The sequence below is a fragment of the Streptomyces sp. NPDC058274 genome, assembly GCF_042881375.1.
In the GTDB taxonomy this organism is placed as follows: domain Bacteria; phylum Actinomycetota; class Actinomycetes; order Streptomycetales; family Streptomycetaceae; genus Streptomyces.
In genome coordinates this window covers 1-112,745 of the sequence record NZ_JBHVXW010000024.1, presented here as the reverse complement: position 1 = coordinate 112,745, position 112,745 = coordinate 1, and the positions used below count along the sequence as shown (strand labels likewise).

Genomic DNA, 112,745 nt, shown 5'->3' with positions numbered 1-112,745 from the left:
CAGCTGTGGTTCGTGGGGCGTATGGGGGCCCGGACAACGTCCGGGGAAGGGCGGGGAACACCCCGGGGCAGGTGCCGCGAAACGGATTTGGGCGATCGGCGGCCGACCGTGTAATGTCTTCATCGCTCGCCCCAATAGCTCAGTCGGTAGAGCGTCTCCATGGTAAGGAGAAGGTCTACGGTTCGATTCCGTATTGGGGCTCTGGTGTGGGAGGTTCCCGTCGCTAGGCGGGAACTGATCACATCTCAGCGGTGTAGCTCAGTCGGTAGAGCAAGCGGCTCATAATCGCTGTGTCACCGGTTCAAGTCCGGTCACCGCTACTGACAGTAGCCGATTGTGGGGTCGGTCCTTCGATCGGCTACTCTTTTATGCGTTCATCGTCCCATCCGTTCGTCAAGGAGCACTCCTGTGGCTGCCACCGACGTCCGCCCGAAGATCACGCTGGCCTGCGTGGAGTGCAAGGAGCGGAACTACATCACCAAGAAGAACCGGCGTAACGACCCGGACCGACTGGAGATGAAGAAGCACTGCCCGCGTTGCAATGCGCACACCGCGCACCGCGAAACGCGATAGTTTCAGGCTCGTACACGAGGCCGTCCCCTTTGCGGGGGGCGGCCTCGCGTCGTTGTTCCCGTACGTCGTTGTCCGAGGTGAGAGAACCAGGAGGTGCCGAGCCCATGGCGCTCGACCAGTCCTTCGTGGGGCGGTCCTACCCGCCCTCCGACCCCTACGAGGTCGGCCGGGAGAAGATCCGCGAGTTCGCGGAGGCGGTGGGGGACACCAACCCGGCGTACACGGACCCGGAGGCCGCCAGGGCGCTCGGGCACTCCGATGTGATCGCCCCGCCGACCTTCGTCTTCACGATCACCTACAAGGCGGCAGGCCAGGTCGTCCGGGACCCGCAGCTGGGCCTCGACTACAACCGCGTGGTGCACGGCGACCAGAAGTTCGCCTACACCCGGCCGGTGCGCGCGGGTGACCGGCTCACGGTCACCTCGACCATCGAGTCGATCAAGTCCCTCGCGGGCAACGACATCCTGGACATCCGCGGGGAAGTTCACGACGAGGCCGGCGAGCACGTCGTCACGGCCGTCACCAAGCTCGTGGCGCGCGCGGCGGAGGAGGGCTGACATGACGGCGAAGATCTCTTACGCGGACGTCGAGGTCGGCACCGAACTGCCGGCGGGAACCTTCCCCGTGACCCGGGCCACGCTCGTGCAGTACGCGGGTGCCTCCGGGGACTTCAACCCGATCCACTGGAACGAGAAGTTCGCGGTCGAGGTCGGTCTCCCCGACGTCATCGCGCACGGCATGTTCACCATGGCCGAAGCCGTCCGTGTCGTCACCGACTGGGCAGGCGACCCGGGCGCGGTCGTCGAGTACGGGGTCCGCTTCACCAAGCCCGTCGTCGTCCCGAACGACGACAAGGGAGCGGTCATCGAGGTCAGTGGCAAGGTCGCGGCCAAGCTCGACGACAACACCGTCCGCGTCGACCTCGTCGCGACGAGCGCGGGCCAGAAGGTCCTGGGCATGTCCCGGGCTGTCGTACGGCTGGCCTGAGGGCGGGGCATCCGCCGTCCCGGGCAGGTAGTCAGCGGCCTTGGGCGGGCAATCAGCAGCACTGGGTAAGGGGCGCCGGCCATTGCGGGCGCCCCTTACGCGTACGGGGCGGCGACCGCCTTCGTACGGGGCGGCGACCCCCTTGACGTAGTTAGTGATTGAGTACTAACTTACTCGCATGGTCAGGATGAGCGCAGAAGAGAGGCGCGAGAGCGTCATCCGCGCGGCGATGAGCGAGTTCGCCCGCGGCGGCTATCACGGCACCTCCACCGAGGCGATCGCCAAGCGCGTGGGTGTCTCGCAGCCGTATCTCTTCCGGCTCTTCCCGGGCAAGAAGGCGATCTTCCTCGCGGCGGCCGAGCGCTGCATGGAGGACTGGCGGCGCACCTTCGCGGAGTCCTCCATGGGGCTGGAGGGCGAGGAGGCCCTGCACGCCATGGCGAACGCGTACACGCGGGTCATCGCGGAGCATCCCGAGCGGCTGCTCATGCAGATGCAGATGTACGTCGCGGCGGCGGCGGCCGAGGAGGCCGGCGATCACGAACTCGGTGAGGCGGCACGGGCCGGCTGGATGCGCCTGTGGGACACGGTCCACCTGCCGCTCGGCGCCGACGTCAACGAGACCACGACCTTCATGGCCTACGGAATGCTCGTCAACTGCCTGGTGGCCATGGGCTTTCCGCCCGAACACCGGGTCTGGGAAGGGCTGTATCCGTCGGTGCGGGTCGACGGGCGGCTCGAGGCCCGGCCGGAGAAGTAGGCGGGGGCGAAGGGGGCCGCGTGCGCCTTTCCCTGCCCGGCAAAGTTAGTCAGTAATAACTAATCGTCAGTGCGAACCACCCACTGGGGGAGCGATGTCACAGCAGACAGCACGTCGCGGGGGAGCCGCCTGGGCCCTCGTCATCACCAGCGTCGCCGGCTTCATGGCGGCCCTCGACAACCTGGTCGTCACCACCGCCCTGCCGTCGATCCGCAAGGATCTCGGGGGAGCGATGGACGACCTCGAGTGGACCGTGAGCGCGTACACGCTCACCTTCGCCGTGCTGCTGATGTTCGGCGCGGCACTGGGCGACCGGTTCGGCCGGCGCCGGCTCTTCCTCGTCGGTGTCACCGTCTTCACCGGCGCTTCAGCCGCCGCGGCCATGGCGCCCGGCATCGACTCACTGATCGCGGCCCGCGCGGTCCAGGGGGTCGGCGCGGCCATCATGATGCCGCTGACGCTGACCCTGCTGACGGCGGCGGTTCCGGTGGCCAAGCGCGGGATGGCGTACGGGATATGGGGCGCCGTGAACGGTCTCGCCGTGGCGTCCGGGCCTCTCATCGGCGGCAGCCTCACCGAACACGTGTCCTGGCACTGGATCTTCTGGCTGAACGTCCCGCTGGGTCTCGCCCTGCTGCCGCTGGCCCGGCTGCGCCTCTCCGAGTCGTACGGCTCCGACGCTCCGCTCGACATCCCCGGCACCCTGCTCGCCAGCAGCGGCCTCTTCGGGATCGTGTACGGACTGGTCCGCGGGCCCGCCGACGGCTGGACCAGCCCGATCGTCCTGACCGGCCTCTTCGCGGGCACCGCGCTGCTCACCGGCTTCGTCTTCCACGGCATCCGCGCCAAGAACCCGATGCTGCCGATGCGGCTCTTCCGCTCCCGGGCCTTCGCCGGGATCAATGCCGCGAGCCTGCTGATGTTCCTCGGGATGTTCGGCTCGATCTTCCTGCTCAGCCAGTACATGCAGGGCGTCCTCGGCTACTCGCCCACCGAGGCGGGGCTGCGGATGCTGCCCTGGACCGGTATGCCTATGCTCGTCGCGCCGATCGCCGGTTACCTCTCCGACCGCATCGGCGGCCGTCCCGTGGTCGCCACCGGGCTCTTCCTGCAGGCGGTCGGGCTCGCCTACTACGCCTGGGTGCTCGCCGCCGACGTTTCGTACGCCGCGCAGCTGCCCGCCCTGATCGTCAACGGCATCGGAATGGCCCTGTACTTCGCCCCCGCCGCCAACCTGGTCATGTCCAGCGTCCACCCCAAGGAGCAGGGCATCGCCTCCGGCGCCAACAACGCACTGCGCGAGGTCGGCGGTGCGCTCGGTATCGCGGTGATGGGCTCGATCTTCTCCGCCCAGGGCGGCTACGAGTCCGCGCAGACCTTCGTGGACGGCCTGCGGCCCGCACTGTGGGTGGGCGCCGCGGTGGTGGCCGTGGCGGCGATCGCGGCCCTGATCATCCCGAGCGCGCGCCGTGCCGTCCGCACCGGGACCGACGCGACCGCCTCCGCCGAGGCGCCGGCCCTGGAGACGGCCTGCAGCTGACGGCACCGCCCGCGCAGACCCACCACCCACGACCCACCACGCATACGGCACCGGAACGGCCCCGCCCCACCGGCGGGGCCGTTCCCGTGCTCGTGGCGCACCGGTGGCCGGACGATCCCGCCCCTTCTCGTACTCTTGAGCCCGTGCAGGAACTCCACGACGCTCCGCTCGCCCCGCTGACCACCTTCCGCCTCGGCGGTCCCGCCACCCGGCTGATCACCGCGACCACCGACGCCGAGGTGATCGCCGCCGTCCGCGAGGCCGACGACAGCGGTACGCCACTGCTGCTCATCGGCGGCGGATCGAACCTGGTCATCGGCGACAAGGGCTTCGCCGGAACCGCCCTGCGCATCGCGACGAGCGGCTTCGCGCTCGACGGTACGAAGCTGGAGCTGGCGGCCGGCGAGGTGTGGACCGACGCGGTCGCCCGCACGGTCGAGGCCGGGCTCGCCGGCGTCGAGTGCCTCGCCGGTATCCCCGGCTCGGCGGGCGCCACCCCCATCCAGAACGTGGGCGCGTACGGCCAGGAAGTCTCCTCGACCATCACCGAAGTGGTCGCCTACGACCGGAGGACCGGCGACACGGTCACGCTGGCCAACGCCGACTGCTCCTTCTCGTACCGCCACAGCCGCTTCAAGGCCGACCCCGAGCGCTATGTCGTGCTGCGCGTGCGCTTCGAGCTGGAGGACGCCGCGGGACTGAGCGCGCCGGTCAAGTACGCCGAGACGGCGCGCGTCCTCGGTGTCGAACCCGGCGACCGCGTGCCCCTCGCCGCCGCCCGCGAGACGGTGCTCGAGCTGCGCTCCGGCAAGGGCATGGTCCTCGACCCCGAGGACCACGACACCTGGTCGGCCGGGTCGTTCTTCACCAACCCGATCCTCACGGACGAGGAGTTCGTCGCGTTCCACGCGCGCGTGCAGGAGCGGCTCGGGGACGGCGTGGTGCCCCCCGCGTACCCGGCGGGCGACAGCCACACCAAGACCTCCGCGGCCTGGCTGATCGACAAGTCGGGCTTCACCAAGGGCTACGGCAGCGGGCCGGCCCGGATCTCCACCAAGCACACGCTGGCCCTCACCAACCGGGGCGAGGCCACCACCGAGGACCTCCTCGCGCTGGCCCGCGAGGTCGTGGCCGGAGTCCGCGAGGCCTTCGGAATCACCTTGGTCAACGAACCGGTGACGGTGGGCGTCAGCCTCTAGCAGGTCTGCCGGGGACTCTTTTCGGCCTGCTTCCGCCGCTTCAGGAGGCCGGCCCGGCGAGCCAGTCGTCGACGCCGGACAGCAGCTTCGTGCGCACGTCCTCCGGGGCGGCCGAACCCCGGATGGACTGCCGGGCCAGCTCGGCCAGTTCGGCGTCCGTGAAGCCGTGGTGACGGCGCGCGATCTCGTACTGCGCGGCCAGCCGCGAGCCGAACAGCAGCGGGTCGTCCGCGCCGAGCGCCAGCGGGACCCCGGCTTCGAACAGAGTCCTCAGGGGGACGTCCTCGGGCTTCTCGTAGACGCCCAGGGCGACATTGGACGCCGGGCAGACCTCGCAGGTCACCCCCCGGTCCGCCAGCCGCTTCATCAGCCGCGGGTCATCGGCCGCCCGTACGCCGTGCCCGATCCGCGAGGCGTGCAGATCGTCCAGGCAGTCGCGTACGGACGACGGTCCGGCGAGCTCACCGCCGTGCGGCGCGGCCAGCAGCCCGCCCTCGCGGGCGATGGCGAAGGCCCGGTCGAAGTCCCGTGCCATGCCCCGGCGTTCGTCGTTGGAGAGCCCGAAGCCGACGATGCCCCGGTCCGCGTACCGCACGGCCAGCCGGGCCAGCGTGCGGGCGTCCAGCGGGTGTTTCATGCGGTTCGCCGCCACGAGGACCCGCATGCCGAGGCCGGTCTCGCGCGAGGTCGTGTCCACCGCGTCCAGGATGACCTCCAGCGCCGGGATCAGACCGCCCAGCCGAGGCGCGTACGAGGTCGGGTCGACCTGGATCTCCAGCCACCCCGAGCCGTCCTTGAGATCCTCCTCGGCGGCCTCGCGCACCAGGCGCTGAATGTCCTCGGGATCCCTGAGGCACGACCGGGCGGCGTCGTAGAGCCGCTGGAAGCGGAACCAGCCCCGCTCGTCCGTCGCCCGCAGCTTCGGTGGCTCCGCGCCGGTCAGCGCGTCGGGCAGATGGATCCCGTGCTTGTCGGCCAGGTCCAGCAGGGTGGTGTGCCGCATCGACCCGGTGAAGTGCAGGTGCAGATGGGCCTTCGGCAGCTCAGAGACATCACGTACACGCTCCATCCCAGGATCCTGCCGTACGGGAATGTGGTGCCGGTAGCGCTTTCCCTGATCGTGGTCTTGCCCGAACGAAGAAGCGGGAGGGCACCGCCTCACGTGAGGCGGTGCCCTCCCGCACGCACGCGTGGGGCACGAAAACGGAAACGGCACCCCAGGGGCGTACGAAAACGTGCACCCGTGGGGTGTCCGAAAAGGTCAGTCGCGCGCTTCGGCCAGCAGCTTCTGGAGCCGCGAGACACCCTCGATCAGGTCCTCGTCGCCCAGGGCGTACGACAGCCGCAGATAGCCCGGCGTGCCGAAGGCCTCACCCGGGACGACCGCGACCTCGGCCTCCTCCAGGATGAGCGCGGCCAGCTCGACCGTGTCCTGGGGGCGCTTGCCGCGGATCTCCTTGCCGAGCAGGGCCTTCACCGAGGGGTACGCGTAGAAGGCGCCCTCGGGCTCCGGGCAGAGCACGCCGTCGATCTCGTTCAGCATGCGCACGATCGTCTTGCGGCGGCGGTCGAAGGCCTCGCGCATCGTGGCGACGGCCTCCAGGCCACCGGAGACGGCGGCGAGCGCAGCGATCTGGGCCACGTTGGAGACGTTCGACGTGGCGTGCGACTGGAGGTTGGTCGCGGCCTTGACGACGTCCTTCGGGCCGATGATCCAGCCCACCCGCCAGCCCGTCATGGCGTACGTCTTGGCCACGCCGTTGACGACGATGCACTTGTCGCGCAGCTCGGGCAGCACGGCCGGCAGCGAGACGGAGACCGCGTCGCCGTACACCAGGTGCTCGTAGATCTCATCGGTCAGCACCCACAGGCCGTGCTCGACGGCCCAGCGGCCGATGGCCTCGGTCTCGGCCTCGGTGTAGACCGCGCCGGTCGGGTTGGAGGGCGAGACGAACAGGACGACCTTGGTGTTCTCCGTGCGGGCCGCCTCGAGCTGCTCGACGGTGACCCGGTAGCCCGTGGTCTCGTCGGCGACCACGTCGACCGGGACACCGCCGGCGAGACGGATCGACTCCGGGTACGTGGTCCAGTACGGCGCCGGAACGATCACCTCGTCGCCCGGGTCGAGGATCGCGGCGAAGGCCTCGTAGATCGCCTGCTTGCCGCCGTTGGTGACGAGGACCTGCGAGGCGTCCACCTCGTAGCCGGAGTCGCGCAGCGTCTTCGCGGCGATCGCGGCCTTCAGCTCGGGCAGACCGCCGGCCGGCGTGTAGCGGTGGTACTTCGGGTTCGAGCAGGCCTCGATGGCGGCCTGCACGATGTAGTCAGGGGTCGGGAAGTCGGGCTCACCGGCGCCGAAGCCGATCACCGGACGTCCCGCGGCCTTGAGGGCCTTGGCCTTGGCGTCCACGGCGAGAGTGGCGGACTCGGAGATCGCGCCGACTCGGGCGGAGACCCGGCGCTCGGTGGGAGGGGTTGCAGCGCTCATGGACCCCATCGTTTCAGACCGGAAACTTCCCCGGCACGCGGGTTTCACAGACTGAACACCTCCTGAACAACCGTCCGGATCCGGACGGCACGCCGGTCGATCTTCGGCGGACAAAGCCCGTACGGACACTTTCTGTTCGACGACCGGCCGCGGAGCACGTACACTCTCACCTCGTTGGCCTTCACGGGCCGCACTCATCCGGTGCACACCGAGCATCCGGGCGGATGCGGTACGTTGGGGTGAACCAAAGGGTCGTAGCTCAATTGGTAGAGCACTGGTCTCCAAAACCAGCGGTTGGGGGTTCAAGTCCCTCCGGCCCTGCTGCACAATCCTTCGCCAGGAAATGTGTGCGCATGTACGTACTGCTTTGCACCGCCGTGCGGCTCAACCGGGCGCGGCACGGCCACGACCCGGAATCAGGTGAGGACGAGTGACGGACGCCGTGGGCTCCATCGACATGCCTGATGCCCAGGATGAGGCGCCGGAGTCCAAGAAGACCCGCAAGGGCGGCAAGCGTGCCAAGAAGGGCCCGCTGAAGCGCCTTGCCCTCTTCTACCGCCAGATCGTCGCGGAACTCCGCAAGGTCGTCTGGCCGACTCGCAACCAGCTGACGACGTACACGACCGTGGTGATTGTCTTCGTCATCATCATGATCGGCCTGGTGACCGTGATTGACTATGGGCTCGATCACGCCGCCAAGTACGTCTTCGGCTGAGCAAGAAGCGAAGGGCGCCGTACTCGGCGCCCCTTTCGCATGTTCCACCCCCATGTATCCAGGAAGAAGCAGCCACCGTGTCTGACCCGAACCTGAACGACGCCACCGAGTCGGTCGAGTCCGTAGACGACGAACTCGACATCGTCGAGGGCGCGGACGTCGAGGACGAGGTCGAGGCTGCCGACGCCGCTGCCGGTGAGCCGGCCGAAGAGACGGCTCTGCACGTCGAGGACGAGTCCGGTGCGGACGAGTCCGGTGGAGACGTCGAGGACGAGCCGGCCTCCGAGGACGCCGTCGCCGTAGAGGACGACACCGAGGCCGAGGCCGAAGAAGAGGCCGAGCCCGTCGACCCCGTCACCGCCCTGCGCGAGGAACTCCGCACTCTCCCCGGCGAGTGGTACGTCATCCACACGTACGCCGGTTACGAGAACCGCGTGAAGACCAACCTCGAGCAGCGCGCCGTCTCGCTGAACGTCGAGGACTTCATCTTCGCGGCCGAGGTGCCGCAAGAAGAGGTCGCGCAGATCAAGAACGGCGAGCGCAAGACCATCAAGCAGAACAAGCTCCCGGGCTACGTCCTGGTCCGCATGGACCTGACGAACGAGTCCTGGGGTGTCGTTCGCAACACGCCTGGTGTCACCGGCTTCGTGGGCAACGCCTACGACCCCTACCCGCTGACGCTGGACGAGATCGTCAAGATGCTCGCCCCGGAGGCCGAGGAGAAGGCCGCCCGTGAGGCCGCCGAGGCCGAGGGCAAGCCCGCTCCGCAGCGCAAGCTCGAGGTCCAGGTGCTGGACTTCGAGGTCGGCGACTCGGTCACCGTCACCGACGGCCCGTTCGCGACGCTGCAGGCGACCATCAACGAGATCAACGCCGACTCGAAGAAGGTCAAGGGTCTCGTCGAGATCTTCGGCCGCGAGACGCCGGTCGAGCTCTCCTTCGACCAGATCCAGAAGAACTAGCCTTCGGGCCCTTCTGGACCACATGCCTCCGAACAGGTCAGACAGGCTCTCGCAGCCCGTCTGACCTGCTCGGTTTTTGGCCGCGCATGGATACCCGTTATCGTTGTGCGGTATGCCTCCATCCGGATGATCCGGACCGGACGGCTGAAAACTCTCACTAGGACCCGGAGAGAGCACATGCCTCCCAAGAAGAAGAAGGTCACGGGGCTTATCAAGCTCCAGATCCAGGCCGGCGCGGCCAACCCGGCTCCGCCGGTCGGTCCCGCGCTGGGCCAGCACGGCGTCAACATCATGGAGTTCTGCAAGGCCTACAACGCCGCGACCGAGTCGCAGCGCGGTTGGGTCATCCCGGTGGAGATCACGGTCTACGAAGACCGCTCGTTCACCTTCATCACCAAGACCCCGCCGGCCGCGAAGATGATCCTCAAGGCCGCGGGTGTGGAGAAGGGCTCCGGCGAGCCGCACAAGACCAAGGTCGCCAAGATCACCCAGGCGCAGGTCCGCGAGATCGCCACCACCAAGATGCCCGACCTGAACGCCAACGACCTGGACGCCGCCGCGAAGATCATCGCCGGCACCGCCCGTTCCATGGGCATCACGGTCGAGGGCTGAAGCCCACCTCGTACGCCTTGAACCGTGGTGGGGCCTGCTCGGCCCGTACCACGACTCCTCAGAACACACAGGAGCAGTAGTGAGCAAGCGCAGCAAGTCTCTCCGCGCTGCGGACGCGAAGATCGACCGGGACAAGCTCTACGCCCCGCTCGAGGCCGTCCGTCTCGCCAAGGAGACCTCCACGTCCAAGTTCGACGGCACCGTCGAGGTCGCCTTCCGTCTGGGTGTCGACCCGCGCAAGGCCGACCAGATGGTCCGTGGCACCGTGAACCTCCCGCACGGCACCGGTAAGACCGCCCGGGTCCTGGTCTTCGCGACCGGTGACCGTGCCGAGGCCGCGACTGCCGCGGGCGCCGACATCGTCGGCTCCGACGAGCTCATCGACGAGGTGGCGAAGGGCCGGCTGGACTTCGACGCCGTCGTCGCCACCCCGGACCTCATGGGCAAGGTCGGCCGCCTGGGCCGTGTCCTCGGCCCGCGTGGTCTGATGCCGAACCCGAAGACCGGCACCGTGACCCCGGACGTGGCCAAGGCCGTGACCGAGATCAAGGGCGGCAAGATCGAGTTCCGCGTCGACAAGCACTCGAACCTGCACTTCATCATCGGCAAGGCGTCGTTCGACGACACCAAGCTGGTGGAGAACTACGGCGCCGCGCTGGACGAGATCCTTCGTCTGAAGCCGTCGGCCGCCAAGGGTCGTTACATCAAGAAGGCCGCGATCAGCACCACGATCGGCCCCGGCGTTCCGATCGACCCGAACCGCACCCGCAACCTCCTCGTCGAGGAGGACCCGGCCGCCGTCTGAGCCCTCCGCTCACCTCGGTAGCCGCGTCGCGCACGCGAACCCAGGACGGGCCCCGCACCTTTCGAGGTGCGGGGCCCGTCCCTTTTCCCGCCGCTTGTGTCAGTGGCCTGCGCTAGCGTGCAGACCGGAGTCATCACTCAGGGGTGGGGGGACATGATCAGCACCGTGATGCGGCGCGCGTGGCTGTCGCTGGCCGTGATCGGCGCGGTGGCCGGGGGACTGGCGGCCTGCGGTCCGTCCGGCGCGTCCGCGGGCGGGGCGGAGGCCACGGACGACGCTCGCGGCACAGCGGCGGCCACACGAGTCGGCAAGGCGCTGAGCGGGGTCCGCGAGAAGACCGAGAAGGCGGGCTCGGCCCGGGTCGACTGCACCATGTCCGTGGGAGACACGGTGGCGACGCGATCGACGGGAGCCATCGGCTGGGCCGGCGGCCTCTCCGGCACCCTCACCATCACCTACACCGGCGGCAGTTGGGCCAAGACCATGCGAGAGCTGGGCAACGTCTCCACGCCGGCCCGCTTCGTCTCCGACGCCTACTACGCGAAGATGAGCGACAAGTTCGCCGCCGTCTCCGGGCACGGCAGGCACTGGATCAAGTACGACTACGAAGCCTCGGCGACCTTCACCCCGGCCCAGTCGGTCGAGCTCCTGCTGGCCGCCCCCGACACCCGCGAGGTGGGTACGGCGACGGTCCGCGGCGTCCGCACCACGCACTACTCGGGCACGGTGGACGTAGCCCGGCTGGGCATCTCGCGCCCGGGCCTCACCGACACCGAGCTGGCCGAGCTGACGCAATGGCTGAAGCAGGCCGGCATCACCAAGCAGCGCGTCGACATCTGGGTCGATGCCCGGGATCTGCTGGTGAAGCGGTCCGAGCGCGGCCAGGTGGCCGGTGGCACCTCGGTCACCACGGCGTACTACAAGGACTACGGCACGCACGTCCGCATACCCGAGCCGCCGCCCGCCGCGGACACGGTCGACTTCTCGGACCTCGCGAATACGAAGGCCTCCTGAGTCGCGGGGGAGCCGGTGCGCCGCCTGCTCCGGCCGGGGCGAACCCACGGCAGGCACTGGACCAGGCGCGACTCCGGCCGCTCTGAACTCCTGGGCCTCATGGCCCACTTGAAACTCGCAGGACCCGTGAGTTCCCGTGCGTTAGGCTCGCGGCCTTGCTGTGAATCGACCATATGTTCCTTGGGGGGAATCATGGAGATATCTGTGCGTGGCGCCGTGCGCCACAGTGCGACGGGCGCGGCACTGGCCGCCCTGGTCCTGGCCGGGGGTGCGGTCTCCTGTTCCAAGGGCGGCACCGCGGACGGGTCCCCGCGGATGACGCCCGCGGCCGCCGTGGCCAAGGCCGCGAAGAACGCCGAGGACGTCACGTCCCTGCGCTACCGGATGACGGGGAAGATCCCGGAGCAGGGCCGCGTCGAGGCCGAGGCGTCGATGAGCGTGAAGCCGATCGCCATGAGCATGAAGATGACGGCGCTCGACGCGGGCGCCGACAGCGGGCAGGTCGAGCTCCGCATGGTCGACGGGGCGCTGTACATGGGCGGGGGCGAGGAAGCCGCCAAGGAGATGGACGGCAAGCACTGGATCAAGTTCGACATCTCGGGGAAGGACGGCGGCAGCGGAGGCGTCGACGCCTCCAAGATGCAGGACCAGGTCCAGCAGAACCCCGCCCAGGAGTCCACCTTCCTGACCGGCTCCAAGGACGTGAAGAAGGTCGGCACCGAGCAGGTCGGTGGCGTCGGGACCACCCACTACAAGGGGACGGTCACCCTCGACGAATTCCGCGCGGGCCTCAAGAAAGAGGACAAGACCACCCGGGAGACGCGCGAGAAGAGCCTCAAGCAGTACGAGGACATGGGCATCGACAAGCTCACGATGGACATGTGGATCGACGGGGACGACCACGCCAAGAAGTTCCGTATGCGGGCCGCCGCCGACAAGGGCCCGCTGGACATGACCATCACGTTCCTCGACCTGAACAAGCCGGTGACGGTCAAGGCCCCGCCCGCCGACGACACGGTCGACCTGGCCGAGACGCTGCGCGACACCGAACAGGGCTGAGCCCCCGGACCGGGGCGTTCGCGCGTCCCGGAGGGTGGCTTCCGGGCGGATTTGCTCGAGAGCGATCCGTTCACGTATTCTTCCACAGAAGCCAAAGACCGCTGGTCGTTGCCGTGCGCTTGCAAGAGGGCGCGGTGGCCGAAGGATCCGCTGAAACTGCGGACGACCCGCGTAGGTGAATGTGGATGTGCTCCCGGAGTTCGCTCGCGAAAACCGGTAGAGCTACGCCCCGTGCGCCTGCGCCGGGGCGTTTCGTTTTGCCCAGCCCCTTCTGAGCGGTCCTCATCACCCGGAAGGAGGCCACGCTTATGGCAAGGCCCGACAAGGCTGCCGCGGTAGCCGAGCTCGCGGACCAGTTCCGCAGCTCGAACGCCGCCGTGCTGACCGAGTACCGGGGTCTCACCGTGGCGCAGCTCAAGACGCTGCGTCGTTCGCTCGGTGAAGACGCCCAGTACGCCGTGGTGAAGAACACGCTGACCAAGATTGCGGCCAACGAGGCCGGGATCAACACGCTCGACGACCTGTTCAACGGTCCGACGGCGGTCGCCTTCATCACCGGTGACCCGGTGGTGTCCGCGAAGGGTCTTCGTGACTTCGCCAAGGACAACCCGAACCTCGTCATCAAGGGCGGTGTCCTTGACGGCAAGGCGCTGTCCGCCGACGAGATCAAGAAGCTTGCGGACCTCGAGTCCCGCGAGGTTCTGCTCGCCAAGCTGGCGGGTGCCTTCAAGGGCAAGCAGTCCCAGGCTGCCACGCTCTTCCAGGCGCTTCCCTCGAAGTTCGTCCGCACCGCGGAGGCGCTTCGTGCCAAGAAGGCCGAGCAGGGCGGTGCCGAGTAATTCGGCTCGCACATTGACCGCCGCCTGAGGCGACGGTCGTAGCGGGCCGAACGTACGCCCGCCTCACCAGTACATACCGGCACCTGCCGAATTAGTGGAAGGACGCCATCATGGCGAAGCTGTCCCAGGACGAGCTGCTCGAGCAGTTCGAGAACCTCACCCTCATCGAGCTCTCCGAGTTCGTGAAGGCCTTCGAGGAGAAGTTCGACGTCACCGCCGCCGCCGCGGTTGCCGCTGCCCCGGTCGGCCCCGCCGCCACCGCTGAGGCCGTCGAGGAGCAGGACGAGTTCGACGTCATTCTCACCGGTGCCGGCGAGAAGAAGATCCAGGTCATCAAGGTCGTGCGTGAGCTGACCTCGCTGGGTCTGAAGGAGGCCAAGGACCTCGTCGACGGCGCTCCGAAGCCGGTCCTCGAGAAGGTCGCCAAGGAGGCCGCCGAGAAGGCTGCCGAGTCCCTCAAGGGCGCCGGCGCCTCCGTCGAGGTCAAGTAAGTCTCGACTCGCGGCTACGGCCGCATGGCGTGGCGACGAGTCCCAGGCGGACTCACGCAAGCTGATACGGCCGCTCACACAGGGCTGTAACGCTGACGCACTGAAGAGCGATCACCCAGTTGGGTGGTCGCTCTTCGGCGTTCAGGGGGTCCGCGAGGCGGCTGCCTTGCGGAGGCGGTCGCGACGAGTATGGTGATCTTCGTCGTGCCTCCGGCGGCCCCTGGGGACGAGCTGCACGTGACGATGGCAGCACCTAGTTGGGGCATGGGGGGCCTTGACGAACCGCACGGAGCGCGCAATTCTCAGGACGCGTCGTCACAACGATCCGGATCCGAGGCATGGATCGGTGGCGAAGAGGGCAGTATCGATGTGCATTGAGGGCGTGGCTTGCCGCAGGTGTTGAGAACAACGAGGGTCTCAAAAAACCGGGACTGGACATCAGTGGGCCTAGTGGCTACACTGACCCTTTGCGCTGCCTGTTAGCTGCCTCCTGCCCGTCACCAGGGGCATGCCCTCGCTTGAGCACCGATGATCGAACCATCTCTGACCTGGCCTTTTCGGCCCTGTCAGCCAGGGACCATCTCTGTGCACCTGCTGGGGACCGGTACGCGCGTAGTGAGTCCGAGCCCTCGGAAGGACCCCCTCTTGGCCGCCTCGCGCACTGCCTCGACCGCGAATACGAACAACGGCGCCAGCACCGCCCCGCTGCGCATCTCCTTTGCAAAGATCAAGGAGCCCCTCGAGGTTCCGAACCTTCTTGCGCTGCAGACCGAAAGCTTCGACTGGCTGCTCGGCAACGACGCGTGGAAGGCTCGTGTCGAGGCGGCTCTGGACAATGGACAGGACGTCCCCACCAAGTCCGGTCTGGAGGAGATCTTCGAGGAGATCTCCCCGATCGAGGACTTCTCCGGGTCGATGTCGCTGACCTTCCGCGACCACCGTTTCGAGCCGCCTAAGAACTCCATCGACGAGTGCAAGGAGCGCGACTTCACGTACGCGGCTCCGCTCTTCGTCACCGCCGAGTTCACCAACAACGAGACCGGCGAGATCAAGTCCCAGACGGTCTTCATGGGCGACTTCCCGCTCATGACCAACAAGGGCACCTTCGTCATCAACGGCACCGAGCGTGTCGTCGTGTCGCAGCTGGTCCGTTCGCCGGGTGTCTACTTCGACTCCAACATCGACAAGACGTCCGACAAGGACATCTTCTCGTCCAAGGTGATCCCGTCCCGGGGTGCCTGGCTGGAGATGGAGATCGACAAGCGCGACATGGTCGGTGTCCGCATCGACCGCAAGCGCAAGCAGTCCGTCACCGTTCTCCTGAAGGCTCTCGGCTGGACGACCGAGCAGATCCTCGAGGAGTTCGGCGAGTACGAGTCCATGCGCGCCACCCTGGAGAAGGACCACACCCAGGGCCAGGACGACGCGCTCCTCGACATCTACCGCAAGCTGCGTCCGGGCGAGCCCCCGACCCGTGAGGCCGCGCAGACGCTGCTCGAGAACCTCTACTTCAACCCGAAGCGCTACGACCTCGCCAAGGTCGGCCGCTACAAGGTCAACAAGAAACTGGGCGGCGAAGCCCCGCTGAACGCCGGCGTCCTGACCGTCGAGGACATCATCTCGACGATCAAGTACCTGGTGAAGCTGCACGCCGGTGAGACCGAGACCGTTGGCGACAACGGGACCTCGATCGTCGTCGAGACCGACGACATCGACCACTTCGGCAACCGTCGTCTGCGCAACGTCGGCGAGCTCATCCAGAACCAGGTCCGCACGGGTCTGGCTCGTATGGAGCGCGTCGTCCGCGAGCGCATGACGACTCAGGACGTCGAGGCGATCACGCCGCAGACCCTGATCAACATCCGGCCGGTCGTCGCCTCCATCAAGGAGTTCTTCGGCACCAGCCAGCTCTCGCAGTTCATGGACCAGAACAACCCGCTGTCGGGTCTGACGCACAAGCGTCGTCTCTCGGCGCTGGGTCCCGGTGGTCTGTCGCGTGAGCGGGCCGGCTTCGAGGTCCGTGACGTGCACCCCTCGCACTACGGCCGCATGTGTCCGATCGAGACCCCTGAAGGCCCGAACATCGGCCTGATCGGCTCGCTCGCCTCGTACGGCCGGGTCAACGCGTTCGGCTTCGTCGAGACGCCGTACCGCAAGGTCGTCGAAGGCGTCGTCACCGACGACGTCGACTACCTGACGGCCGACGAAGAGGACCGATTCGTCATCGCCCAGGCGAACGCGATCCTCTCCGACGACATGCGCTTCGAGGAGTCCCGCGTTCTGGTCCGCCGTCGTGGCGGAGAGATCGACTACATCCCCGGCGACGACGTCGACTACATGGACGTCTCGCCGCGCCAGATGGTGTCGGTCGCGACCGCCATGATCCCGTTCCTCGAGCACGACGACGCCAACCGTGCCCTGATGGGCGCGAACATGATGCGCCAGGCCGTGCCGCTCATCAAGTCCGAGGCGCCGCTGGTCGGCACCGGCATGGAGTACCGCTGTGCGGTCGACGCCGGTGACGTCCTGAAGTCGGAGAAGGACGGTGTGGTCCAGGAGGTCTCCGCGGACTACATCACCACCGCCAACGACGACGGCACGTACACCACGTACCGCCTCGCGAAGTTCTCCCGCTCGAACCAGGGCACGTCCGTCAACCAGAAGGTTGTCGTGGACGAGGGCGCCCGGATCATCGCCGGCCAGGTCCTGGCCGACGGTCCGGCGACCGAGAACGGCGAGATGGCGCTGGGTAAGAACCTGCTCGTGGCGTTCATGCCGTGGGAGGGTCACAACTACGAGGACGCGATCATCCTGTCGCAGCGCCTCGTACAGGACGACGTCCTCTCCTCGATCCACATCGAGGAGCACGAGGTCGACGCCCGTGACACCAAGCTCGGCCCCGAGGAGATCACCCGGGACATCCCGAACGTCTCCGAGGAGGTCCTCGCCGACCTCGACGAGCGCGGCATCATCCGTATCGGTGCCGAGGTCGTCGCCGGCGACATCCTCGTCGGCAAGGTCACGCCCAAGGGTGAGACCGAGCTGACCCCCGAGGAGCGCCTGCTCCGCGCGATCTTCGGTGAGAAGGCGCGCGAAGTGCGCGACACCTCGCTGAAGGTGCCGCACGGCGAAATCGGCAAGGTCATCGGCGTCCGCGTCTTCGACCGTGAAGAGGGCGACGAGCTGCCGCCGGGCGTGAACCAGCTGGTTCGTGTCTACGTGGCGCAGAAGCGCAAGATCACGGACGGTGACAAGCTCGCCGGCCGCCACGGCAACAAGGGTGTCATCTCGAAGATCCTGCCGATCGAGGACATGCCGTTCCTGGAGGACGGCACCCCGGTCGACATCATCCTGAACCCGCTGGGTGTCCCGTCCCGAATGAACCCGGGACAGGTCCTGGAGATCCACCTCGGCTGGCTCGCCAGCCGCGGCTGGGACGTCTCCGGGCTCGGCGAGGACTGGGCGCAGCGCCTGCAGGCCATCGGTGCCGACCAGGTCGCTCCGGGAACCAACGTCGCCACCCCCGTCTTCGACGGTGCGCGTGAGGACGAGCTCGCGGGTCTGCTCCAGCACACGATTCCGAACCGCGACGGCGAGCGCATGGTGCTCCCGTCCGGCAAGGCGAGGATGTTCGACGGCCGCTCCGGCGAGCCGTTCCCGGAGCCGATCTCGGTCGGCTACATGTACATCCTCAAGCTGCACCACCTGGTCGACGACAAGCTCCACGCCCGCTCGACCGGTCCGTACTCGATGATCACCCAGCAGCCGCTGGGTGGTAAGGCCCAGTTCGGTGGCCAGCGCTTCGGTGAGATGGAGGTGTGGGCGCTTGAGGCTTATGGCGCCGCTTACGCCCTCCAGGAGCTGCTGACCATCAAGTCCGACGACGTGACCGGCCGCGTGAAGGTCTACGAGGCCATCGTCAAGGGCGAGAACATCCCCGAGCCCGGCATCCCCGAGTCCTTCAAGGTGCTCATCAAGGAGATGCAGTCCCTGTGCCTCAACGTGGAGGTGCTGTCCTCGGACGGCATGTCCATCGAGATGCGCGACACCGACGAGGACGTCTTCCGCGCGGCGGAGGAGCTTGGCATCGACCTGTCCCGGCGCGAGCCGAGCAGCGTCGAAGAGGTCTGACGGGAGTCCGGAGGCCTTCGTCATGAAGGCCTCCGGCCCCAGGACCCCCGTATCAGACCCCATGACTTACAACCCTGAGAGGGATTGACGCATAGTGCTCGACGTCAACTTCTTCGACGAGCTCCGGATCGGTCTGGCTACCGCTGACGACATCCGTCAGTGGAGCCACGGCGAGGTCAAGAAGCCCGAGACCATCAACTACCGCACCCTCAAGCCCGAAAAGGACGGACTCTTCTGCGAGAAGATCTTCGGTCCGACCCGGGACTGGGAGTGCTACTGCGGCAAGTACAAGCGCGTCCGCTTCAAGGGCATCATCTGTGAGCGCTGCGGCGTCGAGGTCACTCGCGCCAAGGTGCGTCGTGAGCGGATGGGCCACATCGAGCTGGCCGCTCCCGTCACCCACATCTGGTACTTCAAGGGCGTCCCGTCGCGCCTCGGCTACCTGCTCGACCTCGCCCCGAAGGACCTCGAGAAGGTCATCTACTTCGCGGCGTACATGATCACGTACGTCGACGAGGAGCGCCGCACCCGCGACCTGCCCTCGCTGGAGGCGCACGTCTCCGTCGAGCGTCAGCAGGTCGAGAACCGTCGCGACTCCGACCTGGAGACCCGCGCCAAGAAGCTCGAGACCGACCTGGCCGAGCTCGAGGCCGAGGGCGCCAAGGCCGACGTACGCCGCAAGGTGCGCGAAGGTGCCGAGCGGGAGATGAAGCAGCTGCGCGACCGTGCGCAGCGCGAGATCGACCGTCTCGACGAGGTGTGGACCCGCTTCAAGAACCTCAAGGTCCAGGACCTGGAGGGCGACGAGCTCCTCTACCGCGAGCTGCGTGACCGCTTCGGCACGTACTTCGACGGTTCGATGGGTGCCGCGGCGCTGCAGAAGCGCCTGGAGTCCTTCGACCTGGACGAGGAGGCCGAGCGCCTCCGCGAGATCATCCGCACCGGCAAGGGCCAGAAGAAGACCCGTGCGCTCAAGCGCCTCAAGGTCGTCTCCGCGTTCCTGCAGACGAGCAACAGCCCCAAGGGCATGGTGCTCGACTGCGTGCCGGTCATCCCGCCGGACCTGCGTCCGATGGTGCAGCTGGACGGTGGCCGCTTCGCGACCTCCGACCTGAACGACCTGTACCGCCGCGTGATCAACCGCAACAACCGCCTGAAGCGACTCCTTGACCTCGGCGCCCCCGAGATCATCGTGAACAACGAGAAGCGCATGCTTCAGGAGGCCGTCGACGCGCTCTTCGACAACGGCCGTCGTGGTCGCCCGGTCACGGGCCCCGGCAACCGTCCGCTGAAGTCGCTGTCCGACATGCTCAAGGGCAAGCAGGGCCGATTCCGTCAGAACCTGCTCGGCAAGCGAGTCGACTACTCGGCGCGTTCCGTCATCGTCGTCGGCCCGCAGCTGAAGCTGCACCAGTGCGGTCTGCCCAAGGCCATGGCACTGGAGCTCTTCAAGCCGTTCGTGATGAAGCGCCTGGTCGACCTGAACCACGCGCAGAACATCAAGAGCGCCAAGCGCATGGTCGAGCGCGGCCGCACGGTCGTGTACGACGTCCTGGAAGAGGTCATCGCCGAGCACCCGGTTCTGCTGAACCGTGCGCCGACGCTGCACCGCCTCGGCATCCAGGCCTTCGAGCCGCAGCTGGTCGAGGGCAAGGCCATCCAGATCCACCCGCTCGTCTGCACCGCGTTCAACGCGGACTTCGACGGTGACCAGATGGCCGTGCACCTGCCGCTCTCCGCGGAGGCGCAGGCCGAGGCCCGCATCCTGATGCTGTCCTCGAACAACATCCTGAAGCCCGCCGACGGCCGCCCGGTCACGATGCCGACCCAGGACATGGTCCTCGGTCTGTTCTTCCTGACCACGGACGGCGCGCTGCGCGACGTCAAGGGCGAGGACCGCTCCTTCGCGTCCGTCGCCGAGGCGATCATGGCGTTCGACGCCGGCGAGCTCTCGCTGCAGTCCCGCGTGGACATCCGCTTCCCGGTGGGCACCATCCCGCCGCGCGGCTGGACCCCGCCGGAGCGCGAAGAGGGCGAGCCGGAGTGGCAGCAGGGTGACACCTTCCGTCTGCGGACGACCCTGGGCCGCGCGCTCTTCAACGAGCTGCTGCCCGAGGACTACCCGTTCGTCGACTACGAGGTCGGCAAGAAGCAGCTCTCCGAGATCGTCAACGACCTCGCCGAGCGCTACCCCAAGGTCATCGTGGCGGCGACGCTCGACAACCTGAAGGCGGCCGGCTTCTACTGGGCGACCCGCTCCGGCGTCACCGTGGCCATCTCCGACATCGTCGTTCCCGAGGCGAAGAAGGAGATCGTCAAGGGCTACGAGGCGCAGGACGAGAAGGTCCAGAAGCAGTACGAGCGCGGTCTGATCACCAAGGACGAGCGCACGCAGGAGCTCATCGCGATCTGGACCAAGGCGACCAACGAGGTTGCCGAGGCGATGAACGCGAACTTCCCGAAGACGAACCCCATCTTCATGATGGTTGACTCGGGTGCCCGAGGAAACATGATGCAGATGCGTCAGATCGCCGGTATGCGTGGTCTGGTGTCGAACGCCAAGAACGAGACGATCCCGCGTCCCATCAAGGCGTCCTTCCGTGAGGGCCTGTCCGTGCTGGAGTACTTCATCTCCACGCACGGTGCCCGTAAGGGTCTGGCGGACACCGCCCTGCGTACCGCCGACTCGGGTTACCTCACCCGTCGTCTGGTCGACGTCTCCCAGGACGTCATCATTCGCGAGGAGGACTGCGGCACCGACCGCGGCCTGCGTCTGGCGATCGCCGAGCGTGGTGCGGACGGCGTCCTGCGGATGTCGGAGAACGTCGAGACCAGCGTGTACGCACGTGCGCTGGCCGAGGACATCGTCGTCGACGGTGTGGTGCTGGCCCCGGCCAACACCGACCTGGGCGACGTCCTCATCGACGAGCTCGTCAAGCACGGCATCGAGGAGGTCAAGACCCGCTCGGTCCTGACCTGCGAGTCCGCCGTCGGTACCTGCGCCATGTGCTACGGCCGCTCGCTGGCCACCGGCAAGCTGGTCGACATCGGTGAGGCGGTCGGCATCATCGCCGCCCAGTCCATCGGTGAGCCCGGCACGCAGCTGACGATGCGTACCTTCCACACCGGTGGTGTGGCCGGTGACGACATCACCCAGGGTCTGCCCCGTGTCGTCGAGCTCTTCGAGGCTCGTACGCCGAAGGGTGTCGCCCCGATCTCCGAGGCGGACGGCCGTGTCCGTATCGAGGAGACCGAGAAGACCAAGAAGATCGTCATCACCCCCGACGACGGCAGCGACGAGACGGCGTTCCCGATCTCGAAGCGCGCCCGTCTGCTGGTGGGCGAGGGCGACCACGTCGGGGTGGGCCAGAAGCTCACCGTGGGTGCCACCAACCCGCACGACGTGCTGCGGATCCTCGGTCAGCGCGCGGTCCAGGTCCACCTGGTCGGCGAGGTCCAGAAGGTCTACAACTCGCAGGGTGTGTCGATCCACGACAAGCACATCGAGATCATCATCCGGCAGATGCTGCGCCGAGTGACGATCATCGAGTCCGGCGACGCGGAGCTGCTGCCGGGCGAGCTGGTCGAGCGCGGCAAGTTCGAGACCGAGAACCGTCGTGTGGTCCAGGAAGGCGGCCACCCGGCCTCCGGCCGTCCGCAGCTGATGGGTATCACCAAGGCCTCGCTCGCCACCGAGTCGTGGCTGTCGGCGGCGTCCTTCCAGGAGACGACCAGGGTTCTGACGGACGCGGCGATCAACGCCAAGTCCGACTCCCTGATCGGCCTCAAGGAGAACGTCATCATCGGTAAGCTCATCCCGGCCGGTACGGGCCTGTCCCGCTACCGCAACATCCGGGTCGAGCCGACCGAGGAAGCCAAGGCCGCGATGTACTCGGCCGTCGGCTACGACGACATCGACTACTCGCCGTTCGGCACGGGCTCCGGCCAGGCCGTTCCGCTGGAGGACTACGACTACGGTCCGTACAACCAGTAAGGCGTACGTCTGCTGAAGGGCGGCCACTCCGTTGCGTACGGGGTGGCCGCCCTTCGGCGTGCGAGGGGCTCGGTACGAGGACGTGCGCGGGCTTCGGCACGAGACAGGAAGCGTGGGGAGGGCCGGGGGCTCCCTGGGATGCCGGGGAGGGCTGCCCGGGCGTCCAGCGTGCCGTCAGGGACGCTCAGGGGGTACGACGGCGGGGGAGCCGGCGCCGGTGCGGGACGGAAACATCGTCAAAGGATCTGAAAACGGGGTGCGGGCGGCCGTATCCCGTGCACAGCAAGGGCCTGGGAGGGCCGCAGCGGGACCGGCGTGTCCCCTGCCCAGGCATTTGTTTTGACCGGAGTGGATGCGATAGGTACGCTCAGACCTTGTGCCTGGGGTGTGCCCTGGCTCCCGTGCGTGCCTTCAAACCGCATGGGGAGTCGTAAGCGGCCACCGTAATCTGCGCCCTTTTCGCCTTGCGGCGGAAGTCTGCAGTATTCGACACACCCGACCGCGTGGGTCGGCGACGTTCCAGGTTAGCTTCACCATTCGGCACACAGAAACCGGAGAAGTAGTGCCTACGATCCAGCAGCTGGTCCGGAAGGGCCGGCAGGACAAGGTCGAGAAGAACAAGACGCCCGCACTCGAGGGTTCGCCCCAGCGTCGCGGCGTCTGCACGCGTGTGTTCACGACCACCCCGAAGAAGCCGAACTCGGCCCTGCGTAAGGTCGCGCGTGTGCGTCTGACCAGCGGGATCGAGGTCACCGCTTACATTCCGGGTGAGGGACACAACCTGCAGGAGCACTCCATCGTGCTCGTGCGTGGTGGCCGTGTGAAGGACCTGCCGGGTGTTCGCTACAAGATCATCCGAGGTTCCCTGGACACCCAGGGTGTCAAGAACCGCAAGCAGGCCCGCAGCCGCTACGGCGCCAAGAAGGAGAAGTAAGAATGCCTCGTAAGGGCCCCGCCCCGAAGCGCCCGGTCATCATCGACCCGGTCTACGGTTCTCCTCTTGTCACCTCCCTCATCAACAAGGTGCTGCTGAACGGCAAGCGCTCCACCGCCGAGCGCATCGTCTACGGCGCCATGGAGGGCCTGCGCGAGAAGACCGGCAACGACCCGGTCATCACGCTGAAGCGCGCTCTCGAGAACATCAAGCCGACCCTCGAGGTCAAGTCCCGCCGTGTCGGTGGCGCCACCTACCAGGTGCCGGTCGAGGTCAAGCCCGGCCGCGCCAGCACCCTGGCGCTGCGCTGGCTGGTCGGTTACTCCCGCGCCCGTCGCGAGAAGACCATGACCGAGCGTCTGCTCAACGAGCTTCTCGACGCCTCGAACGGCCTCGGTGCGGCCGTGAAGAAGCGCGAGGACACCCACAAGATGGCCGAGTCCAACAAGGCCTTCGCGCACTACCGCTGGTAGTCGCAGACCCCATCGAGACCGAGAGAAGACTGAAGCCTTATGGCTACCACTTCACTTGACCTGGCCAAGGTCCGCAACATCGGGATCATGGCTCACATCGACGCGGGCAAGACGACCACCACTGAGCGGATCCTCTTCTACACCGGCGTCAGCTACAAGATCGGTGAAGTCCACGACGGCGCCGCCACCATGGACTGGATGGAGCAGGAGCAGGAGCGTGGCATCACGATCACCTCTGCTGCCACCACCTGTCACTGGCCGCTTGAGGACAACGACTACACGATCAACATCATCGACACCCCGGGCCACGTCGACTTCACGGTCGAGGTGGAGCGCTCGCTGCGCGTCCTCGACGGTGCCGTCACGGTGTTCGACGGTGTCGCCGGCGTTGAGCCGCAGTCCGAGACGGTGTGGCGTCAGGCCGACCGTTACGGCGTGCCGCGCATCTGCTTCGTGAACAAGCTGGACCGTACCGGCGCCGAGTTCCACCGCTGTGTGGACATGATCAAGGACCGGCTCGGTGCCGTTCCGATCATCATGCAGCTGCCGATCGGTGCCGAGATGGACTTCAAGGGCGTTGTGGACCTGGTCCGCATGAAGGCGCTCGTGTGGTCCGCCGAGGCCGCCAAGGGCGAGATGTACGACGTCGTCGACATCCCGGCCACGCACGCCGAGGCTGCCGAGGAGTACCGCGGCAAGCTGGTCGAGACCGTCGCCGAGAACGACGACGAGATCATGGAGCTGTTCCTGGAGGGCCAGGAGCCCACCGAGGAGCAGCTGTACGCCGCGATCCGTCGCATCACCATCACGTCCGGCAAGGGTGGCGGCGTCACGGTCACCCCGGTGTTCTGTGGCACCGCGTTCAAGAACAAGGGCGTTCAGCCCCTGCTCGACGCGGTCGTTCGCTACCTGCCGACCCCGCTCGACGTCGAGGCCATCGAAGGCCACGACGTGAAGGACCCCGAGCTGGTCGTCAAGCGCAAGCCGTCGGAGGACGAGCCGCTGGCCGCCCTCGCGTTCAAGATCATGAGCGACCCGCACCTGGGCAAGCTCACCTTCGTCCGGGTGTACTCGGGCCGCCTGGAGACCGGCACTGCGGTGCTGAACTCCGTCAAGGGCAAGAAGGAGCGCATCGGCAAGATCTACCGCATGCACGCGAACAAGCGTGAGGAGATCGCGTCGGTGGGCGCCGGTGACATCGTCGCCGTCATGGGCCTGAAGCAGACCACCACCGGTGAGACGCTGGCCGATGACAAGAACCCGGTGATCCTGGAGTCCATGGACTTCCCGGCGCCGGTCATTCAGGTCGCGATCGAGCCCAAGTCCAAGGGTGACCAGGAGAAGCTGGGTGTAGCCATCCAGCGTCTCGCGGAGGAGGACCCCTCCTTCCAGGTTCACTCGGACGAGGAGACCGGCCAGACCATCATCGGCGGTATGGGCGAGCTGCACCTCGAGGTGCTGGTCGACCGTATGCGCCGTGAGTTCAAGGTCGAGGCCAACGTCGGTAAGCCGCAGGTCGCCTACCGTGAGACGATCCGCAAGACCGTCGAGCGCGTGGACTACACCCACAAGAAGCAGACCGGTGGTACCGGTCAGTTCGCCAAGGTGCAGATCGCGATCGAGCCCATCACCGAGACCGATGGTCCGGCGTACGAGTTCGTGAACAAGGTCACCGGTGGCCGTATCCCGCGGGAGTACATCCCGTCGGTGGACGCCGGTGCGCAGGAGGCCATGCAGTTCGGCATCCTCGCGGGCTACGAGATGACGGGCGTCCGCGTCACGCTTCTCGACGGTGCCTACCACGAGGTCGACTCCTCCGAGCTCGCGTTCAAGATCGCCGGATCGCAGGCCTTCAAGGAGGCCGCGCGCAAGGCCAGCCCCGTGCTGCTCGAGCCGATGATGGCCGTCGAGGTCACCACGCCCGAGGAGTCGATGGGCGATGTCATCGGCGACCTCAACTCCCGCCGTGGCCAGATCCAGGCCATGGAGGAGCGCAGCGGCGCCCGCGTCGTGAAGGGCCTCGTGCCCCTCTCGGAGATGTTCGGCTACGTCGGCGACCTCCGCAGCAAGACCTCGGGTCGCGCAAGCTACTCGATGCAGTTCGACTCCTACGCCGAGGTTCCCCGGAACGTCGCCGAGGAGATCATCGCGAAGGCCAAGGGCGAGTAACACACCCCGTTTACACGCTTTAGGCTTGACACCGACCGCCGGGGCCTCGAACCGGCACAGGGACGAGAGATCGTTCCGGTCCGGGCAGAACCCCGGCGGGCGGCATCCCAGCAAAGATCACCTGGCGCCGATGAGTAAGGCGTACCAGAACCACTCCACAGGAGGACCCAGTGGCGAAGGCGAAGTTCGAGCGGACTAAGCCGCACGTCAACATCGGCACCATCGGTCACATTGACCACGGTAAGACGACCCTCACGGCCGCCATTACCAAGGTGCTGCACGACGCGTACCCGGACCTGAACGAGGCCTCGGCCTTCGACCAGATCGACAAGGCTCCTGAGGAGCGCCAGCGCGGTATCACCATCTCCATCGCGCACGTCGAGTACCAGACCGAGACGCGTCACTACGCCCACGTCGACTGCCCCGGTCACGCGGACTACATCAAGAACATGATCACGGGTGCGGCGCAGATGGACGGCGCCATCCTCGTGGTCGCCGCCACCGACGGCCCGATGCCGCAGACCAAGGAGCACGTGCTCCTGGCCCGCCAGGTCGGTGTTCCCTACATCGTCGTCGCCCTGAACAAGGCTGACATGGTGGACGACGAGGAGATCCTGGAGCTCGTCGAGCTCGAGGTTCGTGAGCTTCTCTCCGAGTACGAGTTCCCGGGCGACGACCTTCCGGTCGTCAAGGTCTCGGCGCTCAAGGCCCTTGAGGGCGACAAGGAGTGGGGCCAGTCCGTCCTCGACCTGATGAAGGCCGTCGACGAGAACATCCCGCAGCCCGAGCGTGACGTCGACAAGCCGTTCCTGATGCCGATCGAGGACGTCTTCACGATCACCGGTCGTGGCACCGTCGTCACCGGTCGTATCGAGCGTGGTGTCCTCAAGGTCAACGAGACCGTCGACATCGTCGGCATCAAGACCGAGAAGACCACCACCACGGTCACCGGCATCGAGATGTTCCGCAAGCTGCTCGACGAGGGCCAGGCCGGTGAGAACGTCGGTCTGCTCCTCCGTGGCATCAAGCGTGAGGACGTCGAGCGCGGCCAGGTCATCATCAAGCCCGGTTCGGTCACGCCGCACACCGAGTTCGAGGCCCAGGCCTACATCCTGTCCAAGGACGAGGGTGGCCGCCACACGCCGTTCTTCAACAACTACCGTCCGCAGTTCTACTTCCGTACGACTGACGTGACCGGTGTTGTGACCCTCCCCGAGGGCACGGAGATGGTCATGCCGGGCGACAACACTGAGATGACCGTTGAGCTCATCCAGCCCGTCGCCATGGAGGAGGGCCTGAAGTTCGCCATCCGCGAGGGTGGCCGGACCGTGGGCGCCGGCCAGGTCACCAAGATCAACAAGTAGTTCTTGTTGGCTTGAACGCCTGGTAGCTCCTTCAAGAGCTCCGAGAAGGGCCCGTACGACTTCGGTCGTACGGGCCCTTTTGCTGTCCCGGCGCCGATGACTGCCGGGTGTGCGGCTCAGACTTTCCGGGCGGACCCGTCGGCACTGTCCGGGCCGTCGGTCCCGCGGGGCAGACGGGGCCGCCACAGCCAGGGCCGGGCGTCGGGGGAGAGGCCCGCGGCCGCGGGACCGCGACGCGTGGAGCGGAGGGCCGGGCCGTCCAGCGTGGCCTGGCTGGAGGCGGCGCGGGTGAGACGGCCGCCGTGCAGGAGCTGGAGCGAGCCGTCGGGGGCGCGGCCCAGCAGATAGGGCCCGTCGGCGGCCACGGGCCCGTAGCCCGGGAAGGACACGGCGGGGCCGCTGGTGGCGATCAGGCTCGTCGACGCGGGCGGGCGGTAGTAGAGCCGGTCGCCCGCCACGGCTAGGGCGTCGGCGGGAACGGGCAGGCCTGTTGGCGGCTGGGGCCCGTCCGCGGTCCAGTGGTGGACGGCGTCGCGACCGGGGGCGTAGACGTGGATCTCGCCGTCTGTGCCCGCCGTTTTGCCGGTGCGGTCCGTGATGCTCATGCCGACCGTGGCTGTCAGACCGTCCTGGACGGGGCCGCCGGCCAGGTCGCGCCAGGGGGACCAGCTGCCGTCCAGGTCGCGTACGCGCGTGCTGATCCCCTGCCCGGCGTTGCGGACGAAGAGGTGGACCCGGCCGTCGCGGGCCGTGACGGCGACGGGAACGCCGATGCGGCGGCCGCGTACCGGGTCCCGCTCGGGGTTGCCGAGGCCGCTCCAGGCGCGGAACTCCCCGTCGGGGGCGAGCTGTTCGAGGAGCACGACCTCGCGCAGGTTCGCTCCGCCCCGGCCCGTCACCGACGCCAGGCGCAGGCCGAACAGCAGTTGTCTGCCGTCGGCGAGCGCGGCCGCGCCCAGGACCGGTGCCAGGGGGCCGCCGCCCAGGTCCACCGGGTCGCCGAAGGAACCGTTCGTCTCGCGCCAGCGCACCGCCCGCATGCCGAGCACCCCGTACGCGGTGAGCCGGCCGTCGGGTCCCTCGGTCAGGGCGAGCCGGGGGCCCGGGTAGCGGTAGTGCGTCGAGCGGACCCAGCCCTTGCGGTTGGTGAGGGGGCGGCCGCCGCCGACGTTGTAGTCACCGCAGCCGCCGGCGTTGCCGCATCGCCAGTCGCGGTCACCGCCGTAGGGGACGAGGTGGGCGGCCTTCTCGCGCAGCACGGCGGGCGGGAGATTGTCCGGCCAGTGGTGGTTGTAGTAGCCGCGGAACGCGACGGTGGTGAAGGGCGGCGGGCTGGCCGGGGTCAGCTCGGCCCAGCGGGCCAGCGCCGCCCAGGTGAAGGACGCGACCGCGGTGTGGTCGGCGTGGTCCGAGTAGCCGGGCTGCTCGCTGTCGCGGATCTGCGTCCGCCGGTCGCTGACCTGGATGTCCGGATCGGGATCGAGCGTATGGACGAGCGTCGGCCGGTACCGCTCGAAGAGCCCGACCAGGACGCCCAGCAGGCCGTCGTAGTCGTACGTCTGTACCGTGCGCAGCGGTGACCCGTCGGCGACGACGGTACTCAGCGCCGTACTCCGCTCCCGCCACAGCGCCGGTACGCCCATGTGCCCGAAGGGCGTGTGCATGGCCAGGTTGAGGTGGACGAGCTCGACGCTGCGGCCCTCGTGCTCCAGTGTGTTCACCTCGGCGAGCCGGCCGCCCGCCAGCGTCGCGACGGATGTACGCCACCGGGTGAAGACGGACAGCCCGAGCTGGGCGGCGTAACTCTGCCGAAGGCCCTGGTGGCGGGCCGAGGAGTACCCGGCCTTGTCGGCGGGCGGATGCGGCTGCCCCGGCACCCTGTTGACGCCGTCGGCCTCGCCCGCCGTGACGTAGACACAGACCAGGGGGACACCGGCGGTGACGGCGTGCTGGGTGTCCGGATTCATGAAGTACAGGTCGTCGTCGGGATGCGCGAGGACCTGGAGCAGCAGGGCCTGATGCCCCTGGACCGCCGGTTTGCCGGAGGCGGGGGAGGGGAGCGCGGTGGGCGGACGGGGCCCGGAGCCCCGCCTCAGCGTGGTCGCTGCGGTGGCCGCCGCGGCTGCGGCGACGGCGGTGAGGGAGCCGCCGAGGAGGAGGGTGCGGCGGCGGGGGGAGGTGGGGCGGGGGGAGGCGGGGGGTGGCTGGTCTGGGGGGTCGTTCTGTGGGTGGCTCTGGGGGGCGCCGTGGGGGTGAGTCTGTGGGTGGCTCTGTTGGGCACCGTGGGGGTGAGTCTGTGGGTGGCTCTGTTCGGCACCGTGGGGGTGAGGCTGTGGATGGCTCTGCGGGTCACCCTGCGGGTCACTCTGCGGGTGACCCGGCGGGTGAGCCTTCGGGTGACTCTGTTGGTCGCTCGGTGGGTGACTCCGAAGGGGGGCGCCGTTGAGGCCACCCGTTATTCGTCGCTCGCTCCGCACGAATCCGAATCGCACGTGTCGTACTCCGTCCGCTGCCCGCAGCGGTGGAGCGCTGCTGTGCTGTGTTCTCGACGTTCTCGGTGATCTCTGTCGCTCAGTCGCTCAGTCGATCACTTGAGGAGAGGGTCGTCGGGGGAGTCGGGTTCCATGCGCGGACATGTGTCGTTCACCCGGACGTGGCGCTGGGGGTCCCCCTCTCTCACCTCGTCCGCGCCGCCGGCCTCTTGGGTAACCGCATTTCAGACCTGAGTACGAGCGCTCATGCGTCGCCCCGGCTCGACCGGAGAGGCTTGGGCTGGATCCAGCCGCCGGCGCGGGGGCGTATATGGCTTGTCACTGCTGGTAGTTAGAGTTGCTGTCGGGACTTCAGTTGCGGGGCCGTACGGGGGAGCCGGTTGTGTTGCCGAGTGAGGGTGGGGCGTCTTCAGGGCCGTCGTGGGTGACGGGCATGTTCGACGCGGCCCGTGAGGCGGTCGGTGACGTGGTCACCGAGTTGTCGTCGTTCACGGCGTTCCGCAAGCGGGTCGACGACCTGATCCGTGACCTCAAGGGGTCGGCCGCCGGTCCGCGCGAGGTGGGTCAAGAGCCTTTGGCCCGCACGGAGTTCGGCGGCGGCCATGACGCGTGGGGGGAGGCGTCCGGGCTGTTCGGCGCGTACGAGACGGTGATCGCCGAGCTGGAGAGCCTGTCCAAGTTGCTCTCCGACTCGATGGAGGGCATGAACATCGCGGTGCTGGCCTCGCACCAAGGCTACGGGAACATCGACCTGGACATCCGCGACCGTATGCAGGCGATCAGCGCGGAGACCACCGAGCACTACGGCGGCAGTTACGATCCCCAGCTCCCCGAGCGGCACCACGACGGCAGTGAGGCCAAGCCGGACCAGCCGCCGACGGGCGGCGACGCGGGAGGAACGCTCTGATGGGTGGCGGAGGAAAGGGCGGGGCGACCTCGTTCGACGGCATGAGCCACGAGCAGATGCTCCAGTGGCTCGACCAGGCGAACTCCGGCACGGTGCAGGCGGCCGCCGACCGGCTCGTCGCCGCCGCCCGGGAGATCCGCAAGATCGCGGAGGAGCTCAAGATCCGCCCGCAGTGGGTGGAGTGGAAGGGCGAGGGCGCGGACGCGTTCCGCACGTGGAGCGCGGATCTGGCCAACTCCACGCTGCGCCTGGGCGACTTCAGTGAGGACTCGGCGACGTGGCTCGGCCGCGCCTCCGACGCGATCGCCCAGGCGCAGGCCGCGATCCCCCGGGACGCCGCCGGCGCACAGGCGAACCTGGCCGCCGCGAAGTCCGCGCACAACGACCCGGACGCGGCGACGATCAGCGCCAAGTCCACGAGCGAGCTCGCGGCCCTGGCGGCGAACAAGGAGAAGGTGCGGCAGGAGGCAGCCGCGGAGATGACGAAACTTGGCCAGGCGTATCAGCTGTCGGCTGCGCAGATGGAGGGGCTGGAGAGGCCTCGGTTTCCGCCGCCGCCGGACGCGATAGTTCCCCGCGATGTCAGCGAGAAGGGGACTGACCTGGCACGCCCACAGGCTTCTGCTTCTGGTGGAACAAGCGGTGAAACTGTCGCTTCTGGTAGCGCCGGTGGCCGGGAGGAGACGCCGGTCAATGGCGCCCCCTCAAGGCAGTCCAAGGAGGAGTCCGCCACAAGCGGCGGCATGCCATCCGATGATCCGCGGTCGCGGGAGACCAAACCTGCCGTCCATGTCGGTATCGACACGGTGACGGCGCTCCCCGAGGTCCGGCAGCCATCCACGGGAGGCACTGGCGGCGAGCCGCCGACACCTCGCCCGGACACAGGAATTCCTCCGGTCGCGAGGGGGATGGTTCCCCCGATGCCAGACGGTGGCTCACGCATGCCTCCTGGTGCCGGTGGACAGGGCCGGGCTGCACTCGGCGGTCGCACCCCCGGCTCCCCGGCCCAGAAGCCTGTCGGCTCTGCTCGCGGTCGTGAGGTTCCCGGGACCAGCCGTATGCCGAGCCGGAGCATCTCCGGTTCGGATACGGCCTCCGGCCGCACTGTCCCGGGCCAAGGCCAGGTGTCCGGTCGGGGAGTTCCGGCCAATTCGGGGATCGCCGGTGGACGTCCGACTGCAATGCCAACCAACGGCAGGGCGACGGGACGGACATCTGGAGCGACGGTCGTCGGCGGTGGACAGGAAGGTAGTCGTGGCTCGACTGGCCGAGCGCCGTCCACTGGACAGGGCGGGAGGTCGGCCGCCCCTCCGAGCCGTTCGAGCGCTGGGCGCTCGGTTCCCACGCCCGCGACCGGAATCGTCGGGGGCACACCACAACAGACGGGCCGCCCGCCGACTCGTCCTGGTGCACCCGTACCGTCTGCACCGACGCGAGGAGGTGTCTCCGGCGGTACTCCCAGCACGGCCGGGACTCCGCCCGGCGTTCGCGGCGCTCCTACGGGAGGGCGCCCCGGCGATCTCCGGCAGGGTCAACAGAAGAAGCGGGCCGGCCAACCCGGCGAACCGCCCATCGCCGACTGAGGCCAAGGGAGAACAGAGGGATGCGCATGCCCGTCGGCACAAACCGGCACACAGCTTTCCGAGCCGTGGCCTCAGCTGCCATCGGCCTCCTGCTGGTGGGAGGGACGGCCACTCGGACTCATGCCGACTCCACCCGCTCCCAGCAGTGGTATCTGGACGCCATGCACGCCGATGAGATGTGGCGGACCAGCACGGGCAAGGGAATAACCGTCGCCGTGATCGACACCGGAGTCGATCCGGACAATCCTGACCTGAAGGGTCGGGTACTCGAAGGGAAAGACTTCGCGCCCGCAAGCCGTGCCGGCGACGAGCACACCGACTACGACGGCCACGGCACGGGGATGGCAGGGCTTATCGCCGGTACGGGCGCGTACGGAGGCGGAGACGGCGCGTTCGGGCTTGCACGCGGGGCGGACATTCTGCCTGTCCGGATGCCCGACGTGGACGACGTAAGCCCTTTCGCCGTGCCTTCGTATTTCAGCAAAGCCATCCGCTACGCGGCTGACTCCGGAGCCCAGGTCATCAACGTCTCCATGAGTGGCGGCATGGCCACTCCGCAGTTGACCGAAGCGGTCAAGTACGCCCTTGAAAAGGGCTCGTTGGTCTTCGCGGCGGTGGGCAATGACGCCGACAAGACGCGCCACGTCGACTACCCGGCGGCTACACCTGGTGTCGTCGGCGTGGCAGCGGTGGGCAAGAACCTTCGACGGACCCCCTGGTCTCAATACGGCCCGCAGGTGGACATCTCCGCTCCGGGTGAAGACATGGTCCACGCCTGCGGGGGCACGACAGGCCTCTGCAAGACCAGCGGCACCAGCGACGCCACCGCCCTCGCCTCAGCCAGCGCCGCCCTCATCTGGTCCAAGCACCCGACCTGGACCAACAACCAGGTCCTGCGCGTCATGCTGAACACGATCGGCGGACCGACGGACGGCGCGAAGCGGAACGACTCCATCGGCTATGGGATCGTGCGCCCTCGCATCGCTCTCCAGAAGCCCGGCGATCCGGGCCCGGCGGACGAATACCCGCTCCCGGATCTCGCCGCCGCAGCCCCGGCTTCCCCGTCCGGGAGCGCCCCTGCGACCAAGGGCACCGGCGCTCCGCCGGAGGCGGGAGACTCCGCAGCCGGGGCTTCCTCCAGGGGCGGCGGCAACGGCACCCTGTGGACGGCGGTGGGGGCCGGGGTCGTCTTGCTGTTGGCGGGAGTCTCCGGGGCAGTCGTCGTCGGCAAGCGTCGCCGTCGTTCCGCCGCGTAGTCGCCGATGTCCTGGCCGGCATTCCCCAGGACGCCGGTGACAAGACGATCCAAGATCGCATCGTCGACAGCTCACGCGCCATGGGTGCCTACGGTGGTGTGCGTTCGGACATCATCTTCGACGAACGGTTCCAGAAGACGCAGTGGGCCGCCGACTTCAACCACGGGGTGGGCCTTGGTCTGAGTACGGCACTGATATTCAATCCCGTGTCCGATCTCAGCCCGGTCGGAGACCTTGCCAACAAGACCATCGATGCGTGGGCGTACGAGTCCAACAAGGAGCATGTGGCCGAGGCGAACCTCACCGCCACTACGGAGAACGCCAAAACCTACGATGCCGGCCAGCACGACGTGGAGCACATGGTCAGGGCGTGGGCGAACAGTCGCGGCCATGACATCGACAGCGACTACACACAGTTCTTCGTCCACGCGGGCCAGGATCAGTACGACTTTGGCCGCAATCACACTCTCGACACCCTTAGAAGCGACCGCTGACGCCGTAGGGAACGGCCCTCGACAGAATGAGCAGGATGCAGATCAACTCCAGGCTCCGACGTATACGCACGGGTTGGTACGTGGGGGCATTCGTCCTCGTCCTGGGCGTCGTGGCCCAAGTGCTGTACAGCAGCGGGGCTTACGACGCGTGGCAGAACGACCGCTCATTGGACCGCGCCTGCGACGGCACCCTGGCGCAGGGTGGGCTCCAGTCGGCGCTGCACACGTCCCGTCTGCGCGCCAGTCAAGTGGACAACCGTGACTATCTGACCGCCTGCCGTGTGCAGGGCGGCGATTCCGGACCGCAGAGTGGCTCCCTGGAGTTGAAGCTGCGGTGGAGCAGCACGGCGCCCCCCGCCGGCACTCTCGCTTGGTACAACCAGGACTACGACGGCACCACGGGGCAGGCGGCACCGCTCGGCAGCGGCTGGCCGGGCATTGTCAGGCACGACGAGACCTGGCAGGTCATGGTCGCCCTCGATTGCCAGAACGAGAGAAGCAAGGCTCTCGTCGCGTACGGCGATCTCTATGCATCGGACGACGGCACGGCGCTCACCGGGCTGGGTCGTGTGATGACGGAGACTGCGCAGAAAGCAGCTGCCAAGTACGGGTGTCGGGCGAAGGCCGGAAAGCCGGTGACCCAGGTGTCGGCCCCCACTCTTGGTAAGCCCGAATCGGCCAAACCACTGACGGAGGCGCAGGGTTCCTGCGCCGCGCTGCGTGAGCTTGCTCCGACGGCGGCGAAGAGCGGTACGCCCGAGGCCATGGAATCTCCCGCGGACGCGCACGCCCCGCAGGTGAACTGCTATCTCGCCACACCGGACAAGAAGCCCGGATACGGCCTTTACGCCTACTACGGCGCCGCGGCCAAGGACTTCCTTGCAAGCGAGGGGCGCCATCTCAAGGGGGGCTACGGTGGTACCCAGGGGGAAGACGACTACGCCTGGGCCACCGCGAAGTGTCCCCAGTCCACGCAGTCTGCCGTGTTCGTGCTCTACCGCCTCTTTGACGGGGACACCGACACCTACCCAGTCCCTCACTACTCCGGCAAATTCGGCACATCCGCGGTGAAGGCGTTCGCTGACCACGAGGCGCGTCAGCGCGGTTGCACCGACGTGCAGATGGCATCCCAGCCTTAGGTGAGGTCGTGTCTCCTCTTCCTGGGGCAGCGATCACCGATCACCGATCACCCAGAATGAATCCCGCATGACCACGGGCCGTTCGTCCGCGGCGCTCTGGGGTCTCCTGTGGGGTTGGCGGTGAGCCGCGTCATATCGTTGTGCGTCGTCATGGCCCAACCCATCCGCGCCTGCGCCCGAGGTATCAGGAGACCTCCTCATCCCGTTCGTGTACGCACACTCAGAGCGCGTGACTCCTAGGCTGACGGGATGGGACTCTTCGACAGGCTGACCGGAGCCAAGCGCCCGGCCGATGGTGTAGCTCCCCGATCGGCCGCTGAGGTCCACGAGGCTCTGCTCGGTCTCAACCGCCCCGACGTCCCGTACGTCGGACATGTGACGTTCACCCGGACATGGTGGCCGGGCCGGTCTCACTCACCTCTTCCGTGCCGCCGGCGACTTGAGTCACCCCCGCACCGCGCCTGAGTGCGGGCGCGTATGTGCTGCCCCGAACGGCGGCGCCACAGTAGGCGTACCAGCCGTATCCGGGCATGCTCGGCCGATGTGCCGAGAAAGCAGTTCAGGGCCCACGACTACTCGTGGACCTCCAGCCGTAGTGGCGTGGGGGGCGGCGTACGGCCTCGCCCCAGAGTCGAAGGGCCGTGGGCGCGTACGCCCGCCTCAGCGGTACCGGATTACGTGCAGCGCGCGGATGCCGGTTGGGTCGAACGACACGGGCTCGTCGGACGAGCCGTCGAACAACATGACGCCCGTCGCCGTAGTGAGCCCGTTGAGCAGCCACCCCACGGCTTCGCGGCCCCGGCCGTCCGTGCGGCGGACCCAGATCAGGGCGCGGGATCCGACCGGCAGGGAGGACAGTTCGTCGACCGCCGACGACCAGAGGTGGTGGTCCGATGTCGAGAGGACGGAACCGAGTTCTGCGAGGGTCGGCTCGAACCAGTTGGCGCGGCCGGGAGCCGGCGTCGGTGGAAACTGCCCGGTGCCTGGAACGCCACCGGCGTCCCAGTGAGCCAGCCAGTTCCAGGGGTCGGAATTCGGCAGCCCGAACGGCGCGGCCGTGTCTTTGGGCACGACCAGGGTCGCGTCGAGAAGGGTGTCCTGCCAGCGGCCCTCACGAAGATGGCGCCGCGTGTCGCAGGAGAACACCCAGCCCCGCTGCGTCTCGTCCTCGGCGGTGGGACTGACCAGCTCGACCTGGTCTCCGTACGTGCTTGCCAGCCACAGCCGGGCCTTCACCAGCGCCGACTCGAAGTCGTGCGCCTCCCGCTCCCACTGCCGGCGCCGCGGTCCGAGGGCCTCGGGCGCGGCCCGGACCAGCACGAGCTCGCGCACGTGGTGAGTGTCGAGCCGGGCAAGTGACGAAGTCAGCGCGTCGAGGAAGACGACCTGCCCCTTGTTGTTGTGGGCATAGACCAGATTGCCCGTGGCCTCCTGGCCGTCGACCTCACGACGTACCCACACCACGCCCCGGCTGTCGGGACCGGTCTCCTCGACCGCCTTGACGATCTCGTCCCAGCTGCTCGCGCCCACCCGCTCGAACTCCGGGAAGTACCGCCGGACCAACCTGCTCCACCAGCCCGGGGCCTCGTCCGACGGCTGCCAGGGCAGGGGGGACGAGGGACTCTGGTTGATCGCCGAGTGGAGGGAGACGACACAACCGCGCGCGTTGATCCTCCGCGCCTGGTTCTCGACCCTGCTGATGGCCGCCTCGTGCGAGGCGGCCGGCTCCAGATCGGCGAGAGGTGCGCTCGGTGAGGGATGGAAGGGCGAACTGCCGTCCCTGGGCACGACGACCGACGCCGCGAGCATGGGCGTGTGCGGGTATCCAGGCTGTTGCACGGTCCGGCAGGCCATGAGCCAGCCCGAGGCCGACTCGTGCACCGGGTGGGGGACGGCCAGTTCGACGAGGCCGCGATAGGTGCGATGGAGCCACTCCGCCGCCCGCTGTTCGGGGGTGGGCATTTCAGTGCCCCTTCTTGGGCGGCCAGTTGCCCGAGGCCTGGAGGGCCATGTATTCAGCCGTCGCCGGGAATGTCGGAGCGAAGTGCGTAGCGGTGCCGTCGTGCGGCACCACGACCACGGAGGTGAACGGGGCCTGCGTGGGGTCACCCGTTTCGATGTGCTCCTTGAAATCGAAGCGAATGGTCCAGCCGTAGCTGAATTCAATTCCTGTTTCCGGGAGGATCACCACGGAATCCGCCCTGTCCGGGTAAGCGATATTCTTCAAGAATTTGGTGGCGGCCGCCACCGCTTGGTTCTTGGCTACCATCTACGGAGCTCCATTGCGATACGGGATATGCCCGATGGACGAGACGTTCTTCTCCAGCATGCCCAGTGCCCCACTCTGGCCGTCGAGGAAGACGACACCATGTGGAGTGTTCACGGCGTTGAAGACATGCGCCGTGCCGTCCGGGCGACTGATGTAGACGGCGCTTCTCGAGCCCTCGCCCCGGCCTTGGAGGTCACGGATGATGTCGTCGTAACTGTTCACCATGTCGTACTGGCCCTTGGGCCGGTCCTTCAGGCCGAGCTGCTCCGGCGGAATGTGGTCGCCGGCCTGCTTCGGAGCCGCGCTGACATCGATACCGTCCATCCGGCGGTCCACAGCGACGGTGTTGTGGCTGCAGTTCAGTGTGTATCCGGGCTGGCCAGTATTGTTGACGTCCTTGAGCCAAGGATACTCGGAATCCAGAAATTCCTGCGCCCGCTTCGGTTCCACCGAGTCATGGTGAATTGCCTTCTCTTTCACATGCTCGGTGCTGCGCGCCAGGTCGCTCCAGTCCTTCGGCACGGTGCCGGGCACTTCGTCCCCGTACTTCAGGCCCCTTGACGCCATGTTCGACGCCGTGGCCTCCATGCCCTCCTTCACCCCGAGACGTACGCCAGTGCGGGCGAGGCCGGCACCTTTCGTTCCGATGAGCTCGGGAATGAGGCGGCCGACGAATTCGGAGGGATCTTTCTTGAACCCGTCCACCGCCGCCTGTACGACCCGTTCGGGATGTGTGGCGGTGGACACCAACCCGGCCAGCGTCATATTGACGTTCTGGATGTACGCGGCGGGGTGGGTGAGGTTGTAAGGGTCGGTGGGGTTGAGGCCACGGACGAAGTTGACCAGGCCTGCGCTGCCCTTGAGGGCGCCGCCGACGACGTGGGTGAGTTCCGTGTTGACGGCCTGGTACCCGTCGACGATGTTGTTGCCGAGGCGGTCGAGGGGCGGGGGTTCGGCGGGGGCGTGTGCCAGCGCCGCCTTGATCTTGCCCTGGGCGGTCGATGCGGCCGTGTTCCGCTGCTTGCGAGCCTCGGCAAGTTTTTCCCGGGCCGCCTGAATGTCGGCCCTGCCGGGATCCTTGAAGGGGTCGGGCACCGGGCCGGGGTCTTGGTCGGCCTTGACTTTCGCGTTGTAGGCGTCGATGCGCTTGTTGTACGTACGCACAGCCTCCTCGGAGGCGTGCTTGCCCTTCTTGTAGAGGTCGATGGCGTCCTTGGCCTGCCCCTGAGCCCACTTGACGGTGTCGGCGTACGCGTCCAGGGCGGCCGCTGCGGTCTCGCAGGCGTCCGATGCCCGGAGCCATTTGGTGGGGTGCATCTCGAACTTCTCGCGAAAGGCGTCACCGCCCTCGCCCCGCCAATGCGAGGAGTCGAGTGTGCGCATGCCCTGGCCGACTTTGTCGAAGGCGCCGTGGAAGTCCTTGAGGTGTTGCGCGCTCGCGCGGATCTTGGTGGGGTTGCCGTGGACCAGTTCGTCGGGGTCTTCGGTCTGACCGAGCTGCTGTTCGCCCGGGGTGGCGCCGAGATCGGATGCAAGATCGTCGCCCCAGTCCTCGACGGCGTCAGCGGCGTCGTGCAGGCCGACCCTGTCAAGGCCCTCGCCGACCTTGTCGGTGCCCCAGTCGACACCCTCGCCGAGGAGCTTCTTGCCGTCGTCGACGCCGTCTTCGAGTGCGCCCAGGCCGTCGTTTACGCCGTCCTTGATGTCGCTGCCGAGGTCTTTGAGGCCATTCCCGATGTCACCGAAGACACCCATCAGCCCTCACCGTTGCCCTGTTGCTGAGCCGCCTTGGCACGTTCATCGGGAGAGGGACCGAACGTGTCGTCCAGCATCTGGTCGTACTCGGCGTCGGACATACCCAAGCTGCCGTGCAGGTTTTCCGGATTGAGTCCGGCCGGTCCGACGATGTGGGACGTCATCACGTCGCGGCCGGCATCCTTCCAGCCCTGCTCGATGTTCTCCCCGGCGCGGTCGAAGGACTCTTGGCTGTAGTCGACACCGCCGAAAGCGCCGGATGTTGCGATGTCGCCCCAGCCCTGCTGCGTGACCTCGTCCTCCGAGGCGTACGGGTTGCCGATCGCGGCGTTGGTGACGACCTTGAAGCTTCCCTCGACGTACTGCTCGGTTTCGTAGTACGTGCCGGCGGACAGGCCGGTTTTGGCGGCGAACCCGTTGCCCTCGTTGATCAGCGAGCGGACGCCCCATTCCCAGCGCTCGCAGAACGAGGTGAAGACTCCCACCAGCCCGTCGTGCCCCAGCTCCATCCCGGAAAGGGATACGTCCCCGAAGCCGCGGCCGGCGCCGGCCTCACCGACCATGCCCAGTTCTTTGAGCTCACCGAGTGCGTCGGTCAAGCCCTTGGCGATCAGGTCCAGGCCCTGTGTCTTGAGATCCTTGCCGTCCGCGCTCATCGATCGCCCCTCCCGGACCAGTCGTCGTCCACCACGCACTCATCGGGCACGATTCCTCGCACCGGCGGAAAGACCGCCCCGTCCGGTCCGTCCGCACAGTCCAGCGCCACTCCGCATGCCGTTCCAGCGGCGGGGACAGCCACGTCCAGCAGGCGTGAGCCGAGAACGGTCTGATAGGTCCACTCACGGTGGAACTCGTCACGGGCCAATGCGTAGCGCGCCAAGGCCTGCTCGTCGGAGAAGGCCAGGATGAACCGGACACCATTGAGGTCGGCGGTCATCATGCCGCGCTCACCGTCGCGCCCCGGCCCCTCGCCCAGGGGCACCAGGACCGGCGTACGCCGAAACTCCGCCAGCAACGCGGCGAACCTCCGACGCCGCTCCACGAGTTGAGGGTCTTCGACGGGTGGGCTCGGCTCCGGCGGCGTTGGCGCGTCGGTGGGAACCGTCGTGGGCGCTCTCGGAGGCGCTCCCTCGGATCCAGCCGGCCCGCGGCTACCTGCGCCGCTGACCTTCGTCGGCGGTGTGGTCATCTCCGCGTATTCCGCGAGCTTTGACCTCGGGAAACTGGTCCGGTGCGGCTCGGCCGCTTCGCCCCCGTGCTCAGACATGCCGCTCATCATCACAACTGCAAGCGGAGCAACGCAACGTGCGTCACTGCACTCGCCGTCAGGAACTGGTCCGACCCCGTTGCCGGCGCAGAGCGACAACAAGATGCAGCCCTTACCGGGAGGCGTACCCATCCCGTGCGTGTGCGCATGCTCAGAGCACGTGACGGCCTGACTAGGCTGACGGAATGGGACTCTTCGCCGTCCTGTTGATGCCCGTAAGACAAAGAGGAGCGTCGTGGGGTCGGGTTTCCTGTTCGTGTTCGTCCCGCTTTTTCTGTATCTGACCCCGGTGATCCTGCTGTGCGTGAAGATCGCCGACAGGAACTCGTGGAAAATGGGACTCGCGTTCGCGAGCGGCCTCATATTGCTGCCCGGTGCGCTGGTCGGGGGATGGATCCTCGTGGGGACCGGAGCCCTGTGATCCGAGAGGCCGAAGACACGTGACTGTCGTAGCCGTCGCACTGGCGGTGGTGCTCGTGGGCACTGCGTACGTATGGCCGTTCGTGCCGTTGGTCGTCTACCCGATGCGCCGATGGCGAGGGTTCTGGGCGGCGCTCTACTGCGGTGCGCTCGGTGCGGTCTGCGCGGTGGAGTTCCGTGACTTGCACTACATGGTCGGCGATTTCTTCGAAATCTCCGTAGCGGCCTCGCTACTCAGGGCGATCGTCGAGGTGTCCGGGCTCGCGGAGCCGGTGCGCGACAGGCGGCGGGAGCCCCGCGCCGGGTGAATCGGCGGGCCGTGTTTGACCTGCGTCACTCGCGGGGTACGATCCTCGGCTCGATTGGCCAGGCCCCTGCGCCGTATGGCAGACTGTCGGAGTTGCTCGGTCGAGCGCCGATGCTGCGCGCCTCCCGTCGGGAGGACCGGAAGCGAGTCCCACAGTACTCGTCGCCTCAACTGCCGTAAGGCAGCGCTGGGGCGGACGTACGGGAATCTTTCGGGAAGTGTCAGCGGGGTGCAGGCCAGGCGCCCGGTGGGTGTTCAGCCCCCGGTCCAGCGGTTGCTTTCGGGCGGGCCGCGTCCCTCGCAGGGAAATCCGTAACGGATATCTGTGCGGCAGGAGCGCGACACACCCGACCGCGTGGGTCGGAGGACAGGACGCGAACCCCCGGGTTCCAGAGCGTTTCACTAGACAAAGGACTACTGAGTAGCCATGGCGGGACAGAAGATCCGCATCCGGCTCAAGGCCTACGACCACGAGGTCATCGACTCCTCGGCGAAGAAGATCGTCGAGACGGTGACGCGTACTGGTGCGTCGGTCGCGGGCCCGGTGCCGCTGCCTACCGAGAAGAACGTGTACTGCGTCATCAAGTCGCCGCACAAGTACAAGGACTCGCGCGAGCACTTCGAGATGCGCACGCACAAGCGCCTGATCGACATCCTCGACCCCACGCCCAAGACCGTTGACTCTCTGATGCGACTCGACCTCCCGGCCGGTGTCGACATCGAGATCAAGCTCTAGGGATCGGTGATCTGAGAATGGCTAAGCAGATCAAGGGCATCCTGGGCGAGAAGCTCGGCATGACGCAGGTGTGGGACGAGAACAACCGTGTTGTTCCGGTCACCGTCGTCAAGGCCGGCCCGAACGTCGTGACCCAGGTCCGTACGAATGACTCCGACGGCTACGAGTCGGTCCAGATCGCCTTCGGCGAGATCGACCCGCGCAAGGTGAACAAGCCCCTCAAGGGTCACTTCGCCAAGGCCGACGTCACCCCCCGCCGCCACCTCGTCGAGATCCGTACCGCTGACGCCAGCGAGTACACCCTCGGCCAGGAGATCACCGCCGAGACCTTCGAGTCCGGCGTCAAGGTGGACGTGACCGGCACGAGCAAGGGCAAGGGCTTCGCCGGTGTCATGAAGCGTCACAACTTCAAGGGCCTCGGCGCCGGTCACGGCACCCAGCGCAAGCACCGCTCTCCCGGCTCCATCGGTGGCTGTGCCACCCCGGGTCGTGTGTTCAAGGGCCTCCGCATGGCGGGTCGCATGGGCAACGAGCGGGTCACCACCCAGAACCTGACCGTTCACGCCGTTGACGCGGAGAAGGGCCTGCTCCTTATCAAGGGCGCGGTTCCTGGTCCGAACGGCGGCCTCGTCCTGGTCCGCACCGCGGCCAAGGGGGCCTGAGGACTATGAGCACCATTGACATTCTGTCGCCCTCCGGCGACAACGCCGGGACCGTAGAGCTCCCGGCCGAGATCTTCGACGTGGAGAAGATCAGCATTCCGCTGCTTCACCAGGTCGTCGTCGCACAGCTGGCCGCCGCCCGTCAGGGCACGCACAAGGTCAAGCGTCGTGGCGAGGTCCGCGGTGGCGGTAAGAAGCCTTACCGCCAGAAGGGCACCGGCCGCGCGCGCCAGGGTTCGACCCGTGCGCCGCAGTTCGCCGGCGGTGGCGTCGTCCACGGCCCCACGCCGCGTGACTACTCGCAGCGGACCCCGAAGAAGATGAAGGCCGCGGCCCTGCGCCACGCCCTCACCGACCGGGCCCGCAACGCTCGCATCCACGTCATCACCGGCGTGATCGAGGGCGAGAACATCTCCACCAAGGCCGCGAAGAGCTTCCTCGGCAAGGTCAGCGAGCGCAAGAACGTGCTCCTGGTCATCGAGCGCTCGGACGAGGCCGCGCTGCTTTCCGCGCGCAACCTGCCCCAGGTCCACATCCTGGAGCCGGGCCAGCTGAACACGTACGACGTTCTCGTCTCGGACGACGTGGTCTTCACCAAGGCCGCTTTCGAGTCCTTCGTGTCTGGCGCGCCGCAGTCGTCGGCTGCTGACACCGAAGGGAGCGAAGCCTGATGGCTACGCGTCACCCGAGCATTGCGCCCAAGGCCGCCAAGGCCGCCAAGGCCGCGCGCGTCGCCAAGGCGAAGCGCCACGAGGCCGAGGGCAAGAACACCGTCGAGACCCCGCTGAGCAAGTCCTTCACGGATCCCCGTGACGTGCTCCTCAAGCCGGTCGTCTCGGAGAAGAGCTACGCGCTGCTCGACGAGGGCAAGTACACCTTCGTCGTGGACCCGCGGGCCAACAAGACCCAGATCAAGCAGGCCGTCCAGGCGGTCTTCTCGGTCAAGGTCACCGGGGTCAACACGATCAACCGTCAGGGCAAGCGCAAGCGCACCAAGACGGGCTTCGGCAAGCGTGCTGACAGCAAGCGCGCGATCGTGACCCTCGCTGAGGGCGACCGTATCGACATCTTCGGCCAGGCCTCCTAACGGAGCGCCCTGGTCCGAATATCGGACGAGGACTGAGAAATGGGAATCCGCAAGTACAAGCCGACTACGCCGGGCCGTCGTGGCTCCAGCGTCGCCGACTTCGTCGAGGTCACGCGGTCCACGCCGGAGAAGTCGCTGGTCCGCCCGCTGCACAGCAAGGGCGGCCGTAACAACGCCGGTCGTGTGACCGTTCGCCACCAGGGTGGCGGACACAAGCGCGCCTACCGAGTGATCGACTTCCGTCGTCACGACAAGGACGGCGTGCCGGCGAAGGTCGCGCACATCGAGTACGACCCCAACCGCACCGCGCGCATCGCGCTGCTTCACTACGCGGACGGCGAGAAGCGCTACATCCTCGCCCCCCGCAACCTGTCGCAGGGTGACCGCGTCGAGAACGGTCCTGGGGCCGACATCAAGCCGGGCAACAACCTGGCGCTCCGCAACATCCCGGTCGGTACCACGATCCACGCGATCGAGCTCCGTCCGGGTGGCGGTGCCAAGTTCGCCCGCTCCGCCGGTGCCTCCGTGCAGCTGCTCGCGAAGGAGGGCCAGATGGCTCACCTCCGCATGCCGTCCGGAGAGATCCGCCTGGTCGACGTGCGCTGCCGCGCCACCGTCGGCGAGGTCGGCAACGCCGAGCAGTCGAACATCAACTGGGGCAAGGCCGGCCGTAAGCGCTGGCTCGGCGTCCGCCCGACCGTTCGCGGTGTGGCGATGAACCCGGTTGACCACCCGCACGGTGGTGGTGAAGGCAAGACCTCCGGTGGTCGCCACCCGGTCTCGCCGTGGGGTCAGAAGGAGGGTCGTACTCGTTCGCCGAAGAAGGCTTCGAACAAGTACATCGTCCGCCGCCGCAAGACGAACAAGAAGCGCTAGGAGCGGGTTTAGATGCCGCGCAGTCTCAAGAAGGGGCCCTTCGTCGACGACCACCTGATCAAGAAGGTGGACGCCCAGAACGAAGCCGGTTCCAAGAACGTCATCAAGACCTGGTCCCGTCGCTCGATGATCATCCCGGCCATGCTCGGCCACACGATCGCGGTGCACAACGGCAAGACCCACATTCCGGTGTTTGTCACCGAGTCGATGGTCGGCCACAAGCTCGGCGAGTTCTCGCCGACGCGCACCTTCCGGGGTCACGTCAAGGACGACCGGAAGTCGAAGCGCCGCTAACGCGGGGTGGAATGACCATGACAGACACTGGAAGGACAACCATGGAAGCCAGGGCCCAGGCGCGGTACATCCGCGTTACGCCCATGAAGGCCCGCCGCGTGGTGGACCTTATCCGTGGCATGGATGCCACGGAGGCTCAGGCGGTCCTGCGTTTCGCCCCGCAGGCCGCGAGCGTGCCGGTTGGCAAGGTGCTTGACAGCGCCATCGCCAACGCCGCGCACAACTACGACCACACCGACGCCGGCAGCCTCGTCATCTCTGAGGCGTACGTCGACGAGGGTCCGACCCTGAAGCGGTTCCGGCCGCGCGCCCAGGGCCGTGCCTACCGGATCCGCAAGCGGACCAGCCACATCACCGTGGTCGTCAGCAGCAAGGAAGGAACCCGGTAATGGGCCAGAAGGTTAACCCGCATGGGTTCCGGCTCGGCATCACCACGGACTTCAAGTCCCGTTGGTACGCCGACAAGCTGTACAAGGACTACGTCAAGGAAGACGTCGCCATCCGTCGGATGATGACGTCCGGCATGGAGCGCGCCGGCATCTCGAAGGTTGAGATCGAGCGCACCCGTGACCGCGTGCGGGTGGACATCCACACCGCGCGTCCGGGCATCGTCATCGGCCGCCGTGGCGCCGAGGCCGACCGCATCCGCGGTGACCTCGAGAAGCTCACGGGCAAGCAGGTCCAGCTGAACATCCTCGAGGTCAAGAGCCCCGAGACCGATGCCCAGCTGGTCGCCCAGGCCGTTGCCGAGCAGCTGTCGTCCCGCGTCTCCTTCCGTCGCGCCATGCGTAAGAGCATGCAGGGCACGATGAAGGCCGGCGCCAAGGGCATCAAGATCCAGTGCGGTGGCCGTCTCGGCGGCGCCGAGATGTCCCGCTCGGAGTTCTACCGCGAGGGCCGCGTGCCCCTGCACACGCTCCGTGCGAACGTCGACTACGGCTTCTTCGAGGCCAAGACGACCTTCGGCCGTATCGGTGTGAAGGTCTGGATCTACAAGGGCGACGTCAAGAACATCGCCGAGGTCCGTGCCGAGAACGCCGCGGCCCGTGCGGGTAACCGCCCGGCCCGTGGTGGTGGCAACGACCGCCCGGCCCGTGGTGGCCGTGGTGGCGAGCGTGGCGGCCGCGGCCGCAAGCCGCAGCAGCAGTCCGCGCCGGCTGCCGAGGCCCCCAAGGCCGAGGCTCCCGCCGCTGCCGCTCCGGCTGAGAGCACCGGAACGGAGGCCTGACCGAAATGCTGATCCCCCGTAGGGTCAAGCACCGCAAGCAGCACCACCCCAAGCGCCGCGGTCAGGCCAAGGGTGGTACGACGGTTGCGTTCGGCGAGTACGGCATTCAGGCCCTCACGCCGGCGTACGTGACCAACCGCCAGATTGAGGCGGCTCGTATCGCGATGACCCGCCACATCAAGCGTGGCGGCAAGGTCTGGATCAACATTTATCCGGACCGCCCCCTCACGAAGAAGCCCGCCGAGACCCGCATGGGTTCCGGTAAGGGTTCCCCCGAGTGGTGGGTCGCGAACGTTCACCCGGGACGGGTGATGTTCGAGCTGTCCTACCCGAACGAGAAGATTGCGCGTGAGGCGCTTACCCGCGCTGCTCACAAGCTTCCGATGAAGTGCCGCATTGTGCGGCGCGAGGCAGGTGAAGCGTGATGTCGGCCGGTACCAAGGCGTCCGAGCTGCGCGAACTGGGCGACGAGGAGCTTCTTGCGAAGCTTCGCGAAGCCAAGGAAGAGCTGTTCAACCTCCGCTTCCAGGCGGCGACCGGTCAGCTCGAGAACCACGGGCGGCTCAAGGCCGTCCGAAAGGACATCGCGCGGATCTACACCCTGATGCGTGAGCGCGAGCTGGGCATCGAGACGGTGGAGAGCGCCTGATGAGCGAGAGCAACGTGACTGAGACCAACGAGCAGCGCGGTTTCCGCAAGACCCGTGAGGGTCTTGTCGTCAGCGACAAGATGGACAAGACCGTCGTCGTCGCTGTCGAGGACCGCGTCAAGCACGCGCTGTACGGCAAGGTCATCCGCCGTACGAACAAGCTCAAGGCCCACGACGAGCAGAACGCTGCGGGCGTCGGCGACCGTGTCCTCCTCATGGAGACCCGGCCGCTGTCCGCGACGAAGCGCTGGCGCGTCGTCGAGATTCTCGAGAAGGCCAAGTAAGGACATCCCCGCGAGGGGATTCCACAGACACAGCCTGAGGGGTTTCCCTCAGGTTCGTTCCGCCAGGCTCGGGGCGGGGACGCCGTAACAGGCGCCCCCGCCCCGGGAACCGGCAGACAATCAGGAGATAGACGTGATCCAGCAGGAGTCGCGACTGCGTGTCGCCGACAACACTGGTGCGAAGGAAATCCTTTGCATCCGTGTGCTCGGTGGCTCCGGTCGCCGCTACGCGGGCATCGGTGACGTCATTGTCGCCACCGTGAAGGACGCGATCCCCGGTGGCAACGTGAAGAAGGGTGACGTCGTCAAGGCGGTCATCGTTCGCACCGTCAAGGAGCGCCGCCGTCCGGACGGCTCGTACATCCGCTTCGACGAGAACGCCGCCGTCATTCTGAAGAACGACGGCGACCCTCGCGGCACCCGTATCTTCGGCCCCGTCGGCCGTGAGCTGCGCGAGAAGAAGTTCATGAAGATCATCTCGCTCGCGCCGGAGGTGCTGTAAGCATGAAGATCAAGAAGGGCGACCTGGTTCAGGTCATCACCGGTAAGGACAAGGGCAAGCAGGGCAAGGTCATTGCCGCTTACCCGCGCGACGAGCGCGTCCTGGTCGAGGGTGTCAACCGGGTCAAGAAGCACACGAAGGCCGGCCCCACCGCTCGCGGTTCGCAGGCCGGCGGCATCGTGACCACCGAAGCCCCCATTCACGTGAGCAACGTTCAGCTCGTCGTGGAGAAGGACGGCAACAAGGTCGTCACGCGCGTCGGTTTCCGCTTCGACGACGAGGGCAACAAGATCCGCGTTGCCAAGCGGACGGGTGAGGACATCTGATGGCTACCACCACCACTCCGCGTCTCAAGACGAAGTACCGCGAGGAGATCGCGGCCAAGCTGCAGGAAGAGTTCTCGTACGAGAACGTCATGCAGACCCCCGGTCTCGTCAAGATCGTGGTCAACATGGGTGTCGGCGACGCCGCCCGTGACTCGAAGCTCATGGACGGTGCCGTCCGTGACCTGACCACGATCACCGGTCAGAAGCCGGCCATCACCAAGGCCCGGAAGTCCATCGCGCAGTTCAAGCTGCGTGAGGGTCAGCCGATCGGCGCCCACGTCACGCTCCGTGGCGACCGCATGTGGGAGTTCCTGGACCGCACCCTGTCGCTCGCGCTGCCGCGCATCCGCGACTTCCGCGGTCTGTCCCCCAAGCAGTTCGACGGCCGTGGCAACTACACCTTCGGTCTCACGGAGCAGGTCATGTTCCACGAGATCGACCAGGACAAGATCGACCGCGTCCGGGGTATGGACATCACCGTGGTCACCACGGCGACCAACGACGCTGAGGGCCGTGCCCTTCTCCGTCACCTCGGCTTCCCCTTCAAGGAGGCGTAAGCGAGATGGCGAAGAAGGCTCTGATTGCCAAGGCTGCTCGTAAGCCCAAGTTCGGCGTACGTGGCTACACGCGCTGCCAGCGCTGCGGCCGTCCGCACTCCGTGTACCGCAAGTTCGGCCTGTGCCGCGTGTGCCTTCGTGAGATGGCTCACCGTGGCGAGCTGCCGGGCGTGACCAAGAGCTCCTGGTAATCCCCTAGTTGGGATTACCCGAAGCTCTCGGTAAGTAAAGGGTCTGGCAGGGGCCCGGCTCTCCATGGCTTAGGCTAGGAGGGTTGGGCGTCTGCCGCCCGTACGACTTACTACGCCGTAGGTCCCCGCACCGCACCCGTCCCGCCACTGAGTGGGGAGAGGGATGGCGCACTGGAAACCCCGGCGAGAGAGGCCGAAGGCCAATTCATGACCATGACTGATCCGATCGCGGACATGCTTACGCGTCTGCGTAACGCGAACTCGGCGTACCACGACTCCGTGGGGATGCCGCACAGCAAGATCAAGTCGCACATCGCGGAGATCCTCCAGCAGGAGGGCTTCATCACGGGCTGGAAGGTCGAGGACGCCGAGGTCGGCAAGAACCTCGTCCTCGAGCTGAAGTTCGGCCCGAACCGTGAGCGCTCCATCGCGGGCATCAAGCGGATCTCCAAGCCCGGTCTCCGGGTTTACGCGAAGTCCACCTCCCTGCCCAAGGTGCTCGGTGGCCTCGGCGTGGCGATCATCTCCACGTCGCACGGTCTCCTCACCGACAAGCAGGCCGGCAAGAAGGGCGTAGGCGGAGAAGTTCTCGCCTACGTCTGGTAGCGGAAGGGAACGGAGGAAACAGCTATGTCGCGTATTGGCAAGCTCCCCATCACGGTTCCCGCCGGCGTGGACGTCACCATCGACGGCCGTACGGTCCAGGTGAAGGGCCCCAAGGGCTCGCTCTCCCACACCATTGCGGCGCCGATCGAGATCGCTAAGGGCGAGGACGGCATTCTCAATGTCACCCGCCCGAACGACGAGCGTCAGAACAAGGCCCTCCACGGCCTGTCCCGCACGCTGGTGGCGAACATGATCACCGGCGTGACCACGGGTTACGTGAAGAAGCTCGAAATCAGCGGTGTCGGTTACCGCGTCCTGGCGAAGGGCTCCAACCTGGAGTTCTCGCTCGGCTACAGCCACTCGATCACGGTCGAGGCGCCCGAGGGCATCTCGTTCAAGGTCGAGAACCCGACGCACTTCTCGGTCGAGGGAATCGACAAGCAGAAGGTCGGCGAGGTTGCGGCCAACATCCGCAAGCTGCGCAAGCCCGACCCGTACAAGGCCAAGGGCGTCAAGTACGAGGGCGAAGTCGTCCGGCGCAAGGTCGGAAAGGCGGGTAAGTAAGCCATGGCATACGGTGTCAAGATTGCTAAGGGCGACGCTTACAAGCGTGCTGCCATCAAGCGTCGTCACATCCGGATCCGGAAGCACATCTCGGGTACGGCTGAGCGTCCGCGCCTGGTCGTGACGCGCTCGAACCGCCACATCGTGGCCCAGGTCATCGACGACGTTAAGGGTCACACCCTGGCGTCGGCGTCGACCCTGGACACGTCGATCCGGGGCGAGGGCGAGAAGTCCGCGCAGGCCGGCAAGGTCGGCGCCCTGGTCGCCGAGCGCGCCAAGGCCGCGGGCGTCGAGGCTGTCGTGTTCGACCGTGGTGGTAACCAGTACGCCGGGCGCATTGCCGCTCTGGCGGACGCCGCCCGCGAAGCCGGACTCAAGTTCTGAGTCGCCCGTCGCGCTAGCGACTTCGGTCGCTGCGTAGCTAGCGGAAAAAGAGAGAGGTAATCCAATGGCTGGACCCCAGCGCCGCGGAAGCGGTGCCGGTGGCGGCGAGCGGCGGGACCGGAAGGGCCGTGACGGCGGCGCTGCTGCCGCCGAGAAGACCGCGTACGTTGAGCGCGTAGTCGCGATCAACCGCGTCGCCAAGGTTGTGAAGGGTGGTCGTCGCTTCAGCTTCACTGCGCTCGTCGTAGTGGGCGACGGTGACGGCACCGTGGGTGTCGGTTACGGCAAGGCCAAGGAGGTGCCGGCCGCCATCGCCAAGGGTGTTGAGGAGGCCAAGAAGCACTTCTTCAAGGTCCCCCGTATCCAGGGCACCATCCCGCACCCGATCACGGGCGAGAAGGCCGCGGGCGTCGTCCTGCTCAAGCCTGCTTCCCCCGGTACCGGCGTTATCGCCGGTGGCCCGGTGCGTGCTGTCCTCGAGTGCGCCGGCGTTCACGACATCCTGTCGAAGTCGCTCGGCTCGTCCAACGCGATCAACATCGTGCACGCGACCGTGGCGGCCCTCAAGGGCCTGCAGCGTCCCGAGGAGATCGCGGCTCGCCGTGGTCTGCCCCTCGAGGACGTCGCCCCCGCGGCTCTGCTGCGTGCGCGTGCGGGAGCGGGTGCGTAATGGCTCGCCTCAAGGTCACGCAGACGAAGTCGTACATCGGCAGCAAGCAGAACCACCGTGACACCCTGCGGTCCCTTGGTCTCAAGGGGATCAACAGCGTGGTCGTCAAGGAGGACCGCCCCGAGTTCCGCGGCATGGTTCGCCATGTCCGTCACCTCGTGACGGTTGAGGAGGTCGACTGATCATGGCGGAGAACAACCCGCTCAAGATCCACAACCTCCGTCCCGCCCCGGGCGCCAAGACCGCCAAGACCCGTGTGGGTCGTGGTGAGGCGTCGAAGGGTAAGACGGCTGGTCGTGGTACCAAGGGCACGAAGGCCCGTTACCAGGTTCCGGAGCGCTTCGAGGGTGGCCAGATGCCCCTCCACATGCGTCTTCCGAAGCTCAAGGGCTTCAAGAACCCGTTCAAGACCGAGTTCCAGGTCGTGAACCTCGACAAGCTGGCGTCGCTGTACCCGGAGGGTGGCGAGGTCACCGTCGAGGGGCTCGTCGCCAAGGGTGCCGTTCGCAAGAACAGCCTCGTCAAGGTGCTCGGCCAGGGCGAGATCTCCGTGGCGCTGCAGGTGTCGGTCGACGCCGTCTCCGGCTCCGCCAAGGAGAAGATCACCGCCGCCGGCGGTACCGTCACCGAGCTCGTCTGATCCAGTCAGGCGTCTCGATGACTTGAGCGATCCCAACCGGGGATGCCCCACAAAAGGGGCATCCCCGGTTGGTCGTTCCAAGGGGGGCGGTCTCGCCGGTAAGGTGGCCTGCACTGCCAGCTTGCGTGCGGCGCGTCGCCGGGCGGAAGTTGACCCCATTCATTCGTCGAACCTCAAGACCGTCACCTCTGACGCAGTTGCGCGGGGGTCGCAGGAGGCACCGTGCTCACCGCGTTCGCCCGGGCGTTCAGGACGCCCGACCTGCGCAAGAAACTGCTCTTCACGCTCGCCATCGTCGTGGTGTACCGGATCGGTACCCACATTCCGATGCCGGGCGTCGACTACAAGAATGTCCAGACGTGTATTGACGCAGCCTCCGGCAAGCAGGGGCTGTTCGGTCTGGTCAACATGTTCAGTGGTGGCGCGCTGCTGCAGATCACCATCTTCGCGCTCGGCATCATGCCGTACATCACCGCGAGCATCATTCTGCAGCTGCTGACCGTGGTGATCCCGCGCCTCGAAGCCCTCAAGAAGGAGGGCCAGGCCGGTACGGCGAAGATCACGCAGTACACCCGTTATCTGACGGTGGCCCTCGCCATCCTCCAGGGCACAGGTCTCGTGGCGACCGCCCGCAGTGGCGCGCTGTTCACCAGCTGCCCTGTCGGCAACCAGATTGTTCCGGACAAGGCGATCTTCACCACGATCACCATGGTCATCTGCATGACTGCCGGTACGGCCGTCGTCATGTGGCTCGGTGAGCTCATCACCGACCGCGGTATCGGCAACGGCATGTCGATCCTGATGTTCATCTCGATCGCCGCGACGTTCCCGTCCGCGCTGTGGGCCATCAAGAAGCAGGGCACGCTGGCCGGCGGCTGGATCGAGTTCTTCACCGTCATCGCGGTCGGTCTGGTCATGGTCGGCCTGGTGGTCTTCGTCGAGCAGGCTCAGCGCCGCATTCCGGTCCAGTACGCGAAGCGCATGATCGGCCGCCGGTCCTATGGCGGTACGTCCACCTACATCCCGTTGAAGGTGAACCAGGCGGGTGTGATCCCCGTCATCTTCGCGTCGTCGCTGCTCTACATCCCGGCGCTGGTCGCGCAGTTCTCCAGCGGACCCTCGGGCTGGAAGACCTGGATCGAGCAGAACCTGACCAAGGGCGACCACCCGATTTACATCGTCACGTACTTCCTGCTGATCGTTTTCTTCGCGTTCTTCTACGTGGCGATCTCGTTCAACCCCGAGGAAGTCGCCGACAACATGAAGAAGTATGGTGGCTTCATCCCGGGCATCCGGGCTGGCAGGCCGACCGCTGAGTACCTGAGCTACGTACTCAACCGGATCACCTGGCCGGGTTCGCTGTATCTGGGCCTGATCGCTCTCGTACCGACGATGGCGTTGGTTGGCTTCGGGGCAAGCCAGAACTTCCCGTTCGGTGGCACCAGCATCCTGATCATCGTGGGTGTCGGTCTCGAGACGGTGAAGCAGATCGAGAGTCAGCTTCAGCAGCGTAATTACGAAGGGTTCCTCCGCTGATGCGTATCGTCCTCGTCGGGCCGCCGGGTGCCGGTAAGGGAACGCAGGCCGCGTTCCTAGCCAGGAACCTGTCGATCCCGCACATCTCCACGGGCGACCTCTTCCGCGCCAACATCAGCCAGCAGACGGAGCTCGGCAAGCTGGCGAAGTCGTACATGGACGCGGGCAACCTCGTTCCGGACGAGGTCACCATCGCGATGGCGAAGGACCGGATGGAGCAGCCGGACGCCGAGAGCGGCTTCCTGCTGGACGGTTTCCCGCGGAATGTGTCGCAGGCCCAGGCGCTGGACGAGATGCTCAAGGCCGAGGGCATGAAGCTGGACGCGGTCCTCGATCTGGAGGTCCCCGAGGACGAGGTGGTCAAGCGCATCGCCGGCCGCCGGGTCTGCCGCAAGGACTCGAGCCACGTCTTCCACGTGGAGTACAAGAAGCCGGTCAAGGACGGCGTCTGTGACGTCTGCGGCGGCGAGCTGTACCAGCGCGACGACGACTCCGAGGAGACCGTCCGCAAGCGCCTCGAGGTCTACCACACGCAGACCGAGCCGATCATCGACTACTACCGGGCGCAGAGCCTGGTCGTCACGATCACCGCGCTCGGCAAGGTGGAGGACGTCACCGTGCGTGCCATGGAGGCGCTGAAGCGCCTGGGGGACAACAAGTAGTAGTGAACGCTGCTCCGGCCGCGGTGCCCTTGAGGGGCGTCGCGGCCGTAGTGTTGTGCAGGTAACCGGTTGATTCACGGAGAAGACGGAGAGCGCAGGCCCCCATGGTGCAGATCAAGACCCCCGAGCAGATCGCCAAGATGCGTGAGGCGGGCCTGGTCGTCGCCGCCATTCATGCGGCCACGCGTGAGGCCGCGGTGCCCGGCGCCACGACGAAGGACCTCGACGAGGTGGCGCGCAAGGTGCTCGACGAGCACGGCGCCAAGTCGAACTTCCTCGGATACGGCGGCTTCCCCGCGACGATCTGCACCTCGGCCAACGAGGTCGTCGTCCACGGCATCCCGGACGAGAAGACCGTCCTCAAGGACGGCGACATCATCTCCATCGACGCCGGCGCCATCGTCGACGGCTGGCACGGCGACGCCGCGTACACCGCCTTCGTGGGCTCCGGTCACGCTCCGGAGCTGATCGAGCTCTCCCGGGTGACCGAGGAGTCGATGTGGGCGGGCATCGCCGCCATGAAGGCGGGCAACCGCCTGGTCGACGTCTCCCGTGCCATCGAGACGTACATCCGCCGCCAGCCCAAGCCCGGCGGCGGTAAGTACGGCATCGTCGAGGACTACGGCGGTCACGGCATCGGCACCGAGATGCACATGGACCCGCACCTGCTGAACTACGTCGAGCGCCGTCGCGGCAAGGGCCCCAAGCTGGTCCCCGGCTTCTGCCTCGCCATCGAGCCCATGGTCTCCCTCGGCACCCCGAAGACCGAGGTCCTCTCCGACGACTGGACCGTCATCACGACGGACGGCACCTGGTCCTCGCACTGGGAGCACTCGGTCGCGCTGACCGAGGACGGACCCCTGGTTCTGACCGCTCCCGACGGCGGCAAGGCGAAGCTCGCCGAGTACGGCATCACGGCTGCGCCCGATCCTCTTGCTTAAGGATCTTCCCCGTGGGGCAAACTTCCTCGATTCGTCTTTCCGGGTGCGCTGACGTAGACTGACTCGTCGGCTCTGGTGCACCCGCATGCCTGCATGCGCTCGTACGGAGTCGATCAAGGTAGTCGATTCGAAGGGCGAAGCGTGGCCAAGAAGCAAGGTGCCATCGAGATCGAGGGCACTGTCGTCGAGTCTCTTCCGAACGCCATGTTCAAGGTCGAGCTCCAGAACGGCCACCAGGTCCTGGCACACATCAGCGGCAAGATGCGTATGCACTACATCCGTATCCTCCCTGACGACCGGGTCGTGGTGGAGTTGTCTCCGTACGACCTGACCCGTGGCCGGATCGTCTACCGGTACAAGTAGATCTTGCCTGTGCCCCGCGCTCGCGGGGTGGTGGCACTGACCCGGAGAACCTCACCAATGAAGGTCAAGCCGAGCGTCAAGAAGATCTGCGACAAGTGCAGGGTGATCCGCCGTCACGGCCGGGTCATGGTCATTTGCGAAAACCCGCGCCACAAGCAGCGCCAGGGCTGACGCACGACCACCTTCTGCACCCGCAGATACTTCGCGCGACGCAAGCAGTACATGTTCATACGCAGAGCCCAGGCTGAGTCTCATCAGGCCTGACACCCCCGGTCGGAGGCCGGGGACCCGGTTCGTACCGAATCTTCGCAAGAGAAGACGACGGCGGGCGGGATCCGGTTCTGCGGAAGACCTCCGAACGACAACTGGAGCCATTGAATGGCACGCGTTTCCGGTGTTGACATCCCGCGCGAAAAGCGCGTGGAGGTTGCCCTCACCTACGTGTTCGGCATCGGCCGGACCCTCTCGCAGAAGACGCTGGCTGACACCGGCGTCAACCCGAACACCCGCGTTCGTGACCTCTCCGAAGAAGAGCTGGTCCGGATCCGCGAGTACGTGGACGCCAACTTCAAGACCGAGGGTGACCTCCGTCGCGAGGTTCAGGCCGACATCCGCCGCAAGGTCGAGATCGGCTGCTACCAGGGTCTGCGTCACCGTCGTGGCCTGCCCGTCCACGGTCAGCGCACCAGCACGAACGCTCGTACCCGCAAGGGCCCGCGTCGCGCCATCGCCGGTAAGAAGAAGCCGGGCAAGAAGTAGTCCTCAGCGGACGCTGCGGAACCCGGGCCCGTCCCGGACCACCGCGAACCAGCGGTCTTCGCTGTAGGACCGACCACCTCCCCGTAGGAGTTATAGATGCCCCCCAAGGGTCGTCAGGGCGCTGCCAAGAAGGTGCGCCGCAAGGAAAAGAAGAACGTCGCTCACGGCCACGCGCACATCAAGAGCACGTTCAACAACACGATCGTGTCCATCACGGACCCGACCGGCAACGTGATCTCCTGGGCCTCCGCCGGCCACGTCGGCTTCAAGGGCTCGCGCAAGTCCACCCCCTTCGCCGCGCAGATGGCCGCCGAGTCGGCTGCCCGTCGCGCGCAGGAGCACGGCATGCGCAAGGTCGACGTCTTCGTGAAGGGCCCGGGTTCGGGTCGCGAGACCGCCATCCGTTCGCTTCAGGCGACCGGTCTTGAGGTCGGCTCGATCCAGGACGTGACGCCCACGCCGCACAACGGCTGCCGTCCGCCCAAGCGCCGCCGCGTCTGACGCACGGTTGTCTTAGGTTTCGGGCGGTACGGCCTTCAAGGGCGGTACCGCCCGTACCCTTGTAGTACTCAAGGGCATCAAATAGTGGGTGCCCATGACTGAAGGACTCCTTCATGCTTATTGCTCAGCGCCCGTCGCTGACCGAAGAGGTCGTCGACGAGTTCCGCTCCCGGTTCGTGATCGAGCCGCTGGAGCCGGGCTTCGGTTACACCCTCGGCAACTCCCTGCGTCGTACGCTCCTCTCCTCGATCCCCGGTGCGGCTGTCACCAGCATCCGGATCGACGGCGTTCTGCACGAGTTCACCACCGTGCCGGGCGTCAAGGAGGACGTCACCGACCTGATCCTCAACATCAAGCAGCTGGTCGTCTCCTCGGAGCACGACGAGCCGGTCGTGATGTACCTGCGCAAGCAGGGCCCGGGTCTGGTCACCGCCGCCGACATCGCGCCCCCGGCCGGTGTCGAGGTGCACAACCCCGACCTCGTCCTCGCCACGCTCAACGGCAAGGGCAAGCTGGAGATGGAGCTGACCGTCGAGCGCGGTCGCGGCTACGTCTCCGCCGTGCAGAACAAGCAGGTCGGTCAGGAGATCGGGCGCATCCCGGTCGACTCGATCTACTCGCCGGTGCTGAAGGTCACGTACAAGGTCGAGGCCACGCGTGTCGAGCAGCGCACCGACTTCGACAAGCTGATCGTCGACGTCGAGACCAAGCAGGCCATGCGTCCCCGTGACGCCATGGCGTCGGCCGGTAAGACCCTGGTCGAGCTGTTCGGTCTGGCCCGCGAGCTCAACATCGACGCCGAGGGCATCGACATGGGCCCGTCCCCGACGGACGCCGCCCTCGCCGCTGATCTCGCCCTGCCGATCGAGGAGCTCGAGCTCACCGTTCGGTCGTACAACTGCCTCAAGCGTGAGGGCATCCACTCCGTGGGTGAGCTCGTCGCCCGCTCCGAGGCCGACCTCCTGGACATCCGTAACTTCGGTGCGAAGTCCATTGATGAGGTCAAGGCCAAGCTCGCCGGCATGGGCCTGGCTCTCAAGGACTCGCCTCCCGGGTTCGACCCGACCGCCGCGGCTGACGCCTTCGGCGCGGACGACGACGCGGACGCGGGCTTCGTGGAGACCGAGCAGTACTGATAGCTCGGGACCGATCGCCGGTTCTTGGGTGCGGGTTCGCTGTGGCTGGTCGCGCAGTTCCCCGCGCCCCTTCCAGGCCCCTTCGGGGGCCTGGATCTCCGACGGGCAGCCGCCCGCTCGGACACTGACCTCGGTACCTGATACGGCCGGGGCAGACACCTAGGAGAAACACCATGCCGAAGCCCACCAAGGGTGCCCGTCTGGGCGGCAGCGCCGCGCACGAGAAGCTGCTCCTCGCGAACCTCGCGAAGTCGCTCTTCGAGCACGGTCGTATCACCACCACCGAGGCCAAGGCCCGTCGCCTGCGTCCCTACGCGGAGCGTCTGGTCACCAAGGCGAAGAAGGGTGACCTTCACAACCGCCGCCAGGTGCTTTCGGTGATCACGGACAAGAGCATCGTGCACACGCTCTTCACCGAGATCGGCCCGCGCTACGAGAACCGCCCGGGTGGCTACACCCGTATCACCAAGATCGGTAACCGCCGTGGCGACAACGCGCCCATGGCTGTCATCGAGCTGGTGGAGGCCCTGACCGTGGCCCAGGAGGCCACCGGTGAGGCCGAGGCGGCGACCAAGCGTGCCGTCAAGGAAGACTCCGCCAAGAAGGACGAGGCCGTCGAGGCCAAGTCCGACGAGGCCGTCGAGGACGCGAAGCCGGCTGAGGCCGAGGACGAGTCCAAGGACGCCTGAGGCTCTGCCTTGCTGTGAGCGGGCCCGTCCCTTCGGGGGCGGGCCCGCTCCCACGTTTCTGGAGAGGATCTGTGGGTGAGTGACGAAGTAGAGCCCGGTTTCGTACGGGTGCGGCTCGACCTGTCGTACGACGGGGCCGAGTTCTCCGGATGGGCCAAGCAGGCCGCGGGGCGCCGGACCGTGCAGGGGGAGATCGAGGACGCCCTGCGGACGGTGACGCGGTCCGGGGAGACGACGTACGAGCTGACCGTGGCCGGGCGGACCGACGCCGGGGTGCATGCCCGGGGGCAGGTGGCCCATGTCGATCTGCCCGCGGAGCTGTGGGCGGAGCACCGCGAGAAGCTCCTGAAGCGGCTCGCGGGGCGGCTGCCCAAGGACGTGCGGGTGTGGTCCCTGACGGAGGCGCCGAGCGGCTTCAACGCCCGTTTCTCGGCGATCTGGCGGCGGTACGCCTATCGCGTCACGGACAACCCCGGGGGCGTCGATCCGCTGCTGCGGGGCCATGTCCTGTGGCACGACTGGCCGTTGGACGTCGACGCCATGAACGAGGCCGCCGAGCGGCTCGTCGGGGAGCACGACTTCGCCGCCTACTGCAAGAAGCGGGAGGGCGCGACCACCATTCGTACGCTCCAGCAGCTGAGCCTCGTGCGCGGGGACGACGGGGTCATCACGGCGACCGTGCGGGCCGACGCCTTCTGCCACAACATGGTGCGCTCGCTGATCGGGGCGCTGCTGTTCGTGGGGGACGCGCACCGGGGGCCCGAGTGGCCGGGCAAGGTGCTCGCCGCCGGCGTACGCGACTCGGCCGTGCACGTCGTACGGCCGCACGGGCTGACGCTGGAGGAGGTCGGCTATCCCGCCGACGAGCTGCTGGCCGCGCGCAACAAGGAAGCGCGGAACAGGCGGACACTGCCGGGAGCCCGGCCGGGCTGCTGCTGAACTCCCGGCTGCGGGCTACTGGGCGGCCGCGGAGGCCTGTGCCTCACCGCGGCGGCGGATCTGACGGAAGGCGAACTCGGCGAGGTCGTCACCGGTCGTGAAGACCTTGGCGTCCTTCTCCGTCACGTCCTTGCCGCTGCTGAACCCGGCGAGCGTGAAGTAGGCGTAGCGGCCGTAGGAGTTGGTCGTCGAGCGGCAGATCGCCGTACGGCAGAAGGCGGCGACGCCGGAGCCGGACAGCGAGGTGATGATGCTCTTCTTGTCCGCTTCCGCCTTGGCCTTGGTCGCCTGGGCCTCGGTGTCGAAGACCGCGACACCGACGGTCACCGCGATGCCGTCCTTGGAGTAGGTCACGCGCAGGAACCGGGTGCAGTCGTTCTTGGTGAGGACCGCGGGGAGCGTGCCCTGCGCGGCGGACGCGCAGTTGGTGGTGGAGGCCGTCGGCCCCTTGCGGTAGACCCGCTCGCCCATCGTCAGCTGCGAACCGGGGAAGAGGATGTCCGCGCTGAGCGGGGCTGTGTCCTTCTTCACGCTGGATATGAAGTCCTTCGGATCCAGCGGGGGAGGGGCCGTGGTCGGCTCGAACGACGGGGCCGGCTCAGCCGTGCCGCTCGGGATGTCGGCGGTGGCGGGCAGGTTGCTCGGCGAGTTGGAGGCCTGGTTGTCCCCGTTCGCCGAGACAACGCCCACGGCGACGGCCGCGCCCACAGCGACCGTGGCCAGGGCGCCGCCGCCGATCAGCAGCAGCCTGCGGCGTTTGTTGCGTGACTCGGAAGCCTCGGCGAGTGCCGCCCAGTCCGGTGTCTGGTTGCCCCACTGCGATTGCTGGGAACCCGATTTCCAGGGATCCCACGGGGGCTCCCCCTGCCCATAGCTCATGGGGCGCATCTTAGACGGGGTGCGGGGGGTGCCGTTCCGCATCAGCAGGCACTTGAGCCCCTAGCGTGATCTGAATGCACACGGGCAAAAGTGACATCTCCGGGTGGTTGGTACGTAGGGCGTCCTGGCACGGGTGGGTGGTGTCCGCCGTGGTGCTCAGTGCCTCGGTGGTGAACGTCGCCCGCCGGACCGCGGACGGCGGGATGGACAACGCGATCGTCGTACGGGCCGCCCGGACCTGGCTGGACGGCGGTTCGCCGTACGCCGACCCGCACTTCCTCTATCTTCCGAGCGCCGTGCTCGCCGCGGTGCCGCAGGCGCTGCTGCCCTCGCAGGCGCTGCGCGTGCTCGTGCCGCTGGTGGTGACCGCGCTGCTGGTCGCCGGCTGGGCCTGCGCGCTGCGGATCCACGGGGTGTGGTGGCGCAGCCGCTTCGCCGTGCTCGGGCTGACCGCCCTCGCCGTGGGCTTCGCGCCCTTCGGGCATCTGGTGCGGCTCGGCAACTGGACCGCGACCGCCGTCCTTGCGCTGCCGCTCGGGCTGCTGTGCGCGGTGCGGGGGCGGTGGGGCGCGGCGGGTGCCGTGATCGGTGCCGCGGTGGCGCTGAAACCGCTGCTCGCGCCGGTGGCGCTGCTGTTCCTCTTCGCCGGGCGCCGGCGGGCGCTCGGCGCGGTCGTCCTGGTGCCGGCGGTGGCTTCCGGCGGGGCGGCGCTGCTGATGCCGGATCCCGCGGGGTTCTTCACGCGGACGCTGCCGTTCCTGCTGCGCGGCCAGGACGATTTCGTACGGCTCTACGAGGCGTCGCCGGGGGCGGTGCTGCCGCGGCTCGGGGTGCCGGCGGGGCCGGCCGCCGCCCTGGCGCTGGCCGGTGCCGGGTGGGGGACGTGGTGTGCGTACCGGCGGTGGCGGTGCGCGGACCCCGGGCCGCTGCGGATCGTCGAGACCGCCGCGCTGCTGATGCTCTCGGCGTTCCTGGTCTCCCGGCCGTCGTACGACCACTACCTGGTCGTGGTGGTGCCGCTGCTGCTCGCGGGGGCGCTGCATCCGGGGGCGGTCGCCCGGGGGCCCTGGTTCTGGCTGGCGCTGGTGCCGCAGATCCCCGGCCTCACCTGGCCCTTCCTGGAGCCGGAGACCCGGCGGGCGTTCCGGGACTGCCTTACGCTGTGTCTACTGGTCCTGGCCGTCTCGGTGGCCGCCCGGCCGGAGCCGCGTCCGGCGACCGCTCACAGCAGGGGCCGCAGCGGTAGCCGCCAGGTGGGTGGCACACGCGCGTTTTGACCCGTCCGGGGAAGCACGGGTACGCTTGCCCTTCGTTATGTGTATTGGCTTGCTCATTCTCACGTGAGGGGCCCTTACACCGGTCCACCGGGCCGATGACCAGCGGCAGGACTCGGTTGCGTCACCGAGGTCCGCCAGGGCTGTCGTACATCGTCCGTGGTGGCCATGTCAGGACCCACTCACTGAAGAAGCGAAGGCTACGACCGTGCGTACGTACAGCCCCAAGCCCGGCGACATTACTCGCCAGTGGTACGTCATCGACGCCCAGGATGTCGTCCTGGGCCGTCTGGCGACCACTGCCGCGAACATTCTGCGGGGCAAGCACAAGCCGATCTACGCCCCCCACGTCGACGCTGGTGACTTCGTCATCATCATCAACGCCGACAAGGTGCACCTCTCCGGCAACAAGAAGACCCAGAAGCTGGCGTACCGCCACTCCGGTTACCCGGGTGGTCTGCGCTCCGTCCGTTACGACGAGCTGCTGGCGAAGAACCCCGAGAAGGCCGTCGAGAAGGCCATCAAGGGCATGATCCCCAAGAACACCCTGGGCCGTCAGGTGCTCTCGAAGCTGAAGGTCTACTCGGGCGACCAGCACCCGCACGCTGCGCAGCAGCCGGTGCCGTTCGAGATCACCCAGGTCGCGCAGTAGTTCCGGCCACCCCCTAAGACTGAACAGAATCTGAGGAGAATCGTGGCCGAGACCACCGTTGAGCAGCCGGTCGAAGAGACCGAGGTTGTCGACATCGAGAGCTACACCACCGAGTCCGACGCGCCCGTCGAGGGCGAGTACACCTCGGAGTCCACGGCGTCCCGCTTCGGCGACCCGCAGCCGGCCGCCGGCCTGGGCCGTCGCAAGAACGCCATCGCCCGCGTCCGGATCGTCCCGGGCTCCGGCAAGTGGAAGATCAACGGGCGCACGCTCGAGGACTACTTCCCGAACAAGGTGCACCAGCAGGAAGTCAACGAGCCCTTCAAGGTGCTCGAGCTCGACAACCGCTATGACGTGGTCGCCCGTATCTCGGGTGGCGGCGTCTCCGGTCAGGCCGGCGCCCTGCGCCTCGGCGTGGCCCGCGCCCTGAACGAGGCGGACGTGGACAACAACCGCGGCGCCCTGAAGAAGGCCGGCTTCCTCAAGCGCGACGACCGTGCGGTCGAGCGCAAGAAGGCCGGTCTCAAGAAGGCCCGTAAGGCCCCGCAGTACAGCAAGCGCTAATCTCGCGCTGCCCTGCTGTACTCCGAACGCCCCGGCGGCACGCTGTGTGCCGCCGGGGCGTTCGTTTATCACAGCCGTGGGCGTATAACGGCATAAGGCCTTCAACGGCTTGCATGCTCGGATGCTTATCGAAGCCCCAGCCGCTTCTCGGACACTCGTCAGGGTCGAGGGTTCAGCGAAACGGCTCGGCGGTTTTTTCGGGATTTCCGACAGTTCGGAGGACAGCAAGTGGGACGACTCTTCGGCACGGACGGCGTACGCGGTGTTGCCAATGCGGATCTGACGGCCGAGCTGGCTCTCGGTCTCTCCGTCGCGGCGGCACACGTACTGGCCGAGGCGGGCACGTTCGAGGGCCACCGGCCGGTGGCGATCGTCGGGCGGGACCCGCGCGCGTCCGGGGAGTTCCTGGAGGCCGCCGTGGTCGCGGGACTGGCCAGCGCGGGCGTGGACGTCCTGCGGGTCGGTGTGCTGCCCACCCCCGCGGTGGCGTATCTCACCGGCGTGCTCGGCGCCGACCTCGGCGTGATGCTGTCGGCCAGCCACAACGCCATGCCCGACAACGGCGTCAAGTTCTTCGCGCGCGGCGGTCACAAGCTCGCCGACGAGCTGGAGGACCGGATCGAGTCCGTCTACGAGGAGCACCGCACGGGCGCTCCCTGGGACCGTCCGACCGGTGCCGGCGTCGGCCGGGTCAAGTCGTACGAGCAGGGCTTCGACCAGTACGTCGCCCACCTCATCAACGTGCTCCCGAACCGTCTCGAGGGGCTGAAGGTCGTCCTCGACGAGGCGCACGGCGCGGCCGCCCGGGTGTCGCCGGAGGCCTTCACGCGGGCCGGTGCCGAGATCATCACGATCGGCGCGGACCCGGACGGGCTGAACATCAACGACGGCTGCGGCTCGACCCATCTGGACCTCCTGAAGTCCGCCGTCATCGAGCACGGCGCCGACCTCGGCATCGCGCACGACGGGGACGCCGACCGCTGCCTGGCCGTGGACCACACCGGCGCCGAGGTGGACGGCGACCAGATCCTGGCCGTACTGGCGCTGGCGATGCGGGAGCGGTCCGCGCTGCGCTCGGACACCGTCGTCGCGACGGTGATGTCCAACCTGGGCTTCAAGCTCGCCATGGAGCGCGAGGGTGTCTCCCTGGTGCAGACGGCGGTCGGTGACCGTTACGTCCTGGAGGAGATGAAGCGGCACGACTACGCCCTCGGCGGCGAGCAGTCGGGGCACGTCATCATCCTCGACCACGCGACCACCGGTGACGGCACGCTGACCGGCCTGCTGCTGGCCGCCCGCGTCGCCCAGAGCGGTCGTACGCTCCAGGACCTCGCGTCCGTCATGGAGCGGCTGCCGCAGGTGCTCATCAATGTGCCGGACGTCGACAAGTCGCGGGTGAAGACCTCCGCCGAGCTGGCCACGGCCGTCGCCGACGCCGAGCGCGAACTCGGCTCCACCGGGCGGGTGTTGCTCCGCTCGTCCGGCACCGAGCCGCTCGTCCGGGTGATGGTCGAGGCCGCCGACATCGACCACGCGCGGTCGGTCGCCGGACGGCTGGCCGACGCGGTGAAGTCAGCGCTCGGTTAGCCGAGTTGCGGGACGGTGCGTGCGTGCTGCCTCGCCCAGAACCACTTCTGGGTGAGCAGCGTGAGCGTGCCGGCGAGGACGATGCCGCCGAGGTTGGCGAGCAGCTGCCATGTGGAGCCCCAGGTCTGGGAGAAGTCCGTGTAGCTGAAGGCGACCGCCGCGTTGGCGGCCGCCGGGACCGTGGTGACCGAGATCGCGACGCCGATGAGCGCGCCCGACTTGGCCGAGGTGAGCGACAGGGTCCCCGCGATACCGGCCAGGAACGCCACCACGAAGGACATCCAGTCCGGCTTCCAGATGAAGGCGGTGTTGGGCCGGGCCGCCTCCACCATCGACTTCTCGAAGAGTCCGAAGGCGTCCAGCAGCCAACTGAAGCCCGCCGTCAGCACCATGGCGATCGCGAACCCGGCGAGCAGCGCCCACAGTGACCGCCACACCAGGTGCGGGGCGCGCCGCACCAGGGCCGTGGAGATGCCGGCCAGCGGCCCGAACTCCGGTCCCACGGCCATGGCACCCACGATCAGGATCGCGTTGTCGAGCATCACACCGCAGGCCGCGAGCATCGTCGCGACGGCGAGGAACGCGACGTAGGTGACGGTGAGCGTCGACTCCTCGTGCGTCGCGTCCGCCAGATGCTCCCACAGCACCGCGTCCGCGCCCTCGCCCGGCGCCTCGTCCTCCGCCTTGTCGGCGCGCTTCGACAGCGACAGGTCGATGTTCTCGACCGCGATCGAGCCGGTCTTGTCCAGGTCCAACTTCCGCAGCGCGCCGATGAGTTCGTCGCCCGCCTCCCGCGCGACGTCGCACATCACCACGTCCCCGGCGGGGTTGCGGGCGGCGCCCGGGAGCACCACGAGGTGGGCGGTGCCGACCGTCGACTCGACGAGACGTACCACTTCCTCCGTGCGGTCGGCCGGTGTGATCAGGCGCAGATGCAGCATGGCCGCAGCGTAGCCGGGCCGGATTACAGCTTGCGCAGGCTCAGGCGCTGCACCTTGTGGTCCGGGCCCTTGCGGACGACGAGGGTCGCGCGGCCGCGTGTCGGGGCCACGTTCTCCAGCAGGTTGACCTTGTTGATGGTCCGCCAGGTCGTGCGGGCGTAGTCCAGGGCCTCCTCCTCGGAGACCTGGGTGTACTTGCGGAAGTACGAGGACGGGTTCTGGAAGGCGGTCGCGCGCAGCTTGCGGAAGCGGTTGAGGTACCACGCCTCGATGTCCTCGGCGCGGGCGTCCACGTACACGCTGAAGTCGAAGTAGTCGGCGAGACCGACGCGGGTGCGGCCGTCCTTGCCGGGCAGGGCGGGCTGGAGCACGTTCAGGCCCTCGACGATCAGGATGTCGGGGCGGCGCACGGTCAGCTTCTGGCCGGGGACGATGTCGTAGATGAGGTGCGAGTAGACGGGGGCCGTCACCTCGTCCTTGCCGGCCTTGATGTCCGCGACGAAGCGGGTCAGGGCGCGGCGGTCGTAGGACTCGGGGAAACCCTTGCGCGACATCAGGCCGCGGGCCTCCAGCTCCTTGGTGGGCAGCAGGAAGCCGTCCGTGGTGACCAGCTCGACCCGCGGGTGCTCCGGCCAGCGGGAGAGCAGGGCCTGGAGGAGCCGGGCCACGGTGGACTTGCCGACGGCCACGGAGCCGGCGACGCCTATGACGAACGGGGTGCCCGCCTGGGAGCCCTTCTCGCCGAGGAAGGTGTTCAGGGCGCCTCTGAGCCCGTCCGTGGCACCCACGTACAGGTTCAGCAGTCTGGACAGCGGCAGATAGATGTCCCGCACCTCGTCGAGGTCGATGACATCGCCCAGACCGCGCAGCTTCTCGACCTCCTCGGCGTTCAGCGGGAGCGGCGTCTTTTCGCGCAGGGCGCTCCACTCGGCACGGGTGAGGTCGAGGTAGGGAGTCGCCTCCGGCCTGGACCGGTGGGCGCTCCGCGGCAACGAGGAGACCGGAGAGATCACAGTCCATTGTTACGGGGATTTGAACGGGATGGCGGGTGGGGTCCGTCACGCACGGCCGGGTGAGACCTGGCCGATTCCCTGGACCGGCACCCCGGACAGGGATACGTTCCCGCCATCCGGGAAGCGAGCCGCGTCCCGGAACACCGGGGGTTGGGAGTGGCGACCGCCATGCACATCCGTGACTTCGTACGCCGTCGACACGCACCCGCGCATCCGTCCACGCACTCGGACCTGGCCGCACGGGTGTGCAGCGAGCTGGCCGCCGACCTGCCGGACGAGGACGTGGGCGAGGACCTTGACGACTGCCTCGCCCTGTACGAGCTGGGCAGCAAGCCGCGCTGCGAGGAGGTCGAGTACCTGGGGATGGTCCAGGAGGCGATCGAGCGGATCGAGCGCGGGGAGTGACTGCGGGGGAGTGACGCACGGGTGCCCCCGGCTCCGGGCGGCGCCGGGGGAGTGACCCGCGAATGCCCCCGGCTCCGGACGGCCCGGAGCTGCGCGTGGGGCCGGCCGTAGCGGGCCCTGGCGGAATTTCCGATATCGGGCACGGAGTGCCGGGATGCGGCGAGTGCCTGCCCTTAGGCTGCCGCCATGTGCGGAATCGTGGGATACGTGGGGTCGCAGTCGGCACTCGATGTGGTCGTCGCCGGACTGAAGCGACTGGAGTACCGGGGGTACGACTCGGCCGGGGTCGCGGTGCTCGCGGACGGTGGCCTCGCCGCCGCGAAGAAGGCCGGGAAGCTGGTCAACCTGGAGAAGGAGCTGGTCGACCGGCCGCTGCCGACGGGATCGACGGGGATCGGGCACACCCGGTGGGCCACCCACGGAGGCCCCACGGACGAGAACGCGCATCCGCATCTGGACAACGCGGGCCGGGTCGCCGTCGTCCACAACGGCATCATCGAGAACTTCGCCGTGCTGCGCGCCGAGCTGGCCGAGCGCGGGCACGAGCTGACCTCGGAGACCGACACCGAGGTGGTCGCGCATCTGCTCGCCGAGGAGTTCTCCTCGTGCGCGGACCTGGCGGAGGCGATGCGGCTGGTCTGCCGTCGCCTCGACGGCGCGTTCACGCTGGTCGCCGTGCACGCGGACCAGCCCGACGTGGTCGTGGGGGCGCGGCGGAACTCACCGCTCGTGGTGGGCGTGGGAGAGGGCGAGGCCTTCCTCGCCTCGGACGTCGCCGCGTTCATCGCCCACACCCGCTCGGCGATCGAGCTGGGCCAGGACCAGGTGGTGGAACTGCGCCGGAACGGGGTGACGGTCACCGGCTTCGACGGCCGGCCCGCCGACGTCCGGTCCTACCACGTCGACTGGGACCTCTCGGCGGCCGAGAAGGACGGCTACGACTACTTCATGCTCAAGGAGATCGCCGAGCAGCCCAAGGCGGTCGCCGACACCCTGCTGGGCCGCATCGACGCGGCGGGCTGTCTGACGCTGGACGAGGTGCGGATCCCGACGGCGGTGCTCCGCGAGGTCGACAAGGTCGTCATCGTGGCCTGCGGTACGGCTTTCCACGCCGGGCTGATCGCCAAGTACGCCATCGAGCACTGGACGCGGGTGCCGTGCGAGGTGGAGCTGGCGAGCGAGTTCCGCTACCGCGATCCCATCCTGGACCAGCAGACCCTGGTCATCGCCATCTCGCAGTCCGGCGAGACCATGGACACGCTGATGGCGCTGCGGCACGCCCGTGAGCAGGGCTCCAAGGTGCTGGCGATCTGCAACACGAACGGCTCGACGATTCCGCGCGAGTCGGACGCGGTGCTCTACACGCACGCGGGGCCCGAGGTCGCCGTCGCGTCCACGAAGGCGTTCCTCACGCAGCTCGTCGCCTGCTATCTGGTGGCGCTCTACCTCGGCCAGGTGCGCGGCACCAAGTGGGGCGACGAGATCCAGGCGGTCATCCGGGACCTGGCGGAGATCTCCGGTTCGGTCGAGCAGGTCCTGGAGACCATGGAGCCGGTACGGGAGCTGGCGCGCTCCCTCGCCGAGAAGAACACGGTGCTGTTCCTGGGGCGGCACGTGGGCTACCCCGTGGCCCTCGAAGGCGCCCTGAAGCTCAAGGAACTGGCGTACATGCACGCCGAGGGCTTCGCGGCAGGCGAGCTGAAGCACGGGCCGATCGCGCTGATCGAGCAGGACCTCCCGGTCGTCGTGGTCGTCCCCTCCCCGCGCGGCCGCTCGGTCCTGCACGACAAGATCGTCTCCAACATCCAGGAGATCCGGGCGCGGGGTGCGCGCACGATCGTGATCGCGGAGGAGGGGGACGAGACGGTCGTGCCGTACGCGGACCATCTGATCCGCGTCCCGGTCACGCCGACCCTGCTCCAGCCGCTGGTCACCACCGTCCCGCTGCAGGTCTTCGCCTGCGAACTGGCCACGGCCCGCGGCAACGAGGTGGATCAGCCGCGGAACCTGGCGAAGTCGGTGACGGTGGAGTAGTTCTTCAGGGCGCTGAGGAAGGGGGTGAAGGCCTCGGTGGGGAAGGTGAGGGTGGCGGCGGTGGGGGTCTTGGAGTCGCGGATGGCTATGTGGGTGGGTGAGTTCGCGATCTCCACGCAGGAGTTGCCGTCTCCGGCGCCGGAGTAAGACGACTTCCGCCAGTTGTCGGGGGTGTCCATGGAGTGCCTCACAGCTCTTTGGCCAGCCTGTGGATAAAGTCACGCGACCGCTCGGGGTCGAGAGACGCGGCTTCTACTCTACGGAAGAGTGTTCGAAAGACGCTGAGTTGGGCCTCGGAATCAATGAAGGCCGCGGCGTGCGGTGCGTCCCCAACCGCTGTGTCGAGCTTGGGGACCGGGCCGCCCGCCATCATCATGGCGGTCCAGGACCCGCCGAAGCCGTCCAGGTCGAACGGAATGACACGTACGGTGACGTGGGGTGCCTCTGACAGGTTGAGGACGCCGGTGAGTTGGGCTCGTGAGGCGGCGCGGTCGCCGACCCGGATGCGCAGTGCCGCCTCGTGGATGACCGCTTCGTAAGGTGTGGGATTGATGCCTTCGAGGATCGCCTTGCGTTGCATCCGGTGCCGGACGCGCAACTCGAGCTCTTCGTGCGGGAGTTCGGGGATCCTGTCGGAGAAGATGGCCCGGGCGTAGTCCTCCGTCTGGAGCGGCCCTGGGATGTACAGAAACTGGACTTCCCGCAGGAACGTGGCGTGGTGCTCCAGCTCTGCAAGGTCCAGAAACGGGGTAGGCAGCGCCCCGCGGTACTCCTCCCACCAGCCTCGTGTCCGGTCGGTCGCCATGGCGACCAGGGCATCCGTGAACGCCTCGTCCGTGCAGACGTAGTGGGCCGCAAGGCGGCGCAGTCGCTTCTCGCTCACGCCTGAGGTGCCGGACTCGATCTGGCTGATCTGCACGGAGTTGACGCCGAGCAGCGCTGCTGCCTCGCGGGCGCTGAGGCCCGCCGCGTCGCGGAGCCTGCGCAGTTCGACCGCCAGACGCAGCTGTCTCGCTGTGGGTTCCCGTTTGGTCGCCATGGGCCGCTCCCTGGTCCAACGCGCTTACTGGCGCGACTCGTTCGGGGGTCAGGTTACGCGACCGGCTTGCGAGTTCTTAAATCTAAGGTCTACCGTCAGTGATGCGACGCACACTCTGCGGAACCCGGGGCTACCGGAAGCGCACCGCTCCGTCCTGCCATGGCGGTTGCGGCAATGTCACCGCCCGCCATCCGCAACTCCCCCCTTGCCGAACGGAGTTGACGCATGCCCGAAAACGAGTCCGACACGTCCTGGGAGTACTCCCTCCACATCCCGAACGATCTCCGCGCCGTCACCGTCTGCCGCCGTACCCTGCGCCTGATCCTGACCATGCACGGGCTGATCGGACTGGTCGACACCGCGGAGCTCCTCGCGGCGGAGCTGGTCGCCAACGCCGTACGCCACACCAAGGGGCCGGCCGCACTGCGGGTGCGCTGGTCGGCGGAGGTGCTGCGGATCGGAGCGTGGGACGCGGACCCGCGGCCGCCGGAGCCGCCGAGGGCGCTGGAGCGGCTCGGCGAGGCGGAGGAGGGCCGGGGCCTCGCGCTGGTCCGCGCGTGCTCGGACCTGTGGGGGTGGCAGCCGCTGTCGAGATTCGGCAACCGGGGTAAGTACGTGTGGTGCGAGCTTGCCCGGGCGGCGGGGTAGCTCTTCGCGTCCGGCTTCCAGTTCTGGACGAGGAGCCCGAGCAGCACCTCGTCCATCACTCAAGCCGAGGGGCGCAGTACGCCCTCACGGCGAAGCCGTTGCGCTCGGCGGAGCGCAGCATCGCGGTGTTGTCCGCAAGCGTCTCGATCTGCAGGCGCTACAGGCCACGTACGAGGAAACCGTAGTGGCACAGCACCGCGACCACGTCGGTGCCGTAGCCCTTGCCGCGGGCGGACGGCAGCAGGCCCAGCCCGATGTACGCGGACCGGTTGTGGTTGTCGATGCCCCACAGGGGGTGCGCCCTCGTCACTGAGCGTCGGCTCACCGACTCTCAGCGACGAGGCGGTCAGGGTGCGGCCGTCACACCCCGGGGCCGCAACAGGTGCCCCTGCGCAGGGATCGTGCGGGACCCCCGGCGGGATGGCTCACGGTGTTCCGTTGGCCCCGTTCGCGCAGGGGCTGCCCGAGCCGAAGGTCCCGCCGCTCCCGCCGGTGCCGCCGTGGTAGAGGATGCCCCCTGTGGCGTTGCCGCCGGCGCCGCCGATCCCGCAGACGCCGTCGCTGCTGGCGCCCGACTTGGCGCCGCCGTTGCCCCCGTTGCCGCCGTTGCCGCCGAAGTTGTTGATACCTCCGAAGCTCAGGCCACCGGCCCCGCCGATGCCCGCGGCACCGCCCGGATAGGCGCCGCCGAAGCTGCCGTTGCCTCCGTTGCCGGCCTGACCACCCTTACCGCCATTACCGGCGCCGTTGATGCCACCGGCGCCGCCGTTGCCGCCCCCACCACCGCCGTGGCCGATGCCGCCGTTGCCCGCGTTGCCGCCCGCACCACCGTCCGATCCCCCAACGCCACCGAGGCCGCCGCGGCCACCTGTGCCGGCGTTGGTGCCGGAGTTGCCGCCGGGGCCACCGGTACCGCCCGCACCGCCGTGGGTGCCCATGCCGCCGGCTCCGCCCGCACCGCCGGCGCCGTTCAGGCCGCCGGTGGCACCGGTGCCGCCGGTGCCACCCGCGGCGCCGTTGGGGCCGGCGTTGCCGCCGACAGCGCCCGCACCGCCGGAACCGCCGCCGAGGCCCGCGCCACCGTTGCCGCCCGCACCACCGACCCCGCCCAGGACTCCGTTGCCCCCAGGGCCCCCCGCACCGCCGGCGCAGTCCCCGGTCCCGGTCGCGGGGCCACCCACGGTGCCGGGAAAGCCGTTGGGGTGGGCGGCGGTGCCGTTGGCGCCAGCGATGCCGGCAGTACCGGCGGTGCAGGCGAGAGCGGAAGCGCCGGCCGGAGAGCCGAGGAAGAGTGTTGCGCCGGCGAAGAGCGTGGGCAGGGCGAAGAGAGCTGCGGTCTGTTTCCTGTTCATGACGGGGTTTCCTCTGGATCGGGTGAAGCGGGGATCGCGGGCGCTGCAGCAGACCGATGCGAAACCGACGAGGGAATAGTCGGTCCCTGAAAATTCCGTGCACACGCCGCTGAGCGGCCGGTGAAATTCCGGACTGCTTCCATAAGACACGCAGTTTCTGATATTTCCGATAAATGGGGAGTGTAATATTCATCGACATTCGCCTGAGAGGGCAACCCTCTGTTTGCAGTACGTAAACTCATCCGAAAAGAACGTTTGGCCGATACTCGCTGATTCGGCCGCGAAGCCCCGCACTTCTCGGATTTCCGAGTCCATAGCCGCCGACCTGCAAATTTCGCCAGATCGGGGTAGCTGAAGGGGCACTTTCGGCCACCCGGTGAGCGCACCGGTGCAGCGCCTGAGCGAAGCAGAGGCTGGCTGGTGGTACGCCCTTGCATCGGCCGTGCACTTCTCTGTTCTGCATCCGGTGTTGCCGAATCAAGTGAATTTCGGCATTTTCGGCCACCCGCGGTCAAACGAGAAGTTGCAGACCTCGTGTTCCTGTAACGAGAAGTTGCAGACCTCATGTTTCTTTTCGGAGTCCTGCCGAAAATATCGATGGCAAGACTGCCGTCAGGCGACCCGCCAAAAAGGCGTCCAGAGGTCGTGTGCGGCACGCCGCGTCGAAAATAACGTTCACGGGCCTCTTGACTACTGCCGGCATCGGCGCCGGGCTGCGGCGCGGATGCGAGAGCCCGAGAGCCCGAGAGCCCGAGAGCCCGAGAGCCCGAGAGCCCGAGAGCCCGAGAGCCCGAGAGCCCGAGAGCCCGAGAGCCCGAGAGCCCGAGTGAATGATCCGCTACCACACCCTGTCGCCGGTCACCCGTGCCAGCAGTAGTGCCTGGGCCTTGGATCAGTCCGTAAACCGTTGGTGCACCGCCTGCCGGGAGGCAGCGAAGGCCGGTGGGAGCTGCCGCCAGGTGCAACCGGTTGATTCAGCGGTGGGGCAGGTGGCGGAACGAGTTGGATACGTGGTCACGAGTGTTCTCGCTGCATGTGCTCGTTGACGGTGTCGATGAGTTCCTGAAGATGGCTGCGGGTGGCCCATGAGAGTCGCTCCTTGAGCGCATCCGGACCCGGGAAGAGGACGAGTGCTCGCTGCGCTTCAGTGGTGTATGCGGCGGCACGTTCGTGGCAATAGGGGTGCTCGTTCGTCACGGCGGCTCGCACGGCAGCAGCGAAGTCTTGACCTCCCTCGTCCATGAGGATCCCATCGAATCCAAACAGATACGGGAACGTCCGCAGGAATTCCCAGCTGCCCATGGGGAGTTCCCAGTACTCGGGTGCCGGTTGCCGGTCGAGAACTCGAGTGATGTCGGCGAGCATACGCAGATACTCCGCCGGGTCCATGTCGCCGGATGCTCGCTTGACTTTCTCTTGGAAGTGAGACGGAAACGACTCCAGTGCAGGAGTGCACTCGATGTGATCAGCGATAACGTCCAGGGTTCCGGTGGCCGCGTAAACGGAGCAGTTCCAGTGCGCGAGCCAATCCCCGGTGACGGCTCGGATGTATCGCTTGATTTCGTCGTCCAGCGACAGCTCTCCCTTGGAATCTTGAGCTGCGATGGCGATTTCCAGGAGTCGCACTGCAGGGCCGTCCGAGAGCAACGACGGGGGGAATGGGCGCACACTTGCCACCTGTCCTGAGGGTTGTCCCGCAACGGCTGATCCTGGTGGCATCTGTGCTGGGTTCCGTCAGATGGGGTTGAAGGACCAGAACACGCCGACCTCCTCGGGCGAGACGACGACGAACCCGAAATCGCCGTCGTACGGAGTGAGGGGGCTCCAGCCGGTGACTCCGGCCGTGAGGTCCGGCGACGGTGAACTACGCGCTTCTGAGATGTTGCTGTAGCAGGAAATCTCGTCGCCGTACCGGCCGAGCAGAAGGCGGGCGTCGGCGAGCGCTTCCGTCGCGCTGCCCTCGGGTCCGATCGGCCCCCACTCGTACGTCATGATCACCAGTAGGCGAGCGGCCGTCTCAGCCGTGACTGGGTGAAGGCGCTCGCTCAGTGCTTCACGGGACAGAGGGAGGAACGGGAAGGACGGGCCGTGCCCCTGTCGCCTCCCGTCATGGTTCTTGTCCCAGTCGAGTGTGATCCAGCCTCGCGGGTCGTCGATCTCTCGGTTCATCACGGCCAGCACGTCGTTCTGCCAGTCGGAGCGAAACCTCGGGCCGGTCGCCACGAACGTGTACACATCCTCCAGGAGGCGCAGAGCGGCTGCCTCCCACGCGGCCTGGGTCACAGTTTCCATTCTTATTCCCAACAGAATCGGTCAGCGCGTCGGCATGGAAGTCATCACGACGAAGGGGGGTTTGAGCCTGGAATCGTACTTCAGGCGTGTGTCGATGTTCTCCACCTCGATCGGCTTGGCACTCATCCCCCCCTCCTTGAAACCGGTCCGTGGGTCGTTCGGGTCGTATGGCTGTTTCGTGACGCTCGTGCCCGTGATTTCTCCGCTGGGGCCTGGGCCGACAAGCTTCATCGAATCCCCGTCCGCAGGCGGACCCTCCAGCCATACCTTGATCTCAGAGGAATGTGAGTCGATGTTGTACTGCGTGTACCGCTGCGCGCTGTTCAGGTCGTCGAAGCTGGAGGACGCGCTGACCGTGGGCTTGCCGTGCCGCCATGTCGGGGTAGCCGGATCGCCTTGATCACGCAGGCGTTGGGCGAGTTGCTCGGAAGTCTTACCGACGTGCTTGTCCAAGGTGTGGCCGTCGTTCAGCCATTCCATACTGGCCAGGTCGACCCTGTAGACGCTGTTCTTGATGTCCTCCGGGTTGGTCCACTTGCTCTCTTCTTTGAATTCGTTGAGCGATCGCGCACCGAATGCCTCGGCCCGTGCTTCTTCGGCGGCGTAGGTGGGCACACTGCGTTTGGCCTCTTCCAGTGCGCTCTTGAGCTTGGTCAGGTCGTCGGCGTAGCCGTGTATCTCGCGGTTGTAGGAGTCGACGGCGTGGTTGAGGCGGCCTGTGTCGATGTTGGCGATGAACTCGGCTGCCAGTTCGGGGAGTTCGGCGACCTTTTTGAGGGCGTCCAGTACGCCTTGTACTTCGAAGGTCTTCTTCGCCGCGTCCTTGTAGACGGCGGTGATGGTGGATCTGACCTTGGTCACTTCGGCGCTGACGGCGTCGGATGCCGTCGCGATGGCGCGCGCGGTGTCCTGCAGGACGTCTAGTGCGGGCTGTTGCCCGTCTTTGTGGGCCCATTTGTAGTTGTGGTGTTCCTTGCCCCAGGCCGTGGTGCCCCAGATGGCCGAGCAGAACTGCTTCATCGCGTTCTGCCACTCGTCGTGTCCCGGTGCGGAGTTGGTGAGGTAGGCGATGGCGTCGTCGAAGGTGTCTGCGGACTTTTTGGCGTCCTTGGCCGCCTGGCGCCAGGCCTCTGCGATCTTGGGCAGGTCGATGTCGTCGCCGCCGGGCGTGATGTCGGCGACCTTTCCGTGGCGCAGGGCGTGGTTGAGGATCGGGCGCAGGATGTGGTCGCCGACCGTGCTCACCACGCCGGAGACGTCGTCGATGATCTCGTTGCCCCAGCCTGCTTCGGCGGGAGCGTTGCCCCAGCCGAGTTCGGCGACCGGGCCGCCCGCGCCGGCCTTCTTGAGTACGGCGGGTGGATTCTTCTTCACCACGGCCGGTGTCAGGACATTGGTCGCGTGCTCTGCCTCGGCGTAGTTGTTCGCCGTGACGGTGAGGCCCACGGCGGCGCCGCCGACGCCGCCCGTTGCCGCGTCCCACACCTCCAGGAACAGGCCGGCGACTTCGGCGTACGCCTTCGCGAAGGCCTCCGGGCCCGTTCCACAGCCAGCCGCGTGCGCGTACCCGTCGAGCGCGTCGACGAGGCTCCTGGCCCGGTCGGCGAAGTTGTACTGGGCGTTCCGCAGCATGTAGGACGCGTAGTACACGTGCTTGGGCTGGACGTCGAAGCCGACGGAATTGCCCGGCGGGGCAGGCTTCATCGCGGCCAGCTCGTCGGAGCGCTGCTGGCGTTCCGAACCCGGGTCTTGGCGCGAGATGTCCTTGCCCTGAGGATCCGTGAGCGAGCCCGGGGACGGCGCAGGGGTCGGAGTCGAGCCGGACGACGGCGAGCCGGACGGCGGGGCCGGCAGGGTTCCTCCGCTCGTCGGGGCCGACGGTGTCGCGGACGGCGACGGCGAAGGTGTGGACATCAGGCGGCACCCCATCACATCGGCATCTCACGTCACTTACTGTTCCAACGAGTCTACGGACAGCGGTTATCCGTTCGACTGCACCTCTCGGCCGGCCACGGGGTCAGCGCATCAGTGGCCCGCACCCGTATGCCCATAAGGTGCTCCGCATGAGCATCATCGGGGTTGGTATCGACGTGGCCGAGATCGATCGGTTCGCGGCCTCCTTGGAGCGCACGCCCGGGATGGCCCAACGGCTCTTCGTGGAGAGCGAGTTGCTGCTGCCGAGCGGTGAGCGCCGGGGCGTCGCGTCGTTGGCCGCGCGCTTTGCCGCGAAGGAGGCGCTGGCCAAGGCGTTGGGCGCCCCGGCGGGGCTGCACTGGACCGACGCGGAGGTCTTCGTCGAGGACAGCGGGCAGCCGCGGCTGCGGGTGAAGGGGACGGTGGCCGCCCGGGCGGCCGAGCTGGGCGTCCGCTCCTGGCATGTCTCCCTGAGCCATGACGCGGGGGTGGCCTCGGCGGTGGTGGTCGCGGAGGGATGACAGCGGAAAGACCGGCCCGCGTGCGGCCACGAGGGCTTCCGGGGGAGACTCGACGGCATGCGAACTGCGTACAGCGTGGAGACCGTAAGGACTGCTGAGCGGGAGCTGATGGCGCGGCTCCCGGAGGGAGCGTTGATGCAGCGCGCGGCCGCCGGACTGGCCGCGGCCTGCGCGGAGTTGCTGGGACGGGTGTACGGCAGCCGGGTCGTGCTGCTGGTCGGCAGCGGGGACAACGGCGGGGACGCCCTGTACGCGGGGGCGCGGCTGGCCCGGCGCGGGGCCGGTGTCACCGCGGTGCTGCTGGCCCCCGAACGGACCCATGCCGGGGGCCTGACCGCCCTGCTGCGGGCGGGCGGCGCCCAGGCCTCACCCGACGCCGCCGAACCCCTGATCCGCCGGGCCGGCCTGGTCGTCGACGGCATCGTCGGCATCGGCGGCAAGGGCGGACTGCGGCCGGATGCCGCACGGCTGGCCGCCGTGGCCGAGGAGTCAGGGGCCGCCGTCGTCGCCGTGGACCTGCCGAGCGGCGTCGACGCCGACACCGGCGAGGTTGCGGGCGCCGCCGTCCGTGCCGATCTGACGGTCACCTTCGGGACGCACAAGCCGGGCCTGCTGATCGATCCGGCGCGCGAGTACGCCGGTTCCGTACGCCTCGTCGACATCGGGCTCGATCTGCCGGACGAGGCCGCACTGGAGGCGCTGCAACACGTGGACGTGGCGGCGCGGCTGCCCGTGCCGGGGGCGGAGAGCGACAAGTACCGGCGGGGCGTGGTCGGCATCGCGGCCGGCTCGGCGCGCTACCCGGGCGCCGCCGTGCTCGCCGTGTCGGGTGCGCTGCGCGGAGGCGCGGGCGCGGTGCGGTACGTCGGGCCCGCGGGGAACGCGGTGATCGCCCGGTACCCCGAGACGCTCGTGTCGGACAAGGGACCCCGGCAGGCGGGCCGCGTCCAGGCATGGGTCGTGGGACCCGGCGCCGGGGACGACGTGGCCATGGTCGCCGAAGTGCTCGAAGCGGACGTCCCCGTCCTGGTGGACGCGGACGGGCTGCGCCTCGCGGACCGGGATCTCGTACGAGGGCGTACGGCGCCGACGCTGATGACCCCACACGCCGGAGAGGCCGCCGCCCTGCTCGGCGTCGCCCGCGAGGAGGTCGAGCGGGCCCGGCTGACGTCGGTGCGCGAACTCGCGGCGCTCTACGGGGCGACGGTGCTGCTCAAGGGGTCGACGACGGTGATCGCCGACCCCGGGGGCGGGGCGGTACGGGTGAACTCGACGGGCACGTCCTGGCTGGCCACCGCCGGGAGCGGGGACGTGCTGTCCGGGCTCACCGGATCGCTCCTCGCGGCGGGCCTTTCGGCGCTGGACGCGGCAAGCGTGGGGGCGTATCTCCACGGGCTCGCGGGCCGGTTCGCCGCGGACGGGGCGCCGATGGGGGCCCACGACGTCGCCGAGGCGATTCCGGCCGCCTGGCGGGACGTGCGGGACGTGCGGCACTGATGAGGTCACTCCTTGGCGGTGCAATGCCCGCCTAGGAACGGGCACGCCTCGAGCCCTCGTGGATCGGCTTCCCGGCCGCCTCAGGGTCGGCCGGACAGTTCCCCAGCCAGCTCGGAGGGGCCGTCCAGCGGAATGCCGGTACGTTCGCCGAGAACGTGGGCCCGGCTGGCAGGACCCAGCAGACCGTAGAACCCCTTGCGCCGTCCCAGCTGTGCTGTTCTGGGAGATTGGTACCGCCTCAGCGGGCAGCGGCAGGCGACTGAAGGATGCGACAGGTTTCGGACGCTTTCAGCCGCGGCGGCAGGTCCGTACCTGGTCAATCGGGCTCGTCCAGGCGCCGATTTACGGCTTTTGCTGAGCTTGCGTCGGGCAAACGGCCGGGCTGATTCCGGGGCGCATGGGACAGGAAAACACGGGTATGGCTCGAAACTTCGTACGGATTGTGTGACACGTTGTGCGCCTCTGGTGACCGTTGGGGTTGCCGGGGTTCATCTTCCTGTGGGGGGAAGTCGTGCATCCACGTGCCTTCGGCGCGCCCGTTCGGCGTGCCCGTAAGAGAGCAACTCGTATATCTGTGGCGGCAGTTGTGGTGTCCGGTGCGCTCGCGCTGTCGATGCTGCCGGCTGCTACCGCGATCGCGGACGATCCCGGGCCGGGTTCGGCCTGGGGCAAGGACGCGCCCCGCTTCGAGATGCCGGCGGTGAAGGTCGGCTCGACGAAGCCGGTGGCCACGCAGCCGGAACGTGAGCCGTCCAAGGAGCTGGCCGCCTGGCGTCAGGCGCAGAAGGAGCGTGCGTCCAAGCCCGCACCGTCGGCAGCGGCTGGTAAGTCTTCCGGTTCCGCGGCGCGGGACGCTGGTGTGCTGAGCCTGGTGCCGGAGGGCCAGGGAGACGTGCCCTGGCACCGGATCACCGACTTCGCGATCACGGACGCGCTGACCGCCCGGATCGACTACTCGACCGGCAACCTGATGCTGACGGCCACCGATTTCCAGATCAGCGGGGTCGGCCAGGACCTGACGCTGGCGCGCACCTACAACTCGCTGGACGCGCCCTGGGGGAAGGTCTCCCAGCGGTGGTGGCAGCAGTACGAGCGCTATCTGTCGGTCTCGAGCACCGAGGTCGTCCTCTATGACTCCAGCGGTGCGACCGTCCGGTTCACCAAGAACAGTGACGGTACGTTCACCACCCCGAAGGGGTATTCGCAGGAGCTGAAGAAGAACAGTGACGGCACCTACACCCTCGCCAACTGGAAGTCAGGTGCGAAGGACACCTACGACGCGAACGGGACGCTGACGAAGGTCACCGACCGCAACAAGGGGACCATCACCGTCACGCAGCACGACGAGAGCGGCGAGCACAAGGGCTTCAAGCTCACCGAGACCCGCTCAAACCGCTGGGTGGACCTGGTCAAGACGGACGCCTCGCAGTGGCAGGCCAAGGACAACACCGGCCGCACCGCCGTCTTCAACCTCGACGCGGACGGCAACCTCGCCTCCACCACCGACACCGAAGGCAAGACGACCGTCTTCCGTTACGACGCCTGGGGACGCATCGACAAGATCACCACCGCTGAGGGGCGGGTGACGGTCTTCACCTACGACGACGCCAACCGCGTCACCTCCATGCTGCGCGGCACCGGCTTCAACAGCGACGGTCACACCCGCCCGACCTGGACCTACAGCTACACCAGCGACGCGGCGACCGCGGCCGGTACGACCACGGCCACCGACCCGGAGGCGCATGCGACGAAGTACCAGCACGACGGTGACGGTCAGGTCTCCGACGTCACCGACGCGCTGGGCCACAAGCGCTCCACCAAGTTCGACGCGAACCACAACATCGACACCAGCACGGATGCGATGGGCTCGGGCACCACCCCGGGCAACGTCACCGACTACGGCTTCAACACCCGCAACAACCTCGAGACCGTCACACAACCGACCGGCGGCCAGAGCGTCAACCACTGGCAGACCATCGCCGGCGCGGACGTTCCCAAGGACTCCACCAACGCCGACGGCGAGAAGACCGACTTCACCTACGACGCCGTCGGCAACACGATGTCGGTGGCGCAGACCGGTACCGGCGGCGGCAACGTCTCCTACACCTACAACCCCGCCTCCCCCACCTGCGGCGGCTTCGAGGGCCAGCGCTGCACCGAGAAGACGAAGATGACCGCGACGAAGACGGTCACCACCACCTTCCACTACGACAGCGCGGGCAACCTGGACACCGTCACCCCGCCCGCCCCGCTGGCCAAGACGACCTACACCTACGACGACCTCGGCCGCACCAAGACCGTCACCGACGCCCGCGGTGTGACCGTCACCTATACCTACGACAACCGCGATCGCATCCGCATCGTCGACACGACCAACAAAGCACGTGTCGAATACTGGTACGACGGCGACGGCAACCTCCGGCAGCGCACCGACAGCACCGGCACCATCGTCTATCAGTTCGACCCGCTGCAGCGCGAGACGATCCGCACCCTGCAGGACGGCTCACAGACCCTGCTCGCCTACACCCCGGCCGGCAACGTCGACTACTACCAGGACCCCGCCGGCACGGTCGACTACACCTGGAACGAGGTCAACAAGCTCGCCGAGCTGAAGGACCCCGCGGGCCGGGTGACGACGTACAAGTACAACAACAACGACGTCCGCACTACGACCACCTATCCGGGTGGCACGGTGCAGAAGGTCGATCCCGACAACTCCGGCCGACCCAAGACCATCAAGACCACCTCCCCCAAGGGCACCCTGGTCGACCTGGCCTACTCCTACGGCTACGGCACCAGCGGGACGACGGACGGCAGCAAGATCCGCTCGTCCAGCGACAACGTCACCGGCCTGAAGACCACCTACACCTACGACAGCGCGGGCCGCTTCTCCTACGCCGAGGAAAAGAAGGGCACCACCCTCAACTCCTCCTGGCTCTACTGCTACGACCTCGCAGGCAACCTCACCAGCCAGGGCACCGCGGCCGGCTGCCCCGGCGCCACCACCTACACCATCAACGACGCCCAGCAGGTCACCGCGAAGAACGGCTCCACGACCAACTGGTCCTACGACAAGATCGGCAACGAGACCGCCGGCGCGTCCACCCCGGAAGGCACCCGCACGGCCGAGAAGTGGACCGACCATTCCCAGCTGACCTCCCTGACCGTGGGCGGAAAGACGTACACCGGGCAGTACGGATCCACCGACCAGAGCGAACGCATCCGCCTCGGGGACACCTACTTCCACAACGGACCGATCGGCCTGGCCGCCACCTCAACTGCCGGTGTGGACACGGGATTCAACCGCGAACCCGGGGGCACCCTGAACTCCATGACGACCGGGGGCAAGGCGTACTACTACCTCACCGACGCCCTCGGCTCAGTCGTAGGTCTCGCCGACGAGACAGGCGCCAAGGTCAACACGTACGCCTACAGCCCCCGCGGCGTCACCAGGGCCTCCACCACCGAAAAGGTGGCCCAGCCCTACCGCTTCGCCGCCGGCTACCAAGACGTCACGGGCCTCTACCACTACGGCGCCCGCTACTACGACCCCAACATCGGCCGCTTCACCAGCCCCGACCCCTCCGGACAGGAGCAGAACCCCTACCTCTACGCCGAAGGCGACCCCGTCAACCGCATCGACCCCAACGGGCTCGCATCATGGGACTGGCTGGGCCCTGCGGGTGACGTCATCCAGGGCGGCTACCACCTGATGTCCGGCGACGCCCAGGGCCTGTGGGGAGATGTCGCCGGACTGGCGGCCGGCGCAGCCGCCGGCTTCGCCTGCGAAGCGATCGCGGCCGCTGGTGCTGTGCCCACTCTCGGAGCGTCAGAGGTAGGCGGACAGGCTCTGTGCTACGCGGCCGCTTGGGGGGCCAGTACAGGAGTCTCGAACTTGATAGGCGGATAACTAATACAGCGGCGGGCGGCGTCACAGCCGCCCGCCACAGCTTCTCAACGCAGGGAGATTCAACCGTGGGACAGCTTGGTCCATCTGCGGAACAGCAAGGTAAGTCGCGCATGTTCTATGTCTGGTCGTCAATCGCATCAGCAGTCCTGGTGATCGCCGGAGCGGCACTCGCGATCATGGGTAACGCCGCAGGCTGGGTACTGGTTGTCTTCGCTGCCGTCATGTGGACAGGACTCTTCCTCACTCTCAGGTACACGAAACAAGCGCAGCCCTGAGCAGGTCCCTGGCCTGGAAATCGAAGCTCGGCCCCCCCGCGCGCTTGAAGTCCTGGCGCATCTTCCGCCCGTCCCGATGCAGCCCGAATCGAATGACGTCAATCGCCAAGGCCATCCTCACGCTGGAGCGGCAACGCTCAAGAAGCTCAGTCATCGGCCTTGCTGATGAGGCGGGCACGATGGTCAACACGTACGCCTACAGCCCCCGCGGCGTCACCCGCTCCACGACCAGCGAGAAGAACCCCCAGCCCTACCGCTTCGCCGGCGGCTGCCAAGACGCCACAGGCCTCTACCACTACGGCGCCCGCTACTACGACCCCAACATCGGCCGCTTCACCCAGCCCGACCCGTCGGGGCAGGAACAGAATCCTTACCTGTACGCGGAGGGCGACCCGGTCAACCGGATCGACCCCAACGGCACCCTCAGTCTCGGCACCGTGATGGATGCTGTAGGCAAGGGCGGGGACGCAATCGCTGCCGGCCAATTCGTCGGACAGCTGGCAACCGGGGACTACAAGGCAGCTGCTGGAACGGCGATCAGTTTCGCTGCTGACAAGGCATTCACCGCCGGGTGCACGTACCTAACCGGAGGGGCAGGAGCCATCCCCTGCGCAGTCGGCGGCATGGCAGTCGGCCAGGCCACGGAAGCGGCATACAGAGACGCTACGAGCTAGACCAGAGACTCTGATTTCGCCTGCAACGAAGGAGACATCATGGAATCCACCGCGGCTTCGAATGTGCTTGCCTACAAGGGACTTGACGGCGTCCCCCTATGGCTGTTGTGCGGAATCGCCATCCTGGCGTTCATCGTCTTCGGCGTTGCCCAGGCTCGCAAGAAGAAGTAGCACCTGAGATCTCACTGGGGTGGCGCATCCTGCCCAGGACAACACAATGGCGCTGTGGGGCGACGTGGCCGGAGTGGTTGCCGGCGGACCGGCAGCGGCCGTATGGGGACGGCCGTTGCCGCATCGGCCCCGGCCACACTCGGAGGATCTCTCGGGGCGGCGACCGGCTGCTATGCCATCTCGTCGAGTGTCGGGCACATCGCATCGAACGCCGTGAGCGGCGGCTAAACAAAACAAGCCGAACGAGCGGATGCCGGGTGCCCGACGCACCCGGCATCCGCGCACACAGATACGGGAAGAAGATGCCCGAGGTCGGGTGGTCCGTCGGTCAGCGTGCCGCAGTGTAGCGATGGATGATGTTCGTTGGGATACCGGTGGTTGGGTTCTCCTGGGGTTGACCGTATGCATCTTCAGCGTCACATACATGTTCGTGGGGAGACATCAAGAAGCGGCAATCGCCCTGACGGCTTCCACTCGACATCACTCGCGCCATATTGATTATTCGCCAGACTTCAAGGAATTAGTGAACGTCTGTGGATTGCCCACATAGGAGGACGTATGTCCGGGGGGCGAAGTACTGCGCAGGTCCTGTTGTGGGTGGTCTCCGCAGCGGTGGTGTCGATAGCGGTACTGGCCGTTGCACATGGGTACCCCGCGTTTGTCGTGGCCGTCCTGATCGCGATGTGCATCCTCCACGTCGCGGTCACGGTCCGGCTTCTGCAGGAGACGTCAAAGTCCGACGTGACCTCTCTCAGTACCCCTCTCCGTGGTGCTGTCTACGCGTTGTATTTCGGGTGGGCTCTCGTTGTAATCCCCCTGACTGTCATCCTTGCGACCAGTGGAGACAACCCCGAGTGGGGCCAGATGCTCCTGGGGATTCCCCTGGCTACACCTGCGGCCGTGCAGTGGTTGATGCGCCGACGTCACAACACGCGACCATCAGCACAGAAGTCACCATGAGTAGATTCGGTAGAGCGGCCTACGGCTCTCAGACCGCCATGCGGAGAAATGCGGCCGGCGGCCAGGATCCAGGCGGCGTTCAGCTGCCAGGACTTCGAGGGCAGCAGCCCGAGGCCGATCCGCTTGATCGCTTTGACACGGTCCTCGGCCTCGGCGTGATCACGGTAGAGGACATCGAGGAACCACACATGCCCGGATCCCGGAACTACGACAGCCACTCGCCGTCCGGTCCTTTCACGGGCGTAGCTGAACACACGAGGTAAAAGACACGGCGCTTCCGCGTGGGCGGTCCACCTCTCCCCACGCCGGACGGGTTAAAAGCCGCGGTCCTTCCGCGCGGCGCCCGCCGTCCCGCGCCCGCGTTGCGTATCGCTGGTCACATGATCAGCACACGCATGACGGTCCGGGGCGGTGCGCTGCTGCTCGCGCTGGTGGCCGTACTGCCCGTGGGGAGTGCCCTGGCCGAGCCGGGACCGCCCGCGGCCGGGCCCGGCAGTGAGCTGGTTCCGGGCGTCGCGCCGGGGCCGCAGCAGCCGTGGCAGGTGGACACACCCGATCAGATGCTCGCGCCGAAGGTCTACACGCCGAGCGCCCAGGAGGACGCGGTCGAGCCCAGGGACGCGGCGCCCGGGGCCGACGCCCTCGTCGAGTACGTACCGCTCGGTGACGCCGCCGCGGGCAAGGCCGTGGCCTGCACCAAGCAGACCGGGCCGCACCAGCGGCAGGTCGAGCGGTGGCTGAAGCTGACGGTGGACGGGAAGCAGTCGGCGAGCGACTGCCGGGCCATCCGCGCGTTCCAGCGGAAGCAGGGCATCAAGCCCGACAGCGGCTTCGCCGGCCCCGTCACCTGGGCCCATATGCGGCTCCTGTCGGCCAAGAAGGATCCGAACGCCGCCGGGAAGTGTCCGGTGCGCACCGAACGCGTCGCCTGCGTGGACCTCGCGCGCCAGCTGACCTGGGTGCAGAAGGGCAAGGCAGTCGTCTTCGGGCCGGTCCCGATGCGCAGCGGACGGGCCGGGTACCGGACCAGGACCGGCTGGCACAAGATCTACTGGAAGCACAAGAACCACTGGTCGACGCTGTACAACTCGCCCATGCCGTACAGCCAGTTCTTCGACGGGGGACAGGCCTTCCACGCCATCTACGGCAGCATCTACGACCCCAACGGCTCGTGGGGCTGTGTGAATCTGCGGCTCGCGGACGCCCGCACGCTGTGGGGCGTCCTGAAGAAGGGCGACCGGGTGTACGTGTGGGGCCGCCGGGCCGGCACCTGAGCGGACGGGGCGTTCCCGGCACGTGAGCCGACATGCGCGTGCCCGGCGCGTGAGCCGAGGCGCCCCGGCGCGTGAGCCGGACGGCGGGCGGCCGTGACGGGGAGCGGGCCCACCCGGTGGGCCACCCACGGCGGGGGCGCTGTCGTACCCCTCTGAGACACTGGGGGCGCCATGAATGAGACAGCAGACCTGCGCGCCCGCGCCGAGATCGACCTGGCCGCCCTGCGCGCCAATGTGCGGACCCTGCGCGCCCTGGCGCCCGGCGCGGCCCTCATGGCCGTCGTGAAGTCGGACGCCTACGGCCACGGGGCCGTGCCGTGCGCCCGCGCGGCCGTGGAGGCGGGCGCCGGCTGGCTGGGCACCGCCACCCCGGAAGAAGCACTGGCGCTGCGCGCGGCGGGGCTGACCGGCCGCATCATGTGCTGGCTCTGGACCCCCGGCGGCCCCTGGAAGCAGGCCGTCGAGGCCGACCTGGACGTGTCGCTCAGCGGGATGTGGGCCCTGCGGGAGGTCGTCCGCGCGGCCCGGGAAGCGGATATCCCCGCGCGCGTGCAGCTCAAGGCCGACACCGGCCTCGGGCGCAACGGCTGCCAGCCCGCCGACTGGCCCGAGCTGGTCACGGAGGCGCTGCGTGCCGAGCGGGACGGACTCGTCCGCATCACCGGCCTCTGGTCCCACTTCGCCTGCGCCGACGAGCCGGGCCACCCCTCCATCGAGGCCCAGCTCACCTCTTTCCGCGCGCTGGTGGCGTACGCCGAGGAGCAGGGCGTCCGCCCCGAGGTGCGGCACATCGCCAACTCGCCCGCCACCCTGACGCTTCCCGAGAGCCACTTCGACCTCGTTCGCACCGGGATCGCGCTCTACGGCATCTCGCCGAGCCCCGAGATCGGCACCCCGGCCGACTTCGGACTGCGCCCGGTGATGACGCTCAGCGCGTCGCTCGCGCTCGTCAAGCACGTGCCGGGGGGCCACGGCGTCAGCTACGGACATCACTACGTCACCCCCGGCGACACGACCCTCGGCCTCGTCCCCGTCGGCTACGCGGACGGCATCCCGCGCCACGCCTCCGGCACCGGCCCGGTGCTGATCGGCGGCAAGTGGCGGACGGTCGCGGGCCGGGTCGCGATGGACCAGTTCGTGGTCGACCTGGGCGGGGACCTGCCCGAGGCCGGCGACCAGGCGATCCTCTTCGGACCCGGCGACCGCGGTGAGCCGACCGCCGAGGACTGGGCGCAGGCGGCCGGCACGATCGCGTACGAAATCGTCACCCGCATCGGAACCCGCGTCCCGCGCGTCTACGTGAATGAAGGACAACGCGTCTACGTCAATGAAGGACAAGAGGAACAAGCGGGGCGGAACGCATGACGGATCACGCGCAGGGCGAACACGGCACAAGGTGAAGAAGCAACAACACGGGTAACCCGCATACGGTGACCTGCACAGGACAACAGGACATGGCGAGCCGGATGACCCTCCCGGCTGCACCGCCGACGGCACCACCCGACCCACCCGACCCAGACGACAGGCCGAACGACACTCGGCACTCCGGCGAAGAGGAGCGGTACGTGAGCGAGAGCAGCGCGGAGGCCGCCGCGGACGTCGCCGCCGCGGCCGTCGCCTCCGCCGGGGCCGCCGGGACATGGCGCCGGGCCGGTGTCGCCGGCGCCGCGATAGGCGTCGTCGCGGCGGGTGCCGCGGCCGGAGTCGCGCTCGAGCGGCTCACGGTCGGCCGCGGGATGCGCCGGAAGGCCCGCCTCGCGCTCGACTCGACGGGCCCGTACGGCTCGCTGCGCGGCACCCCCGGCAAGGCGATCGCGGACGACGGCACCGAGCTGTACTACGAGGTGGACGACGTGGAGACGGACAACTCCCTCTCCCCGCGCCGCCGCCGGCTCTTCGGACGCAAGGCCCCCGCCCCGGTCACCGTCGTCTTCAGCCACGGCTACTGCCTCAGCCAGGACTCCTGGCACTTCCAGCGGGCCGCGCTGCGCGGTGTGGTGCGCATGGTGCACTGGGACCAGCGCAGCCACGGGCGGTCCGGCCGGGGCGTCGACCAGGTCGAGCACCGGACGCCGGTCACCATCGACCAGCTCGGCCAGGACCTGAAGGCCGTCATCGACGCGGCCGTGCCCGAGGGCCCGATCGTGCTGGTCGGACACTCCATGGGCGGCATGACGATGATGGCCTTCGCCGACCAGTACCCCGAGCTGGTCCGCGACCGGGTCGTCGCGGTCGCCCTCGTCGGTACGTCGTCCGGGCGGCTCGGCGAGGTCAATTTCGGGCTGCCGGTCGCGGGCGTCAACGCCGTGCGGCGCGTACTCCCCGGCGTGTTGAAGGCGCTGGGGCAGCAGGCCGCTCTGGTGGAGCGGGGGCGGCGGGCCACGGCCGATCTGTTCGCCGGGATCATCAAGCGGTACTCGTTCGCGTCCCGGGACGTCGACCCGGCGGTCGAGCGGTTCGCCGAGCGGATGATCGAGGGCACGCCGATCGACGTGGTCGCCGAGTTCTACCCGGCGTTCACCGAGCACGACAAGACCGAGGCCCTGGCGCACTTCACCGGGATGCCCGTCCTCGTCCTGGCCGGCGTCAAGGATCTGGTGACCCCGAGCGAGCACAGCGAGGCCATCGCGGACCTGCTCCCGGACGCCGAACTGGTGCTCGTACCGGACGCCGGGCACCTGGTGATGCTGGAGCATCCCGAGGTCGTCATAGACCGTCTCGCGGACCTTCTGATGCGGGCGGGCGCCGTGCCGGCAGGAGCTACCGTGGGTGGCTATGGAAGCACCAGCAGCAGCGCACAACCAGGCTGAGCCCACCGTGGGGTCGGCGCACCACCCGGCCGAGCCCGCCGTGGAGGGCGTCAGCGTCGGGATGACCGTCACCTCCCCCGAACAGATGCGGGAGCTCGGCCGCCGCCTCGCCGAACTGCTGCGCGCGGGCGACCTCGTGATGCTGAACGGGGAGCTCGGCGCCGGCAAGACGACACTCACGCGCGGACTCGGCGAGGGGCTCGGCGTCCGGGGCGCGGTCACGTCGCCGACCTTCGTCATCGCGCGCGTCCACCCCTCCCTCGTGGACGGGCCGCCGCTGGTGCACGTGGACGCGTACCGCCTCGGCGGCGGCCTTGACGAGATGGAGGACCTCGACCTCGACGTCTCGCTGTCCGACTCGGTGATCGTCGTCGAGTGGGGCGAGGGCAAGGTCGAGGAGCTGACCGACGACCGGCTGCACGTCGTGATCCACCGCGCGGTCGGGGACACGACGGACGAGGTACGGCACGTCACGCTGACCGGCCTCGGCGAGCGGTGGGCCAAGGCCGACCTGAGCGCGCTCACGGCGTGACCGTCGCGCCGGGCCCGGTCGCCCCTGGCCGGGCCCCGCACCACCCGCTGCCGCCCGTCCGCTGACGCGCACCACCCGCTGCCGTCCGTCCGCTGACACGCACCACCCGCTGCCGCCCGTCCGCTGACGCGCGCCACCCGCTGCCGTCCGTCGGTAATGCGCACCATCCGCTGACGCGTGGATCCGCTGCCGTCCGTCGGTAATGCGCACCACCCGCTGTCCGTCCGCCGACGCGTGCTGCCCGCCGGCCCGTCAGTTGACGCGTGCGGTCCGCCGCCCATTCGCCGAGGCGCGCCGCCGGCCCGGGCTCCGCGCCGGCCGGCGGGTGCCCACGGCACCCTGTCCGCCGCGGAATTGATGAACGTTCCGACAAGACGTCGGCAACCTGTTGCGCCCGGCGTCCCGGGCATGGTCACATGGATACCAGTTCGTAGTTAGGTCTACCTAACCACGCTTGCCCCCGCGGCCCCAGGAGGCGTCCATGCCGGCTTCAGAACGAGACGACGCACCGCGCGTGGCCGCCGGGGTGTCCATGCGCGAGCTGCTGGCGTCCTGCGCGGCCGCCGCCGCGGTGTCCACCCCGCCGAGCGCGCCCCTGCCCGAGGCCGCGCCCGTACCGCAGGAGCGCTGCGAAGCCGCGTAACGCGCCTGCCGGACGTGCGGGCCCACGGCATTACGTGCGCACAGACGGCATTGCGGCGATGGCCCACGGCATCACGTGCGCACAGACGGCATTGCGGTGATGGCCCACGGCACTACGTGATGGCCCACGGCACAACGTGATGGCGTACGGCACTACGCGACTGCCCGCGGCACTACTCGACCGCGCACGCCCCTACTTGATGACGACGACCTTCACGCCGATCGTCGCGAACGTCCACATCGCGTCGCCGTCCTCGCGGGACTCCCGGATGCCGCCCGTCTTGGCTGCCGAGTCGGGCTTGGCCGTCGAGCCGCTGACCGCCGCGCTGAACCCGATCGCGACACCGTCGTTCGCGGCGAACCGCACCACGTGCTCGATCGGGGTGCCGTCCGAGCCGGTGATCGCGTTCGAGCGCGAGGTCACGTGGTAGGTGGCGGGCAGCGGGTCAACCGTGCTGGGGGTGACCTTGAAGGTGCGCTGGGTCTTGTTGTTCGCGGCGACCAGCCAGACGCGGTCGTCGTCGACCGAGTAGACGACCCGCTCGCCGGTGCCGGACTCGGCGGGCAGCGCGGCCGGGTTCTTCTTGTCCCGGGGTGCCTTCGACGTGGGGGCCTTGGATGACTTGGCCGTGTGGGGTTTGCCCAGGTTGTCCGGCACATTGGCCGACGCCTGGTAGGCGAGGAAGCCGACTGCGGCCACGGCCGCCACGGTGAGCCCGGCCACGATTCCCGAGCTGCTCCTAGCCACCTTGTGTGCCCACCTCTCGTACCACGTTCCTGCCCTGAACGTCCTGTGTGGTGACGGTAGCAGCCGGGGCGCGGCAGACCGGGGCGGCCGTGCGCCCGCCTCGGGCGCCGTAGGCTGTTTGCGTGCTCTTGCTCGCTCTGGATACCGCCACCCCCGCCGTCACCGTCGCCCTGCACGACGGCACGTCCGTCGTCGCCTCGTCGAGCCAGGTGGACGCGCGACGGCACGGGGAACTGCTGCTGCCCGCCGTCGACCGGGTCCTCACCGAGGCGGGTCGCCGGCTCGACGCCGTGACCGGCATCGTGGTCGGCGTGGGCCCCGGCCCCTACACCGGGCTGCGGGTCGGCCTGATGACCGCCGACACCTTCGGACTCGCCCTCGGGGTGCCCGTGCACGGCGTGTGCACCCTCGACGGCCTCGCGTACGCCTCCGGCCTCGCCGAGCCCTTCGTGGTGGCGACGGACGCGCGCCGCAAAGAGGTCTACTGGGCGCGGTACGACAACGCCCGCACCCGGGTCACCGAGCCCGCCGTCGACCGGCCCGCCGAGATCGCGGAGGCCCTCGCGGGCCTGCCCGCCGTCGGCGCCGGCGCCCTGCTCTACCCCGACGCCTTCCCGGTGGCCCGCGAGCCCGAGCACGTCTCGGCGGCGGCCCTGGCCTCGCTGGCCGCGGAGAGACTCGCGGCGGGCGAGGAACTGGCCGAGCCCCGGCCGCTCTACCTGCGCCGCCCGGACGCCCAGGTGCCCAAGAACTACAAGGTGGTCACCCCAAAGTGACGGTCGAGCTGCGCGAGATGCGCTGGTGGGACATCGATCCCGTACTGGAGCTCGAAAAGGACCTCTTTCCCGAGGACGCCTGGTCGCGGGGCATGTTCTGGTCCGAGCTGGCCCATGCGCGCGGGCCGGAGGCGACGCGCCGCTACCTCGTCGCCTTCGACGGGGAGCGGCTCGTCGGATACGCGGGACTGGCGGCCGCCGGGGACCTCGGCGACGTACAGACCATCGCCGTCGCGCGTGAGCAGTGGGGCACCGGGCTCGGCGCGCGGCTGCTGACCGAGCTGCTGCGGGCCGCGAGCGCGTTCGAGTGCGCCGAGGTGATGCTCGAGTGCCGCGTCGACAACGTCCGCGCGCAGAAGCTGTACGAGCGCTTCGGCTTCGAGGCCATCGGCTTCCGGCGCGGTTACTACCAGCCGGGGAACATCGACGCCCTGGTGATGCGCCTCCACACGGCGTCCGACGACGCCCCCGCGGCGGACGCCCCCGCCGTACCCGGAACACAAGCCGTACCAGGAACACAAGGAACCGAGATCAATGGCTGACTCGCGCGACGAACCCCTCGTCCTCGGCATCGAGACCTCCTGCGACGAGACCGGCGTCGGGATCGTCCGGGGCAACACGCTGCTCGCGGACGCGATCGCCTCCAGCGTCGACGAGCACGCCCGCTTCGGCGGAGTCGTGCCGGAGGTCGCCTCCCGGGCCCACCTGGAAGCGATGGTGCCGACCATCCAGCGGGCGCTGAAGGACGCGGGGGTGACGGCGAAGGACCTGGACGGGATCGCCGTGACCGCGGGGCCCGGACTCGCCGGCGCGCTGCTCGTCGGGGTCTCGGCGGCCAAGGCGTACGCGTACGCGCTGGGCAAGCCGCTCTACGGCGTCAACCACCTCGCCTCCCACATCTGCGTGGACCAGCTGGAGCACGGGGCGCTGCCCGAGCCGACGATGGCGCTGCTGGTGTCCGGCGGCCACTCGTCGCTGCTGCTGTCCACGGACATCACCGCGGACGTGCGGCCGATGGGCGCGACGATCGACGACGCGGCGGGTGAGGCCTTCGACAAGATCGCCCGCGTGCTGAACCTCGGCTTCCCCGGCGGCCCGGTCATCGACCGGTACGCCAAGGAGGGCGACCCGAACGCGATCACCTTCCCGCGCGGGCTCACCGGACCCCGCGACCCGGCGTACGACTTCTCCTTCTCCGGACTGAAGACGGCCGTGGCCCGCTGGATCGAGGCGAAGCGGGCGGCGGGGGAGGACGTGCCGGTGCGCGATGTGGCCGCGTCCTTCCAGGAGGCGGTCGTGGACGTGCTGACCCGCAAGGCCGTGCGCGCCTGCAAGGACGAGGGCGTCGACCACCTCATGATCGGCGGCGGGGTGGCCGCCAACTCGCGGCTGCGGGTGCTCGCCCAGGAGCGGTGCGAGGCGGCCGGGATCCGGCTGCGGGTGCCGCGGCCGAAGCTGTGCACCGACAACGGCGCCATGGTGGCCGCCCTCGGCGCGGAGATGGTCGCCCGGAACCGGGCCGCCTCCGACTGGGACCTGTCCGCGGACTCCTCGCTGCCGGTGACGGATCCGCATGTGCCCGGTCGTGCGCACACGCACGACCACGTGCACGAGGTCAGCAAGGAGAACCTGTACTCGTGACCGTCGCGCTGATGTGGGAGGCCCGGGCGGTCGCCGGACGCGGCGAGGACCTGCTCGCCTGGGTGCGGACGCGGGAGCTGCCCGGGCAGCCCCTGCGCCGCGAGATCCTGCGCGCGCCCCAGGACCGGGTGCTCGTCATCACCTGGTGGGACGCGGCGTACGACGCGGAGCTGCCCGAACTCCCGGAGCCGGGCGAGGAGTTGGTGGCCCGGGCGGTGCACCGGTGGCGGTTCGAGTCGGTTGCCGGATCCTGACGGATCAGCCCGCTCCCGTCACCTCTGTGCCGATCTGAACCGGGCCTGAGAAGTCTGAGAATTTCCGAAGGAAAGACGAGAAGAGGTTCCTGCTCGTAATAATTCGGACTTATGTCCCTCCGCGTGACTGGAGACGAGGAGCACGGGGACGCCCACGCGGGCGCCGGGGGAGTCGGTGGCCTTGGCCCGGAGCCGGGCAGGCGCGGCCGGCCTCGTCTGCTCAAGGCCGCCGGGATCGCGCTCGCCGGCGCCCTCGTCCTCACCGCCGCCGGAGCGGGCTGGGCCTACTGGCATCTGAACCACAACATCAAGAGCGTCGACATCAACAGCGCGCTCGGCGACGACCGCCCGGCGAGGACAGTGCCCACACCCTCGGCGTCCGCCCCGGCCTCCGCGGCCCCGCTGCCGAGCGGGCCGCTGAACATCCTGGTCCTCGGCTCCGACTCCCGCAGCGGCGCGGAGAACGCGCAGCTCGGCGGCGGCGACAGCGGCGGGGCACGCTCCGACACGGCGATGGTCGTCCACCTCGACGAGGGCCGTACGACCGCGACGGTGGTGAGCATCCCGCGCGACACCCTGGTCACCCGCCCGTCGTGTCCCCGGACATCCGGCGGGACGACATCGGTGGCGTACGGCGCGATGTTCAACAGCGCGTACGCGGTGGGCGGTCCGGTCTGCGCGGTGAAGACGGTTGAATCCCTCACGAACGTCCGGATGGACCACTACATCGAGATCGACTTCTCGGGCTTCGCCGGCCTGGTGGACGCGCTCGGCGGCGTCACCGTGACGACGGACGAGGACATCGACGACGACCAGAGCCATCTGCACCTGGCCGCCGGGACCCACCATCTGAACGGCACCCAGGCGCTGGCGCTGGCCCGCACCCGGCACGGCATAGGCGACGGCAGCGACCTGGGCCGCATAGGCCTCCAGCAGAAGCTGGTGAAGGCCCTGCTGGAACAGATCGGGTCGACCGACCTGCTGACCAGCCCCACCCGGCTCTACGAGGTCGCCGACGCGGTCACGGGCAGCCTGACGACGGACACGGGTCTCGACTCGCTCGGCGAGCTGACGAAGCTCGGCCAGAGCCTGAAGGGGCTCTCGTCCGACGAGGTGAAGACGGTGATGATGCCGGTGGTGACGGCCCCCTCCGACCGCAACCGGGTGGTGGCCGACGAGCCGGAGGCGAGCGAGCTGTGGGCGTCGCTGAAGTGACGCCGCACTGAAGCGGTCGCCCCTTCGAGCCCGACGAAGAACATGCTGACCTGCGAAAACGCGTGCCGCGAAGAACTTCTCGAAGAAAATCCGGCGCGGGTGTCGATCGGCGCGGGTCCCGTTCGACGCACTGGTGAGAGGCGGGGAGCGACCCCGCCCGGGACCGCCGGGACGCCCCGGCCGTCGTACCGAAGGAGTCACCATGCCCCGCTACCTGTCGATGGTCCGGATCGACGAGAACAACGCGCCCGCCGAGGGCCCGAGCCCCGAGCTGATGCAGCGGATGGGGGAACTGATCGAGGAGATGACCAAGGCCGGTGTCCTGCTGGACACCGCGGGGCTCACCCCGACCGCGCAGGGCACCCGGGTCCACTGGGAGAAGGGCCAACTGTCCGTCACCGACGGTCCGTTCACCGAGTCCAAGGAGGTCGTCGGCGGCTACGCGATCATCCAGGCCAAGGACAAGGCCGAGGCGATCGAGTGGACCAAGCGCTTCCTGAAGGTCCACGAGGAGCACTGGACCGTGACCTCCGAGGTCCGGGAGATCGCGGAGGGCTGAGCGGGGCGCTTGGCCGGACGGCTCCGCGGGTGTCTCATGGTGGGCTGTGACCGAGCAGCCCACCGCCACACCCGCGACCTCCGCCACGGCCGACGCCGGGACCGCCGGCGCCACTACGGCCGACGAGGCCGTCGCCGCCGTCGAGACGATCTTCCGGATCGAGTCGCCCCGGATCATCGCGGGCGTCACCCGGATCGTGCGGGACGTCGGCATCGCCGAGGAGCTGGCGCAGGACGCGCTGGTCGCCGCCCTGGAACAGTGGCCGCGGGACGGTGTGCCGGACAACCCGGGCGCCTGGCTGACGGCCACGGCCAAACACCGCGCGATCGACCTCGTACGGCGCCGGGAGCGCTACGCGCGCAAGCTGGCCGAGGTCGGGCGGGACCTGGAGAGCGCCCCGCAGCACGTCGACGCGCCCGGCGACCCGGACGACATCGACGACGACCTGCTGCGGCTCGTCTTCACCGCCTGCCATCCGGTGCTGTCCGCCGAGGCCCGTATCGCCCTCACGCTCCGGCTGCTCGGCGGGCTGACCACGCCCGAGATCGCCCGCGCGTACCTCGCCCCGGAGGCGACGGTCGCCCAGCGCATCGTGCGCGCCAAGCGGACGCTGGCCGCGAAGGGTGTCGCCTTCGAGGTGCCGTACGGCCCGGAGCGCGAAGCCCGGCTGGGATCGGTCCTGGAGGTCATCTACCTGATCTTCAACGAGGGGTACGCGGCGACCGCGGGGGACGACCTGCTGCGGCCGGCCCTGTGCGAGGACGCCCTGCGACTGGCCCGTGTGCTGGCCGAGCTGATGCCGAAGGAGCCCGAAGTGCACGGGCTCGCCGCGCTGCTGGAGCTCCAGTCGTCACGGTCGGCCGCCCGCACCGGCCCCGCGGGCGAGCCGGTGCTGCTCAAGGACCAGAACCGCCGGCGCTGGAACCGGATGCTGATCCGCCGCGGGTTCGCGGCCCTCGCCCGCGCCAACGCCGTCTCCGCCGGCCGCCCCGGCCCGTACGCGCTGCAGGCCGCGATCGCCGCCTGCCACGCCCAGGCGTACGCGTACGAGGACACGGACTGGCGGCAGATCGCCGCCCTGTACGACCTGCTCGCCGCCCGTTCCCCGTCCCCCGTCGTCGAGTTGAACCGTGCGGTCGCCGTCTCCATGGCCGAGGGCCCCGAGCCCGCCCTCGCCCTGGTCGACGCCCTGGCCACCGAACCCGCCCTCGGCGACTACCACTTGCTGCCCAGCGTGCGCGGCGACCTGCTCGCCCGGCTCGGCCGTACCCGGGAGGCCCGGGCGGAGTTCGAGCGCGCCGCGTCCCTCGCCCGCAACGAACGGGAACGCGAACTGCTGCGGGCCCGCGCGGAGGAGTGCCGGTGAGCCGGGGCTCGCGGGAGAGCCGCGGCGTGCGTGAGCCGCCGGGGCCTAGGCCGGGCGCCCGACCAGCATCGTCGGTGCTCCGGCCACCCGGGTGAGGAACACCGTCGCCGAGTTCGGTCCCTGCGGCTTCACCTTCCGCCGCAGCTCCTCCGGTTCGACGGCCGAGCCGCGCTTCTTCACGGTGAGCACGCCGACCCCGCGCTCCCGCAGCAGCGCCTTCAACTTCTTCACGTTGAAGGGGAGTTGGTCGGTGATCTCGTAGGCGGTCGCGTACGGGGTCGGGCGCAGGGCGTCGGCGGTCACGTACGCGATCGTCTCGTCGAGCAGACCACCGTCCAGCTCCTCGGCCACCTCCGCGACGAGGTGGGCGCGGATGACGGCGCCGTCGGGCTCGTACAGATAGCGCCCGAGCGGCCGCACCGACGGGTCGGGCAGCCCCCGGCCCCGCAGTTCACGGGGGCCCGGCAGCAGGGTGGCGCGGACCAGGCCCGGTTCGGTGCCGAACCACAGCACGGCCTCCTTCACGTCCCCGCCGTCCGAGATCCACTCGGCCTCGGCCGCCGCGGGGATCGCCTCGTGCGGGACGCCCGGCGCGATCTTCAGTGCGGCCCGGGGAGCCTTCAGGGCCGCCCCGACCGCCCAGGAGAGCGGCGGCGAGTACGCCTCGGGGTCGAAGATCCGGCCGCGTCCGCCGCGCCGGCCCGGGTCCACGAAGACCGCGTCGAACTCCTCGGTGGCCACCTCCGTGACGTCCGCCTCGCGCACCTCGATCAGGTCCGCGAGACCCAGCGCATCGGCGTTCGCGCGGGCCGCCGCCACCGTCAGCGGGTCCCGGTCGACGGCGAGGACCCGGATCCCGGCGCGGGCCAGCGCGATCGCGTCGCCGCCGATCCCGCAGCAGAGGTCGGCGACGGACCGGACGCCCAGCGCGCAAAAGCGCTCCGCGCGATACGTCGCGACGCTCGTCCGGGTGGACTGCTCGACCCCGTTCGGCGTGAAGAACATCCGCTCCGCGTCCTCGGCCCCGAACTTCGCCGCCGCCCGCTGCCGCAGCCGCGTCTGGGCGAGCACCGCCGTCACCAGGGGCGCCGGATGGTCACGGCGCAGCCGGGTGGCCACGGCCAGCTCCTGGGCCGGCTCGGTGCCACGCGCCGCGTCGAGCAGGGCGCGGCCCTCGGGGGTACGGAGGGAGGCGAAGGAGGCCAGCGGATCCAGGTCGTTCACCGGCCCATTGTGGGCCAGTCGGTGGACGGTGCGCGTCCGGCGGCGGTGTCGGCCCGACCCGGGCGCGGTGACCTGCGAGGATCCGGCGCCATGCGACTCGTACGACAAAATGATGAAAACCGCACGAAGCGGACCGTGGTGGGAGGGGTCCGGGGCGCCCTCGCCGTGCTCGCGGCCGCCGCTCTCGCCGCTGGCTGCGCCGGCACCGACTCCGGCGTCAAGGGCGCCCACGGACCGCAGGCGCTGCACGCGCCGCCGGCCCGCGCCCTGGACTCGTACGCCTCGAAGCTGCGTGTCGCGCAGGCCGCACGAGTCGCCGCGGCCAAGCGCTGGGGCCTGGCCAAGACCCCGCTGGCCGCGCCGCCCGCCCCGGCGAAGAAGCCGGTGATCGAGGCCCGCAAGGGCTTCGAGGTCGAGGACCAGGACGGGCTGCCCCCTGTCTTCACGACCATCCCCACCAAGGACAAGGTCGTCTTCCTCACCATCGACGACGGCGCCGAGAAGGACCCGGCGTTCCTGAAGATGATGAGCGACCTGAAGATCCCGTACACCGCCTTCCTCAGCGACTACCTCGCCAACGAGAACTACGGCTACTTCAAGAAGATGCAGGCCCGCGGCACCACCCTGAACAACCACACGCTGCACCACCCGTACCTGCCCGGGCTCTCCTACGAGCAGCAGAAGCACGAGATCTGCGGCATGCAGGACGTGATGAGGAAGCAGTTCGGCAAGCGCCCCACGCTCTTCCGGCCGCCGTACGGCAACTTCAACGAGGACACCCTGCGCGCCGCCAAGTCCTGCGGCATCAAGTACGCGCCGATCTGGAACGAAGAGGTCTTCGTCGACCACTGGGAGTACCGCGAGTGGGACCGGTCCCTGCACCCGGGCGACATCGTCCTGACCCACTTCCGGGGCCGTGAGGACTGGAAGGGCACCATGCCCGACATGGTCCGCCGCTTCCTGAAGAAGGTCACGGACGAGGGGTACGCCGTGGCGCGGCTGGAGGACTACCTGTGAGGGTGGCCGTACGCCCTGCCCCGGACGCGGGACCGGAGCGCCCCCGGTGACCGCGCGGGCACGCACCCTGCTGGCCGGCCTGCTCGTCTCCGCGCTGCTCGCCGGGGTCACCGGCTGCGCCCAGTCCGTCGACCCGATCGAGCGGCTGGGCAAGAAGGCGGCCGAGCGCGTGCGCACCCACGCGCCGCAGCGGCCGACCGCCGCGACGTACCGCCGCTGGGGGCTGGCCGCCCCGCTCGCCCCGGCCCCCGAACGCCCCGACCGGCGGCCCGCCGTGCCCGGCGCGGGCCCCGGACTGCCACCGGTGGTCGACCACGTCCCCACCCGGGACAAGGTGGTCTTCCTGACGTACGACGACGGAGCCGAGCGGGATCCGCGGTTCATCGACATGGTCCGCGAACTGCGGCTGCCGGTCAGCATGTTCCTCACGGACAGCGTCGTCGGGCCCGGGTACGGACACTTCGCGCAGCTGCGGGCGTTCGGCGCGAGCGTGCAGAACCACACCCTCGACCACACCTCGCTGCGCGGTCTGCCGTACGCCGGCCAGCGTGCCGAGATCTGCGGCCAGCAGGAGAAGCTCAAGCACCGCTTCGGCATCCGCCCCCGGCTGCTCCGCCCCCCGTACGGCACCTACGACACCACCACGCTCCGGGCCGCCGCCGACTGCGGGGTCTCCGCCGTCGTCCTCGGCCGGGACGCCGGCCCCGGCCGGCTGCACCCGGGCGACATCCTCCTCGGCCCCGACGAACCCGACGTCACCGCGACGATGACCCGCCTGCTGCGCCGCATCCAGTCCGAGGGCCTGACGCCCGCTCGCCTCGAGGACTACCTGTAGGAGATCAGCCCGTGCGCCTGGAGGAGTACCTGGGGAATCCAGCCCGTCCGGCGTTTGAGGACGAGGCCGTCCAGGCCGATATCGGGGGTCTGGGGGCAGAGCCCCCAGAGGACGCCCGCCCCCACCCAGGGCACCCATTTCCGCCGCCGCGCCGGCAGGCGTTTGGCACTCCGCTTGACCGAGTGCTAATCGCAGTCATAGTCTCTGGTCTGGCACTCCCCCCTGGAGAGTGCCAATAGCGACGGGCAGGTCCGGCACCCGCGACGACGGATCCACCTGGTCGCCACCTCAGACAGTTAACCCCGTGAGATCTCCGAAGGGGGAGGTCGGATCGTGACGACCACCAGCTCCAAGGTTGCCATCAAGCCGCTCGAGGACCGCATTGTGGTCCAGCCGCTCGACGCCGAGCAGACCACCGCCTCTGGCCTGGTCATCCCGGACACTGCCAAGGAGAAGCCCCAGGAGGGCGTCGTCCTGGCCGTGGGCCCGGGTCGCTTCGAGGACGGTAACCGTCTTCCGCTCGACGTCACCGTCGGCGACGTAGTGCTCTACAGCAAGTACGGCGGCACCGAGGTGAAGTACAACGGCGAGGAGTACCTCGTCCTCTCGGCTCGCGACGTACTCGCGATCATCGAGAAGTAATTCACCCAGTTTTGCAGTGAACTGCGCCCCTGGCCCCCGCGACCTAAGAAGCCGGGCGCTGGGGGCGCAGTTCGTTTCTCCCAAGTTTTCCGAGAGGGCTGAATCGCTCCCATGGCGAAGATCCTGAAGTTCGACGAGGACGCCCGTCGCGCCCTTGAGCGCGGCGTCAACAAGCTTGCCGACACAGTGAAGGTGACGATCGGCCCCAAGGGCCGCAACGTCGTCATCGACAAGAAGTTCGGCGCCCCCACCATCACCAACGACGGCGTCACCATCGCCCGCGAGGTCGAGGTCGAGGACCCGTACGAGAACCTCGGCGCCCAGCTGGTGAAGGAGGTGGCGACCAAGACCAACGACATCGCGGGTGACGGCACCACCACCGCCACCGTGCTGGCCCAGGCGCTCGTCCGCGAGGGCCTGAAGAACGTCGCCGCGGGCGCCTCCCCGGCCCTGCTCAAGAAGGGCATCGACGCCGCGGTCAAGGCCGTGTCCGAGGAGCTCCTCGCGACCGCCCGGCCGATCGACGAGAAGTCCGACATCGCCGCCGTCGCCGGTCTGTCCGCCCAGGACCCGCAGGTCGGCGAGCTCATCGCCGAGGCGATGGACAAGGTCGGCAAGGACGGTGTCATCACCGTCGAGGAGTCCAACACCTTCGGTCTGGAGCTCGACTTCACCGAGGGCATGGCCTTCGACAAGGGCTACCTGTCGCCGTACATGGTGTCCGACCAGGAGCGTATGGAGGCCGTCCTTGACGACCCGTACATCCTCATCCACCAGGGCAAGATCAGCTCCATCCAGGACCTGCTGCCGCTGCTGGAGAAGGTCATCCAGGCCAACGCCTCCAAGCCGCTGCTGATCATCGCCGAGGACGTCGAGGGCGAGGCCCTGTCGACCCTGGTCGTGAACAAGATCCGCGGCACCTTCAACGCCGTCGCGGTGAAGGCCCCCGGCTTCGGTGACCGCCGCAAGGCCATGCTCGGCGACATCGCCACCCTCACCGGTGGTCAGGTCATCGCCGAGGAGGTCGGCCTCAAGCTCGACCAGGTCGGCCTGGACGTGCTGGGCACCGCCCGCCGCGTGACCGTCACCAAGGACGACACCACCATCGTCGACGGTGGCGGCAGCTCCGACGAGGTCCTCGGCCGCGTCAACCAGATCAAGGCCGAGATCGAGAACACCGACTCCGACTGGGACCGCGAGAAGCTCCAGGAGCGCCTCGCGAAGCTGGCCGGCGGCGTGTGCGTGATCAAGGTCGGTGCCGCGACCGAGGTCGAGCTCAAGGAGAAGAAGCACCGTCTGGAGGACGCCATCTCCGCGACCCGCGCCGCGGTCGAGGAGGGCATCGTCTCCGGTGGTGGCTCCGCGCTCGTCCACGCCGTGAAGGTCCTCGAGGGCAACCTCGGCAAGACCGGCGACGAGGCCACGGGTGTCGCGGTCGTCCGCCGCGCCGCCGTCGAGCCGCTGCGCTGGATCGCCGAGAACGCCGGCCTGGAGGGTTACGTCATCACCTCCAAGGTCGCCGAGCTCGACAAGGGCCAGGGCTTCAACGCCGCGACCGGTGAGTACGGCGACCTGGTCAAGGCCGGCGTCATCGACCCGGTCAAGGTCACCCGCTCCGCGCTGGAGAACGCCGCGTCCATCGCCTCCCTGCTGCTGACGACCGAGACCCTGGTCGTCGAGAAGCCGGCGGACGACGAGGGCGAGGCCGGTCACAGCCACGGCCACGGCCACTCGCACTAAGGCCTCAAGGCCGGCAGGCCATGGGGTCGCAGGACCGAAGAAGCCTCCCTTCCCCGGACCGGGGAAGGGAGGCTTCGGCCGTTATCGGCACCGTCGCGCTCACTGCGGGCCGTACTTCCGCCCCGTCTTCGACGTGACCCCGCCGAGCAGCGCCCGCGGAGTCACCTTCACCACGCCCATCAGGGCCTTGTAACGGGGATCCGGGATGGACAGCGACTTGCCGCGGGCCAGATCCGCCAGGGCCGCCGTGACCAGCTTGTCCGCGTCGAGCCACATCCACTTGGGGATGTTGTCCGTGCCCATGCCGGCCCGCTCGTGGAACTCGGTGCGCACGAAACCGGGGCACAGGGCCATCAGGCGTACGCCGCTGCCGGCCAGGTCCTTCGCCGCGCCCTGCGTGAACTGCACGACCCACGCCTTGGACGCGCCGTACGTACCGCGCGGCACGAAGGCGGCGACCGAGGCGACGTTGACGACCCCGCCACGGCCGCGGACACGCATGCTCGCGGTCGCCGCCGAGGTCAGCCGCAGCACCGCCTCGCAGTGCACCTTGAGCATCTTCAGCTCGTCGGCCATCGGTACGTCCAGATAGCGGCCCTTGTTGCCGAAGCCCGCGTTGTTGACCAGCAGGTCGACGGGGTTCCTGGGGTCGGACAGCCGGGCGGCCACGGACTCGATGCCGGCGTCCGTCGCGAGGTCGGCCGTCAGCACCTCCGCCTCGATGCCGTGCCGGTCGTGCAGTTCGGTGGCCTGCTCGCGCAGCCGCTTGGTGTCGCGCGCCACCAGGACGAGGTTGTGGCCGTCCGCCGCCAGCCGCCGCGCGAAGGCAGCGCCGATGCCCGCGGTCGATCCCGTAATCAAAGCCGTTGTCATGGCCCAAGGTTAGGACCGCGACCGGGATGCTCACGCCGCGCGCCGAACCCCGTCCGCCTGCTGCCGGTACGGGTGTCACGCGCCCGATGGCAGGCGTTGCCCACCGGCGGGCCCGGGCCCGAACACGCTTGGCCGAGCCGCCCGGACGGCCCCGAACCCGCCTCGTTCGGCCGCGCCGGCCGCGTCCCGCCCGCCGGTCGCCGATACGCCGTTCACGCCCCGGGAACGCCGTCCGTCCCCTCGGAACTGCCGTACTTCTCCACGTACTTCCGCGCGATGTCCCGCTCCTCCGGGTGCAGCGCGTCTCCGGCCGCGAGCAGGCGTGGCAGCAGGGCCCGTTCGAGGGTGACGGCGCGGAACTGGAGGGCCACCGTCACCTCGTGGTCCGGCCGGTGCAGGATCCGGACCGGGTCGCCGGCCCGGATCTCGCCGGGGCGTATCACCCGCAGATAGGCGCCCGGCGCACCCCGCCGCGTGAAGCGCCTGACCCAGCCCTTCTCGCCGAGGTGCTCCTGGAAGGTGCGGCAGGGGATACGACCACTGGTGACCTCCAGGACGACCTCGTCCCCGATGCCCCAGTGCTCGCCGATCCGGGCACCGGAGACATCGAGCCCCTGGGTCGTGAGGTTCTCGCCGAAGACGCCGTTCGCCAGCGGACGGTCCAGCTCGCGCTCCCAGTCGTCGAGGTCCTCGCGCGCGAACGCGTACACCGCCTGGTGCTCCCCGCCGTGGTGGCGCAGGTCGCAGACGGCGTCCCCGGCCAGGCCACCGGCGCCGACGCCCTTGGGACCCGGCGCCGCCACCCGCACCGGCCCGTCCACCGGCCGCTTGTCGATGCCGGTCAGGCCCTCCGGCTGGTCCGTGTACTCCACGGCCGTCGCCCGGCCCACGTTCAGAGACAGAAGCTTCATGACGGAACGCTAAGCGATGGCCACCCAAAGCCGCGACGCAGTATTCGACGCCGTATCCAAGATTCGCTTATGCTCAAAGGGTGATCGAGGCCCGTCATCTCCGTGTTCTGCGCGCCGTGGCCGCCACCGGTTCCTTCTCGGCGGCGGGGCGCGAACTGGGTTGCACCCAGCCCGCCGTCAGCCAGCAGATGAAGGCGCTCGAATCCTCCGTCGGCACGCCCCTGCTGATCCGCACCGGCCGTGAAATGCGCCTGACCCAGGCCGGCGAGGCCCTGGTCCGGCACGGAGCGGGCATCCTCGCCGGACTGACGGCGGCGGAGGAGGAGGTGGCCGCCATCGCCGGGCTGCGCGCGGGCCGCGTCCGGCTCGTCTCCTTCCCCAGCGGCAGCTCCGCCCTGGTGCCCACCGCGCTCGCCGCACTCCGCGCCGACCACCCGGGCACCCGCGTCTCCCTGGAGGAGGCGGAACCGCCCCGCTCGGTGGAGATGCTGCGCGAGGGCGACTGCGACATCGCGCTCGCCTTCCGGTACGAGGGCGCGGCGGGCGCCGAGGAATGGGACGACCTGGTCGTACGGCCGCTGCTGGTGGACCGGCTCGTCGGGCTCGTCCCCGAGGGCCACCGGCTGGGGACGGCGGACTCGGTGGCCATCGGGGAGCTCGCCGGCGAGCCGTGGATCGCGGGCTGCCCGCGCTGCCGGGGACAACTCGTCGAGGTCTGCGAGGCCGCCGGCTTCGTGCCCCGCATCGACTTCGCCACCGACGACTATCCGGCGGTGGTCGGCCTGGTCGGCGCCGGCCTCGGCGTCGCGGTCCTTCCGGAGCTGGCCGTGGAGTCCGTACGCCCCAAGGGGGTGCGCACAGTGACGGTGGAGCCGCCGGTACGGCGCGAGATCGTCGCCCTCACTCTGCCGGACCTCGCCCAGGTGCCCGCGGTCGCGGCCACCCTGACCCGGCTGGCCAGGGCCGCGGCCCGCTGAGAAGGGCACTCGGCCGGGTTGGCCAGAAGTCGGCCGGGCGCGCCAAAAGTAGGGGCACGCGTGCGCGTGCCCGTCAGGAGAAACGTTCCTTCAGTTGTGCAGCTGGTTCGACGGCCCGCCGCCGCTCGCTGCCGACACGAGCCGGTTGCGCGCGCGCCCCATGAGCTCTTCGCGTTCGTCCTCGGTCAGTCCGCCCCACACCCCGTACGGCTCGCGCACCGCCAGCGCGTGGGCCGCGCACTGGGCGCGTACGGGGCATCTCATGCAGACCTCTTTGGCCGAGTTCTCGCGAGCGCTCCGTGCCGCACCGCGCTCGCCCTCCGGGTGGAAGAAGAGCGAGCTGTCGACCCCGCGGCACGCCGCGAGGAGCTGCCAGTCCCAGAGGTCCGCGTTCGGACCGGGAAGGCGGGAGAAATCTGCCATTGCGTGTCCCCTTGTTGCCGTTCTGGGCTGCTATGTGCCCATCGACCGTACATCTACGATCTAAGGAGATGAAAATATGACTCATTGCGAATCTAGCCATAGACACCAGCAAAAGGGAAGAAAACCGGCTAAATGGGGCATGGGTTGTGATGAAAGATTGAGGGTCCGTTGTGCATGTCTGCACCGTGTCCGCCCCCTCACGTAGAGTGCCGAAGATGACGGACGGCCCCGTAACTCTTTCGAGTGACCATCGTTGAGAGTGCGAGGCGGTCGAAGGAACAAGCGCTCGGGCAGACGGCAGTATCCGTCGGCGAGTGTCGACCGCTCAGGTGACGATTCGTAACCAGCCTGGAGGCTCAAGGTGACGCGCATCAGCTGCGGAGGGCGGCCATGACATCCGTCCTCGTCTGCGACGACTCCCCGCTTGCCCGAGAGGCGCTCCGCCGTGCGGTCGCGACCGTGCCCGGCGTAGAGCGTGTCACGACGGCGGCCAACGGCGAGGAAGTCCTCCGCCGCTGGGGTGCCGACCGTTCGGACCTGATTCTGATGGACGTACGCATGCCCGGTCTGGGCGGTGTGGAGACCGTCCGGCGGCTGCTGTCCGCCGACCCCGGTGCGCGCATCATCATGCTCACCGTCGCCGAGGACCTGGACGGCGTGGCGCTCGCCGTCGCCGCCGGTGCCCGCGGCTATCTGCACAAGGACGCCTCGCGCGCCGAGTTGCGGGCCACCGTGACGCAGGCGCTCGCCGACCCCACCTGGCGGCTCGCCCCGCGCAGACTGCGGTCGGCCGAGATGGGTGCCGCTCCCACGCTCACCGCGCGGGAGATCCAGGTCCTGGAAGGCATGAGCCACGGCCGCTCGAACGCGGAGATCGGCCGTGAGCTGTTCCTCTCCGAAGACACGGTGAAGACGCACGCCAGGCGACTTTTCAAGAAGCTCGGCGCCTCGGACCGCGCGCATGCCGTGGCACTCGGTTTCCGGTGGGGCCTGGTTCGCTAGGTGAGTCGCCGGGAGGGTATGACGGCAGCAGTCCCCGCTCGCCCCGAGGCGGGCGGGGCCGGGCCCTCGAAGAGAGCCTTGGCGATGCCCGATCCCCGTTTCCCGGCGGATGCCGCATGCTTGAGGTGTGGAGTTCCTCGGGGACGAGTCGGGCAAGCGGAAGGGGAGGGCGCAGGAAATGAGTTCCGGCGCACCTGCTCATAACGCTTCGGTGCACAACTATGGACGCGGTGCCACGGATCGGACGACGCCAAGGCACCATGGACCGATGCGTGACGATGAGGCGGCCACTGCCCAAGGGGCAATCGGTTCGCTGGTCCATCGCGCGGTCGACGGCGACGAGCAGGCCACGCACGACCTGCTCGCTCACGTACACCCTCTGGCATTGCGCTACTGCCGTACGCGCCTTTCCCGGCTTCCGGGGGACGCGCGGCATTTCGTGGAGGACCTGGCGCAGGAGGTCTGTGTCGCGGTCCTGCTGGCCCTGCCGCGCTACAAGGACACGGGCCGCCCCTTCGAAGCCTTCGTCTTCGCCATCGCCGCGCACAAGGTCGCCGATCTGCAGCGCGCCGCGATGCGTCACCCCGGATCGACGGCCGTGCCCTCGGACGAGATGCCCGAGCGCCCCGACGACTCCCTCGGCCCCGAGGAGCGTGCGCTGCTCAGCAGCGACGCCGAATGGGCCAAGAAGCTCATGGCCAACCTCCCCGAGAACCAGCGCGAGCTGCTCCTGCTGAGGATCGCGGTGGGCCTCACGGCCGAGGAGACCGGCCAGATGTTGGGAATGTCACCAGGAGCGGTCCGCGTGGCCCAGCACCGGGCCCTGAGCCGCCTCCGGGCGCTGGCCGAGCAGTAGCCCCGCCCGGTCGGTCGCGATCGCAAGAGCCGGGGGGCCTTCCCTGGCGGCGACCTGCCTCTCGGGGGTGTCTCCCGGGCGCGGCGGATGAACGGCGCTGCCCCCGGACCCGTACGAACCTACGAAGCCAACGGGCAGCCGGCACCGTGGAATGAGAGAGCCATGCTTCCCGTTAGCATGGACATCCGCACCGATCAAGGCCATTTGGGGAAGGTGTCATGACTGCCAACGTCGACGGAGTGCCCGCCAAATTCGCGACACTCGGGCTGACCTACGACGACGTGCTGTTGCTGCCGGGCGCTTCGGAAGTGCTGCCCAACGCGGTCGACACCTCGTCCCGCATCTCCCGCAACGTGCGTGTGAACATCCCGCTGCTCTCGGCCGCGATGGACAAGGTGACCGAGTCGCGCATGGCCATCGCCATGGCCCGGCAGGGCGGCGTGGGCGTACTGCACCGCAACCTCTCCATCGAGGACCAGGTCAACCAGGTCGACCTCGTGAAGCGCTCCGAGTCCGGCATGGTCACCGACCCGATCACGGTCCACCCGGACGCCACGTTGGCCGAGGCGGACGCGCTGTGCGCCAAGTTCCGCATCAGCGGCGTCCCCGTCACCGACGGCAACGGCAAGCTGCTCGGCATCGTCACCAACCGCGACATGGCCTTCGAGACCGACCGCTCGCGCCAGGTGCGCGAGGTCATGACGCCGATGCCCCTGGTCACCGGCAAGGTCGGCATCTCGGGCAACGACGCGATGCAACTGCTGCGCCGCCACAAGATCGAGAAGCTGCCGCTGGTCGACGACGCGGGCATCCTCAAGGGCCTCATCACGGTCAAGGACTTCGTGAAGGCCGAGAAGTACCCGCACGCCGCGAAGGACGCCGAGGGCCGCCTGCTGGTGGGTGCCGCCGTCGGAGCCAGCCCCGAGGCGCTGGAGCGGGCGCAGGCCCTGGCCGAGGCCGGTGCGGACTTCCTGATCGTCGACACCTCGCACGGACACAACAGCAACGCCCTCAACTGGATGGCGAAGATCAAGTCGAGCGTCGGTGTCGACGTGATCGGCGGAAACGTCGCCACGCGTGACGGCGCCCAGGCCCTGATCGACGCCGGTGTCGACGGCGTCAAGGTCGGCGTGGGCCCCGGCTCGATCTGTACCACCCGCGTGGTCGCCGGCATCGGCGTCCCCCAGGTCACCGCCATCTACGAAGCGGCCCTCGCGGCCCGCGCCGCAGGCGTCCCGGTGATCGGCGACGGCGGTCTGCAGTACTCCGGCGACATCGGCAAGGCCCTCGCGGCCGGCGCCGACACGGTGATGCTCGGCAGCCTCCTCGCGGGCTGCGAGGAGTCGCCCGGCGAGCTGCAGTTCATCAACGGCAAGCAGTTCAAGTCGTACCGCGGCATGGGCTCCCTCGGTGCCATGCAGTCGCGCGGCCAGGGCAGGTCGTACTCGAAGGACCGCTACTTCCAGGCCGAGGTGGCCTCCGACGACAAGCTCGTCCCCGAGGGCATCGAGGGCCAGGTGCCCTACCGCGGCCCGCTGGCCAACGTGCTGCACCAGCTCGTCGGCGGTCTGCGCCAGACCATGGGCTATGTGGGCGCCGCCTCCATCGACGAGATGGAGACCAAGGGCCGCTTCGTCCGCATCACCTCGGCGGGCCTCAAGGAGAGCCACCCGCACGACATCCAGATGACGGTCGAGGCACCGAACTACAGCCGTAACCAGTAGTCGTCAGCAGCGGCCGTAACCAGTAGCCGTACGGCTTGAGGGCGGTCCCGGAGGTTCCGGGGCCGCCCTTGTCGTGGGCGTCGGCGATACTGGGAGACGCAGAACCGAAGAGGGAAAGGCCACACACGTGACTGAGATCGAGATCGGGCGCGGCAAGCGCGGCCGCCGGGCGTACGCCTTCGACGACATCGCCGTCGTCCCGAGCCGCCGTACCCGGGACCCGAAGGAGGTCTCGATCGCCTGGCAGATCGATGCCTACCGCTTCGAGCTGCCCTTCCTGGCCGCCCCCATGGACTCGGTCGTCTCGCCGGCCACCGCGATCCGCATCGGTGAGCTGGGCGGCCTGGGCGTGCTCAACCTCGAAGGCCTGTGGACGCGGTACGAGGACCCGCAGCCGCTGCTCGACGAGATCGCCGGGCTGGACGCGGACACCGCGACCCGCCGCCTCCAGGAGATCTACGCGGCTCCGATCAAGGAAGAGCTGATCGGGCAGCGCATCAAGGAGGTGCGCGACGCGGGCGTGATCACGGCCGCCGCCCTGTCCCCGCAGCGCACGGCGCAGTTCTCCAAGGCCGTCGTGGACGCGGGCGTGGACATCTTCGTCATCCGCGGTACGACGGTCTCGGCCGAGCACGTGTCGGGTGCCGCCGAGCCGCTGAACCTGAAGCAGTTCATCTACGAGCTGGACGTCCCGGTGATCGTCGGCGGCTGCGCCACGTACACCGCCGCCCTGCACCTGATGCGCACGGGCGCGGCGGGTGTGCTCGTCGGCTTCGGCGGCGGCGCGGCGCACACCACGCGCAATGTGCTGGGCATCCAGGTCCCGATGGCGACGGCCGTCGCGGACGTCGCCGCAGCCCGCCGTGACTACATGGACGAGTCCGGCGGCCGGTACGTGCACGTGATCGCCGACGGCGGCGTCGGCTGGTCCGGCGACCTCCCCAAGGCCATCGCCTGCGGTGCCGACTCGGTGATGATGGGCTCCCCGCTGGCCCGTGCCACGGACGCGCCCGGCCGCGGCCACCACTGGGGCATGGAGGCGGTCAACGAGGAACTGCCGCGCGGCAAGAAGGTCGACCTCGGCACCGTCGGCACGATCGAGGAGATCCTCGCCGGTCCCTCGCACATCCCGGACGGCTCGATGAACATCTTCGGTGCCCTCCGCCGCGCCATGGCCACCACCGGCTACAGCGAGCTCAAGGAGTTCCAGCGTGTCGAGGTGACGGTCGCGGACTCGCAGCACAAGCGCTGACCAGCCCGTAGGACGTGAGAGGGCCCGGTTCACCCGTGCGGTGAACCGGGCCCTTTCGTCTGCCGCCGAGCGGCTACCGGCCGGCCTTCTGGGTGCTGGAGAACGCCACGTAGGCGGCGATCGCGAAGAAGACGAAGGTCAGCGGGTCGGCTTCGGTCTTCCACGCCTCCTGGACGAGGTCGAAGTTCTGGAAGAAGACCTTGTCGAAGCCGACATGGGCGTCCTTGGCGATGAGCATGGCCTCGCCGATCAGCTGGCCGAGGTAGACCGAGCCCAGGGACAGGACGACGCTGACGATCGGCAGGACGGGGTTGCGGCCGCCGACGCGGCCCGCGGCGAGTCCGATCAGGAAGCCGACGCCGACGGCCGCCCAGCCGATCTCGTGCCGGGTCGCGCCGATGATGGCGCCGTAGACGCCCGCCGCGACCAGGGCGGCGCCGACGGCGGCCGCCAGCCCGAGTACGACGTTGGTGCGGGCCGGGGCGACCGGAGGCGCCGGGGCGACCGGGTAGCCCGGAGCCGTCGGGAAGCCCGGCTGGGGGGCCTCCGACTGCGGGGCGGACGGGGTGCCGGTGCCGGGCTGCTGGTCGGCGTACGGGTTCTCGGCCTGCTGGGCCTCTTCGGGCTGCTCGGCCTTCTCCAGGTTCGGTGCCGGCGGGCCGGACGGTGGCATGGACGACTGACTCATGTGGATCCCCCCAGGGATGTGAACGCACAGCAGTGAGTGCGGAGCTGGAAGCGCACTCGTGTGCGAGAGCTGCCGCACACTAGCAGGCGAAAATGGATCTCCGCCGGGGGATTCTCGGGAGGTCAGAGGCGGTGTGCCGCGCCGGTCGGAGTGGCGCCGCGGGTGTCCAGGAGGAGTTGGGCTTTAACGGACAGGCCCTGGAGGTCGTACGTGCGGTGCTGCTGGAGCAGGATCGTCAGGTCGGCGTCGGCCGCGGCCTCGTACAGGGAGTCGGCCCGGGGGATGGGGCGGTCCAGGACGCTCCAGGCGGGGATGAGCGGGTCGTGGTAGCTCACGGACGCGCCCAGTTCCATCAGCCGCAGGGCGATCTCGTGGGCGGGCGAGCCCTGTTGGTCCGCGAGGTCGGCCTTGTAGGTGACGCCGAGCAGCAGCACGCGCGCGCCGCGGGCCGATTTCCCGTGCTCGTTGAGCAGGGTCGCGGCGCGCTGGATCACGTACTGGGGCATGTGGTCGTTGACCTGCTGGGCCAGTTCGACCATGCGGAGGGTGCGGCCCGAGTGGCCGATCAGGTCCTGGGCGATTCCGTGGCCGCCGACGCCGGGCCCCGGCCGGAAGGCCTGGAAGCCGAACGGCTTGGTCTCGGCGCAGCGGATGACGTCCCACAGGTCGACGCCCAAGTCGTTGCAGAGCACGGCCATCTCGTTGACCAGGGCGATGTTGACGTGCCGGAAGTTGGTCTCCAGGAGCTGAACCGTCTCCGCCTCGCGTGGTCCACGCGCGCGTACGACCTTGTCGGTGAGACGGCCGTAGAAGGCGGCGGCCGATTCGGTGCAGGCGGGGGTCAGACCGCCGATGACCTTGGGGGTGTTGGCGGGGTTGAAGTCGCGGTTGCCGGGGTCGACCCGGCTGGGCGAGTACGCGAGGTGGAAGTCGCGGCCGGCCCGTAGCCCGGAACCCTCTTCGAGGAGCGGGCGCAGGAATTCCTCGGTGGTGCCGGGGTACACGGGGGACTCGAGGATCACCGTGGTGTGCGGGCGCAGGCGTGCGGCCAGGGTGCGGGCGGCCGCGGCCACCTGGCCCAGATCCAGCCCGCCGTCCGCGCCTCGCGGGGTCGGCGCACAGATGACCGCGGTGCGCACCCGGCCGAGTTCGGCCGGGTTGGTGGTCGGCCGGAAGCCTCCCGAGTGCATCCGGCGCAGTTCGGCGGCGGTGAGCGAGCCGCCCTCGGGCCCGGTTTTGTAACCGAGAGTGGGGATGCCTGCGGCGACGGCGGCCTGGGCCAGGGGCAGGCCGAGATGACCGAGTCCGATGACGGCGAGATCTGCGGGCATGGCGTGGGCCGTCCTTCCCAGTAACCGAAGTGGGACATGCGCGCAAACCCGGTGGACAGAACGGGCGAGCGCAATGTCAGACTAGGAGTAAATATGACCGATTTGCGGGATTACTTGGCTGTGTTTCCTTGAGAGTCCCCGATTGATGTCCACGGGCCCCGGGTGGGCGGTGGCCGATGGTGGGCAACACGGTCAGAATTTGGGCATGGGGAGTGAGAGCCGGGCTTCGCCGGACGGGTGCGGCCAGCGCAACGGATAGCGGGAGGCAGCGGTGAGGACAGCGACACTGGGGCCGGCGGAGCGCGCCGAGTCACTGGCGGAAATGGCCGAGCGTGAGCTGGACGTACTGGTTGTGGGCGGCGGGGTGGTCGGTGCCGGCACCGCGCTCGACGCCGTGACCCGCGGTCTGTCCACGGGGCTGGTCGAGGCGCGTGACTGGGCGTCGGGCACATCGAGCCGGTCCAGCAAGCTGATCCACGGCGGGCTGCGCTATCTGGAGATGCTCGACTTCGCACTGGTGCGCGAGGCCCTCAAGGAGCGCGGCCTCCTCCTGGAGCGGCTCGCACCCCACCTGGTGAAGCCCGTGCCCTTCCTCTATCCGTTGCAGCACAAGGGCTGGGAGCGGCTGTACGCGGGATCGGGCGTCGCGCTCTACGACGCCATGTCGATGGCCCGCGGACACGGCCGCGGCCTGCCCGGCCACCGCCATCTGAGCCGCCGCCACGCGCTGCGCGTCGCGCCCGCCCTGAAGAGGGACGCGCTGGTCGGTGCCCTGCAGTACTACGACGCGCAGATGGACGACGCCCGCTATGTGGCGACCCTGGTGCGCACGTCGGCGGCGTACGGCGCGAAGGTCGCCAACCGTGCGCGGGTGACCGGCTTCCTGCGCGAGGGCGAGCGCGTCGTCGGCGCCCGGGTGCAGGATGTCGAGGGCGGCGGGGAGTACGAGATCCACGCCAAGCAGGTGGTGAACGCGACGGGTGTGTGGACCGACGACACCCAGGCGCTGGTCGGCGAGCGGGGCCAGTTCCACGTCCGCGCGTCCAAAGGCATCCATCTGGTCGTACCGAAGGACCGGATCAACTCGACCTCGGGCCTGATCCTGCGGACCGAGAAGTCCGTGCTGTTCGTCATCCCCTGGGGCCGGCACTGGATCGTCGGCACCACCGACACCGACTGGGACCTCGACAAGGCGCATCCGGCGGCCTCCAGCGCCGACATCGACTACCTCCTTGAACATGTGAACTCGGTGCTCTCGGTGCCCCTGACCCGCGACGACGTCCAGGGGGTCTACGCCGGACTGCGGCCGCTGCTCGCCGGTGAGTCGGATGCCACCAGCAAGCTCTCGCGCGAGCACACCGTCGCGCATCCGGTGCCGGGACTCGTGGTCGTGGCGGGCGGCAAGTACACGACCTACCGCGTGATGGCCAAGGACGCGGTGGACGAGGCGGTGCACGGCCTCGACCAGCGGGTCGCCGAGTGTGTCACCGAGGACATCCCGCTGATCGGCGCCGAGGGCTACCGCGCGATGTGGAACGCGCGAGCGCGGATCGCGGCCAAGACCGGGATCCACGTGGTGCGCGTGGAGCACCTCCTCAACCGCTACGGGTCGCTCGCCGACGAACTCCTCGACCTCATCGCCGGCGACTCCTCCCTCGGCGAGCCCCTGCAGGCGGCGGACGACTATCTGCGCGCCGAGATCGTCTACGCCGCCTCGCACGAGGGCGCGCGCCATCTGGACGACGTCCTCACCCGCCGTACGCGCATCTCCATCGAGACCTTCGACCGGGGCACGCGCAGCGCCCGTGAGGCCGCGGAGCTGATGGCCCCGGTCCTCGGCTGGGACAAGGACCAGATCGAACGCGAGGTGGAGCACTACGAGAAGCGGGTCGAGGCGGAGCGCGAGTCGCAGCGCCAGCCGGACGACCTGACGGCGGACGCGGCACGGCTGGGGGCGCCGGACATCGTGCCGCTGTAGCTGTAGCTGTAGCTGTAGCTGTAGCGGGTGCGGGTGCGGTGGGGGCGACTGCGAAGCCGGATCGGCTTCGCAG

Annotated in this window: 115 protein-coding genes, 3 tRNA genes and 3 pseudogenes; 95 read left to right on the top strand and 26 right to left on the bottom strand. The window is 68.4% G+C overall.

The annotated features are described in order from the left end of the window. Positions 1-128 precede the first annotated feature (128 nt). The 8 genes from ACFVYF_RS33780 to ACFVYF_RS33745 all read left to right on the top strand — a co-directional run bounded on the left by ACFVYF_RS33780 (position 129) and on the right by ACFVYF_RS33745 (position 5,059). Positions 129-201 (top strand) — tRNA-Thr (locus ACFVYF_RS33780). Positions 202-247: 46 nt separating this feature from the next. Then, positions 248-320 (top strand) — tRNA-Met (locus tag ACFVYF_RS33775). An 88-nt stretch (positions 321-408) separates the two neighbouring features. After that, positions 409-573: a 50S ribosomal protein L33 gene (rpmG, locus tag ACFVYF_RS33770; RefSeq protein WP_004571794.1), complete on the top strand. Its 165-nt coding sequence runs from the start codon at positions 409-411 to the stop codon at positions 571-573. A gap of 104 nt (positions 574-677) precedes the next feature. Then, positions 678-1,130 (top strand): MaoC family dehydratase N-terminal domain-containing protein, encoded by a 453-nt coding sequence (locus ACFVYF_RS33765; protein WP_389461554.1) that lies wholly within the window; start codon positions 678-680, stop codon positions 1,128-1,130. Between the two features lies 1 nt (position 1,131). Further along, positions 1,132-1,560, top strand: coding sequence for a MaoC family dehydratase (locus ACFVYF_RS33760; RefSeq protein ID WP_389461552.1), 429 nt, complete (start codon positions 1,132-1,134; stop codon positions 1,558-1,560). Positions 1,561-1,738: 178 nt separating this feature from the next. After that, positions 1,739-2,320 carry a TetR/AcrR family transcriptional regulator gene (locus ACFVYF_RS33755; protein WP_389461550.1) on the top strand — a complete coding sequence of 194 codons (582 nt, stop codon included), beginning with the start codon at positions 1,739-1,741 and terminating at the stop codon, positions 2,318-2,320. A 94-nt stretch (positions 2,321-2,414) separates the two neighbouring features. After that, positions 2,415-3,860 (top strand): MFS transporter, encoded by a 1,446-nt coding sequence (locus ACFVYF_RS33750; RefSeq protein ID WP_389461548.1) that lies wholly within the window; start codon positions 2,415-2,417, stop codon positions 3,858-3,860. A gap of 143 nt (positions 3,861-4,003) precedes the next feature. After that, on the top strand, positions 4,004-5,059 hold the full coding sequence (locus tag ACFVYF_RS33745) for a UDP-N-acetylmuramate dehydrogenase (protein ID WP_389461546.1): 1,056 nt from the start codon (positions 4,004-4,006) through the stop codon (positions 5,057-5,059). Positions 5,060-5,099: 40 nt separating this feature from the next. Here ACFVYF_RS33745 and ACFVYF_RS33740 read toward each other — a convergent pair whose 3' ends face one another. Then, positions 5,100-6,128, bottom strand: a complete 1,029-nt coding sequence (locus ACFVYF_RS33740) for an adenosine deaminase (protein ID WP_389461544.1) — start codon at positions 6,126-6,128, stop codon at positions 5,100-5,102. A gap of 192 nt (positions 6,129-6,320) precedes the next feature. Beyond that, positions 6,321-7,547 carry a pyridoxal phosphate-dependent aminotransferase gene (locus ACFVYF_RS33735; protein ID WP_389461542.1) on the bottom strand — a complete coding sequence of 409 codons (1,227 nt, stop codon included), beginning with the start codon at positions 7,545-7,547 and terminating at the stop codon, positions 6,321-6,323. 248 nt (positions 7,548-7,795) lie between these two features. On the opposite strand from ACFVYF_RS33735, the gene ACFVYF_RS33730 reads away from it, so the two are divergent. From ACFVYF_RS33730 to tuf, 15 genes are all read left to right on the top strand, one after another. Then, a tRNA-Trp gene (locus tag ACFVYF_RS33730) sits at positions 7,796-7,868 on the top strand. Positions 7,869-7,977: 109 nt separating this feature from the next. Beyond that, positions 7,978-8,262 carry a preprotein translocase subunit SecE gene (gene secE, locus ACFVYF_RS33725; RefSeq protein ID WP_389461540.1) on the top strand — a complete coding sequence of 95 codons (285 nt, stop codon included), beginning with the start codon at positions 7,978-7,980 and terminating at the stop codon, positions 8,260-8,262. Between the two features lie 77 nt (positions 8,263-8,339). After that, the gene (gene nusG, locus ACFVYF_RS33720; RefSeq protein WP_389461538.1) at positions 8,340-9,224 is read left to right on the top strand and encodes a transcription termination/antitermination protein NusG; all 885 of its coding nucleotides are present in this window, start codon (positions 8,340-8,342) and stop codon (positions 9,222-9,224) included. A gap of 177 nt (positions 9,225-9,401) precedes the next feature. Next, positions 9,402-9,836: a 50S ribosomal protein L11 gene (rplK, locus tag ACFVYF_RS33715; RefSeq protein ID WP_095748118.1), complete on the top strand. Its 435-nt coding sequence runs from the start codon at positions 9,402-9,404 to the stop codon at positions 9,834-9,836. Between the two features lie 79 nt (positions 9,837-9,915). Beyond that, positions 9,916-10,641, top strand: coding sequence for a 50S ribosomal protein L1 (rplA, locus tag ACFVYF_RS33710; RefSeq protein ID WP_389461536.1), 726 nt, complete (start codon positions 9,916-9,918; stop codon positions 10,639-10,641). A gap of 153 nt (positions 10,642-10,794) precedes the next feature. After that, positions 10,795-11,655, top strand: a complete 861-nt coding sequence (locus ACFVYF_RS33705; protein WP_389461534.1) for a hypothetical protein — start codon at positions 10,795-10,797, stop codon at positions 11,653-11,655. Positions 11,656-11,847: 192 nt separating this feature from the next. After that, positions 11,848-12,714: a DUF1396 domain-containing protein gene (locus ACFVYF_RS33700; protein ID WP_389461532.1), complete on the top strand. Its 867-nt coding sequence runs from the start codon at positions 11,848-11,850 to the stop codon at positions 12,712-12,714. A gap of 308 nt (positions 12,715-13,022) precedes the next feature. Beyond that, positions 13,023-13,553 (top strand): 50S ribosomal protein L10, encoded by a 531-nt coding sequence (gene rplJ / locus ACFVYF_RS33695; protein WP_389461530.1) that lies wholly within the window; start codon positions 13,023-13,025, stop codon positions 13,551-13,553. Positions 13,554-13,663: 110 nt separating this feature from the next. Further along, positions 13,664-14,044 carry a 50S ribosomal protein L7/L12 gene (gene rplL, locus ACFVYF_RS33690; RefSeq protein WP_389461529.1) on the top strand — a complete coding sequence of 127 codons (381 nt, stop codon included), beginning with the start codon at positions 13,664-13,666 and terminating at the stop codon, positions 14,042-14,044. A 645-nt stretch (positions 14,045-14,689) separates the two neighbouring features. Next, positions 14,690-18,175, top strand: coding sequence for a DNA-directed RNA polymerase subunit beta (gene rpoB / locus ACFVYF_RS33685; protein WP_389461527.1), 3,486 nt, complete (start codon positions 14,690-14,692; stop codon positions 18,173-18,175). A 94-nt stretch (positions 18,176-18,269) separates the two neighbouring features. Next, positions 18,270-22,169, top strand: coding sequence for a DNA-directed RNA polymerase subunit beta' (locus ACFVYF_RS33680; RefSeq protein ID WP_389461525.1), 3,900 nt, complete (start codon positions 18,270-18,272; stop codon positions 22,167-22,169). A 562-nt stretch (positions 22,170-22,731) separates the two neighbouring features. Then, a complete protein-coding gene (gene rpsL, locus ACFVYF_RS33675; protein WP_003948652.1) occupies positions 22,732-23,103 on the top strand; it encodes a 30S ribosomal protein S12 in 372 nt (123 codons plus the stop codon). Between the two features lie 2 nt (positions 23,104-23,105). Then, a complete protein-coding gene (gene rpsG, locus ACFVYF_RS33670; protein ID WP_030345396.1) occupies positions 23,106-23,576 on the top strand; it encodes a 30S ribosomal protein S7 in 471 nt (156 codons plus the stop codon). Positions 23,577-23,615: 39 nt separating this feature from the next. After that, complete coding sequence (gene fusA / locus ACFVYF_RS33665) at positions 23,616-25,745, top strand: elongation factor G (protein ID WP_389461523.1); 2,130 nt, start codon at positions 23,616-23,618, stop codon at positions 25,743-25,745. A gap of 170 nt (positions 25,746-25,915) precedes the next feature. Then, positions 25,916-27,109 carry an elongation factor Tu gene (gene tuf, locus ACFVYF_RS33660; RefSeq protein ID WP_010986337.1) on the top strand — a complete coding sequence of 398 codons (1,194 nt, stop codon included), beginning with the start codon at positions 25,916-25,918 and terminating at the stop codon, positions 27,107-27,109. Between the two features lie 116 nt (positions 27,110-27,225). Here the strand turns inward: tuf and ACFVYF_RS33655 are convergent. Next, positions 27,226-29,277, bottom strand: a pseudogene (locus ACFVYF_RS33655) (PIG-L family deacetylase); the annotation flags it as partial. A gap of 757 nt (positions 29,278-30,034) precedes the next feature. Between ACFVYF_RS33655 and ACFVYF_RS33650 the strand changes: the two are divergent. From ACFVYF_RS33650 to ACFVYF_RS33635, 4 genes are all read left to right on the top strand, one after another. After that, the gene (locus ACFVYF_RS33650; RefSeq protein ID WP_389461521.1) at positions 30,035-30,508 is read left to right on the top strand and encodes a hypothetical protein; all 474 of its coding nucleotides are present in this window, start codon (positions 30,035-30,037) and stop codon (positions 30,506-30,508) included. Positions 30,509-32,156: 1,648 nt separating this feature from the next. Next, positions 32,157-33,347, top strand: coding sequence for a type VII secretion-associated serine protease mycosin (mycP, locus tag ACFVYF_RS33645; RefSeq protein ID WP_389461519.1), 1,191 nt, complete (start codon positions 32,157-32,159; stop codon positions 33,345-33,347). A gap of 98 nt (positions 33,348-33,445) precedes the next feature. After that, entirely contained in the window at positions 33,446-33,841 is a 396-nt protein-coding gene (locus tag ACFVYF_RS33640) for a hypothetical protein (RefSeq protein WP_389461516.1), read from the top strand. A gap of 35 nt (positions 33,842-33,876) precedes the next feature. Beyond that, positions 33,877-34,980, top strand: a complete 1,104-nt coding sequence (locus tag ACFVYF_RS33635) for a hypothetical protein (RefSeq protein ID WP_389461515.1) — start codon at positions 33,877-33,879, stop codon at positions 34,978-34,980. A gap of 660 nt (positions 34,981-35,640) precedes the next feature. Here the strand turns inward: ACFVYF_RS33635 and ACFVYF_RS33630 are convergent. Genes ACFVYF_RS33630 through ACFVYF_RS33610 form a run of 5 tightly spaced genes read right to left on the bottom strand, consistent with a single transcriptional unit; the run spans position 35,641 to position 39,986 of the window. Next, positions 35,641-36,942, bottom strand: a complete 1,302-nt coding sequence (locus ACFVYF_RS33630; protein ID WP_389461514.1) for a YrhB domain-containing protein — start codon at positions 36,940-36,942, stop codon at positions 35,641-35,643. A gap of 1 nt (position 36,943) precedes the next feature. Next, positions 36,944-37,249, bottom strand: a complete 306-nt coding sequence (locus tag ACFVYF_RS33625) for a YrhB domain-containing protein (RefSeq protein ID WP_389461512.1) — start codon at positions 37,247-37,249, stop codon at positions 36,944-36,946. Continuing rightward, on the bottom strand, positions 37,250-39,004 hold the full coding sequence (locus ACFVYF_RS33620; protein WP_389461510.1) for a putative T7SS-secreted protein: 1,755 nt from the start codon (positions 39,002-39,004) through the stop codon (positions 37,250-37,252). Further along, the gene (locus ACFVYF_RS33615) at positions 39,004-39,660 is read right to left on the bottom strand and encodes a hypothetical protein (protein WP_389461508.1); all 657 of its coding nucleotides are present in this window, start codon (positions 39,658-39,660) and stop codon (positions 39,004-39,006) included. The genes ACFVYF_RS33620 and ACFVYF_RS33615 overlap by 1 nt, the downstream gene beginning before the upstream one ends. Beyond that, the gene (locus tag ACFVYF_RS33610; RefSeq protein ID WP_389461506.1) at positions 39,657-39,986 is read right to left on the bottom strand and encodes an SseB family protein; all 330 of its coding nucleotides are present in this window, start codon (positions 39,984-39,986) and stop codon (positions 39,657-39,659) included. The genes ACFVYF_RS33615 and ACFVYF_RS33610 overlap by 4 nt, the downstream gene beginning before the upstream one ends. A 520-nt stretch (positions 39,987-40,506) precedes the next feature. Between ACFVYF_RS33610 and ACFVYF_RS33605 the strand changes: the two genes are divergently transcribed. The 33 genes from ACFVYF_RS33605 to truA all read left to right on the top strand — a co-directional run bounded on the left by ACFVYF_RS33605 (position 40,507) and on the right by truA (position 58,780). Then, positions 40,507-40,692, top strand: a complete 186-nt coding sequence (locus ACFVYF_RS33605) for a hypothetical protein (protein ID WP_389461504.1) — start codon at positions 40,507-40,509, stop codon at positions 40,690-40,692. 19 nt (positions 40,693-40,711) lie between these two features. Then, the gene (locus tag ACFVYF_RS33600) at positions 40,712-40,999 is read left to right on the top strand and encodes a hypothetical protein (protein ID WP_389461502.1); all 288 of its coding nucleotides are present in this window, start codon (positions 40,712-40,714) and stop codon (positions 40,997-40,999) included. Between the two features lie 426 nt (positions 41,000-41,425). Beyond that, complete coding sequence (gene rpsJ, locus ACFVYF_RS33595; protein ID WP_003948644.1) at positions 41,426-41,734, top strand: 30S ribosomal protein S10; 309 nt, start codon at positions 41,426-41,428, stop codon at positions 41,732-41,734. 17 nt (positions 41,735-41,751) lie between these two features. Next, a complete protein-coding gene (rplC, locus tag ACFVYF_RS33590) occupies positions 41,752-42,396 on the top strand; it encodes a 50S ribosomal protein L3 (RefSeq protein WP_151482635.1) in 645 nt (214 codons plus the stop codon). Positions 42,397-42,401: 5 nt separating this feature from the next. After that, a complete protein-coding gene (gene rplD, locus ACFVYF_RS33585; RefSeq protein WP_389461500.1) occupies positions 42,402-43,067 on the top strand; it encodes a 50S ribosomal protein L4 in 666 nt (221 codons plus the stop codon). Continuing rightward, on the top strand, positions 43,067-43,483 hold the full coding sequence (rplW, locus tag ACFVYF_RS33580) for a 50S ribosomal protein L23 (protein WP_362904134.1): 417 nt from the start codon (positions 43,067-43,069) through the stop codon (positions 43,481-43,483). Before rplD ends, rplW begins: the two co-directional genes overlap by 1 nt. Positions 43,484-43,522: 39 nt before the next feature. Then, complete coding sequence (gene rplB, locus ACFVYF_RS33575; protein WP_028805741.1) at positions 43,523-44,359, top strand: 50S ribosomal protein L2; 837 nt, start codon at positions 43,523-43,525, stop codon at positions 44,357-44,359. 12 nt (positions 44,360-44,371) lie between these two features. Next, on the top strand, positions 44,372-44,653 hold the full coding sequence (gene rpsS / locus ACFVYF_RS33570; RefSeq protein ID WP_010986346.1) for a 30S ribosomal protein S19: 282 nt from the start codon (positions 44,372-44,374) through the stop codon (positions 44,651-44,653). A 41-nt stretch (positions 44,654-44,694) separates the two neighbouring features. Continuing rightward, complete coding sequence (rplV, locus tag ACFVYF_RS33565) at positions 44,695-45,042, top strand: 50S ribosomal protein L22 (RefSeq protein ID WP_006604878.1); 348 nt, start codon at positions 44,695-44,697, stop codon at positions 45,040-45,042. Next, on the top strand, positions 45,042-45,881 hold the full coding sequence (rpsC, locus tag ACFVYF_RS33560) for a 30S ribosomal protein S3 (RefSeq protein ID WP_389461498.1): 840 nt from the start codon (positions 45,042-45,044) through the stop codon (positions 45,879-45,881). The genes rplV and rpsC overlap by 1 nt, the downstream gene beginning before the upstream one ends. 5 nt (positions 45,882-45,886) lie before the next feature. Continuing rightward, positions 45,887-46,306 (top strand): 50S ribosomal protein L16, encoded by a 420-nt coding sequence (gene rplP, locus ACFVYF_RS33555; protein ID WP_033319640.1) that lies wholly within the window; start codon positions 45,887-45,889, stop codon positions 46,304-46,306. Further along, positions 46,306-46,530: a 50S ribosomal protein L29 gene (rpmC, locus tag ACFVYF_RS33550; protein ID WP_003998824.1), complete on the top strand. Its 225-nt coding sequence runs from the start codon at positions 46,306-46,308 to the stop codon at positions 46,528-46,530. Before rplP ends, rpmC begins: the two co-directional genes overlap by 1 nt. Next, positions 46,530-46,814, top strand: a complete 285-nt coding sequence (gene rpsQ / locus ACFVYF_RS33545; RefSeq protein WP_010986349.1) for a 30S ribosomal protein S17 — start codon at positions 46,530-46,532, stop codon at positions 46,812-46,814. Before rpmC ends, rpsQ begins: the two co-directional genes overlap by 1 nt. Before the next feature lie 133 nt (positions 46,815-46,947). Further along, on the top strand, positions 46,948-47,316 hold the full coding sequence (rplN, locus tag ACFVYF_RS33540; protein WP_003998823.1) for a 50S ribosomal protein L14: 369 nt from the start codon (positions 46,948-46,950) through the stop codon (positions 47,314-47,316). Positions 47,317-47,318: 2 nt separating this feature from the next. Further along, positions 47,319-47,642, top strand: coding sequence for a 50S ribosomal protein L24 (gene rplX / locus ACFVYF_RS33535; RefSeq protein ID WP_189776123.1), 324 nt, complete (start codon positions 47,319-47,321; stop codon positions 47,640-47,642). After that, positions 47,642-48,199: a 50S ribosomal protein L5 gene (gene rplE / locus ACFVYF_RS33530; protein WP_148010026.1), complete on the top strand. Its 558-nt coding sequence runs from the start codon at positions 47,642-47,644 to the stop codon at positions 48,197-48,199. The genes rplX and rplE overlap by 1 nt, the downstream gene beginning before the upstream one ends. Before the next feature lie 5 nt (positions 48,200-48,204). Then, positions 48,205-48,390 (top strand): type Z 30S ribosomal protein S14, encoded by a 186-nt coding sequence (locus tag ACFVYF_RS33525; RefSeq protein ID WP_003948630.1) that lies wholly within the window; start codon positions 48,205-48,207, stop codon positions 48,388-48,390. A gap of 207 nt (positions 48,391-48,597) precedes the next feature. Beyond that, positions 48,598-48,996, top strand: a complete 399-nt coding sequence (gene rpsH, locus ACFVYF_RS33520) for a 30S ribosomal protein S8 (RefSeq protein ID WP_383282637.1) — start codon at positions 48,598-48,600, stop codon at positions 48,994-48,996. A 24-nt stretch (positions 48,997-49,020) separates the two neighbouring features. Next, the gene (rplF, locus tag ACFVYF_RS33515; protein ID WP_189776124.1) at positions 49,021-49,560 is read left to right on the top strand and encodes a 50S ribosomal protein L6; all 540 of its coding nucleotides are present in this window, start codon (positions 49,021-49,023) and stop codon (positions 49,558-49,560) included. Between the two features lie 3 nt (positions 49,561-49,563). Further along, the gene (gene rplR, locus ACFVYF_RS33510; protein WP_383282643.1) at positions 49,564-49,944 is read left to right on the top strand and encodes a 50S ribosomal protein L18; all 381 of its coding nucleotides are present in this window, start codon (positions 49,564-49,566) and stop codon (positions 49,942-49,944) included. Positions 49,945-50,008: 64 nt separating this feature from the next. Then, a complete protein-coding gene (gene rpsE / locus ACFVYF_RS33505; protein WP_006376045.1) occupies positions 50,009-50,614 on the top strand; it encodes a 30S ribosomal protein S5 in 606 nt (201 codons plus the stop codon). Continuing rightward, positions 50,614-50,796: a 50S ribosomal protein L30 gene (gene rpmD, locus ACFVYF_RS33500; RefSeq protein WP_389461496.1), complete on the top strand. Its 183-nt coding sequence runs from the start codon at positions 50,614-50,616 to the stop codon at positions 50,794-50,796. Before rpsE ends, rpmD begins: the two co-directional genes overlap by 1 nt. A gap of 2 nt (positions 50,797-50,798) precedes the next feature. Further along, positions 50,799-51,254: a 50S ribosomal protein L15 gene (gene rplO, locus ACFVYF_RS33495; protein WP_383282650.1), complete on the top strand. Its 456-nt coding sequence runs from the start codon at positions 50,799-50,801 to the stop codon at positions 51,252-51,254. A 222-nt stretch (positions 51,255-51,476) separates the two neighbouring features. Then, on the top strand, positions 51,477-52,790 hold the full coding sequence (gene secY, locus ACFVYF_RS33490) for a preprotein translocase subunit SecY (protein WP_389461494.1): 1,314 nt from the start codon (positions 51,477-51,479) through the stop codon (positions 52,788-52,790). Beyond that, entirely contained in the window at positions 52,790-53,452 is a 663-nt protein-coding gene (locus ACFVYF_RS33485) for an adenylate kinase (RefSeq protein WP_389461492.1), read from the top strand. Before secY ends, ACFVYF_RS33485 begins: the two co-directional genes overlap by 1 nt. Before the next feature lie 104 nt (positions 53,453-53,556). Next, a complete protein-coding gene (gene map / locus ACFVYF_RS33480; RefSeq protein ID WP_389461491.1) occupies positions 53,557-54,393 on the top strand; it encodes a type I methionyl aminopeptidase in 837 nt (278 codons plus the stop codon). A gap of 141 nt (positions 54,394-54,534) precedes the next feature. Then, positions 54,535-54,756 carry a translation initiation factor IF-1 gene (infA, locus tag ACFVYF_RS33475; protein ID WP_003948620.1) on the top strand — a complete coding sequence of 74 codons (222 nt, stop codon included), beginning with the start codon at positions 54,535-54,537 and terminating at the stop codon, positions 54,754-54,756. Between the two features lie 57 nt (positions 54,757-54,813). Next, a complete protein-coding gene (rpmJ, locus tag ACFVYF_RS33470) occupies positions 54,814-54,927 on the top strand; it encodes a 50S ribosomal protein L36 (protein ID WP_003998809.1) in 114 nt (37 codons plus the stop codon). Positions 54,928-55,134: 207 nt separating this feature from the next. Next, entirely contained in the window at positions 55,135-55,515 is a 381-nt protein-coding gene (gene rpsM / locus ACFVYF_RS33465; RefSeq protein ID WP_266501051.1) for a 30S ribosomal protein S13, read from the top strand. A 96-nt stretch (positions 55,516-55,611) separates the two neighbouring features. Continuing rightward, entirely contained in the window at positions 55,612-56,016 is a 405-nt protein-coding gene (gene rpsK, locus ACFVYF_RS33460; RefSeq protein ID WP_003948617.1) for a 30S ribosomal protein S11, read from the top strand. 113 nt (positions 56,017-56,129) lie between these two features. Further along, positions 56,130-57,152: a DNA-directed RNA polymerase subunit alpha gene (locus tag ACFVYF_RS33455; RefSeq protein ID WP_003966937.1), complete on the top strand. Its 1,023-nt coding sequence runs from the start codon at positions 56,130-56,132 to the stop codon at positions 57,150-57,152. Between the two features lie 173 nt (positions 57,153-57,325). Next, a complete protein-coding gene (rplQ, locus tag ACFVYF_RS33450) occupies positions 57,326-57,841 on the top strand; it encodes a 50S ribosomal protein L17 (protein WP_389461490.1) in 516 nt (171 codons plus the stop codon). 75 nt (positions 57,842-57,916) lie between these two features. After that, entirely contained in the window at positions 57,917-58,780 is an 864-nt protein-coding gene (truA, locus tag ACFVYF_RS33445; protein WP_389461489.1) for a tRNA pseudouridine(38-40) synthase TruA, read from the top strand. A gap of 15 nt (positions 58,781-58,795) precedes the next feature. Here truA and ACFVYF_RS33440 read toward each other — a convergent pair whose 3' ends face one another. Beyond that, positions 58,796-59,659, bottom strand: a complete 864-nt coding sequence (locus ACFVYF_RS33440; protein ID WP_389461487.1) for a hypothetical protein — start codon at positions 59,657-59,659, stop codon at positions 58,796-58,798. Between the two features lie 74 nt (positions 59,660-59,733). Here ACFVYF_RS33440 and ACFVYF_RS33435 point away from each other — a divergent pair, with 74 nt between their 5' ends. The 4 genes from ACFVYF_RS33435 (at position 59,734) to glmM (ending at position 63,736) form a co-directional block, all read left to right on the top strand. Then, positions 59,734-60,936 carry a glycosyltransferase family 87 protein gene (locus tag ACFVYF_RS33435; RefSeq protein WP_389461486.1) on the top strand — a complete coding sequence of 401 codons (1,203 nt, stop codon included), beginning with the start codon at positions 59,734-59,736 and terminating at the stop codon, positions 60,934-60,936. A gap of 205 nt (positions 60,937-61,141) precedes the next feature. Then, on the top strand, positions 61,142-61,585 hold the full coding sequence (rplM, locus tag ACFVYF_RS33430; RefSeq protein WP_010986363.1) for a 50S ribosomal protein L13: 444 nt from the start codon (positions 61,142-61,144) through the stop codon (positions 61,583-61,585). Between the two features lie 42 nt (positions 61,586-61,627). After that, on the top strand, positions 61,628-62,149 hold the full coding sequence (gene rpsI / locus ACFVYF_RS33425; RefSeq protein WP_383282676.1) for a 30S ribosomal protein S9: 522 nt from the start codon (positions 61,628-61,630) through the stop codon (positions 62,147-62,149). A gap of 228 nt (positions 62,150-62,377) precedes the next feature. Further along, complete coding sequence (glmM, locus tag ACFVYF_RS33420; RefSeq protein WP_389461485.1) at positions 62,378-63,736, top strand: phosphoglucosamine mutase; 1,359 nt, start codon at positions 62,378-62,380, stop codon at positions 63,734-63,736. Here glmM and ACFVYF_RS33415 read toward each other — a convergent pair. Beyond that, complete coding sequence (locus ACFVYF_RS33415) at positions 63,733-64,677, bottom strand: DUF389 domain-containing protein (RefSeq protein WP_389461483.1); 945 nt, start codon at positions 64,675-64,677, stop codon at positions 63,733-63,735. The two genes, glmM and ACFVYF_RS33415, sit on opposite strands and share 4 nt — an antisense overlap. A gap of 23 nt (positions 64,678-64,700) precedes the next feature. Continuing rightward, positions 64,701-65,690 carry a type I pantothenate kinase gene (coaA, locus tag ACFVYF_RS33410; RefSeq protein WP_389461481.1) on the bottom strand — a complete coding sequence of 330 codons (990 nt, stop codon included), beginning with the start codon at positions 65,688-65,690 and terminating at the stop codon, positions 64,701-64,703. A gap of 168 nt (positions 65,691-65,858) precedes the next feature. Here coaA and ACFVYF_RS33405 point away from each other — a divergent pair, with 168 nt between their 5' ends. Together ACFVYF_RS33405 and glmS are read left to right on the top strand one after the other, a co-directional pair. After that, positions 65,859-66,095 (top strand): hypothetical protein, encoded by a 237-nt coding sequence (locus tag ACFVYF_RS33405; RefSeq protein WP_389461479.1) that lies wholly within the window; start codon positions 65,859-65,861, stop codon positions 66,093-66,095. Between the two features lie 186 nt (positions 66,096-66,281). Continuing rightward, positions 66,282-68,129, top strand: a complete 1,848-nt coding sequence (glmS, locus tag ACFVYF_RS33400) for a glutamine--fructose-6-phosphate transaminase (isomerizing) (protein ID WP_389461477.1) — start codon at positions 66,282-66,284, stop codon at positions 68,127-68,129. Here glmS and ACFVYF_RS33395 read toward each other — a convergent pair. Both ACFVYF_RS33395 and ACFVYF_RS33390 read right to left on the bottom strand, forming a co-directional pair. Further along, the gene (locus ACFVYF_RS33395; RefSeq protein WP_389461475.1) at positions 68,090-68,308 is read right to left on the bottom strand and encodes a DUF397 domain-containing protein; all 219 of its coding nucleotides are present in this window, start codon (positions 68,306-68,308) and stop codon (positions 68,090-68,092) included. The genes glmS and ACFVYF_RS33395 overlap by 40 nt on opposite strands. A gap of 8 nt (positions 68,309-68,316) precedes the next feature. Next, positions 68,317-69,168, bottom strand: coding sequence for a helix-turn-helix domain-containing protein (locus tag ACFVYF_RS33390; protein WP_389461473.1), 852 nt, complete (start codon positions 69,166-69,168; stop codon positions 68,317-68,319). A gap of 225 nt (positions 69,169-69,393) precedes the next feature. On the opposite strand from ACFVYF_RS33390, the gene ACFVYF_RS33385 reads away from it, so the two are divergent. Then, positions 69,394-69,816, top strand: a complete 423-nt coding sequence (locus tag ACFVYF_RS33385; RefSeq protein WP_389461472.1) for an ATP-binding protein — start codon at positions 69,394-69,396, stop codon at positions 69,814-69,816. 62 nt (positions 69,817-69,878) lie between these two features. Here the strand turns inward: ACFVYF_RS33385 and ACFVYF_RS33380 are convergent. From ACFVYF_RS33380 to ACFVYF_RS33360, 5 genes and pseudogenes are all read right to left on the bottom strand, one after another. Further along, positions 69,879-70,108, bottom strand: a pseudogene (locus ACFVYF_RS33380) (GNAT family N-acetyltransferase); the annotation flags it as partial. Between the two features lie 133 nt (positions 70,109-70,241). Next, on the bottom strand, positions 70,242-71,168 hold the full coding sequence (locus tag ACFVYF_RS33375; protein ID WP_389461470.1) for a hypothetical protein: 927 nt from the start codon (positions 71,166-71,168) through the stop codon (positions 70,242-70,244). Between the two features lie 1,014 nt (positions 71,169-72,182). Continuing rightward, complete coding sequence (locus ACFVYF_RS33370; protein ID WP_389461469.1) at positions 72,183-72,794, bottom strand: hypothetical protein; 612 nt, start codon at positions 72,792-72,794, stop codon at positions 72,183-72,185. A gap of 108 nt (positions 72,795-72,902) precedes the next feature. Next, a complete protein-coding gene (locus ACFVYF_RS33365) occupies positions 72,903-73,460 on the bottom strand; it encodes a hypothetical protein (RefSeq protein WP_389461467.1) in 558 nt (185 codons plus the stop codon). 21 nt (positions 73,461-73,481) lie between these two features. Beyond that, positions 73,482-75,374 carry an RNase A-like domain-containing protein gene (locus tag ACFVYF_RS33360; RefSeq protein WP_389461465.1) on the bottom strand — a complete coding sequence of 631 codons (1,893 nt, stop codon included), beginning with the start codon at positions 75,372-75,374 and terminating at the stop codon, positions 73,482-73,484. A gap of 149 nt (positions 75,375-75,523) precedes the next feature. Between ACFVYF_RS33360 and ACFVYF_RS33355 the strand changes: the two genes are divergently transcribed. The 6 genes and pseudogenes from ACFVYF_RS33355 (at position 75,524) to ACFVYF_RS33330 (ending at position 82,422) form a co-directional block, all read left to right on the top strand. Beyond that, positions 75,524-75,895 carry a holo-ACP synthase gene (locus ACFVYF_RS33355; protein ID WP_383282705.1) on the top strand — a complete coding sequence of 124 codons (372 nt, stop codon included), beginning with the start codon at positions 75,524-75,526 and terminating at the stop codon, positions 75,893-75,895. Positions 75,896-75,952: 57 nt separating this feature from the next. Next, positions 75,953-77,392, top strand: coding sequence for an NAD(P)H-hydrate dehydratase (locus ACFVYF_RS33350; protein WP_389461463.1), 1,440 nt, complete (start codon positions 75,953-75,955; stop codon positions 77,390-77,392). A 613-nt stretch (positions 77,393-78,005) separates the two neighbouring features. Next, positions 78,006-81,302, top strand: a complete 3,297-nt coding sequence (locus ACFVYF_RS33345; protein ID WP_389461618.1) for an RHS repeat-associated core domain-containing protein — start codon at positions 78,006-78,008, stop codon at positions 81,300-81,302. Positions 81,303-81,615: 313 nt separating this feature from the next. Then, positions 81,616-81,714 (top strand): annotated as a pseudogene (locus tag ACFVYF_RS33340) (IS5/IS1182 family transposase); the annotation flags it as partial. A gap of 42 nt (positions 81,715-81,756) precedes the next feature. After that, positions 81,757-82,251 carry an RHS repeat-associated core domain-containing protein gene (locus tag ACFVYF_RS33335; RefSeq protein ID WP_389461616.1) on the top strand — a complete coding sequence of 165 codons (495 nt, stop codon included), beginning with the start codon at positions 81,757-81,759 and terminating at the stop codon, positions 82,249-82,251. A 39-nt stretch (positions 82,252-82,290) separates the two neighbouring features. Next, entirely contained in the window at positions 82,291-82,422 is a 132-nt protein-coding gene (locus ACFVYF_RS33330) for a hypothetical protein (RefSeq protein ID WP_389461461.1), read from the top strand. 923 nt (positions 82,423-83,345) lie between these two features. On the opposite strand, the gene ACFVYF_RS33325 is transcribed toward ACFVYF_RS33330, so the two are convergent. Then, positions 83,346-83,600: a hypothetical protein gene (locus ACFVYF_RS33325; protein ID WP_389461460.1), complete on the bottom strand. Its 255-nt coding sequence runs from the start codon at positions 83,598-83,600 to the stop codon at positions 83,346-83,348. A 162-nt stretch (positions 83,601-83,762) separates the two neighbouring features. On the opposite strand from ACFVYF_RS33325, the gene ACFVYF_RS33320 reads away from it, so the two are divergent. The 5 genes from ACFVYF_RS33320 to ACFVYF_RS33300 all read left to right on the top strand — a co-directional run bounded on the left by ACFVYF_RS33320 (position 83,763) and on the right by ACFVYF_RS33300 (position 88,641). Further along, the gene (locus tag ACFVYF_RS33320) at positions 83,763-84,656 is read left to right on the top strand and encodes a L,D-transpeptidase family protein (RefSeq protein WP_389461459.1); all 894 of its coding nucleotides are present in this window, start codon (positions 83,763-83,765) and stop codon (positions 84,654-84,656) included. Positions 84,657-84,827: 171 nt separating this feature from the next. Then, a complete protein-coding gene (alr, locus tag ACFVYF_RS33315; protein ID WP_389461458.1) occupies positions 84,828-86,021 on the top strand; it encodes an alanine racemase in 1,194 nt (397 codons plus the stop codon). A 200-nt stretch (positions 86,022-86,221) separates the two neighbouring features. Continuing rightward, positions 86,222-87,466, top strand: a complete 1,245-nt coding sequence (locus ACFVYF_RS33310; RefSeq protein ID WP_389461457.1) for an alpha/beta fold hydrolase — start codon at positions 86,222-86,224, stop codon at positions 87,464-87,466. Continuing rightward, on the top strand, positions 87,432-87,998 hold the full coding sequence (gene tsaE / locus ACFVYF_RS33305; protein ID WP_389461456.1) for a tRNA (adenosine(37)-N6)-threonylcarbamoyltransferase complex ATPase subunit type 1 TsaE: 567 nt from the start codon (positions 87,432-87,434) through the stop codon (positions 87,996-87,998). Before ACFVYF_RS33310 ends, tsaE begins: the two co-directional genes overlap by 35 nt. Before the next feature lie 481 nt (positions 87,999-88,479). Continuing rightward, the gene (locus tag ACFVYF_RS33300) at positions 88,480-88,641 is read left to right on the top strand and encodes a hypothetical protein (RefSeq protein ID WP_389461455.1); all 162 of its coding nucleotides are present in this window, start codon (positions 88,480-88,482) and stop codon (positions 88,639-88,641) included. Between the two features lie 192 nt (positions 88,642-88,833). Here the strand turns inward: ACFVYF_RS33300 and ACFVYF_RS33295 are convergent, their stop codons facing one another. Beyond that, positions 88,834-89,388 carry a hypothetical protein gene (locus ACFVYF_RS33295; RefSeq protein WP_389461454.1) on the bottom strand — a complete coding sequence of 185 codons (555 nt, stop codon included), beginning with the start codon at positions 89,386-89,388 and terminating at the stop codon, positions 88,834-88,836. 122 nt (positions 89,389-89,510) lie between these two features. Here ACFVYF_RS33295 and tsaB point away from each other — a divergent pair, with 122 nt between their 5' ends. The 7 genes from tsaB to ACFVYF_RS33260 all read left to right on the top strand — a co-directional run bounded on the left by tsaB (position 89,511) and on the right by ACFVYF_RS33260 (position 95,199). After that, positions 89,511-90,164 (top strand): tRNA (adenosine(37)-N6)-threonylcarbamoyltransferase complex dimerization subunit type 1 TsaB, encoded by a 654-nt coding sequence (gene tsaB / locus ACFVYF_RS33290; protein WP_389461452.1) that lies wholly within the window; start codon positions 89,511-89,513, stop codon positions 90,162-90,164. A gap of 17 nt (positions 90,165-90,181) precedes the next feature. Further along, the gene (rimI, locus tag ACFVYF_RS33285) at positions 90,182-90,706 is read left to right on the top strand and encodes a ribosomal protein S18-alanine N-acetyltransferase (protein WP_389461614.1); all 525 of its coding nucleotides are present in this window, start codon (positions 90,182-90,184) and stop codon (positions 90,704-90,706) included. After that, the gene (gene tsaD, locus ACFVYF_RS33280) at positions 90,699-91,805 is read left to right on the top strand and encodes a tRNA (adenosine(37)-N6)-threonylcarbamoyltransferase complex transferase subunit TsaD (RefSeq protein ID WP_389461450.1); all 1,107 of its coding nucleotides are present in this window, start codon (positions 90,699-90,701) and stop codon (positions 91,803-91,805) included. The genes rimI and tsaD overlap by 8 nt, the downstream gene beginning before the upstream one ends. After that, positions 91,802-92,059 (top strand): hypothetical protein, encoded by a 258-nt coding sequence (locus tag ACFVYF_RS33275; protein WP_389461448.1) that lies wholly within the window; start codon positions 91,802-91,804, stop codon positions 92,057-92,059. Before tsaD ends, ACFVYF_RS33275 begins: the two co-directional genes overlap by 4 nt. A gap of 123 nt (positions 92,060-92,182) precedes the next feature. Further along, positions 92,183-93,274, top strand: a complete 1,092-nt coding sequence (locus ACFVYF_RS33270; protein ID WP_389461446.1) for an LCP family protein — start codon at positions 92,183-92,185, stop codon at positions 93,272-93,274. Positions 93,275-93,476: 202 nt separating this feature from the next. Next, positions 93,477-93,833, top strand: coding sequence for a YciI family protein (locus ACFVYF_RS33265; RefSeq protein ID WP_389461444.1), 357 nt, complete (start codon positions 93,477-93,479; stop codon positions 93,831-93,833). Positions 93,834-93,879: 46 nt separating this feature from the next. Next, complete coding sequence (locus ACFVYF_RS33260) at positions 93,880-95,199, top strand: RNA polymerase sigma factor (protein WP_389461442.1); 1,320 nt, start codon at positions 93,880-93,882, stop codon at positions 95,197-95,199. 45 nt (positions 95,200-95,244) lie between these two features. Here the strand turns inward: ACFVYF_RS33260 and ACFVYF_RS33255 are convergent, their stop codons facing one another. Then, complete coding sequence (locus ACFVYF_RS33255) at positions 95,245-96,423, bottom strand: methyltransferase domain-containing protein (protein WP_389461441.1); 1,179 nt, start codon at positions 96,421-96,423, stop codon at positions 95,245-95,247. A 90-nt stretch (positions 96,424-96,513) separates the two neighbouring features. On the opposite strand from ACFVYF_RS33255, the gene ACFVYF_RS33250 reads away from it, so the two are divergent. From ACFVYF_RS33250 to groL, 4 genes are all read left to right on the top strand, one after another. Continuing rightward, entirely contained in the window at positions 96,514-97,440 is a 927-nt protein-coding gene (locus ACFVYF_RS33250; RefSeq protein ID WP_389461439.1) for a polysaccharide deacetylase family protein, read from the top strand. Positions 97,441-97,486: 46 nt separating this feature from the next. Beyond that, positions 97,487-98,275 carry a polysaccharide deacetylase family protein gene (locus ACFVYF_RS33245; RefSeq protein ID WP_389461437.1) on the top strand — a complete coding sequence of 263 codons (789 nt, stop codon included), beginning with the start codon at positions 97,487-97,489 and terminating at the stop codon, positions 98,273-98,275. 333 nt (positions 98,276-98,608) lie between these two features. After that, positions 98,609-98,917 carry a co-chaperone GroES gene (gene groES, locus ACFVYF_RS33240; protein WP_261705370.1) on the top strand — a complete coding sequence of 103 codons (309 nt, stop codon included), beginning with the start codon at positions 98,609-98,611 and terminating at the stop codon, positions 98,915-98,917. A 111-nt stretch (positions 98,918-99,028) separates the two neighbouring features. Then, positions 99,029-100,657 carry a chaperonin GroEL gene (gene groL / locus ACFVYF_RS33235; RefSeq protein WP_389461436.1) on the top strand — a complete coding sequence of 543 codons (1,629 nt, stop codon included), beginning with the start codon at positions 99,029-99,031 and terminating at the stop codon, positions 100,655-100,657. Positions 100,658-100,756: 99 nt separating this feature from the next. On the opposite strand, the gene ACFVYF_RS33230 is transcribed toward groL, so the two are convergent. Both ACFVYF_RS33230 and ACFVYF_RS33225 read right to left on the bottom strand, forming a co-directional pair. Beyond that, positions 100,757-101,530, bottom strand: a complete 774-nt coding sequence (locus tag ACFVYF_RS33230) for an SDR family NAD(P)-dependent oxidoreductase (protein WP_389461434.1) — start codon at positions 101,528-101,530, stop codon at positions 100,757-100,759. 212 nt (positions 101,531-101,742) lie between these two features. Then, entirely contained in the window at positions 101,743-102,441 is a 699-nt protein-coding gene (locus ACFVYF_RS33225) for an MOSC domain-containing protein (protein ID WP_389461432.1), read from the bottom strand. Between the two features lie 80 nt (positions 102,442-102,521). Between ACFVYF_RS33225 and ACFVYF_RS33220 the strand changes: the two genes are divergently transcribed. After that, positions 102,522-103,418, top strand: coding sequence for a LysR family transcriptional regulator (locus ACFVYF_RS33220; protein ID WP_389461430.1), 897 nt, complete (start codon positions 102,522-102,524; stop codon positions 103,416-103,418). 90 nt (positions 103,419-103,508) lie between these two features. On the opposite strand, the gene ACFVYF_RS33215 is transcribed toward ACFVYF_RS33220, so the two are convergent. Further along, entirely contained in the window at positions 103,509-103,841 is a 333-nt protein-coding gene (locus ACFVYF_RS33215) for a WhiB family transcriptional regulator (protein ID WP_389461428.1), read from the bottom strand. 390 nt (positions 103,842-104,231) lie between these two features. Here ACFVYF_RS33215 and ACFVYF_RS33210 point away from each other — a divergent pair, with 390 nt between their 5' ends. From ACFVYF_RS33210 to ACFVYF_RS33195, 4 genes are all read left to right on the top strand, one after another. Beyond that, entirely contained in the window at positions 104,232-104,843 is a 612-nt protein-coding gene (locus tag ACFVYF_RS33210; protein ID WP_003948568.1) for a response regulator transcription factor, read from the top strand. A gap of 268 nt (positions 104,844-105,111) precedes the next feature. Further along, positions 105,112-105,699 (top strand): sigma-70 family RNA polymerase sigma factor, encoded by a 588-nt coding sequence (locus ACFVYF_RS33205; RefSeq protein ID WP_389461426.1) that lies wholly within the window; start codon positions 105,112-105,114, stop codon positions 105,697-105,699. A 218-nt stretch (positions 105,700-105,917) separates the two neighbouring features. Then, on the top strand, positions 105,918-107,423 hold the full coding sequence (gene guaB, locus ACFVYF_RS33200) for an IMP dehydrogenase (protein ID WP_389461424.1): 1,506 nt from the start codon (positions 105,918-105,920) through the stop codon (positions 107,421-107,423). Between the two features lie 127 nt (positions 107,424-107,550). Beyond that, entirely contained in the window at positions 107,551-108,675 is a 1,125-nt protein-coding gene (locus tag ACFVYF_RS33195) for a GuaB3 family IMP dehydrogenase-related protein (protein ID WP_389461423.1), read from the top strand. A 73-nt stretch (positions 108,676-108,748) separates the two neighbouring features. Here the strand turns inward: ACFVYF_RS33195 and ACFVYF_RS33190 are convergent, their stop codons facing one another. Then, positions 108,749-109,363, bottom strand: coding sequence for a hypothetical protein (locus ACFVYF_RS33190; RefSeq protein ID WP_389461421.1), 615 nt, complete (start codon positions 109,361-109,363; stop codon positions 108,749-108,751). 122 nt (positions 109,364-109,485) lie between these two features. Continuing rightward, the gene (locus tag ACFVYF_RS33185) at positions 109,486-110,694 is read right to left on the bottom strand and encodes a nucleotide sugar dehydrogenase (RefSeq protein WP_389461419.1); all 1,209 of its coding nucleotides are present in this window, start codon (positions 110,692-110,694) and stop codon (positions 109,486-109,488) included. A 271-nt stretch (positions 110,695-110,965) separates the two neighbouring features. On the opposite strand from ACFVYF_RS33185, the gene ACFVYF_RS33180 reads away from it, so the two are divergent. Continuing rightward, the gene (locus tag ACFVYF_RS33180) at positions 110,966-112,672 is read left to right on the top strand and encodes a glycerol-3-phosphate dehydrogenase/oxidase (protein WP_389461417.1); all 1,707 of its coding nucleotides are present in this window, start codon (positions 110,966-110,968) and stop codon (positions 112,670-112,672) included. Positions 112,673-112,745: the final 73 nt, after the last annotated feature.

Coding starts and splice junctions, on each gene's coding strand:
- ACFVYF_RS33765 (WP_389461554.1), top strand. CDS start 678: ATGGCGCTCGACCAGTCCTTCGTGGGGCGGTCCTACCCGCCCTCCGAC.
- ACFVYF_RS33760 (WP_389461552.1), top strand. CDS start 1,132: ATGACGGCGAAGATCTCTTACGCGGACGTCGAGGTCGGCACCGAACTG.
- ACFVYF_RS33755 (WP_389461550.1), top strand. CDS start 1,739: ATGGTCAGGATGAGCGCAGAAGAGAGGCGCGAGAGCGTCATCCGCGCG.
- ACFVYF_RS33750 (WP_389461548.1), top strand. CDS start 2,415: ATGTCACAGCAGACAGCACGTCGCGGGGGAGCCGCCTGGGCCCTCGTC.
- ACFVYF_RS33740 (WP_389461544.1), bottom strand. CDS start 6,128: ATGGAGCGTGTACGTGATGTCTCTGAGCTGCCGAAGGCCCATCTGCAC.
- ACFVYF_RS33735 (WP_389461542.1), bottom strand. CDS start 7,547: ATGAGCGCTGCAACCCCTCCCACCGAGCGCCGGGTCTCCGCCCGAGTC.
- rplK (WP_095748118.1), top strand. CDS start 9,402: ATGCCTCCCAAGAAGAAGAAGGTCACGGGGCTTATCAAGCTCCAGATC.
- ACFVYF_RS33705 (WP_389461534.1), top strand. CDS start 10,795: ATGATCAGCACCGTGATGCGGCGCGCGTGGCTGTCGCTGGCCGTGATC.
- ACFVYF_RS33700 (WP_389461532.1), top strand. CDS start 11,848: ATGGAGATATCTGTGCGTGGCGCCGTGCGCCACAGTGCGACGGGCGCG.
- rplJ (WP_389461530.1), top strand. CDS start 13,023: ATGGCAAGGCCCGACAAGGCTGCCGCGGTAGCCGAGCTCGCGGACCAG.
- rplL (WP_389461529.1), top strand. CDS start 13,664: ATGGCGAAGCTGTCCCAGGACGAGCTGCTCGAGCAGTTCGAGAACCTC.
- rpsG (WP_030345396.1), top strand. CDS start 23,106: ATGCCTCGTAAGGGCCCCGCCCCGAAGCGCCCGGTCATCATCGACCCG.
- fusA (WP_389461523.1), top strand. CDS start 23,616: ATGGCTACCACTTCACTTGACCTGGCCAAGGTCCGCAACATCGGGATC.
- ACFVYF_RS33650 (WP_389461521.1), top strand. CDS start 30,035: ATGTTCGACGCGGCCCGTGAGGCGGTCGGTGACGTGGTCACCGAGTTG.
- ACFVYF_RS33635 (WP_389461515.1), top strand. CDS start 33,877: ATGCAGATCAACTCCAGGCTCCGACGTATACGCACGGGTTGGTACGTG.
- ACFVYF_RS33630 (WP_389461514.1), bottom strand. CDS start 36,942: ATGCCCACCCCCGAACAGCGGGCGGCGGAGTGGCTCCATCGCACCTAT.
- ACFVYF_RS33625 (WP_389461512.1), bottom strand. CDS start 37,249: ATGGTAGCCAAGAACCAAGCGGTGGCGGCCGCCACCAAATTCTTGAAG.
- ACFVYF_RS33620 (WP_389461510.1), bottom strand. CDS start 39,004: ATGGGTGTCTTCGGTGACATCGGGAATGGCCTCAAAGACCTCGGCAGC.
- ACFVYF_RS33615 (WP_389461508.1), bottom strand. CDS start 39,660: ATGAGCGCGGACGGCAAGGATCTCAAGACACAGGGCCTGGACCTGATC.
- rpsJ (WP_003948644.1), top strand. CDS start 41,426: ATGGCGGGACAGAAGATCCGCATCCGGCTCAAGGCCTACGACCACGAG.
- rplC (WP_151482635.1), top strand. CDS start 41,752: ATGGCTAAGCAGATCAAGGGCATCCTGGGCGAGAAGCTCGGCATGACG.
- rplD (WP_389461500.1), top strand. CDS start 42,402: ATGAGCACCATTGACATTCTGTCGCCCTCCGGCGACAACGCCGGGACC.
- rplW (WP_362904134.1), top strand. CDS start 43,067: ATGGCTACGCGTCACCCGAGCATTGCGCCCAAGGCCGCCAAGGCCGCC.
- rplB (WP_028805741.1), top strand. CDS start 43,523: ATGGGAATCCGCAAGTACAAGCCGACTACGCCGGGCCGTCGTGGCTCC.
- rpsS (WP_010986346.1), top strand. CDS start 44,372: ATGCCGCGCAGTCTCAAGAAGGGGCCCTTCGTCGACGACCACCTGATC.
- rplV (WP_006604878.1), top strand. CDS start 44,695: ATGGAAGCCAGGGCCCAGGCGCGGTACATCCGCGTTACGCCCATGAAG.
- rpsC (WP_389461498.1), top strand. CDS start 45,042: ATGGGCCAGAAGGTTAACCCGCATGGGTTCCGGCTCGGCATCACCACG.
- rplP (WP_033319640.1), top strand. CDS start 45,887: ATGCTGATCCCCCGTAGGGTCAAGCACCGCAAGCAGCACCACCCCAAG.
- rpmC (WP_003998824.1), top strand. CDS start 46,306: ATGTCGGCCGGTACCAAGGCGTCCGAGCTGCGCGAACTGGGCGACGAG.
- rpsQ (WP_010986349.1), top strand. CDS start 46,530: ATGAGCGAGAGCAACGTGACTGAGACCAACGAGCAGCGCGGTTTCCGC.
- rplX (WP_189776123.1), top strand. CDS start 47,319: ATGAAGATCAAGAAGGGCGACCTGGTTCAGGTCATCACCGGTAAGGAC.
- rplE (WP_148010026.1), top strand. CDS start 47,642: ATGGCTACCACCACCACTCCGCGTCTCAAGACGAAGTACCGCGAGGAG.
- ACFVYF_RS33525 (WP_003948630.1), top strand. CDS start 48,205: ATGGCGAAGAAGGCTCTGATTGCCAAGGCTGCTCGTAAGCCCAAGTTC.
- rpsH (WP_383282637.1), top strand. CDS start 48,598: ATGACCATGACTGATCCGATCGCGGACATGCTTACGCGTCTGCGTAAC.
- rplF (WP_189776124.1), top strand. CDS start 49,021: ATGTCGCGTATTGGCAAGCTCCCCATCACGGTTCCCGCCGGCGTGGAC.
- rplR (WP_383282643.1), top strand. CDS start 49,564: ATGGCATACGGTGTCAAGATTGCTAAGGGCGACGCTTACAAGCGTGCT.
- rpsE (WP_006376045.1), top strand. CDS start 50,009: ATGGCTGGACCCCAGCGCCGCGGAAGCGGTGCCGGTGGCGGCGAGCGG.
- rpmD (WP_389461496.1), top strand. CDS start 50,614: ATGGCTCGCCTCAAGGTCACGCAGACGAAGTCGTACATCGGCAGCAAG.
- rplO (WP_383282650.1), top strand. CDS start 50,799: ATGGCGGAGAACAACCCGCTCAAGATCCACAACCTCCGTCCCGCCCCG.
- ACFVYF_RS33485 (WP_389461492.1), top strand. CDS start 52,790: ATGCGTATCGTCCTCGTCGGGCCGCCGGGTGCCGGTAAGGGAACGCAG.
- map (WP_389461491.1), top strand. CDS start 53,557: ATGGTGCAGATCAAGACCCCCGAGCAGATCGCCAAGATGCGTGAGGCG.
- rpmJ (WP_003998809.1), top strand. CDS start 54,814: ATGAAGGTCAAGCCGAGCGTCAAGAAGATCTGCGACAAGTGCAGGGTG.
- rpsM (WP_266501051.1), top strand. CDS start 55,135: ATGGCACGCGTTTCCGGTGTTGACATCCCGCGCGAAAAGCGCGTGGAG.
- rpsK (WP_003948617.1), top strand. CDS start 55,612: ATGCCCCCCAAGGGTCGTCAGGGCGCTGCCAAGAAGGTGCGCCGCAAG.
- ACFVYF_RS33455 (WP_003966937.1), top strand. CDS start 56,130: ATGCTTATTGCTCAGCGCCCGTCGCTGACCGAAGAGGTCGTCGACGAG.
- rplQ (WP_389461490.1), top strand. CDS start 57,326: ATGCCGAAGCCCACCAAGGGTGCCCGTCTGGGCGGCAGCGCCGCGCAC.
- ACFVYF_RS33440 (WP_389461487.1), bottom strand. CDS start 59,659: ATGAGCTATGGGCAGGGGGAGCCCCCGTGGGATCCCTGGAAATCGGGT.
- ACFVYF_RS33435 (WP_389461486.1), top strand. CDS start 59,734: ATGCACACGGGCAAAAGTGACATCTCCGGGTGGTTGGTACGTAGGGCG.
- ACFVYF_RS33415 (WP_389461483.1), bottom strand. CDS start 64,677: ATGCTGCATCTGCGCCTGATCACACCGGCCGACCGCACGGAGGAAGTG.
- ACFVYF_RS33405 (WP_389461479.1), top strand. CDS start 65,859: ATGCACATCCGTGACTTCGTACGCCGTCGACACGCACCCGCGCATCCG.
- glmS (WP_389461477.1), top strand. CDS start 66,282: ATGTGCGGAATCGTGGGATACGTGGGGTCGCAGTCGGCACTCGATGTG.
- ACFVYF_RS33395 (WP_389461475.1), bottom strand. CDS start 68,308: ATGGACACCCCCGACAACTGGCGGAAGTCGTCTTACTCCGGCGCCGGA.
- ACFVYF_RS33390 (WP_389461473.1), bottom strand. CDS start 69,168: ATGGCGACCAAACGGGAACCCACAGCGAGACAGCTGCGTCTGGCGGTC.
- ACFVYF_RS33385 (WP_389461472.1), top strand. CDS start 69,394: ATGCCCGAAAACGAGTCCGACACGTCCTGGGAGTACTCCCTCCACATC.
- ACFVYF_RS33375 (WP_389461470.1), bottom strand. CDS start 71,168: ATGAACAGGAAACAGACCGCAGCTCTCTTCGCCCTGCCCACGCTCTTC.
- ACFVYF_RS33365 (WP_389461467.1), bottom strand. CDS start 73,460: ATGGAAACTGTGACCCAGGCCGCGTGGGAGGCAGCCGCTCTGCGCCTC.
- ACFVYF_RS33360 (WP_389461465.1), bottom strand. CDS start 75,374: ATGTCCACACCTTCGCCGTCGCCGTCCGCGACACCGTCGGCCCCGACG.
- ACFVYF_RS33355 (WP_383282705.1), top strand. CDS start 75,524: ATGAGCATCATCGGGGTTGGTATCGACGTGGCCGAGATCGATCGGTTC.
- ACFVYF_RS33350 (WP_389461463.1), top strand. CDS start 75,953: ATGCGAACTGCGTACAGCGTGGAGACCGTAAGGACTGCTGAGCGGGAG.
- ACFVYF_RS33345 (WP_389461618.1), top strand. CDS start 78,006: ATGCTGCCGGCTGCTACCGCGATCGCGGACGATCCCGGGCCGGGTTCG.
- ACFVYF_RS33335 (WP_389461616.1), top strand. CDS start 81,757: ATGGTCAACACGTACGCCTACAGCCCCCGCGGCGTCACCCGCTCCACG.
- ACFVYF_RS33330 (WP_389461461.1), top strand. CDS start 82,291: ATGGAATCCACCGCGGCTTCGAATGTGCTTGCCTACAAGGGACTTGAC.
- ACFVYF_RS33320 (WP_389461459.1), top strand. CDS start 83,763: ATGATCAGCACACGCATGACGGTCCGGGGCGGTGCGCTGCTGCTCGCG.
- alr (WP_389461458.1), top strand. CDS start 84,828: ATGAATGAGACAGCAGACCTGCGCGCCCGCGCCGAGATCGACCTGGCC.
- tsaE (WP_389461456.1), top strand. CDS start 87,432: ATGGAAGCACCAGCAGCAGCGCACAACCAGGCTGAGCCCACCGTGGGG.
- ACFVYF_RS33300 (WP_389461455.1), top strand. CDS start 88,480: ATGCCGGCTTCAGAACGAGACGACGCACCGCGCGTGGCCGCCGGGGTG.
- rimI (WP_389461614.1), top strand. CDS start 90,182: ATGCGCTGGTGGGACATCGATCCCGTACTGGAGCTCGAAAAGGACCTC.
- tsaD (WP_389461450.1), top strand. CDS start 90,699: ATGGCTGACTCGCGCGACGAACCCCTCGTCCTCGGCATCGAGACCTCC.
- ACFVYF_RS33265 (WP_389461444.1), top strand. CDS start 93,477: ATGCCCCGCTACCTGTCGATGGTCCGGATCGACGAGAACAACGCGCCC.
- ACFVYF_RS33250 (WP_389461439.1), top strand. CDS start 96,514: ATGCGACTCGTACGACAAAATGATGAAAACCGCACGAAGCGGACCGTG.
- groL (WP_389461436.1), top strand. CDS start 99,029: ATGGCGAAGATCCTGAAGTTCGACGAGGACGCCCGTCGCGCCCTTGAG.
- ACFVYF_RS33230 (WP_389461434.1), bottom strand. CDS start 101,530: ATGACAACGGCTTTGATTACGGGATCGACCGCGGGCATCGGCGCTGCC.
- ACFVYF_RS33225 (WP_389461432.1), bottom strand. CDS start 102,441: ATGAAGCTTCTGTCTCTGAACGTGGGCCGGGCGACGGCCGTGGAGTAC.
- ACFVYF_RS33215 (WP_389461428.1), bottom strand. CDS start 103,841: ATGGCAGATTTCTCCCGCCTTCCCGGTCCGAACGCGGACCTCTGGGAC.
- ACFVYF_RS33210 (WP_003948568.1), top strand. CDS start 104,232: ATGACATCCGTCCTCGTCTGCGACGACTCCCCGCTTGCCCGAGAGGCG.
- ACFVYF_RS33205 (WP_389461426.1), top strand. CDS start 105,112: ATGCGTGACGATGAGGCGGCCACTGCCCAAGGGGCAATCGGTTCGCTG.
- guaB (WP_389461424.1), top strand. CDS start 105,918: ATGACTGCCAACGTCGACGGAGTGCCCGCCAAATTCGCGACACTCGGG.
- ACFVYF_RS33190 (WP_389461421.1), bottom strand. CDS start 109,363: ATGAGTCAGTCGTCCATGCCACCGTCCGGCCCGCCGGCACCGAACCTG.
- ACFVYF_RS33185 (WP_389461419.1), bottom strand. CDS start 110,694: ATGCCCGCAGATCTCGCCGTCATCGGACTCGGTCATCTCGGCCTGCCC.